The sequence below is a fragment of the Pseudomonas sp. 5Ae-yellow genome (assembly GCF_014077575.1).
In the GTDB taxonomy this organism is placed as follows: Bacteria; Pseudomonadota; Gammaproteobacteria; order Pseudomonadales; family Pseudomonadaceae; genus Halopseudomonas; species Halopseudomonas neustonica.
This window is the reverse complement of sequence record NZ_JACGWE010000007.1, coordinates 55,536-144,394: the sequence shown is the minus strand read 5'-3', so window position 1 is coordinate 144,394 and position 88,859 is coordinate 55,536. Positions and strand designations below refer to the sequence as shown.

The 88,859-nt window shown below is 56.8% G+C and carries 81 protein-coding genes and 1 pseudogene (1 of these 82 only partly in view); 43 read left to right on the top strand and 39 right to left on the bottom strand.

Features of this window, described 5'->3' with window-relative positions; all coding sequences use genetic code 11:
- Positions 1 to 140: 140 nt before the first annotated feature.
- From H4J77_RS06970 to dnaA, 6 genes and pseudogenes are all read right to left on the bottom strand, one after another.
- Positions 141 to 494 (bottom strand): annotated as a pseudogene (locus H4J77_RS06970) (restriction endonuclease subunit S); the annotation flags it as partial.
- Positions 487 to 2,211, bottom strand: coding sequence for a type I restriction-modification system subunit M (locus H4J77_RS06965; RefSeq protein WP_182247688.1), 1,725 nt, complete (start codon positions 2,209 to 2,211; stop codon positions 487 to 489). The pseudogene H4J77_RS06970 and the gene H4J77_RS06965, both read right to left, overlap by 8 nt.
- A 287-nt stretch (positions 2,212 to 2,498) precedes the next feature.
- Positions 2,499 to 4,913: a DNA topoisomerase (ATP-hydrolyzing) subunit B gene (gene gyrB / locus H4J77_RS06960; protein WP_182247686.1), complete on the bottom strand. Its 2,415-nt coding sequence runs from the start codon at positions 4,911 to 4,913 to the stop codon at positions 2,499 to 2,501.
- Between the two features lie 18 nt (positions 4,914 to 4,931).
- Positions 4,932 to 6,026 carry a DNA replication/repair protein RecF gene (gene recF / locus H4J77_RS06955; RefSeq protein WP_182247684.1) on the bottom strand — a complete coding sequence of 365 codons (1,095 nt, stop codon included), beginning with the start codon at positions 6,024 to 6,026 and terminating at the stop codon, positions 4,932 to 4,934.
- 6 nt (positions 6,027 to 6,032) lie between these two features.
- Entirely contained in the window at positions 6,033 to 7,136 is a 1,104-nt protein-coding gene (gene dnaN / locus H4J77_RS06950; RefSeq protein WP_123888031.1) for a DNA polymerase III subunit beta, read from the bottom strand.
- Between the two features lie 46 nt (positions 7,137 to 7,182).
- Positions 7,183 to 8,691: a chromosomal replication initiator protein DnaA gene (gene dnaA / locus H4J77_RS06945; protein WP_123888032.1), complete on the bottom strand. Its 1,509-nt coding sequence runs from the start codon at positions 8,689 to 8,691 to the stop codon at positions 7,183 to 7,185.
- Between the two features lie 600 nt (positions 8,692 to 9,291).
- Here dnaA and rpmH point away from each other — a divergent pair.
- The 5 genes from rpmH to mnmE all read left to right on the top strand — a co-directional run bounded on the left by rpmH (position 9,292) and on the right by mnmE (position 13,224).
- The gene (rpmH, locus tag H4J77_RS06940) at positions 9,292 to 9,426 is read left to right on the top strand and encodes a 50S ribosomal protein L34 (RefSeq protein ID WP_092286972.1); all 135 of its coding nucleotides are present in this window, start codon (positions 9,292 to 9,294) and stop codon (positions 9,424 to 9,426) included.
- A gap of 14 nt (positions 9,427 to 9,440) precedes the next feature.
- Complete coding sequence (rnpA, locus tag H4J77_RS06935) at positions 9,441 to 9,836, top strand: ribonuclease P protein component (RefSeq protein WP_123888033.1); 396 nt, start codon at positions 9,441 to 9,443, stop codon at positions 9,834 to 9,836.
- Complete coding sequence (gene yidD / locus H4J77_RS06930; RefSeq protein WP_123888034.1) at positions 9,829 to 10,080, top strand: membrane protein insertion efficiency factor YidD; 252 nt, start codon at positions 9,829 to 9,831, stop codon at positions 10,078 to 10,080. Before rnpA ends, yidD begins: the two co-directional genes overlap by 8 nt.
- Entirely contained in the window at positions 10,077 to 11,771 is a 1,695-nt protein-coding gene (gene yidC, locus H4J77_RS06925; protein ID WP_123888035.1) for a membrane protein insertase YidC, read from the top strand. Before yidD ends, yidC begins: the two co-directional genes overlap by 4 nt.
- Before the next feature lie 82 nt (positions 11,772 to 11,853).
- Positions 11,854 to 13,224, top strand: coding sequence for a tRNA uridine-5-carboxymethylaminomethyl(34) synthesis GTPase MnmE (gene mnmE, locus H4J77_RS06920; RefSeq protein WP_123888036.1), 1,371 nt, complete (start codon positions 11,854 to 11,856; stop codon positions 13,222 to 13,224).
- Positions 13,225 to 13,230: 6 nt separating this feature from the next.
- On the opposite strand, the gene arsB is transcribed toward mnmE, so the two are convergent.
- The 5 genes from arsB to codB all read right to left on the bottom strand — a co-directional run bounded on the left by arsB (position 13,231) and on the right by codB (position 19,150).
- The gene (gene arsB / locus H4J77_RS06915) at positions 13,231 to 14,247 is read right to left on the bottom strand and encodes an ACR3 family arsenite efflux transporter (protein WP_123888037.1); all 1,017 of its coding nucleotides are present in this window, start codon (positions 14,245 to 14,247) and stop codon (positions 13,231 to 13,233) included.
- 145 nt (positions 14,248 to 14,392) lie between these two features.
- Positions 14,393 to 15,754: an MFS transporter gene (locus H4J77_RS06910; RefSeq protein WP_182247682.1), complete on the bottom strand. Its 1,362-nt coding sequence runs from the start codon at positions 15,752 to 15,754 to the stop codon at positions 14,393 to 14,395.
- A gap of 104 nt (positions 15,755 to 15,858) precedes the next feature.
- Complete coding sequence (codA, locus tag H4J77_RS06905) at positions 15,859 to 17,115, bottom strand: cytosine deaminase (protein WP_123888039.1); 1,257 nt, start codon at positions 17,113 to 17,115, stop codon at positions 15,859 to 15,861.
- Complete coding sequence (locus tag H4J77_RS06900; RefSeq protein ID WP_182247680.1) at positions 17,099 to 17,863, bottom strand: PucR family transcriptional regulator; 765 nt, start codon at positions 17,861 to 17,863, stop codon at positions 17,099 to 17,101. Before H4J77_RS06900 ends, codA begins: the two co-directional genes overlap by 17 nt.
- Before the next feature lie 3 nt (positions 17,864 to 17,866).
- Positions 17,867 to 19,150: a cytosine permease gene (gene codB, locus H4J77_RS06895; protein WP_123888041.1), complete on the bottom strand. Its 1,284-nt coding sequence runs from the start codon at positions 19,148 to 19,150 to the stop codon at positions 17,867 to 17,869.
- A gap of 685 nt (positions 19,151 to 19,835) precedes the next feature.
- On the opposite strand from codB, the gene mnmG reads away from it, so the two are divergent.
- The 15 genes from mnmG (at position 19,836) to H4J77_RS06820 (ending at position 33,949) form a co-directional block, all read left to right on the top strand.
- Positions 19,836 to 21,734: a tRNA uridine-5-carboxymethylaminomethyl(34) synthesis enzyme MnmG gene (gene mnmG, locus H4J77_RS06890; protein ID WP_182247678.1), complete on the top strand. Its 1,899-nt coding sequence runs from the start codon at positions 19,836 to 19,838 to the stop codon at positions 21,732 to 21,734.
- A gap of 5 nt (positions 21,735 to 21,739) precedes the next feature.
- Entirely contained in the window at positions 21,740 to 22,375 is a 636-nt protein-coding gene (gene rsmG, locus H4J77_RS06885; RefSeq protein WP_123888043.1) for a 16S rRNA (guanine(527)-N(7))-methyltransferase RsmG, read from the top strand.
- A gap of 153 nt (positions 22,376 to 22,528) precedes the next feature.
- Complete coding sequence (locus H4J77_RS06880; protein ID WP_123888044.1) at positions 22,529 to 23,332, top strand: ParA family protein; 804 nt, start codon at positions 22,529 to 22,531, stop codon at positions 23,330 to 23,332.
- A 19-nt stretch (positions 23,333 to 23,351) separates the two neighbouring features.
- Positions 23,352 to 24,212 carry a ParB/RepB/Spo0J family partition protein gene (locus tag H4J77_RS06875; protein WP_123888045.1) on the top strand — a complete coding sequence of 287 codons (861 nt, stop codon included), beginning with the start codon at positions 23,352 to 23,354 and terminating at the stop codon, positions 24,210 to 24,212.
- Between the two features lie 301 nt (positions 24,213 to 24,513).
- Complete coding sequence (locus H4J77_RS06870) at positions 24,514 to 24,912, top strand: F0F1 ATP synthase subunit I (protein ID WP_123888046.1); 399 nt, start codon at positions 24,514 to 24,516, stop codon at positions 24,910 to 24,912.
- An 18-nt stretch (positions 24,913 to 24,930) separates the two neighbouring features.
- A complete protein-coding gene (gene atpB / locus H4J77_RS06865) occupies positions 24,931 to 25,803 on the top strand; it encodes a F0F1 ATP synthase subunit A (protein ID WP_182247676.1) in 873 nt (290 codons plus the stop codon).
- 68 nt (positions 25,804 to 25,871) lie between these two features.
- On the top strand, positions 25,872 to 26,126 hold the full coding sequence (gene atpE, locus H4J77_RS06860) for a F0F1 ATP synthase subunit C (RefSeq protein ID WP_123888048.1): 255 nt from the start codon (positions 25,872 to 25,874) through the stop codon (positions 26,124 to 26,126).
- A 65-nt stretch (positions 26,127 to 26,191) separates the two neighbouring features.
- On the top strand, positions 26,192 to 26,662 hold the full coding sequence (locus H4J77_RS06855; RefSeq protein WP_123888049.1) for a F0F1 ATP synthase subunit B: 471 nt from the start codon (positions 26,192 to 26,194) through the stop codon (positions 26,660 to 26,662).
- Between the two features lie 11 nt (positions 26,663 to 26,673).
- Positions 26,674 to 27,210: a F0F1 ATP synthase subunit delta gene (locus H4J77_RS06850; RefSeq protein WP_182247674.1), complete on the top strand. Its 537-nt coding sequence runs from the start codon at positions 26,674 to 26,676 to the stop codon at positions 27,208 to 27,210.
- A gap of 29 nt (positions 27,211 to 27,239) precedes the next feature.
- The gene (atpA, locus tag H4J77_RS06845; RefSeq protein ID WP_123888051.1) at positions 27,240 to 28,784 is read left to right on the top strand and encodes a F0F1 ATP synthase subunit alpha; all 1,545 of its coding nucleotides are present in this window, start codon (positions 27,240 to 27,242) and stop codon (positions 28,782 to 28,784) included.
- Between the two features lie 75 nt (positions 28,785 to 28,859).
- Positions 28,860 to 29,723 (top strand): F0F1 ATP synthase subunit gamma, encoded by an 864-nt coding sequence (atpG, locus tag H4J77_RS06840; protein ID WP_123888052.1) that lies wholly within the window; start codon positions 28,860 to 28,862, stop codon positions 29,721 to 29,723.
- Between the two features lie 50 nt (positions 29,724 to 29,773).
- Entirely contained in the window at positions 29,774 to 31,150 is a 1,377-nt protein-coding gene (gene atpD, locus H4J77_RS06835) for a F0F1 ATP synthase subunit beta (protein ID WP_123888053.1), read from the top strand.
- Positions 31,151 to 31,192: 42 nt separating this feature from the next.
- On the top strand, positions 31,193 to 31,636 hold the full coding sequence (locus H4J77_RS06830) for a F0F1 ATP synthase subunit epsilon (RefSeq protein ID WP_123888054.1): 444 nt from the start codon (positions 31,193 to 31,195) through the stop codon (positions 31,634 to 31,636).
- Positions 31,637 to 32,010: 374 nt separating this feature from the next.
- Positions 32,011 to 33,372, top strand: a complete 1,362-nt coding sequence (glmU, locus tag H4J77_RS06825; RefSeq protein ID WP_182247672.1) for a bifunctional UDP-N-acetylglucosamine diphosphorylase/glucosamine-1-phosphate N-acetyltransferase GlmU — start codon at positions 32,011 to 32,013, stop codon at positions 33,370 to 33,372.
- Positions 33,373 to 33,523: 151 nt separating this feature from the next.
- A complete protein-coding gene (locus tag H4J77_RS06820) occupies positions 33,524 to 33,949 on the top strand; it encodes a DUF192 domain-containing protein (protein WP_182247670.1) in 426 nt (141 codons plus the stop codon).
- A 9-nt stretch (positions 33,950 to 33,958) separates the two neighbouring features.
- Here the strand turns inward: H4J77_RS06820 and H4J77_RS06815 are convergent, their stop codons facing one another.
- The 10 genes from H4J77_RS06815 to H4J77_RS06770 form a co-directional block, all read right to left on the bottom strand.
- Positions 33,959 to 34,333 carry an NADH:ubiquinone oxidoreductase gene (locus H4J77_RS06815; protein ID WP_182247669.1) on the bottom strand — a complete coding sequence of 125 codons (375 nt, stop codon included), beginning with the start codon at positions 34,331 to 34,333 and terminating at the stop codon, positions 33,959 to 33,961.
- 32 nt (positions 34,334 to 34,365) lie between these two features.
- The gene (locus H4J77_RS06810; RefSeq protein WP_182247668.1) at positions 34,366 to 35,331 is read right to left on the bottom strand and encodes a GTP-binding protein; all 966 of its coding nucleotides are present in this window, start codon (positions 35,329 to 35,331) and stop codon (positions 34,366 to 34,368) included.
- A gap of 86 nt (positions 35,332 to 35,417) precedes the next feature.
- The gene (locus H4J77_RS06805; RefSeq protein WP_182247667.1) at positions 35,418 to 35,795 is read right to left on the bottom strand and encodes a DUF3301 domain-containing protein; all 378 of its coding nucleotides are present in this window, start codon (positions 35,793 to 35,795) and stop codon (positions 35,418 to 35,420) included.
- A 54-nt stretch (positions 35,796 to 35,849) separates the two neighbouring features.
- Positions 35,850 to 37,043, bottom strand: a complete 1,194-nt coding sequence (locus H4J77_RS06800) for a GGDEF domain-containing protein (protein WP_182247666.1) — start codon at positions 37,041 to 37,043, stop codon at positions 35,850 to 35,852.
- Between the two features lie 69 nt (positions 37,044 to 37,112).
- A complete protein-coding gene (gene tsaA, locus H4J77_RS06795) occupies positions 37,113 to 37,817 on the bottom strand; it encodes a tRNA (N6-threonylcarbamoyladenosine(37)-N6)-methyltransferase TrmO (protein ID WP_182247665.1) in 705 nt (234 codons plus the stop codon).
- Position 37,818: 1 nt separating this feature from the next.
- Positions 37,819 to 38,751 carry an alpha/beta fold hydrolase gene (locus H4J77_RS06790; protein WP_182247664.1) on the bottom strand — a complete coding sequence of 311 codons (933 nt, stop codon included), beginning with the start codon at positions 38,749 to 38,751 and terminating at the stop codon, positions 37,819 to 37,821.
- A gap of 118 nt (positions 38,752 to 38,869) precedes the next feature.
- Positions 38,870 to 39,403: a DUF3299 domain-containing protein gene (locus tag H4J77_RS06785; protein WP_182247704.1), complete on the bottom strand. Its 534-nt coding sequence runs from the start codon at positions 39,401 to 39,403 to the stop codon at positions 38,870 to 38,872.
- Positions 39,404 to 39,482: 79 nt separating this feature from the next.
- Positions 39,483 to 40,472, bottom strand: coding sequence for a two-component system response regulator (locus H4J77_RS06780; protein ID WP_182247662.1), 990 nt, complete (start codon positions 40,470 to 40,472; stop codon positions 39,483 to 39,485).
- A gap of 4 nt (positions 40,473 to 40,476) precedes the next feature.
- On the bottom strand, positions 40,477 to 44,139 hold the full coding sequence (locus H4J77_RS06775; RefSeq protein WP_182247660.1) for a PAS domain S-box protein: 3,663 nt from the start codon (positions 44,137 to 44,139) through the stop codon (positions 40,477 to 40,479).
- 160 nt (positions 44,140 to 44,299) lie between these two features.
- The gene (locus tag H4J77_RS06770; protein ID WP_182247658.1) at positions 44,300 to 44,923 is read right to left on the bottom strand and encodes a TetR/AcrR family transcriptional regulator; all 624 of its coding nucleotides are present in this window, start codon (positions 44,921 to 44,923) and stop codon (positions 44,300 to 44,302) included.
- Between the two features lie 158 nt (positions 44,924 to 45,081).
- Here H4J77_RS06770 and H4J77_RS06765 point away from each other — a divergent pair, with 158 nt between their 5' ends.
- On the top strand, positions 45,082 to 46,302 hold the full coding sequence (locus H4J77_RS06765; RefSeq protein ID WP_123888066.1) for an acyl-CoA dehydrogenase family protein: 1,221 nt from the start codon (positions 45,082 to 45,084) through the stop codon (positions 46,300 to 46,302).
- A gap of 649 nt (positions 46,303 to 46,951) precedes the next feature.
- On the opposite strand, the gene H4J77_RS06760 is transcribed toward H4J77_RS06765, so the two are convergent.
- Both H4J77_RS06760 and purE read right to left on the bottom strand, forming a co-directional pair.
- The gene (locus H4J77_RS06760; RefSeq protein WP_182247656.1) at positions 46,952 to 48,034 is read right to left on the bottom strand and encodes a 5-(carboxyamino)imidazole ribonucleotide synthase; all 1,083 of its coding nucleotides are present in this window, start codon (positions 48,032 to 48,034) and stop codon (positions 46,952 to 46,954) included.
- Between the two features lie 10 nt (positions 48,035 to 48,044).
- Positions 48,045 to 48,536, bottom strand: a complete 492-nt coding sequence (gene purE, locus H4J77_RS06755; protein WP_182247654.1) for a 5-(carboxyamino)imidazole ribonucleotide mutase — start codon at positions 48,534 to 48,536, stop codon at positions 48,045 to 48,047.
- A gap of 310 nt (positions 48,537 to 48,846) precedes the next feature.
- On the opposite strand from purE, the gene H4J77_RS06750 reads away from it, so the two are divergent.
- Positions 48,847 to 49,641 carry a hypothetical protein gene (locus H4J77_RS06750; protein ID WP_182247652.1) on the top strand — a complete coding sequence of 265 codons (795 nt, stop codon included), beginning with the start codon at positions 48,847 to 48,849 and terminating at the stop codon, positions 49,639 to 49,641.
- Between the two features lie 39 nt (positions 49,642 to 49,680).
- Here H4J77_RS06750 and H4J77_RS06745 read toward each other — a convergent pair whose 3' ends face one another.
- The 3 genes from H4J77_RS06745 to H4J77_RS06735 all read right to left on the bottom strand — a co-directional run bounded on the left by H4J77_RS06745 (position 49,681) and on the right by H4J77_RS06735 (position 53,842).
- Positions 49,681 to 50,388: a carbonic anhydrase gene (locus tag H4J77_RS06745; RefSeq protein WP_123888070.1), complete on the bottom strand. Its 708-nt coding sequence runs from the start codon at positions 50,386 to 50,388 to the stop codon at positions 49,681 to 49,683.
- A 131-nt stretch (positions 50,389 to 50,519) separates the two neighbouring features.
- On the bottom strand, positions 50,520 to 52,325 hold the full coding sequence (gene oadA, locus H4J77_RS06740) for a sodium-extruding oxaloacetate decarboxylase subunit alpha (RefSeq protein WP_182247650.1): 1,806 nt from the start codon (positions 52,323 to 52,325) through the stop codon (positions 50,520 to 50,522).
- A gap of 101 nt (positions 52,326 to 52,426) precedes the next feature.
- Positions 52,427 to 53,842: an acetyl-CoA carboxylase biotin carboxylase subunit gene (locus H4J77_RS06735; RefSeq protein ID WP_123888072.1), complete on the bottom strand. Its 1,416-nt coding sequence runs from the start codon at positions 53,840 to 53,842 to the stop codon at positions 52,427 to 52,429.
- A 254-nt stretch (positions 53,843 to 54,096) separates the two neighbouring features.
- Here H4J77_RS06735 and H4J77_RS06730 point away from each other — a divergent pair, with 254 nt between their 5' ends.
- Positions 54,097 to 55,032 (top strand): LysR family transcriptional regulator, encoded by a 936-nt coding sequence (locus tag H4J77_RS06730; RefSeq protein WP_123888073.1) that lies wholly within the window; start codon positions 54,097 to 54,099, stop codon positions 55,030 to 55,032.
- 55 nt (positions 55,033 to 55,087) lie between these two features.
- On the opposite strand, the gene H4J77_RS06725 is transcribed toward H4J77_RS06730, so the two are convergent.
- The gene (locus H4J77_RS06725) at positions 55,088 to 55,294 is read right to left on the bottom strand and encodes a PA3496 family putative envelope integrity protein (RefSeq protein WP_182247648.1); all 207 of its coding nucleotides are present in this window, start codon (positions 55,292 to 55,294) and stop codon (positions 55,088 to 55,090) included.
- A 112-nt stretch (positions 55,295 to 55,406) separates the two neighbouring features.
- Between H4J77_RS06725 and H4J77_RS06720 the strand changes: the two genes are divergently transcribed.
- The 4 genes from H4J77_RS06720 to H4J77_RS06705 all read left to right on the top strand — a co-directional run bounded on the left by H4J77_RS06720 (position 55,407) and on the right by H4J77_RS06705 (position 59,980).
- A complete protein-coding gene (locus H4J77_RS06720) occupies positions 55,407 to 56,516 on the top strand; it encodes a sugar diacid recognition domain-containing protein (RefSeq protein WP_182247646.1) in 1,110 nt (369 codons plus the stop codon).
- A gap of 174 nt (positions 56,517 to 56,690) precedes the next feature.
- A complete protein-coding gene (locus H4J77_RS06715; protein ID WP_182247644.1) occupies positions 56,691 to 58,049 on the top strand; it encodes a GntP family permease in 1,359 nt (452 codons plus the stop codon).
- On the top strand, positions 58,049 to 59,197 hold the full coding sequence (locus H4J77_RS06710; protein WP_182247642.1) for a glycerate kinase: 1,149 nt from the start codon (positions 58,049 to 58,051) through the stop codon (positions 59,195 to 59,197). The genes H4J77_RS06715 and H4J77_RS06710 overlap by 1 nt, the downstream gene beginning before the upstream one ends.
- 54 nt (positions 59,198 to 59,251) lie before the next feature.
- The gene (locus H4J77_RS06705; RefSeq protein WP_182247640.1) at positions 59,252 to 59,980 is read left to right on the top strand and encodes a DUF1294 domain-containing protein; all 729 of its coding nucleotides are present in this window, start codon (positions 59,252 to 59,254) and stop codon (positions 59,978 to 59,980) included.
- 60 nt (positions 59,981 to 60,040) lie between these two features.
- On the opposite strand, the gene H4J77_RS06700 is transcribed toward H4J77_RS06705, so the two are convergent.
- Entirely contained in the window at positions 60,041 to 61,630 is a 1,590-nt protein-coding gene (locus tag H4J77_RS06700) for an ABC-F family ATPase (protein WP_123888079.1), read from the bottom strand.
- A 174-nt stretch (positions 61,631 to 61,804) separates the two neighbouring features.
- On the opposite strand from H4J77_RS06700, the gene H4J77_RS06695 reads away from it, so the two are divergent.
- A complete protein-coding gene (locus H4J77_RS06695; RefSeq protein WP_123888080.1) occupies positions 61,805 to 62,254 on the top strand; it encodes an N-acetyltransferase in 450 nt (149 codons plus the stop codon).
- Between the two features lie 2 nt (positions 62,255 to 62,256).
- Here H4J77_RS06695 and H4J77_RS06690 read toward each other — a convergent pair whose 3' ends face one another.
- Both H4J77_RS06690 and H4J77_RS06685 read right to left on the bottom strand, forming a co-directional pair.
- Positions 62,257 to 62,874, bottom strand: a complete 618-nt coding sequence (locus tag H4J77_RS06690; protein ID WP_182247638.1) for a flavin reductase family protein — start codon at positions 62,872 to 62,874, stop codon at positions 62,257 to 62,259.
- A gap of 166 nt (positions 62,875 to 63,040) precedes the next feature.
- Positions 63,041 to 64,129, bottom strand: a complete 1,089-nt coding sequence (locus H4J77_RS06685) for an NADH:flavin oxidoreductase/NADH oxidase (RefSeq protein WP_182247636.1) — start codon at positions 64,127 to 64,129, stop codon at positions 63,041 to 63,043.
- 101 nt (positions 64,130 to 64,230) lie between these two features.
- On the opposite strand from H4J77_RS06685, the gene H4J77_RS06680 reads away from it, so the two are divergent.
- Both H4J77_RS06680 and H4J77_RS06675 read left to right on the top strand, forming a co-directional pair.
- The gene (locus H4J77_RS06680) at positions 64,231 to 64,542 is read left to right on the top strand and encodes a helix-turn-helix transcriptional regulator (protein ID WP_182247634.1); all 312 of its coding nucleotides are present in this window, start codon (positions 64,231 to 64,233) and stop codon (positions 64,540 to 64,542) included.
- 93 nt (positions 64,543 to 64,635) lie between these two features.
- The gene (locus tag H4J77_RS06675; RefSeq protein ID WP_182247632.1) at positions 64,636 to 65,304 is read left to right on the top strand and encodes a restriction endonuclease; all 669 of its coding nucleotides are present in this window, start codon (positions 64,636 to 64,638) and stop codon (positions 65,302 to 65,304) included.
- Positions 65,305 to 65,366: 62 nt separating this feature from the next.
- Here the strand turns inward: H4J77_RS06675 and modC are convergent, their stop codons facing one another.
- Genes modC through modA form a run of 3 tightly spaced genes read right to left on the bottom strand, consistent with a single transcriptional unit; the run spans position 65,367 to position 67,901 of the window.
- Entirely contained in the window at positions 65,367 to 66,446 is a 1,080-nt protein-coding gene (gene modC, locus H4J77_RS06670) for a molybdenum ABC transporter ATP-binding protein (RefSeq protein WP_182247630.1), read from the bottom strand.
- 9 nt (positions 66,447 to 66,455) lie between these two features.
- Positions 66,456 to 67,139, bottom strand: coding sequence for a molybdate ABC transporter permease subunit (gene modB / locus H4J77_RS06665; protein WP_123888086.1), 684 nt, complete (start codon positions 67,137 to 67,139; stop codon positions 66,456 to 66,458).
- Positions 67,140 to 67,151: 12 nt separating this feature from the next.
- Positions 67,152 to 67,901: a molybdate ABC transporter substrate-binding protein gene (modA, locus tag H4J77_RS06660; protein ID WP_182247628.1), complete on the bottom strand. Its 750-nt coding sequence runs from the start codon at positions 67,899 to 67,901 to the stop codon at positions 67,152 to 67,154.
- Positions 67,902 to 68,056: 155 nt separating this feature from the next.
- Here modA and H4J77_RS06655 point away from each other — a divergent pair, with 155 nt between their 5' ends.
- On the top strand, positions 68,057 to 68,818 hold the full coding sequence (locus H4J77_RS06655) for a TOBE domain-containing protein (RefSeq protein ID WP_182247627.1): 762 nt from the start codon (positions 68,057 to 68,059) through the stop codon (positions 68,816 to 68,818).
- A gap of 32 nt (positions 68,819 to 68,850) precedes the next feature.
- Positions 68,851 to 69,396 carry a DUF1003 domain-containing protein gene (locus H4J77_RS06650; protein WP_123888089.1) on the top strand — a complete coding sequence of 182 codons (546 nt, stop codon included), beginning with the start codon at positions 68,851 to 68,853 and terminating at the stop codon, positions 69,394 to 69,396.
- A 1-nt stretch (position 69,397) separates the two neighbouring features.
- Here the strand turns inward: H4J77_RS06650 and H4J77_RS06645 are convergent, their stop codons facing one another.
- The gene (locus tag H4J77_RS06645) at positions 69,398 to 70,558 is read right to left on the bottom strand and encodes a benzoate/H(+) symporter BenE family transporter (protein WP_123888090.1); all 1,161 of its coding nucleotides are present in this window, start codon (positions 70,556 to 70,558) and stop codon (positions 69,398 to 69,400) included.
- A 122-nt stretch (positions 70,559 to 70,680) separates the two neighbouring features.
- Here H4J77_RS06645 and H4J77_RS06640 point away from each other — a divergent pair, with 122 nt between their 5' ends.
- Entirely contained in the window at positions 70,681 to 71,262 is a 582-nt protein-coding gene (locus H4J77_RS06640; protein WP_182247626.1) for a helix-turn-helix domain-containing protein, read from the top strand.
- Here the strand turns inward: H4J77_RS06640 and H4J77_RS06635 are convergent.
- Positions 71,250 to 71,528 carry a peptidylprolyl isomerase gene (locus H4J77_RS06635; protein WP_123888092.1) on the bottom strand — a complete coding sequence of 93 codons (279 nt, stop codon included), beginning with the start codon at positions 71,526 to 71,528 and terminating at the stop codon, positions 71,250 to 71,252. The two genes, H4J77_RS06640 and H4J77_RS06635, sit on opposite strands and share 13 nt — an antisense overlap.
- A gap of 160 nt (positions 71,529 to 71,688) precedes the next feature.
- Here H4J77_RS06635 and H4J77_RS06630 point away from each other — a divergent pair, with 160 nt between their 5' ends.
- The 3 genes from H4J77_RS06630 (at position 71,689) to arsJ (ending at position 74,316) form a co-directional block, all read left to right on the top strand.
- Entirely contained in the window at positions 71,689 to 72,021 is a 333-nt protein-coding gene (locus H4J77_RS06630; RefSeq protein WP_182247625.1) for a metalloregulator ArsR/SmtB family transcription factor, read from the top strand.
- 69 nt (positions 72,022 to 72,090) lie between these two features.
- Complete coding sequence (locus H4J77_RS06625; protein WP_123888094.1) at positions 72,091 to 73,095, top strand: ArsJ-associated glyceraldehyde-3-phosphate dehydrogenase; 1,005 nt, start codon at positions 72,091 to 72,093, stop codon at positions 73,093 to 73,095.
- Positions 73,096 to 73,098: 3 nt separating this feature from the next.
- Complete coding sequence (arsJ, locus tag H4J77_RS06620) at positions 73,099 to 74,316, top strand: organoarsenical effux MFS transporter ArsJ (RefSeq protein ID WP_182247624.1); 1,218 nt, start codon at positions 73,099 to 73,101, stop codon at positions 74,314 to 74,316.
- Here arsJ and hexR read toward each other — a convergent pair.
- Positions 74,306 to 75,172: a transcriptional regulator HexR gene (gene hexR, locus H4J77_RS06615; protein ID WP_123888096.1), complete on the bottom strand. Its 867-nt coding sequence runs from the start codon at positions 75,170 to 75,172 to the stop codon at positions 74,306 to 74,308. The genes arsJ and hexR overlap by 11 nt on opposite strands.
- Before the next feature lie 163 nt (positions 75,173 to 75,335).
- On the opposite strand from hexR, the gene zwf reads away from it, so the two are divergent.
- Positions 75,336 to 76,778, top strand: a complete 1,443-nt coding sequence (zwf, locus tag H4J77_RS06610; RefSeq protein ID WP_182247702.1) for a glucose-6-phosphate dehydrogenase — start codon at positions 75,336 to 75,338, stop codon at positions 76,776 to 76,778.
- A gap of 22 nt (positions 76,779 to 76,800) precedes the next feature.
- Here the strand turns inward: zwf and H4J77_RS06605 are convergent, their stop codons facing one another.
- A complete protein-coding gene (locus tag H4J77_RS06605; protein ID WP_235869617.1) occupies positions 76,801 to 79,599 on the bottom strand; it encodes a bifunctional diguanylate cyclase/phosphodiesterase in 2,799 nt (932 codons plus the stop codon).
- Between the two features lie 266 nt (positions 79,600 to 79,865).
- Between H4J77_RS06605 and uvrD the strand changes: the two genes are divergently transcribed.
- The 3 genes from uvrD (at position 79,866) to H4J77_RS06590 (ending at position 84,332) form a co-directional block, all read left to right on the top strand.
- Positions 79,866 to 82,040: a DNA helicase II gene (gene uvrD / locus H4J77_RS06600; protein WP_182247623.1), complete on the top strand. Its 2,175-nt coding sequence runs from the start codon at positions 79,866 to 79,868 to the stop codon at positions 82,038 to 82,040.
- Positions 82,041 to 82,252: 212 nt separating this feature from the next.
- Positions 82,253 to 83,362 carry a TRAP transporter substrate-binding protein gene (locus tag H4J77_RS06595; RefSeq protein WP_182247622.1) on the top strand — a complete coding sequence of 370 codons (1,110 nt, stop codon included), beginning with the start codon at positions 82,253 to 82,255 and terminating at the stop codon, positions 83,360 to 83,362.
- Between the two features lie 241 nt (positions 83,363 to 83,603).
- Complete coding sequence (locus tag H4J77_RS06590; RefSeq protein ID WP_182247700.1) at positions 83,604 to 84,332, top strand: lipopolysaccharide kinase InaA family protein; 729 nt, start codon at positions 83,604 to 83,606, stop codon at positions 84,330 to 84,332.
- A gap of 26 nt (positions 84,333 to 84,358) precedes the next feature.
- Here the strand turns inward: H4J77_RS06590 and H4J77_RS06585 are convergent, their stop codons facing one another.
- Entirely contained in the window at positions 84,359 to 85,936 is a 1,578-nt protein-coding gene (locus tag H4J77_RS06585; protein ID WP_182247621.1) for a cryptochrome/photolyase family protein, read from the bottom strand.
- Between the two features lie 158 nt (positions 85,937 to 86,094).
- Between H4J77_RS06585 and H4J77_RS06580 the strand changes: the two genes are divergently transcribed.
- The 3 genes from H4J77_RS06580 (at position 86,095) to lepB (ending at position 87,840) form a co-directional block, all read left to right on the top strand.
- Entirely contained in the window at positions 86,095 to 86,538 is a 444-nt protein-coding gene (locus H4J77_RS06580; protein WP_182247620.1) for a thiol-disulfide oxidoreductase DCC family protein, read from the top strand.
- Positions 86,528 to 86,932, top strand: a complete 405-nt coding sequence (locus tag H4J77_RS06575; RefSeq protein WP_220469281.1) for a DoxX-like family protein — start codon at positions 86,528 to 86,530, stop codon at positions 86,930 to 86,932. Before H4J77_RS06580 ends, H4J77_RS06575 begins: the two co-directional genes overlap by 11 nt.
- A 71-nt stretch (positions 86,933 to 87,003) precedes the next feature.
- Positions 87,004 to 87,840, top strand: a complete 837-nt coding sequence (gene lepB / locus H4J77_RS06570; protein WP_182247619.1) for a signal peptidase I — start codon at positions 87,004 to 87,006, stop codon at positions 87,838 to 87,840.
- 17 nt (positions 87,841 to 87,857) lie between these two features.
- Here the strand turns inward: lepB and H4J77_RS06565 are convergent, their stop codons facing one another.
- A protein-coding gene (locus H4J77_RS06565; protein ID WP_182247618.1) for a TRAP transporter large permease subunit crosses the window boundary here: on the bottom strand, positions 87,858 to 88,859 show its 3' portion. 375 nt of this gene lie beyond the right edge of the window; only the last 1,002 of its 1,377 coding nucleotides appear in the window; the start codon falls outside the window, past its right edge; it ends in the stop codon at positions 87,858 to 87,860.

Sequence of the window (88,859 nt, the reverse complement as noted above, 5' to 3'; positions counted from 1 at the left end):
GCAAGCTGAGGCCTTGGGCATGACTAACTTGAATGGTGGCACGCTCTGCAACGCTGAGTTCGGAATAAGACATAGGGCAGCACCGTACCGGAAAGGTCAGGTGTTGCACTCAGTTTTTGCCGCCGCCGGGTTTCACGTCCTAGGCTGGGAACACCACTCGCCTCATTGTATTTTGCAAGATCAAAAGAATTCAGGCTGTAATAAAACCACTTCGGGTCCGCGTCTTTGTAATTCGTACCAAAGTAGGTTGTGTCAATTGCCCAGAATTTGCCTTCAATGTAAGACGGTTTGTTTATTGTGCCTTTTCGGCCTACGACCGTCGTGCTTCCATCATAAAGATACGATGACGCATATCCGGTAATACCCCCAGTACCAATGACCGGGTATTGTCCATCATCAGACATTACTTCCTTTGGTGATTTACCATATTGAAGTGTTACTAAGTCACCAATCGTTGTTGGCTTCCACCCTTCAGGGGCTCTACTATTACTCATACCCCAGCTCCGCCAGATAAACCTTCATTGCACTTTCCGCTTCAGCCACCTGTGCATTCAACTCGTTCAGCGACACCCGATATTTATCCCACCAGCGTTCCAGCTGGCCGATGACTGCTGTAGGCGCATCAACGGCTGCTTGCCGGACGGCTTCCTTACTTTTGAGCTCTGGCTTAAAGCTGTAATAGCCCGCATCCCGTCGCACAAACACCTTGGACACATCAAAATCTTCCAGAATTTCTTCCCTGATGTACTCGCTCTCCACTTCTCGCACTGGGATACCACCATGCAGAATGGCTCGTACATCAAAAATTTCCCGCGGGGGTGAGGTGTCAGCGTAGCGGCGGATATTCAGGTTGTAATCGTTTTCGGCAATCTCCGCCAAAGTGACTACCTTGGCGTAGCGTTTGATGTCCACGTGCTCATCAAAGGTGGTAATGATCTTGTCGATGTCCTGCGGCCGCAGCTTGTTCTGGTTTTTGCCTTCTTCATATTCAAGTTCGCTGTTGATAAACAGAACCTTTCCTTTGCGTGCTGTCGGTTTGTGCTTGTTGATGATCAACAGGCATGCGGGGATGCCGGTGCCGTAGAACAGTCCAGCCGGTAAGCCTATCACCGCTTCCAGCAAGTCATCATTCAGGATGCCTTTACGGATCTCCTTCTCACTGGCCCCCCGGAACAACACACCATGGGGCATGACCACGCCCATGATGCCTTCATTGTTCAGGCTAGCTATCATGTGCTGAACAAAGGCCAGATCGCCTGAGTCTTGGGGCGGCGTTCCGTAGGGATAACGCCCATAGGCATCATTATCAGCCTCAGTCTTGCCCCATTTTTTCAGACTGAAAGGCGGATTGGCGATGACCCTGTCGAAGGTCATCAACTCGCCGCCTTCGGTGTGTTGCGGATCACCCAGGGTGTCACCTTTGCGGATATCCGCACTGTAGACCCCATGCAAAAACATGTTCATCTTGCAGATTGCCCAGGTGTTCAGATTCATTTCCTGACCGAACAGCGACAGGTTCGAGGCGTTCTCACCATGGGACAGCAGGTAGTTCCGGGTTTGCACTAGCATGCCACCAGAACCCGCAGTGGGGTCATAGATACGCATGCCGGCATGTGGCTTGAGCAATGCCACTAGCAACTGCACCACCTCGGAAGGGGTGTAAAATTCACCGCCCTTTTTGCCGGCGCTGTCTGCGAACATCTTGATCAAGTATTCATAGGCAGTGCCCAGCAGGTCCGGGCGCTCGAAGTCGGCATTGCGGAGGCGATAACGGCTGAAATGACTAAGCAGGTCCCGCAGCTTTTTGTCGGATAGCTTATTCTTGATATTGAAGTCGATGGAGACCAGAACGCCTTCCAGCGAGGCATTGAATTCTTCGATGGCTTCCGTAGCCTTGTTTAGCTCTGCTCCGATATCGTGTTTCAAATCCTTGATGGCGTCCCATCGGGCAATCGGCGGAATGTAGAAGGTCTTATCATACTCGTCTTCGTCATCGGCAAGATCCCTAGCCTGAGCTTCGGTCTTGCCTTTGCTTATGTAGTACTTGATGACTATGTCCCGTGCTTCGTCGAAGGCATCTGAAAGGCGCTTTAGGAACATCATTCCGAAGATGTAATCCTTGAATTCAGATGCATCCATGTTGCCACGCAGTATGTCGGCGGCTTCCCAGAGATAGGACTCGAGCTGTTGCAGGGTGATGGTGTGAGACATGTTTAGACGTCGTTCCTTGATAATCAGGCAATTATTTGAGTTTGCTGTTTCCTCCCGGTGCATTCAAGCGCTATCAAACGCAACCACACCTGATCATCTTCACCGGAGCCGAAAGCGACGAGCGATGGGGCGGTCATCTAGCCAGCAAAGACCCAGCAAGCTTATACGAACGCTAAAATGAAAAATCCCCGATAGCTAGGCTACCGGGGACTACACTGGCCATTAACTTTGACCGAACACTTAACTTTGTCCAACCGGGCGTTTAACTTTGCCCGCCTACACCGGGATCAGACATCCAGGTTGGATACTGCCAAAGCGTTACTCTCGATGAACTCACGACGCGGTTCAACGTGGTCGCCCATCAGAGTGTTGAAGATTTGGTCCGCCGCAATGGCGTCCTCAACATTCACCTGCAGCATACGGCGGCTTTCCGGGTCCATCGTGGTTTCCCACAACTGATCCGGGTTCATCTCGCCCAGACCTTTGTAGCGCTGAATAGTGTGGCGACGCGCTGTTTCCGTCATCATCCATTCCAGTGCTTCCTTGAAGGTACTGATCGGCTTCTTCTTCTCGCCGCGCTGCATGTAGGCGCCAGACTCCAGCAGGCTCTGTAGCTTCTCGCCCAACTCCGCCATAGTGCGGTAGTCGTTACTCGCGAACAGGTCACGGTTAAAGGTGACATAGCTTGAGAGGCCGTGAGTGATGGACTCCACCTCGGGCAACCACAGGTGACGCTCGCGATCTTCACGCAGGTTGACGTTGTATTGCTGGCCAGATTTCTCACCGGTCAATACACGGGCTTCAAAGCCTTTCAACCAGGTATCCATGTAGGCTTTGTCTGCCAGGTTTTCCACGGTGAGACGCGGCAGATAGATGAAGTGCTCCATCAGTTCCTGTGGATACAGCCGAGCCAGACGCTTGAGCGTGCGCATTACCGAGCGGAACTCCTGCACGATGCGCTCCAGCGCTTCACCGGTAATCCCAGGTGCATCCTCGTTGACGAACAGGTAGGAATCTTCCAACGCAGACTGCGTCAGATATTCTTCCAGTGCTTCATCGTCCTTCAGATACTGTTCCTGCTTACCTTTCTTGATCTTGTAGAGTGGTGGCTGGGCGATATAGATGTAGCCGTTCTCGATCAGCTCAGGCATTTGACGGAAGAAGAAGGTCAACAGCAGGGTACGAATGTGTGAGCCGTCGACGTCAGCATCGGTCATGATGATGATGTTGTGGTAGCGTAACTTCTCGATATTGAACTCTTCACGGCCAATGCCACAACCCAAGGCAGTGATCAGCGTGCCGACTTCCGCAGAGGAGAGCATCTTGTCAAAGCGCGCTTTTTCAACGTTAAGAATCTTACCCTTAAGCGGGAGGATCGCCTGCGTCTTACGATTTCGGCCCTGTTTGGCGGATCCGCCGGCCGAGTCACCCTCCACTATGTAGAGTTCGGAAAGGGCAGGGTCTTTCTCCTGACAGTCAGCCAGCTTGCCGGGCAAACCTGCTATATCCAGAGCACCTTTGCGACGTGTCATTTCACGCGCTTTGCGTGCTGCTTCACGGGCGCGGGCAGCATCAATCATCTTGCCGACAACGGCCTTGGCTTCGCCTGGTTTTTCCAACAGGTAATCAGCAAAGGACTTGTTCATTTCCTGCTCTACTGCCGTCTTCACTTCTGACGAAACCAGTTTATCTTTGGTTTGCGACGAGAACTTGGGATCGGGCACTTTAACCGAAATGATCGCGGTCAGACCTTCACGGGCATCATCACCGGAAGTTGCCACCTTCAGCTTTTTCAGCAGACCTTCCTGCTCGATGTAGGTATTCAGTGTGCGGGTAAGGGCACTACGAAAACCGGCAAGGTGAGCACCACCATCGCGCTGCGGAATGTTGTTGGTAAAACAGAGGATGCTCTCGTTGAAACTGTCATTCCACTGCATCGCCACTTCTACTGCAATACCATCGTCGCGCTGCAGGTTGAAGTGAAACACGGAGTTGATGGTGGTCTTGTTGACGTTGAGGTAATCAACGAATGCCCGCAGGCCGCCTTCGTATTTGAACAGTTCCTTCTTACCCGAACGCTCGTCAGTCAGGTTGATACCGACACCCGAGTTCAAAAAGGACAATTCACGCAATCGCTTGGCGAGGATATCCCAGCTGAAACTGATGCTGCTGAAGGTTTCGGAAGATGGCTTGAAGTGAATCTGGGTGCCTGTGCTGTCAGTATCACCAACCGGCGCGAGAGGAGCCTGTGGGACGCCATGGACGTAGGTCTGCTCCCACACTTTGTTGTGGCGTCGCACAGTCAGGATCAGCTCCTCAGAGAGCGCGTTGACCACGGATACCCCTACACCGTGCAGGCCGCCAGACACTTTGTAGCTGTTGTCATCGAACTTACCACCGGCGTGCAGCACGGTCATGATGACCTCGGCTGCAGAGACGCCTTCTTCGTGAGCGTCTACCGGAATGCCGCGACCGTTGTCGCGTACGGTGATGGACTCATCGGTGTGGATGATAATGTCGATATCGGTACAGTGTCCCGCGAGGGCTTCATCGATAGAGTTATCGACGACTTCAAAGACCATATGGTGGAGGCCCGTGCCATCGTCCGTATCACCGATATACATACCAGGACGCTTACGGACTGCATCAAGGCCTTTCAGTACCTTAATGCTCGATGAATCATAGGCTTTATTGTCGGTCATCTTAAGTCACTCCAGACTTCATTCGGTCTGCACAATGTGTCCATGTTCCACGTGGAACATGGATAAAGGTGTCTCTTTTTTCCAGCAGTTCAATAGCGGCTCAGGCTCAACGCAGGTGATAAACACCTGACAGTCGAGCGACTCAAGCAAACTACAAAGCGCCTGCCGGTGGTTCTGATCAAGCTCGGAAGGAAGGTCATCAACCAGGAATACGCAGTCCTGTTGCCGCCCAAACTCCTTTAGCATTCGCCCCTGCGCCAACTTCAACGCGCAGACCACAAGCTTCTGCTGCCCCCTAGACAAAACCTCAGCCGCATTGAGCCCCTGGATTCTTAGCCGCAAGTCAGCGCGTTGAGGCCCGGATTGGGTATGCCCTATCGATAGGTCACGATCAAACTGACTATCCAACACCTCAGCCAGAGAGCGCTCCTTGTCCCAGCCGCGATAGTAACTGAGGGACAAACCATCGAGCTGCAAGAGCTCACCGAGCACCGCTTCAAATACCGGCTTTAGCTGGCTGATGTACTCCCTGCGGAACAGGTCTATCTGCTCGCCAGCGGCGACCAGCTCTGTCTCCCACGGGGACAACATCGAACGCTCGATTCTACCACGTCGGAGCAATGAATTCCGTTGTTTCAGGCTCTTTTGCAGACGCTGCCAGGCAGGCAGAAAACGATGTTCCACGTGGAACACACCCCAATCGAGATACTGCCTGCGCTGTTTAGGCGCTCCTTCGAGCAAGCGAAAGCTATCGGGGTTGATCAGTTGTAGCGGCAAGGTTTCGGCGAGCTGAGCGGTGCTTTTAACATTCTGGCCGTTCACCCGTATCTCGTAATCGGCCTGTTTGTTACGGGTAATGCCCATGGAACACAGCGGCACACCAGGTCGCTCAATTTCAGCAAAGACTGTGCAGGCATTCTGCTCGTACTGAATAACCGGCTGAAGGCGTGTACTGCGAAAAGAACGAGCCAGACCCAAAATATGCACGGCTTCCAGCAGGCTGGTTTTACCACTACCGTTGGCGCCGGAAAGGATATTGATACGAGGGGAGGGGAAGATGGTCACCGGGTGCAAATTGCGCACCGCGGTGACGGAAAGGCGTTTTAGCGGCATTACGCGTTAGAGGCGCATAGGCATGACGACGTAAAGACTGTCTTCGGACTCGGCTTCCTGAACCAAGGCACTGCTGTTGGCATCGGACAAAATCAGCTTCGCCTGTTCATGACCCAGCACGTTCATCACATCGAGCAGATAACTGACATTAAAGCCAATCTCCAGCGCACTACCGTTGTAATCGACCATCACTTCTTCTTCCGCTTCTTCCTGCTCAGGGTTGTTGGCCTGAATCTTCAACTGGCCAGCCTGCAGCATCAAACGAATACCGCGGTACTTTTCGTTAGACAGAATCGACGTACGACTGAAGGCATCACGCAGCATTTGACGGTCGGCCAATACAATCTTGTCACCGCCGCGTGGCAGCACACGCTCATAGTCCGGAAACTTGCCGTCTACCAACTTGGAGGTGAAGGTAAAGTCACCGGTGGTCGCGCGAATGTGATGGGTGCCCAACACAATGTTAACGCTGTTATCTGCTTCACCCAGCAATCGAGACAATTCGAGAATACCTTTGCGCGGCACGATCAGCTGATAGCGCTCCTGGTAATCTATCTCCGCATCCACGGTGCACATCGCCATACGGTGACCATCGGTAGCCACTGCACGCAACTGCCCCTTATTGATCTCAAGCAGCAGGCCGTTGAGGTAATAACGCACATCCTGCTGCGCCATCGCAAAACTGGTGCGCTCAATCAGACGGCGTAGTTTCGCCTGGCTGATTGAAAAACTCATAGCGCCAGGACCGTCTTCCACATTAGGGAAGTCATTGGCCGGCAGAGTAGCCAAGGTAAAGCGGCTGCGCCCTGCCTTGATGATCGCTTTGTTTTCTTCGACCTTGAAGGTCAACGTGGCGTCATCCGGCAATGATTTGCAGATGTCCATCAGCTTGCGCGCGGGGACGGTAACCTCACCGGCCTCGGCTGACTCTTCCAGGTTAATCCGACCCACGAGCTCAACTTCAAGATCGGTACCGGTCATCGACAGGGTATTGCCGTCTACGACCAACAACACGTTGGACAGCACCGGGAGTGTCTGACGACGTTCAACAACCCCCGCTACCAATTGCAGGGGCTTCAACAGGGCTTCGCGCTGAATGGTGAATTGCATTTGTCTTCCTCGACCTCGTGCAGTTTGGCAGATGGTTGCTTGACTATCAGGTAGTCAGAGTCCTTAACAGATTCTTGTAATCTTCGCGGATATCAGCGTCAATTTCACGCAGTTCTGCAATTTTACGCGTAGCGTGCAACACCGTTGTGTGATCACGACCACCAAAGGCATCGCCGATCTCGGGCAAGCTATGGTTGGTTAGCTCTTTTGATAGCGCCATAGCCACCTGGCGCGGCCTGGCCACCGAACGCGAACGGCGCTTGGACAGTACGTCGGACACCTTGATCTTGTAGTACTCGGCGACGGTACGTTGAATATTATCAATACTGACCAACTTGTCCTGCAAGGCCAGCAGGTCCTTGAGCGAGTCACGGATCAACTCAATGGTGATATCCCGACCCATAAAGTGAGAGCTGGCGATAACCCGCTTGAGTGCACCCTCTAGCTCACGCACGTTGGAACGAATACGCTGCGCAATAAAGAAGGCCGCGTCATGCGGCAAATCTACGCGCGACTGCTCGGCCTTCTTCATCAGGATGGCAACGCGGGTTTCCAACTCCGGCGGCTCAACCGCCACCGTCAGCCCCCAACCAAAACGGGATTTGAGACGTTCTTCCAAGCCATCAATTTCACGCGGGTAACGATCACTGGTCAGAATGACCTGCTGACCGCCTTCAAGCAGTGCGTTAAAGGTATGAAAGAACTCTTCCTGTGAACGCTCCTTCTTGGCGAAAAACTGAATATCGTCAATCAGCAACGCATCAACCGAACGGTAGTAGCGCTTAAAGTCGTTGATCGCATTCATCTGCAGCGCCTTGACCATATCGGCAACAAAACGCTCGGAATGCAGATAAACAATTTTTGCTGCGGGATTTTTCTTTAGCAGGTGATTGCCCACCGCGTGCATCAAATGCGTCTTACCCAGACCAACGCCGCCATAAAGGAAGAGCGGGTTATAGCCGTGCTTCAAATTGTCGGCGACCTGCCAGGCAGCTGCACGAGCAAGCTGGTTGGATTTACCCTCAACAAAATTCTCAAAGGTAAAACTGCGATTCAGGTAACTGGTGTGCTTGACCAGATTATTACCGGCTTGCTCGTTACGATCAGGCGCTGTGCGATTCTCTTCATCGGATTCTGCGAAGGCTTTGCCCGCGTCCGGCTGAAAACCCTGTGCGCTGACCTGCGCACGGGGCGCGGCGGCTGGCGCGGTTTGACGCGGAGCGGGTGGCGGCGGCTGACTAGCTGGAGCGGAAGGGGCCGACGTTGCGTTACCGCTTGGACGCGGCGCAACAGCACCTGCGGAAGTAGTGCGACGACTACCGATCAGTAGCGACACCAAAGGCGCCTGACCATGCGACAAGTCATCAAGCAGCTCCTGAATACGGTTCAGGTACTTGTCGTTGACCCAATCAAGAACAAAACGGTTGGGTGCATAAAGGCGGATCTCACTCTGATCACCATCGGCCTGTAAGGGACGAATCCACGTATTGAACTGTTGGGATGGAAGCTCATCTCGCAAAAAATCGATGCATTGCTGCCATAGTTCAACAGACACTAAATCCCCCGGTCCGCCACGGGTGGCGGTTTTTATTGAAGTCGGATGGTTACCACAAAAGCCAGCGCTCAGGCGGTACAACATAGCCGACTATTCTATCCCTTCACCAACGACTTATCCACACTGGATGGCACTGATTCCACTCTTCGGCATGCGTCAGTAAGTAGCACTAAAAACCGGCGTACTTTTAAATTCAGGCTACCGAGCCTTGCAAAACGTGCCCTGTAGACCTTGTGGAAAACCGCACTTGAGCTTTGTTGGCAACTATCGCTAAAAGCAGTGGGTAAGTCTGCCTGTGGATATCTAGCCACTTTATCCACAACAAGAGCACATCTTTGACCCCCTCCTGCCAACCGCTTTCCCACAAGGTTATACTTGCGCCAAGAGCATGATTTAAAAGCGGTTAAATGACTTATCCACGGAAAAGTGCTGCACCATATACAACAACATCATTTATCTATTTAAAGATCTGATTTTATTTTGTTTTTTAGTTATCCAATCAGGTGTAATTCAAATTGACCTAAGCGATCTTATTCTCTAGAATTGCCGATCCCTTGAAAGGGCACTTTGCTCTGATGTGAATTACTCAGGTATCTGAAGATGAAAAGAACGTTCCAACCCAGCGTATTGAAGCGCAAGCGCAACCATGGTTTCCGTGCACGTATGGCCACCAAAAACGGTCGTGCGGTTTTGGCCCGTCGTCGTGCCAAAGGCCGTCAGCGCCTGTCAGCTTAAGAACCGGCTGCCAGGTGGGTCTCGGCTTCGCTCCTGAATACAGGCTATTAACGCCTGCTCATTTCAAGAACGTATTCGATGGAGCCACCTGTAAAGCCTCAGGACCCAGTCTGTTGTTGCTTGCCAGAGAGAACGAACTGGCACACGCCAGGCTGGGTCTGGTTATTGCCAAGAAAAATGTCCGGCGGGCAGTTGATCGTAACAAGGTCAAGCGTGTCGCCCGTGAGTCGTTCCGCCAGCATCGCGCTGAGTTGGGCAACCTGGATATTGTCGTGCTCGCTCGTAAGGGCGTAGGCGACCTGGACAATACTGCTCTACATGCTCTCTACGAGGGCATGTGGCGCAGGCTTATTAAGACCGCTGCAAAAAATCGCTCACGCACCTCTGGACCCCCGTCATCCAATGCGTAATGTCGCACTCGGACTGATCAAGGTTTACCGCTACGCTATCAGTCCTCTGATGGCCAGCCATTGCCGTTTCTATCCCTCCTGTTCCTGCTACGCCCAAGAAGCCATAGAACAACATGGTTTGCTCAAAGGCGTTGCGCTGAGTGCCCGGCGCCTGGGGCGCTGTCACCCGTGGAATCCTGGCGGGTACGATCCAGTACCAACTCACTCTGACAACCGACCTTCCCAGATGGCCAAAAAACCATGAACATGCAACGAAATATCCTCATAGCTGCCTTGCTCGTGATTACCTATCTCATGGTTTTGCAGTGGAACACTGATTTCATGCAACAGGATCTTCCCCCTGTTGCTGAAACCAACGTGGCACCGATCAATAATTCCGATCTGCCTACCGACACTGCTCCTTTGGCTGATGGTGCGAACAGCGATGTTCCCCAGCCAATCGATGCCAACGGTGAACCTACCGTGAGCGCCGGTGACCTGCCAGCCAAACAGAACGACAACCTTATCCAGGTTTCGACCGGTACGCTGAATGTCACCATCAACCCGATTGGCGGCGACATTGTCTCGCTGTCACTGCCCCAATACCCAGCGCGCAAGGATCGTCCGGATCTGCCTTTCCAGCTGATGGAACAGTCCAGCAACCGTCTGTACGTCGCGCAAAGTGGTCTGACTGGCCGCCAGGGTCCGGATAGTGCCAAAGGTCGGGCACGCTACACCAGCGAGCAGAGCAGCTATACCCTGAGCGAGGGTCAGGACAGCCTGGTGGTTGACCTGAAAACCAGCGATGCAGGCGTTAACTTCACCAAGCGCTACACTTTCAGCCGCGACACCTATCTGGTTGAAGTGGACTACCTGATCGACAATCAGAGCACCGAGAGCTGGTCCGGCAGTGCCTTTGGGCAGCTCAAGCGCGATAGCAGCGGCGATCCTTCCAGCTCTACTGCCACCGGCATGGCCACCTTCCTGGGTGCTGCCTACTGGAGCGCAGACAGCTCTTATACCAAGATGAAGATGGGCGAGCTGGATGACGAAAAGCTGAACGAAAAGGTCAACGGCGGCTGGATTGCCTGGCTCCAGCATTACTTTGTCAGTGCCTGGATACCCGATGCGAACACCCAGCACACCTTCAGCACACTGAAGGATAGTCAGGGCAACTACATCGTTCGTTTCACCAGCCCCTCGGTCAGCGTTGGGCCAGGTGAGCAGGCCACGATCAAGAGCCAGTTCTATGCGGGTCCGAAGATTCAGGACGACCTGAAAGCGATTTCGCCCGGTCTGGATTTAACCATCGACTATGGTTTCCTCTGGTGGATTGCCCAGCCGTTGTTTGTCGTGCTGAGCTTCATCCACAGCTTCGTCGGTAACTGGGGCTGGAGCATCATCCTGCTGACCTGTCTGATCAAGCTGATCTTCTTCCCGCTGTCTGCCACCAGCTATCGCTCAATGGCCAACATGCGCCGGGTAGCACCCAAACTGCAGGCACTGCGTGAACAGCACGGCGACGACCGTCAGAAGATGTCGCAGGGCATGATGGAGCTGTACAAGAAAGAGAAGATCAATCCGCTGGGCGGCTGCTTGCCGATTCTGGTGCAGATGCCGGTCTTCATCTCGCTGTATTGGGTACTCATGGAGAGCGTCGAGATTCGTCAGGCCGAGTGGCTGGGCTGGATCACTGACCTGTCGCTGAAGGATCCCTACTTCATACTGCCGATCATCATGGGCGCGACCATGTTCCTGCAGCAGCAGCTGAACCCGACTCCGCCAGATCCGATGCAGGCCAAGGTCATGAAGATGCTGCCTATCGTCTTCACCTTCTTCTTCCTCTGGTTCCCGGCTGGTCTGGTGCTGTACTGGGTGGTCAACAACTGCCTGTCTATCGCACAACAGTGGTACATTACTCGTCAGATCGAGAAGGGCGCAGCCGCCAAGAGCTGATCGCGAATCTGCCAGTCAAACGCCCCGTTTTCGGGGCGTTTTGCTTTGTGTATGCCATGCCAGTGAATGACCAGGAGCGACCATGAACCAGCCTTACCACGCCGATACCATAGCCGCACTGGCCACCGCGCCCGGTCAGGGTGGCGTTGGCATTATCCGCGTGTCTGGCCCGAGTGCCTTGCCGATAGCCAGGCTGATTGCGCGCCGTGAGCCCAAGCCGAGATACGCTCACTACGGGCCTTTCTGGTCCGGTGAACAGGCGCTGGATCAGGGGCTGACGCTGTTCTTCCCTGGGCCGCATTCCTTTACCGGTGAAGACGTGCTGGAGTTACAAGGGCATGGTGGTCCTGTGGTAATGGACTTGCTGCTCAAAGCCTGCCTTGCTGCCGGTGCGCGTCAGGCCCGGCCAGGTGAGTTCAGTGAACGCGCCTTCCTGAATGACAAACTGGACCTGGCGCAGGCTGAGGCCATTGCCGACCTGATTGAAGCCAGCTCTGAACAAGCTGCGCGCAATGCACTCAATTCCTTGCAGGGCGTGTTCTCGGATCGCGTTAATGCGCTGACCGAATCATTGATTGCCCTGCGTATCTACGTTGAAGCCGCCATCGACTTTCCCGAGGAAGAAATAGACTTTCTCGCCGACGGTCATGTGCTCTCGCAGCTAGAGGCAGTGCAGGCCGAGTTGACCCAGGTACAACGCCAGGCAGGGCAAGGTGCGCTGCTGCGGGACGGCATGACAGTGGTGATTGCCGGCCGCCCGAATGCGGGCAAATCCAGTCTGCTCAATGCCTTGGCTGGCCGCGACAGCGCTATCGTCACCGATATCGCCGGTACCACCCGCGACATACTGCGTGAGCATATTCACATCGACGGAATGCCACTGCATATCATCGACACTGCGGGCCTGCGCGATACCGACGATCAGGTTGAGCGTATTGGCGTGGAACGCGCCATGGCCGCCATCAACGAAGCAGACCGCATTCTGCTGATGGTCGACGCCAGCCAGCCCGAAGCCATGGACCCGGATCAGTTGTGGCCGGAATTTCTGGCGCTAAAGCCGGACCCAGGCAAGGTCACGCTGATCTACAACAAAGTGGATATCACCGGAGAGTCTGTGGGCACCGCCACCGCAGCGGATGGCTCGGTAAGCTTGCGCGTTTCCGCCAGGCAAGGCGAGGGCATTGAGCTGCTACGCGAGCACCTGAAAGCCTGCATGGGATTCGAGCAGACCGGCGAAAGCCTGTTCAGCGCTCGCAGGCGCCATCTGGACGCGCTGGAAGAGGCTGCCCTTCATCTTGGCCACGGCTATCAACAGCTGACGCTGATGGGCGCTGGCGAGCTACTGGCGGAAGATCTGCGTATGGCACAGCAATCGCTCGGTAGCATCACTGGTGTTTTCAGCGCCGATGACCTGCTGGGACGCATCTTTTCCAGCTTCTGCATTGGCAAGTAGCCTAGATCAACTAAAGCTTCCTCTATTGCGGTTGAGCAGCCAGACCAGTGACAACATTACGGGTACCTCAACCAGCACACCTACGACGGTTGCCAGGGCGGCGCCCGAGTGTAAGCCAAATAAGGAAATCGCCACTGCTACCGCTAACTCGAAAAAATTTGATGTGGCGATCATGCAGGCAGGGGCCGCAACAGAGTGCGCCAGCCTTAAACGTTTAGCGACGACATAGGTAAGGGCAAAAATACCGTAGGTCTGGATCAATAACGGCACGGCGATCAAAATAATCACCGTTGGCTGTCGCAGGATAGTTTCGGCTTGGAAACCAAAAAGTAGCACGACCGTTGCCAGCAAGCCGACGATCGACCAGGGCTTCAAGCGGCTGACAAACGCGTCCAGACGGCGGTGATCATCATTCGCGCGCAACAGTTTGCGCGTAAGCATCCCAGCCACCAGCGGCAGCACTACGTACATAGCGACCGAGAGCAGCAGAGTTTCCCAAGGCACCTGAATATCGCTAACGCCCAACAAGAAGGCGGTTATGGGAGCGAAAGCAAACACCATGATGATGTCGTTGATCGAGACCTGCATCAAGGTGTAGCTGGGATCGCCTTTGGTCAACTGACTCCAAACGAAAACCATCGCCGTACAAGGCGCCGCCCCCAATAAAATCATGCCCGCTATATATTCACTGGCTGACTGCGGATCTACCCAGTCAGCGAACAGGTAATGGAAAAATAACCAACCGAGCAACGCCATACTGAACGGCTTGATCAACCAGTTCACTGTCAGCGTCAGTATCAGACCTTTGGGTTTACTGCCGACCTCCTTCAGTGAGCGAAAGTCGATTTGAATCATCATCGGGTAGATCATCAGCCAGATAAGCAGCGCTACCACCAGATTGACCTGTGCATATTCGAGCGCTGCCAGACTGGCAAACGAAGCGGGCGCCAGGCTGCCGAAAACCACCCCGGTAGCAATCCCCAAGGCTACCCAGAGTGAAAGGTAACGTTCAAATATTCCCATCTTAGTCTTCCCTTGAAGAGCGGCGGCGATCGAACAACAGTAGCCTTGTCCATCAGCAATGAGTCGGTTCACTGCGCGAAGTATGCGCTATAACAGACAGGCTGAGCGACCCATACGAAGTCTGCTGATCTCAGCATCATTGGGATTAGCGTATTGGCGTCTGACTCATGCGAAGACTGCTTACGATCGCGGCAACACAGGCAAAACTACCAGCTGCGATGAGCGAAGCGTGCGTGCCGTTGTCGGCAAACAGGTTGAACGATAACGCCACCAACGCAGCCCCGGTAGTTTGTCCGACCAGGCGGGCGGTGCTCAGCATGCCACTGGCACCGCCGCTGCGCTCAAGCGGTGCGGCGGTCAGAATAGTGTGATTATTAGGCGACTGAAACAGTCCGAAGCCTGCGCCGCAGAGCAGCATGCGCAGCATGATTTCAAGGTGCGTGGCCTCTTGCGGCAGAGCCGCCAGCATAAACAGACCGGTCGCAAAGATAGCAAGACCAATCCCGCCCAACAGCCCCGCATGCACTCTGTCCAGCAGACGCCCAGCGATCGGCGCCATGACCATGGTTGCCAGCGGCCACGGCGTCATCAACAGGCCGGTTTCGATCTCACTCAGACCCAGCGTTTTTTGAAAGTAAAACGGAATGGAGACCATGGCGAGCATCTGCGCAGCAAAGGAGCAGACCGAGGTGCCAATGGATAGCGAGAACACCGGAATCCGCAACAGATCGATTGGCAGCAGTGGAAAGGGCTGATCCAGCTGCCGGCGCACAAAGAACCAGCCAACGATCAGCGTTAGTGCCAGCGGCAGCCAGATCATCCAGCCCGCATGCCCCTGCGCAAAGCCGGTTAACGCAGCGAAAAACAAACCAAAGGTAATGGCGTTCAGCAGGCCACTAAGCTTATCGAAACGTTGCTCACGAACCCCGGCATTAGCCGGTAAGAAACGGTACCCCATGATTAGCGCGAGCAGGCCAATAGGCACATTGATGGCGAACAGCCAGGGCCAGCTGGCAATCGACAGCACGCCGGCCGCCACGGTTGGACCGGCGGCGGCGGACACCGCCACTATCAACGTGTTGATAGCGATACCGCGAGCCAGAATGCGGCGGGGATAGATCAGGCGGGTCAAGGCGCCGTTCACGCTCATCACCGCAGCAGCGCCCAAGCCCTGTAGCATGCGCGCGATCGTCAGGGTGAGTAACGAATCGCTAAGCGCACAGAGTACCGACATAGAGGCGAAAACACCGAGCCCTATGAGATATACCTTGCGATAGCTCCAAAGATCACCAAAGGATGCCAGCGACAGCAGGCTCATGGTGATCACCAGTTGGTAGGCGTTGACGATCCAGATTGAGTTAGCGGCACTGGTACCCAGATCATCGGCAATGGTCGGCAAGGCCACATTGGCGATCATGCCGTCCAACACCGCCATGGTGACCCCTAGCGCTATGGCAATGATGGCGCCAAGGCGCTGGGGCATCGGCAGGCCATCGAGGTCTTTCATCAGAGATCAGCAGTCCTTGCGGCAGGGCTTGAAGATATGAAAACTACCCGCAAACGATAACATATCCATTGGCACGCCCCACCTCAATAGTCTGCCGATCAGCTTCAATCCCAACCAGCGACGGAATTGACAACAGCCTCACGCTGCAGCAAACAGCGGCCATCGCGGATCGATGCCAATACCGGCGATTGATTCAGCAACACCTCATAGGGGGTTGCACCGTTCAGCACCATGCAACGCGCGGGCAGACCTGGCGCGATACCATAATCGCTGAGGTTGAGTGCTGCCGCGCCATTGCTGGTGACAATCTCCAGCGCTGTTTCGATCCGCTCAATACCGAGCATATGGCAGGCGTGCAAGCCCACATCCAGAGTGCGCAGCAGATTGCCGTTGCCCATCGGATACCAGGGATCACGAATCGAATCCTGGCCCATACAAACCTTTAAGCCAGCATCCAGCAGCTCCGGCACACGGGTAATGCCGCGACTCTTGGGGTAGCCGTCAAAACGACCTTGCAAGTGCAGGTTTTCGGTTGGCAGGGCGACAAACCGCAGGTCTGCCTTCTGCAACAGGCGAAACAGTTTGCTGCAGTAGGCGTTGTTGTATGAGTGCATGGCACAGGTATGGCTGGCGGTAACCCGCGTGCCGTAATCACGGCTCAGAGCCTCAGCCGCCAGAACTTCAAGAAAACGCGAGTTCGGGTCGTCAATTTCATCGCAGTGCACGTCGACCAGACAATCGTTGTCTTCAGCCAATTGCATCAACATCTTGACCGACTCGACGCCATAGTCACGCGTGAACTCAAAGTGCGGGATACCACCAATCACGTCCGCACCTATCTCTACCGCACGGCGCATCAGATCCTGCCCGCCGGGGAAAGACAGGATACCTTCCTGCGGAAAGGCCACAATCTGCAGGTCAATATGTTCACGTACACGCTCGCGCACCTCGACCATGGCTTCAAGCGCCACCAGCGACGGGTCAGTGACATCAATATGGGTACGCACATACTGAATACCGTGCGCGGCAAATAGTTTGAGTGTCTGCTCAGCACGGCTGATCACATCTGCATGGCTTAACGTCGCCTTGCGTTCAGCCCAGCACTCGATACCTTCAAACAAAGTGCCGCTGCGATTCCAGCGCGGCTCACCGGCGGTCATCGCTGCATCCAGGTGAATGTGGGGCTCAACGAAAGGCGGCGACACCAGATTGCCACCGGCATCGAGCTGCTGCTCTCCGGCAGACAGCTTTTCCGACTGGGCAACCAGGCTGACAAAGCGTCCATCGCTGATGGTCAGTGTGTGCAGTCCATCCTTGCCGGCCAAACGTGCGTTGATGATGGCTTCAGGGTGTTGAATCATGGGGTGTCTCCAAAATGTCTGCTTTCTCGGCTGTTTTTGACAACAGCACGTGCAGCAGTATCAGTGTTTGCATGTCGGCAGGACGTTTAGGGTCCAAACCGCTCATGTTAAAAATCTTGTTCAAGCGATAACGCAGTGAGTTGCGATGACAGCCCAATTGCTGTGCCGCCGCCGACAGGTTGCCCTGCTGTGCTAGCCAGGCGCCCAGCGTCGATTGCAGCGGGCTCAGTTGCTCTGGTGCACAAGCAATAAAGGGACGAACGAAATCGGCTATATCTGTCGTACTCCCCAGTCGCTGCTGCAACCGGTCTGCCAGTGAGTCTGCCTGTTGCTCAGCCCGGCGGGCATACGCCTGTTCGCGCTGCACAATGGCCCGGCTGATGGTCTCCGTCACCTGCACCATCGGCAGCGAATAAGGCTGCTCCAACAAGGGTAGCGCCAGTTGGTCGGCCAACCGCAGCAGACCATTGGGCAACTGACCTATATAAGCTTCGCCGGTAAGAATAACCAGGCCGGCAACCCCCGATTGCACCGCTTCGTACAGCCGTTCAGTCAAGCTGGCTTGACTGTGATGACGGCCTATCCCGGTGATAAAAACCAGCTCTCCGCCCTGTATCCATGGACTGAAAGAGCGGTTCTCTGCCACATACGGCCAACGTACTGGCCGCTCCCCACCTGCCAGGCCTGCGCGCAGCACAATAGCCCCGAGACCGGGCAGAGTAGGGATGTCGGCGCAGCGCAGCAACACCGGTTAAACACTACCCATGGCACTGGCGCGACGGGCCTTAACACCGGCAACCACCGTTTCCAGCAAGGCATAGCTCAATGCCGCCACCAGCACACCGACCAAGGGAGCGACCCAGGCAGAGGTGTAAGCCACCAGGGAACCGATGGCATACGCACTAAGCCCCACGATATTAAAGGCAGGCAACTTAGCGCTGGCGATATCGGGGTACTCGCCGCGGTAACGCACAAAGAAGTTACCCATAATCACGCCGCCCACCGGCGGAATAAAAGTGCCCAGTAATACCAGGAAGGGAATCAGCCATTCATACATGCCGAGCACCGCCAGCAGCGTGCCTATGGCAGCGCCCACTAGGGTGATCGTCTTGCGGCGACGCGTACGCAGCATGTTGCAGCCAGCCACCGCAAAGTTGTAAACCGTATTGTCCTGCGTGGTCCACAGATTCAGAAACAGCATCAGAATACCCAGCGTGGCCAACCCCTGCGCCACCATGATATCGACGATATCTGCTTGCTGATAAACCAGTGCGCCCAATGCGCCGACCAGGGTCATCAAGCCGTTGCCCAGAAAGAACGCCGCCAGGGTAGCCAACACAGCCGTCTTGCCGGAGCGAGCAAAACGCGTCCAGTTGGTCGCTTGGGTACCGCCGCTGACAAAGGTGCCGAACACCAGGGTAATCGCCGCCGCCACGCTCAAATCACTGGTCGGAGTAATGCTGGTCAAACCGGCCAGACCGCCTGCGTCGGAGGTGGCAATAAACATGCTTACCGCGATCAACACAATCATCGCCGGAACCGCAATTCGCGACAGCAACTCAAGTCCGCGATAGCCAATAAAAGCGGTGACACAAAAACCGAAACCAAAAATCACCATCAAGGGCAGGGTAGCCCCCTCGGGTAAGCCAGTCATTTTCACCAGCAGCAGCGCCATGGTAGCGGTACCCCAGGCGTACCAGCCAATTTGGGTAAAACCAAGAATGAAATCAGATAATTTGCTACCAATATCGCCAAAAGCGTAGCGACTCATTAACGCGGTGTTCATGCCAGAGCGCGCCGCTATATAGCCAAGAATCGCGGCGTAGATGCCAAGCAGCAGGTTACCTGCCAGCAGGACCAGCATCAGGGTAGAAAAATCGAACGCGGTGCCAACGGTGCCGCCGGCCCACATGGTCGCGGTAAAAAAAGTGAAGCCCAAAAGCACCAGCCCCATGGACCACAGGCTTTTTCTGGCCGAAGCCGGTACCGCGCTGAGCGGATAGTCCTGCTCTTGCGCCGTGGTGTTGTTCGTCATCGTTACTCTCCTGTCGTTCAATCTATCTGCAGCCGAGCGAGCATAGCAGCAGCCTGCGGTTCAGTGGATCAGCAGGTTTTTTGCAATGGCTATGCCAGCACCTCTCTTTCGGCTAATAAGACCCGATCGGCCCTGAATATTTTTGTGCATTTTGCACAAAACCTCCAGTGCAACAGATTCTATGTGCTCCGAAAAAGCGCTCTCGCCAAGCGGTTCTTGGCTAACTGCACCAGCATGTGCAGTTAAATAGGCAGTAAAAAGCCGCGTTAAACAAAAAAAATCAGCGGCTAAGCCCTGTGGAAAACCGCACCTAAGCCCGGTCCATAACCCTGTGGGTAAATAGGGGTATAACTCGCCTGTGGATAAGTAAGCACTTTATGCACAGGACCAGCACCCGCTTACCCACCAGTGCAGTACCGCTTTCACACATACTTATGCTTTTCCCAAGTCACTGAATAATATTGACTTTATTCGCTTACCCACAGAAAAAGCGCTACTCATTAGTAGTAACTACATTAAGCTCTATATAAATCTTTATCTTTAATTCTATATAAGTACCTTGTCCTGATCGCGTTCGAATCCCTGTACAAAAAATACTCAACAGCAGCTGCAATTTTTCCCGTCAGACCCTATAATCAGCCCCCTTTTTCCGAAGCCAGGCAAAACCTGAGCAACGAGGTGTTACGTGGATTTCCCCAATCGCTTTGACGTTATCGTCGTAGGTGGTGGTCATGCTGGTACTGAAGCCGCTCTGGCGGCTGCTCGTATGGGCTCGAAAACCCTACTGCTGAGTCACAACGTTGAAACGCTGGGCCAGATGAGCTGCAATCCCGCCATCGGCGGTATTGGCAAAAGCCATCTGGTCAAGGAAATCGATGCCCTCGGCGGTGCCATGGCTATCGCTACCGACAAGGCAGGCATCCAGTTTCGTGTGCTCAACAGCCGCAAGGGCCCTGCGGTGAGGGCGACCAGAGCGCAAGCTGACCGTGTTTTGTACAAGGCCGCGATCCGCGAGATTCTGGAAAACCAGCCGAATCTCTGGATATTCCAGCAAGCCTGCGATGACCTGATTGTTGAACAAGGCGAAACCAAAGGCGTTGTCACACAGATGGGCCTGCGTTTTCTGGCTGACAACGTGGTACTGACCACTGGCACGTTCCTCGGTGGCCTGATTCACATTGGTCTGGATAATTACTCGGGCGGCCGAGCCGGTGACCCGCCAGCAATTTCTCTGGCCCAACGATTACGCGAATTACCCTTACGCGTTGATCGTTTGAAAACCGGTACACCACCACGCATCGATGGACGCAGTGTGGATTTCAGCAAAATGACTGCGCAACCTGGTGATACACCGATTCCCGTGATGTCGTTCATGGGTAACGCGGAGCAGCACCCAGGCCAGGTGAATTGCTGGATTACCTATACCAATGAGCGCACCCACGAGATCATTCGTAACAACCTCGACCGTTCTCCCATGTATACCGGGGTAATCGAAGGTGTAGGGCCGCGCTACTGCCCGTCGATTGAAGACAAAATTCATCGTTTCGCCGACAAGGATCAGCATCAGGTATTTATCGAGCCAGAAGGCTTGACCACGCACGAGTTGTATCCCAATGGCATTTCCACTTCATTGCCATTCGACGTGCAGCTGCAGATTGTGCAATCCATTGTTGGCATGGAAAACGCGCACATCCTGCGTCCCGGTTACGCGATTGAATATGATTACTTCAATCCGCAGGATCTGAAGTATTCGCTGGAAACCAAGGTGATTGGCGGCTTGTTCTTTGCCGGTCAGATCAACGGCACCACCGGTTACGAAGAAGCTGCAGCCCAGGGATTGCTGGCCGGGTTGAACGCCTCGCGGCGTGCCCAGGGCCTCGAGTCTTGGTGCCCGCGTCGGGACGAAGCCTACATCGGTGTGTTGGTTGACGATCTGATCACCATGGGCACCCGTGAACCCTATCGCATGTTTACCTCGCGAGCTGAGTACCGGCTGGTACTGCGCGAAGACAATGCCGACTTGCGACTCACCGCCAAGGGCCGCGAATTGGGACTGGTTGATGATGCCCGTTGGGCCGCGTTCAATACCAAGCGCGAAGCCATTGAGCAGGAAACTCAGCGTCTGCGCAGTACCTGGGTACAGCCCAGAAGTGAAATTGGTAAAGCCTATAGCGCGCGGTACAACACGCCTTTGACCCACGAATACAATCTGCTGGATTTGTTGCGCCGGCCGGAAGTCGATTACCAGGCGCTGAGCGAGTTGACCGGGAAAGTTGAGATTCCCGCCGATGCCGCTGAGCAGGTTGAGATTCAGACTAAATACGCCGGTTACATTGAGCGTCAGCAGGAAGAAATTGATCGTTTGCGTCAGCACGAACAGACCATACTGCCATTGGATCTCGACTACAGCAGCTTGAGTGGGCTGTCGAATGAGATACGCCACAAGTTGTCTGATGTGCGTCCCCAAACCCTCGGCCAAGCCTCGCGGATTCCAGGCGTCACGCCGGCAGCGGTGAGCCTGTTGCTGATCCATCTGAAAAAACGCAACGCCTTGGGCGGTAGCAAATTGGCCCAGGAGGCATAACCCCCATGGTGGACCACGCAACACAACTGGCCAACGGCGCCAGTCAGTTAGGCATAGACCTGCAGCCAGAGCAGAGCGACAAATTGCTTGCCTACCTCGGGTTGCTGAACAAGTGGAACAAGGCCTATAACCTGACCGCAGTGCGTGATCCGGATGAAATGGTTAGTCGGCATTTGCTCGATAGCTTGAGCATACTGCCGTATGTCCAGGGTGATACCTGGTTGGATGTGGGCAGTGGCGGCGGCATGCCAGGCGTGATTCTGGCGATTATGTGCCCTGACCAGACGTTCAGCCTGCTCGATAGCAACGGCAAGAAGACCCGGTTTCTTACCCAGGTTAAGCTTGAGCTGGGCCTGGATAACCTGCAGGTACTCAACTGCCGGGTAGAAGCCCTGGAGCAGGACCAGCCGTTTGCCGGTATTACCTCCCGTGCTTTCAGCGCATTGGGCGACTTTGTGCAGAAAACCCGTCAGCTAGGCAACACAGAAACTCGCTGGTTGGCGATGAAAGGCGTGTATCCTGACGATGAGCTGGCGGCGATGCCGGTCGACTTCATGCTTGAGCGTAGTGCAGAATTATCGGTTCCCGGTTGCGTGGGGAGTCGACATCTGTTGATACTGCGACGCTCGGATCAGAGTTAATTCGCACAGCAGACTGTTGAAAAAATAGGCAAGGCAGCTCGTATCCGAAGAAATGGCAAAACACACAGCATGTCTGGGTGGGCGCTTTTTTTGCCGTTTTTACGGCAATATTGGCAATACAGGAAGTTTTCAACGGCTTGATAGGGGGTCTACGTGGGCAAGGTATTGGCAGTAGCCAACCAGAAAGGCGGAGTGGGTAAAACCACCACCACCATCAATCTTGCCGCTTCATTGGCCGCAACCAAACGCAAGGTGCTGCTGATTGACCTGGACCCTCAGGGCAACGCCACCATGGGCAGCGGTGTCGACAAGGCGGAATTGGATAACTCCGTTTATGAGTTGTTGACGGGGCGTTGTGAGTTTGCCGACGCCCTGCGGACGTCAGAGCATGGTGGTTACGATCTGCTCCCCGCCAACGGTGACCTGACTGCGGCTGAAGTTGAGCTGATGAACATCAAAATGAAGGAAAGCCGGCTGCGTTATGCCCTGGTCAAGGCACGTACGCAGTATGATTACGTGCTCATAGACTGCCCGCCGTCGCTGAACATGCTGACCGTCAATGGCTTGGTGGCAGCAGACGGGGTGATTATCCCGATGCAATGCGAATACTATGCACTGGAAGGGTTGTCGGCATTGGTCAATACCATTAGCCGAATCAGCTCGCTGCTCAATCCCTCGCTGCAGATTGAAGGTCTGCTGCGCACCATGTATGACCCGCGCAACAGCCTGACTCTCGACGTGTCCGCGCAATTGACCGCGCATTTTGGCGATAAGCTCTACCAGACCGTAATACCGCGTAACGTGCGTTTAGCCGAAGCCCCCAGCTTTGGCATGCCGGCGCTGACTTATGACAAACAATCGCGTGGCGCCGTGGCCTATCTGGCGCTCGCTGGCGAATTGGTGCGTCGCAACCGACAGGCAGCCAAAGCGGCTGCCGTGACAGATTCAACCGAATAACCAAAAGGACATCAGCGGCATGGCGGCTAAGAAACGCGGCTTGGGACGGGGACTGGATGCGCTGCTCGGACAGAGTAATGCAACCGAGGGCAACGGCTACAGCCAGGATCAGCAACTCAAAGAACTACCAGTTGACCTGATTCAGCGTGGTAAGTATCAGCCTCGCCGCGATATGGATCCGCAAGCGCTGGAAGAGCTGGCCGAATCCATCCGTGCTCAGGGTGTCATGCAGCCGATTGTAGTGCGTTCGATCGGTGGTGAGCGCTATGAAATCATCGCTGGCGAGCGTCGCTGGCGCGCGACTCAACTGGCTGGCCTGGATACCATTCCGACGGTTATCCGTGATGTGCCCGATGAAGCTGCCATTGCCATGGCTCTGATCGAAAACATCCAACGTGAAGATCTCAATCCCATCGAAGAAGCCATTGCACTGCAGCGACTGCAGCAGGAATTTGAGCTGACCCAGCAGCAGGTAGCCGATGCTGTAGGCAAGAGCCGCGTCAGTATTACCAACCTGTTGCGTCTGACCAGCTTGCCGGAAGACGTCAAGCTTATGCTAGAGCGTGGTGATCTGGAAATGGGTCATGCGCGTGCCTTGCTCGGGTTGCCGGCAGAGCAGCAAACCACCGCAGCACGTCAGGTAGTGGCCAAAGGGTTAACCGTTCGTCAGACTGAAGCGCTGGTTCGGCAATGGCTGAATCCCCGCCGCGATCCGGGTCAGCAACGGCTGAATCCCGATGTAGAGCGTCTGCAACAGGATTTGGGCGAACGCCTTGGTGCTGAGGTGAAGCTGCAGCATGGAGCAAAAGGCAAGGGTAAGTTGGTGATCAGCTACAGCTCACTGGATGAGCTTGATGGCATTCTTGGACACATCCGCTAAGCTCCTTTGACTTGGCGGCAGCCTGTCGTGGCTTTGTCTTGGATCAATAATTATTACAAAACATGACCGTAATATAGGTAATTGCCAGTGTTGACCACAAGATGTAGTGCTCCAGCAGCAAGTACAACCAAGTGAAGCAAAACTCCCGCTAACTTCAGTGATCATGCGACTTCACGGGGGGAGACGGGTCTAGCGTTTTGTTGATTCAGGGCAGGCGAACACATATAATCACCGGCGCTTTACGGCTAGCCCGGTAATTCGATTCAGACACGCAGCGTCCGGCGAGAAAAGCAGAGTAGTTATGACGACAATGAAGACCAATGCCATTCGTCGTCCTCCGCTGGGCAAATGGTTTGCGTTCCAGGCTGGCGTAATTCTTTTAATGGGGCTGGTTTTTTGGATTAAAAGCCCCGTGGCGGCTTATTCCGCCTTGCTGGGAGGCATCATTTTTTTCCTCCCCAATGTGTACTTCGCGCTCAAGGCTTTTCGTTACAGCGGTGCGCGTGCTGCCAAGCAGATAATGGGATCATTTTATAAGGGTGAGACAGGCAAACTCATCCTTTGCGCCATCCTCTTCACGGTGGTGTTTAAAAGTATTAAGCCGCTAGACGTCGCGGCACTGTTTCTAACATTTGCGATCATGCTGGTTACCAACTGGCTAACACCGGTAGTTTTCGGTGGTAAAACGCAGCAAAGCTAAAGGACCTGAGAGAACGATATGGCAGGCACCGCATCAGAGTACATCAAGCACCACCTTCAGAATCTGACCTACGGGAAGCTCCCGGCTGGCTATGAGCGTGCCGATGGCACCGTTCTATCGGACGCCACCTGGACCATCGCTCACGGCGGACAGGAAGCATCCGATATGGGCTTCATGGCGATCCATTTGGATACCATGGGCTGGTCCATTTTCCTTGGTGGTTTGTTCATTTTTCTCTTCCGCATGGCGGCCCGCAAAGCAACGTCCGACACCCCCGGTGGTTTGCAGAACTTCGTTGAAATGATGGTCGAGTTTGTCGATCAGAGCGTCAAAGAGACGTTCCACGGCCGCAATAAGGTCATTGCACCCCTGGCACTGACGATTTTTTGCTGGGTGTTCCTGATGAACCTGATGGATCTAATCCCGGTCGACTTCATCCCTCAGTTGTTCCATTTGGCGGGTGTTGAGTACATGAAAGCGGTACCGACAACCGACGTGAATGCCACGCTGGGTATGTCGCTATCCGTCTTCGCACTGATTATCTTTTACAGCATCAAGGTCAAAGGTGTTGGCGGTTTCCTCGGCGAACTGACCTTGCATCCGTTCTCTTCCAGCAACATCTTCCTCAAGTTGCTGCTGATTCCGGTCAACCTGCTGCTGGAAGGCGTTAGCTTGCTGGCCAAGCCGGTCTCTCTCGCCCTGCGTCTGTTCGGTAACCTGTACGCTGGTGAGCTGATCTTCATCCTGATCGCCCTGTTGCCCTTCTGGGCGCAGTGGGCACTGTCTGTGCCATGGGCTATCTTCCACATTCTGATTATCACGTTGCAGGCGTTCATCTTCATGATGCTGACCATCGTGTATCTGAGTATGGCGCACGAAGACAGCCACTGAGTTGGCAAAACGATTTAGCTTTAACCGAAAACCCACAACTTGAAATTAACTGAAACTGGGAGCTTTAAATGGAAACTGTAGTTGGAATGACCGCGATCGCTGTAGCACTGCTGATTGGCCTGGGCGCACTGGGTACTGCAATTGGCTTTGGTATCCTCGGTGGTAAGTTCCTGGAAGGCGCCGCGCGTCAGCCAGAAATGATCCCCATGCTGCAGGTCAAAATGTTTATCGTCGCTGGTCTGCTTGATGCCGTAACCATGATCGGTGTTGGTATCGCTCTGTTCTTCACCTTTGCCAACCCCTTCCTTGCCCAAGTTGCTTAAGGTGGTCGCCGGCAACGGCGACTCCGACTTGATGGTATTGAATACGATAGGCAAGAGGTGAAGACGTGAACATTAATTTGACGATACTGGGTCAAGCTATCGCGTTCTTCATCTTCGTGGTGTTCTGTATGAAGTATGTGTGGCCTCCGGTCATCACTGCTTTGCAGGAACGCCAGAAGAAGATCGCGGATGGTCTTGCAGCCTCTGATCGGGCGGCCAAGGATCTGGAGCTGACGCAAGAAAAGTCGGCCCAGGAATTGCGTCAGGCCAAAGAGCAGGCAGCAGCACTGATTGAGCAGGCCAACAAGCGTGCCAACCAGATTGTTGAAGCCTCCAAAGAGGATGCTCGCAAGGAAGGTCAGAAGATTCTGGATCAGGCTCAGGCGGAAATCGAGCAACAGCGGGTCAAGGCCAGAGATGCTCTGCGTACTGAAATCGCTGCTATCGCGATCGCTGGTGCCGAGAAGATTCTGGAAACTTCTGTCGATGCTGAGAAGCACGGCGACATGCTGAACAAGCTGGTAGCCGAACTCTAAGCGAGGTCATCATGGCAGAACTGATTACGCTGGCCCGTCCCTACGCCAAAGCGGCATTTGAGCGGGCTAAAGCCCAACAAGCGCTGGCAGAGTGGGCTGAGTTGCTGACCGCCGCCGGTCAAGTGGTGGCTGATGCGGCAACTCGACAGCTGCTGACCAATCCGGGTATGGCCGAACAGAAGAAAGCAGAGTTTATCCTTGAGTGCACCGGTAAAACGGCAAGCGAGGAGCAACACAACTTTCTGATGATCCTGGCAGAAAACCACAGGCTTGACCTGTTTCCCGAGATTGCAACGCTTTTCAACAGCTTCCGAGCTGATCTTGAGCGCACCATCGACATCAATGTGAGCTCGCCGTTCGAGCTGACTGACGCACAGCAGCAGAAGCTCGCCCAGGCCCTGTCAAAGAAACTCGATCGCAATGTACAGATCGAGACGACACTGGACACATCATTGATTGGTGGATTGGTTGTTCGCACCGGCGACTTGGTTATCGACGCCTCTGTACGCGGAAAGCTGACCAAACTGGCCGAGTCATTGGGCTCCTGATTTCAGCATAAGGTTTTGAGGATAAAGGCATGCAACAACTGAATCCATCAGAGATCAGTGACATCATCAAGAAGCGTATCGAGCAGCTCGATATCTCTTCTCAGGCACGTAACGAAGGTACGATTCTTTCCGTATCTGACGGTATTGTGCGGATTCACGGTCTCGCCGATGTTATGTACGGGGAAATGCTTGAATTCCCTGAAGGCGTTTACGGTATGGCACTTAACCTGGAGCAAGACTCCGTAGGTGCCGTGATTTTGGGTGATTACCTGAATCTGGCCGAAGGTATGACCGTCAAGTGTACCGGTCGCATTCTGGAAGTTCCGGTAGGTCCGGAGCTGCTGGGCCGTGTGGTTAACACACTGGGCGCACCAATTGACGGTAAGGGCGAAATCAACGCCCAGGAAACTGACGCAGTTGAAAAGGTTGCACCTGGTGTGATCTGGCGTAAGTCAGTTGATCAGCCGATCCAGACTGGTTACAAGGCGGTTGACGCCATGGTGCCGGTTGGTCGTGGTCAGCGTGAGCTGATCATCGGTGACCGTCAGACGGGTAAAACCGCGATGGCCGTTGACGCTATCATCAACCAGAAAGGCTCTGGCGTTAAGTGTGTTTATGTTGCCGTTGGTCAGAAGCAGTCGACTATCGCCAACGTAGTACGCAAGCTGGAAGAGCACGATGCCATGGCTCACACCATCATCGTTGCCGCTTCTGCCTCCGATCCGGCTTCCCTGCAGTTCCTGGCGCCTTACGCCGGCTGCACCATGGGTGAGTATTTCCGTGATCGCGGTGAAGACGCTCTGATCATTTATGACGATCTGTCCAAGCAGGCTGTTGCCTACCGCCAGATCTCCCTGCTGCTGCGTCGTCCACCAGGCCGTGAAGCCTATCCTGGTGACGTGTTCTATCTCCACAGCCGTCTGCTGGAGCGCGCATCACGCGTTTCCGAAGAGTGGGTCGAGAAGTTCACTAACGGTGCAGTAACTGGCAAGACCGGTTCCCTGACGGCGCTGCCGATAATCGAAACGCAGGCCGGTGACGTGTCTGCATTCGTACCGACCAACGTGATCTCGATCACCGACGGTCAGATCTTCCTGGAATCCAACCTGTTCAACTCCGGCGTTCGTCCGGCGGTTAACGCGGGTGTATCGGTATCCCGGGTAGGTGGTGCAGCACAGACCAAGATCATCAAGAAGCTGTCTGGCGGTATTCGTACTGCGCTGGCTCAGTTCCGCGAGCTGGCTGCTTTCGCCCAGTTTGCCTCCGATCTGGATGAAGCGACCCGCAAACAGCTCGAGCACGGTCAACGTGTTACCGAACTGATGAAGCAGGACCAGTACGCGCCTATGTCTGTCGCAGAAATGGGCATCAGCCTGTTCGCTGCCGAGAAAGGCTTCCTGGCCGATGTAGAGCAGGCCAAGATCGGTGCTTTCGAGAAAGCCATGATCGCCTACTTCAAGTCTGAGCACGCCGAGCTGTTGGCGAAAATCAACGAGAAGGGCGATTACAACGACGATATCGAAGCCAGCATCAAGTCTGGCATCGAGAAGTTCAAGGCAACCCAAAGCTGGTAAGCCGAAGGCGGGATGTAGCGATGCTGCATCCCGCATCGTGCGATCCGGCCAAGGGCAAACCTGGAAAGGTGTGACATGGCAGGCGCAAAAGAGATTCGCGGTAAAATCGCGAGCATTAAAAGTACGCAGAAGATTACCAGCGCCATGGAAAAGGTGGCTGTCAGCAAAATGCGCAGAGCACAACAGCGCATGGCTGAAAGCCGTCCCTACGCTGAGCGTATCCAGCAGGTGATTGGTCATCTGGCCAACGCCAACCCGGAGTATCGCCATCCGTTCATGCAAGAGCGTGAAGTCAAGCGGGTGGGTTACATCGTGGTGAGCACGGATCGTGGTCTCTGCGGTGGTCTGAACACTAACCTGTTCAAGGCCCTGGTCAACAGCATGAAAGAGTGGCGTGACCGCAACGTTGAAACCGAGCTCTGTGTGATCGGTAGCAAGGGCGCTTCCTTCTTTCGCAGCTACGGCGGAAACGTTGTCGCGGCCATCAGCAACCTGGGCGAGAAGCCTGCGTTGAATGATCTGATTGGTAGCGTCAAGGTGATGCTGGATGGCTATAACGAAGGTCGCATCGACCGTCTTTACCTGGTCTCAAACGGCTTCGTCAACACGATGGTTCAGCAACCCAAGGTGGAACAAATGATTCCGCTGGTGGCCTCCGATGACGAGGGTGCACAAAAGGGGACCTGGGACTATCTGTACGAGCCCGATGCCCGGGAACTGCTGGATGGCCTGCTGGTTCGTTATATCGAATCCCAGACCTACCAGGCAGTGGTCGAAAACAACGCCTGTGAGCAAGCCGCGCGTATGATCGCAATGAAGAACGCGACCGACAACGCCGGTGAGATCATCGACAGTCTGCAGCTTATTTATAACAAAGCTCGTCAGTCAGCGATCACTCAGGAAATTTCGGAAATCGTCGGCGGCGCCGCCGCGGTTTGACGCGACCCGGTAAAACGGGAACGGTTTCAACCATTTAGAGGAACCAACAAATGAGTAGCGGACGTATCGTTCAAATCATCGGCGCCGTCATCGACGTGGAATTCCCACGCGAAGACGTGCCGAAGGTGTATGACGCGCTGCACGTGACTGACAAGGGCCTGACCCTGGAAGTCCAGCAGCAACTGGGTGATGGCATCGTACGTACCATCGCCATGGGTACTACCGAAGGTGTTAAGCGCGGTCTGACCGTCTCTAACACCGGTGCCAACATTTCCGTGCCGGTTGGGGTCAAGACCCTGGGCCGTATCATGGACGTGCTGGGTAACCCGATCGACGAAGCTGGCCCGATTGGCGAAGAAGAGCGCTGGGGTATCCACCGCCCGGCTCCTAGCTACGACGAGCAAGCTGGCTCTAACGAACTGCTGGAAACCGGTATTAAGGTTATCGACCTGATCTGCCCGTTTGCCAAAGGCGGTAAAGTAGGTCTGTTCGGCGGTGCGGGTGTTGGTAAGACCGTTAACATGATGGAGCTGATCCGTAACATCGCCATCGAGCACAGCGGTTATTCCGTATTTGCCGGTGTGGGTGAGCGTACTCGTGAAGGTAACGACTTCTATCACGAGATGAAGGACTCCAACGTACTGGACAAGGTAGCTCTGGTTTACGGTCAGATGAACGAGCCGCCGGGTAACCGTCTGCGCGTTGCATTGACTGGTCTGACCATGGCCGAGAAGTTCCGTGACGAAGGTCGTGACGTACTGTTGTTCATCGACAACATCTACCGTTACACCCTGGCCGGTACCGAAGTATCCGCACTGCTGGGCCGTATGCCTTCTGCAGTAGGTTACCAGCCTACCCTGGCTGAAGAGATGGGCGTTCTGCAGGAGCGTATTACCTCTACCAAGACTGGCTCGATCACCTCGATCCAGGCGGTATACGTACCTGCCGATGACTTGACTGACCCGTCTCCGGCTACCACCTTCGCTCACCTTGACGCGACCGTGGTACTGTCCCGTGATATCGCTTCCCTGGGTATCTACCCTGCGGTTGACCCGCTGGATTCCACTTCTCGTCAGCTGGATCCGCTGGTTATCGGTCAGGAGCACTACGATTGTGCCCGTGGCGTACAGTATGTTCTGCAGCGCTACAAAGAGCTGAAGGACATCATCGCGATTCTGGGTATGGACGAACTGTCCGAAGAAGACAAGCAACTCGTAGCTCGGGCTCGTAAGATCCAGCGCTTCCTGTCGCAGCCGTTCTTCGTTGCCGAAGTCTTCACTGGTGCACCTGGCAAGTACGTGTCTCTGAAAGACACTATCCGTGCCTTCCAGGGCATCCTCAATGGTGAGTTTGACCACATGCCGGAACAGGCGTTCTACATGGTCGGCACCATCGACGAAGCAATCGAGAAAGCGAAGAAAATGTAATGGGTGCGTCCCCGCAAGGGGACGCAAAACCGAGGCAAAACAATGGCTATGACAGTGCACTGCGATATCGTAAGCGCGGAAGAAGAGCTGTTTTCAGGCCTGGTTGAGCGCGTGATAGCACACGGTAACCTGGGTGATCTGGGCATTATGCCCGGCCACGCACCGCTGCTAACCGACCTCAAGCCAGGCCCCGTTCGGGTGATCAAACAGGATGGTAGCGAAGAGGTGTTTTACATCTCTGGCGGCTTCCTGGAAGTACAGCCCAGCGTGGTCAAAGTGCTCGCCGACACAGCGGTACGTGCCGGTGACATTGACGAAGCAGCTGCTCTGGAAGCAAAGAAAGCCGCAGAAGCGGCTCTCAACGAGAAGGGTGCCGAGTTCGATTACGGTTCGGCTTCTGCTCGTCTTGCCGAAGCGGCAGCGCAACTGCGCACCGTGCAGGAACTTCGCAAGAAATACGGTGGACCAGCGAGCAACAATCGCTGAGTTTTCCAACAATAAAAAAGGCAGCTTCGGCTGCCTTTTTTATTGCCCTCAAGCCTCAAGCCTCAAGCCTCAAGCCTCAAGCCTCAAGCCTCAAGCCTCAAGCCTCAAGCCTCAAGCCTCAAGCCTCAAGCCTCAAGCCTCAAGCCTCAAGCCTCAAGCCTCAAGCCTCAAGCTAGAAGCTAGAAGCCCACCCAAAGTTCAAATAGAGCTTGACTGGTCAAACCCGGCCGCCATCCTGTTAACGCTTGCAGCTTGCAGCTTGCAGCTTGCAGCTTGCAGCTTGCAGCTTGCAGCTTGCAGCTTGCAGCTTGCAGCTTGCAGCTTGCACTTTTGCTATCATCCACGGAAGTTTCCCGTCACTACAGGACGTTTTAATGAATCTGCACGTTGTCATCCTCGCTGCCGGTCAAGGCACACGCATGCGCTCTTCCTTACCCAAGGTCCTCCATCCGGTTGCCGGTAAGCCGATGCTGGGGCACGTGATTGATTGCGCCCGTGCGCTCTCTCCAGAGCGTATTCATGTCGTTATTGGGCATGGCGCGGAACAGGTACAGCAGCAGCTTGATGCAGCGGATCTGAACTGGGTAATGCAGCATGAACAGCTGGGTACTGGGCATGCGGTAGCCCAGGCGCTGCCGGATACTGCCGGAGCAGAGCAGATACTTGTCCTTTACGGCGATGTACCCTTGTTACAGGTTGCGACGCTGGAGCACCTCAGCCGTCAGGCTGGTGCACAGGCGCTGGGCTTGCTTACAGTCAATATGCAGGACCCGACCGGGTATGGCCGCATCGTGCGTGACGCTGCCGAGCGTGTGATGGCGATTGTCGAACAGAAGGATGCCAGCCCGGAACAGTTGCTGATCAACGAAGGCAATACCGGCATCATGGCGCTGCCGGGTGGTCGCGCTGCAGCATGGCTCGGCAGCCTGTCGAATCAGAATGCGCAGGGTGAGTATTATCTTACCGATGTAGTGGCGCTAGCGGTGGCCGAGGCGGTTCCGGTTGAGGTCGCGCAGCCGACGAGCGAGCAGGAGGTGATGGGTGCCAACAATCGGGTTCAGCTCGCGGTGCTGGAGCGCGAATATCAGGCGCGTCAGGCGCTACGCCTGATGACAGCGGGTGTCACCTTGGCTGATCCGGCGCGGGTGGATGTGCGCGGTGAATTGGTCGTTGGGCGTGACATCAGTGTGGACATCAATGTGGTATTCGAAGGCAAGGTAAGTATTGCTGATAACGTGATCATCGAGGCGAACTGCGTTATCCGCGACTCTGTGATCGCTGCTGGAAGCCATATCAAGGCTTTCAGCCACCTTGAGCAGGCACAGGTAGGGGAAGATTGTGAAGTCGGCCCATACGCGCGCCTGCGCCCAGGTACTTGCCTTGCCCGTGGGGCCAAAATCGGTAATTTTGTGGAAACCAAGAAAGCGAATATCGGCGAAGGCTCAAAGGTTAACCACTTGTCTTACATTGGCGACGCCGAGGTCGGTAGCAACGTTAACATCGGCGCTGGGACCATTACCTGCAACTATGATGGCGTAAATAAGCACAAAACCCGTATCGAAGACGCTGCATTTATTGGCACCAACAGCGCCTTGGTTGCGCCGGTAACCGTGGGTGCGAGGGCAACGACTGCGGCTGGCTCAACTATCACGATGGATGTTCCAGCTGACAGTCTGGCCGTCAGCCGTGCGCGCCAGCGCAACATCAGTGGCTGGAAGCGCCCCCAGAAAAAATGAGAGCTCCTGCTCGGCTCAACCTCGGCGTGGGTAGGGCGCGCCCGCTTTGCGGTTCAGCGTGTTCAAGCGGGCATCATGCGTAAGTGAGCACCGGCAAAGGACCGTTCGTAACCTAGGAAAGTCTATGAAAATCAGATGCTTGATTGCAGTTATGGCATGTTCTTGGGCGGTGAGCGTAACCGCTGAACCGCTTGAGCAAACCCTGATGTTAGGTTCGGAGTCTTTCACCTTTGATGTTGCTGCTGACCCGGAGACTCGTCGACAAGGCCTGATGGGCCGTGAGCTAGCGGATAACACCGGCATGCTGTTCGACTTTCCGGTGGGTACACGTCCTGCTATCTGGATGCACAATATGCAGATCAGCCTGGATTTGCTGTTTGTCAGTGCCAGTGGCCGCATTGAGCATATCTTCGCTGAGGTTCCTCCTTGTGCACAGATGCCCTGCAGCGTTTACCAGGCTGCTGAGCCGCTACGTTATGTTCTGGAGGTTCCAGCAGGAACGGTCGGGGCTATGGGCCTAAAGCAGGGCCAGACGCTGGATATGAGCGGTCTGCCAGCCTCGCCGCCGGCTAACTAACCCGGCGGCCTACTCCGTATTTTGCGCTGGTGATTGCCAGGCTCCCTTGCTTACTTTTTCGCAGTAGGCCTTTAACACGGGAGCGTCATTTGGGTCGCTGTAATAAAAAATCGACTGCTGATAACCCACGCCGTCAGTGTGCGACCCTGCACAAATACCATAAGCTTCCGCCGGGCACTCATCGACCATGGTGATCTCGAAGCTTCTGTCCGGGATTTGCGGGTGACAAAAGTTGTCAGCGAACAAATGCTGAGGAATGGTCATATTCTGCTGACACATGCGAATGGGTACTTTTTGATCAGTGGACACGATCAGGCAGGCTTGTGCCCAAGCGTGCGTAGTGCTGAGTAAACACATCAGTGGGATAAACAAAAAACGGGTCATGTTGGCCTGCGCATTAAGGCAAAGGGGCTAGATTACTGGCTCAGAGCAACCTGTCGCAACCTATGTTCCAAGACGTTGGCGTTATCCGCATCGGCGACAATCAGTTCTATGCGGTTGTCCTGCCGCCAGGGACTGTCCTGCCAGGCAGGCTTGGTATCGGGCAACAGATTAAACGCTTTCCAGCCCTGATCTGTATTTACGATGCCCTTGGCACGTTGCCACTGGCTACTGGTAAGCCAGTGCTCTAGCTGGGTTAGGCTGAAACGCTGTGTTGGTGACATACGCCAGCCCAGGGAGTAGGGCGCTCGTTGCAACTGGTGTGACCTGATCCAGTTCGTGTGCTCTAGCCAAAGTGTTGGTAACTCGGTTGCTGCTGTTGCCTCTGGTACGCGAGCGGTGGCCAGCTCTGCTTCTGCCTGTGGCAGGTGCTGCCAGTCAAGGTGGCCCTGACGGGTAAAGCGCAGCTGCTGTGTACTAAATCGTTGTTGCAAGGCTTCTGCGGCGTGGCTACTCAGCTTATCCGCTTTATTGCATACGACCAGACTCGCCAGGGGTAAGGCTTGTTGTTGGCTGTCAGCTAAGGGGGCGCCAGATGCTAGCGCTGCCCCGTCCACTACCATCACCAGCGGCTGCAATGCCAGAACGCCGACCCAGGGCGACTGCCCTAGCTGCTCAAGCAGTTTTGCCGGATGGCCCAGACCTGAGGCCTCTATGAACAGCCGATCAGGTTTTGCCTTGCGCAATAGCCTTCCCAGGCCGACCTGAAAGGGTAGGCCATTCACACAGCACAGGCAGCCGCCTGGTATCTCACTGAGACTGATGCCATCTGTCTGCTCGCTGGTGAGTAGGGCAAGATCCAAGCCTATTTGCCCAAACTCATTGATCAGGATCGCCCAGTGCTCGCGCTCTGGCTTTTGTCGCATCAGGCTCATCAGCAGGGAGGTTTTGCCTGCACCTAGAGGACCCGCTAGCAAGTGGGTAGGGATTTGGCTCAGCATGACAGGCGCGAATGCGCTGGAGGCAAGGGTTCCACGTGGAACAAAGGGTGCCCGGTAAAATTTATAAGCATTTGATTAATATAGATTTAATGTATTCTATGCAGCGTGGCTGTAGGTTGTTCTTTGGCTTGCTGCTCTGAATCCCCACCCGGGAAAGGATGCGGCGCCATTTCGAGATGCAGCAGTTGCTGACCATGCAAATCTATATAGCCATCGTAGCGATGCTCACCTGTGACGGTGAACTCGAATGCATAGCGACGAACCAGGCCGGGTCGGCCGCGTCGATTGCGCGCGATCCTCATGCCGGTAAGGGCAATACTATCGTCCAGCAGCTGTACGTCGCTGCGTTGGCAATGATTGCGCACCAAACGCATGGCCTGATCGCGTAGACCCAAATTGCGTAAAAGCCACCAGCCGATCAGCAGAAGCAGCATCAGCAAGGCAACATGACCTAGATTGAACACCGCTAGGGACCTCGTAGTAAAAAATGGCTGTTCGAGTATGCCACGTAACCAATGTTACGGGTTTGGTGACCAGAGCTTTATCTGGTTTCTTCCGCCCGCTTTTGCTGCATAGAGCGCCTGGTCGGCCCGTTTAAGCAGGCTGTCGGGGGTATCATTGGGCTCTAGTTCTGCCAAGCCGCCACTGAAGCGCAGTTGATAGACTTGCTCCTGGTAGTGCTGAGGCTGGACACATATCCCATCATGCAGGCGCTGCAGCACAGCCTGGGCTTCAGTTGCGGTGGTTTGCGGCATCAACAAGACAAATTCTTCCCCACCAAAGCGGGCAAACACATCAGTGGCGCGGGCGTGTTCATGACAGTGCCAGGCAAATTGCTGTAACGCATGGTCGCCACCCAGATGGCCCAAGCTATCGTTGAGCCTCTTGAAGTGGACCAGATCAAGCATAGCCAGGCATAGCGGGGTTTTATAACGTTGGGCGCGAGCCATTTCTTGCAGTAAATGTTCATGAAAGGCACGCCGGTTAAGTACGCAGGTGAGCGAGTCTCGGGTGGCGAGTTCTTGCAGCTGATCGGCCAGTTGTTGGCTGCGCGCTAGTACGCGCTGTGTGGTCATCAAGGTGCAACCGATAAAGCCCATGACCAAGGCAGGGATCGCAAAGTTATACGGCAGCAGGTAGCTGAACGATTCATAGGGTTGAATGTAGGGTTGATCGTGCCACCAGTCGTGGTAGCCGAGGTAGCCTCGCAACAGGGTTACGACAGAATAGATAACCAGACTGACACCGACCAGTAGCTGGGCTGGCCTGGTTTGCGCGTCGTGCTGGTAGCGTAGCAGCAGCCAGATAGCCTGCGCGGGTAGAAGTCCGGCAATGGTCGAGTATACCCCCATAAGGAAATCCGAGTTGCCGTCGAATAGCCAGTAATGAGTATTAACCAGTGACATCAGACCCGCACTGACCGGGACTGTCCACCAGGGCAGCGGGCGCCCCAGAAAGCGAAAAATGCCGAGTAAAAACAAGGCCTCGCCAGCCAGTTGAGCGGCATTACCAAGAACGTTGAGCACGGGGTTGTGGCTGATGATAAAGCCGATGAACAAGGCAATGCCGCCAATTAACGACCAGCTTCCTGCCATCCAGAAACCGGGGCCCCGTTCGGTTGGCACCATAACGCGCAATGCTGTTGCGCTGATGGCGATAGCCAGCAACAGACATATACCCAGCAACATTGGAGAAAAGTACAACACACCCATAATCGAGCTGCGTCCCGTTTGGCCTGTCGCCCGGAGTATATATGCTAAAGCCGGATTTGTGACGCAAGCTTAATCGGGTAGGTTTACCTGCTGGATGTCGATAACCCGAATACAGTCGGCCGCCGGGTAATGCCAGCGCACATTCAGATCCCAGAAGCGGCCGCCATATTCTCGTGAAGGCTCGGGCTGTTGGTAAGCCGGTTTTGGATCCTGCGCCAGGCATTGCTCGATCAGGCCTCTCAGGTCCGCGCGCAAACGCTCGCCGTGCTCATCGGCTTGCGTTAAGGCCAGCGCTGACCATTCCACCAAAATAGGTGCGGGCGGTGCCGGGGCGAGGTCGTTACGGGCTTCAGGTAGCGCGTCGGCATAGGGCACGTAGGGCTTGATATCCAGTACCGGCGTGCCATCCAGCAGGTCGATGCCGGACAGCAGCAGCATGCCGTCAACGATGCCTTCGAGTTTGACCACGGACTGCCCCAGTGGGTTGGGTCTGTGCGTTGCTCGGCTGGCGAACACCCCGATACGCTGGTTGCCGCCCAAGCGTGGTGGCCTGACGCGCAGGTGTTTTGGACCGCTGTCGGCAGCATGAAAGACAAATAACAGCCAAAGGTGACTGACGTGCTCCAGACCGACCAGCGCCTCGGGCTGATTATAGGGTGGGAACAACTCCAGGATACCGGTGGCAGCGGGCGCCAGTTGGGGCTGGCGCGGAATGGCGAATTTCTCACTGAAGCATGAATGCACCACCCCGATGGGCTCCAGGGTGTAACTCATATCAAACGGCCGGCAGCGGTGGAATGCTGTCTGGCCGGTCCGCTGTGATCAGGTGGCTACAGCCTTCTACCTCAATGATCTGTAAGTTTTCTGCCTGCTGCGCGCTCTGACGCATCGCGGCGGCGTCGAGCACCAGATCCTTGGACGGTACCAGAATGGCGCCGAATTTGACGTGCTGATAAATGTCAGTGCCGGTGTTTTCCATCCAGTCCGCCAGATCTTTCATATTGGTCACGAAGGTCTTTCCGTAGCGGGGATTGAACGGTAACGCCATGATCAGCTCACGTTTGCGCGGGTTATCCAGCGGGCCAAAAATCTTGGCATTGGCAGGGCTGATAGGTTGTTGTTGCCAGGCGAACAGATAGAAGGGGGCAAACCAGCGCGCAATAGACGGTACCGGCTTGTAGGGCTTACCTTGCGGCAGCACCGGCGCTTCGAGTATTACTTCAACGCGCTCGAATAAATCTGGACGCTGACGCGCGGCTTCCAGGGTGACCGCACCGCCACGTGAATGGCCATGTACCCGCACCTGGGTACCGGTCGCAAGGTGCTCCAGCGCCTGGTTCAGCACTGCTGCGTCGTAGGCAATGGTGCCGGGGCGCTGGCTTGGAACCTTTATCCAGTCAGCTGTGCTGAAGCGTGGCTGGTTTATCGGCAAATGATAGTCCGCGCTGGTCAGCATGATTAGCTGAATATTGGGGTCGGCATAGTGCTCGGTGAAATAGAGAAAGTTTTCTACAAACCCATGCATCACGATCACACTGCCGCCGGGGGCATCGTCACGGCTGCGGGCTATTACCGCTGAACCGACCTGAAAAAGCTCGACGGGCAAGTCGACAGCCTGCTTCTGGGGCGATTCACGGCGCAGAAGCCAGCGACGCAGGCTGGTTACAATGAGTAGCACCAGCCCTATCAGGCCAATTAGAAATTGCATTGATCCAACTCCAGTGAAAATGATGACATTTCGACAGCATAGCGGATTGGCTCCACGTGCAGGGCCACCCGGCTGGGCGATTGTATACGACTGCTTTTTAAGGCGGGTTGTTCATGCCTCAAGGGCCGTCGTAGGGACCTACCTGGTCGGCATCCAGTTCATAGCTGGCATCGGCTAACTGGTTGCTGGTTTGCGATACTCGTAATACCCCCTCTATCCACAGCGGTTGGTAGATATCGCTGAGATCCATGCCGGCGGGGTAGTTCACCAGAATGATCTGGTTCGGTGGCGGCGGTGGAACGTGAATACAGGCACCGGCGTAGGGGACCAGAAAAAACTGGGTATAGCGGCCATTGGCATCGCTTTCAATTGGCACAGGGTAACCACCGATTTTGATCTCCTGCTGGTCCATCTCAGCAACCACCGTTGTGGAATACATGACGGCCGGCAGGCTATTGTCCTCTTGCCGTAAGCTGTTGCTGAAACTTCCGTTCGCGTCGGGTCCGTTGCCATGATCGATTTCGGGCATGTCCAGCATGGCCTGATAGTCTTCGGCGGGCAGCAGATCGAGCCAGTCGACCTCTTTGGGTTCAGCGCAGACCAGCGAGGGAGCAGTGAGCATAGTCAGCAGCAGTAAAGTACGGCACAGCATCATCGGAGCAGATCCAGAGAAGGAGAAAAGGGTCAGACAAGGTCGTGGGCAGAAGTGTTCCACAGGCAGGGCGGCAAGGCTACTCCGCCCAGCGATTACGAATCTCGATGATAGCCGCAATGCTATTGATAAAGCAGGTTACCAGCGCTGGATCAAAGTGCTTGCCACTTTGCTCCTGGATCAGTTGCACTGCAGCTTCTACTGTCCAGGCCTTTTTATAGGGTCGCACACTGGTTAGCGCATCGAATACATCGGCGATGGCGACAATGCGGCCCTCAATAGGAATTGCCTCACCGACCAGGCCCTTGGGATAGCCTGAGCCATCCCATTTTTCATGGTGCGAGAGGGCAATGCGTTTGGCCATTTGCAGCAGCGTGGCATCGTGATCGCCAATAATCTGCGCGCCGATCTCGGGATGCTGCCGCATCACTTGCCATTCCTGCTCGTCGAGCTTGCCGGGTTTCTGCAGTATGGCGTCAGGCACGCCAATCTTGCCAACGTCGTGCATGGGTGCCGCGTGCAGGATTTCATCGGCTTCCTCTTCGCTGAAGCCTGCCGCAAGCGCGATGATGCGTGAAAAATGGCTCATGCGGATGACGTGCAGGCCGGTCTCGTTATCCTTGTACTCAGCTGCCATACCGAGACACTGGACGATGTTGAGGCGCGTCTCGCGCAGCACGTCGGCACGCACCAGCGATAGGTGAGTGCGCACCCGAGCACGCACTATCGGGCTGCTAACCGGTTTGGAAATATAGTCCACTGCGCCAAGCTCAAAGCCGCGGATTTCGTCTTCCACAGTGCTGAGAGCGGTCACAAAAATAACCGGGATACTATCGGTGAGAGGGTTTGCCTTGAGCCGGCTGCAGACTTGATATCCCGTCATACCGGGCATCATTACATCGAGCAGTATCAAGTCCGGGCTTTCTGTCCCGGCTAGTGCCAGCGCTCGTTCGCCGTCACGGGCGAACAGCAACCGGTATTCGTCTTGCAGAATATGGCGCAGCAAATGCAGGTTGGACGGCTCATCATCGACCAGCAACAGGGTACGGCGGGCATCTCTCAATGGCATGGCATCAGTCTTCGATAACGGGCGCGGCAAGCTCGAGTTCGAGCTGCTGCACGGCTAGGTGAAAATCAAAATCGTCGAGTGCTTGCTGGATCAGCGTCAGCCGCGGCTCTGATACCAGACCGACGAGCTTTGATAGGCGACTCTCCAGCATTTCCCCCCGCTTCAGGCTGGCGATCAGATTGCTGAGTAGCTTATGACGTTGCTGTTGCTGTTGCTGCGTTATCGGCAGCTTCGCGACTGTCTGCTGATCTTCGGTTGGCGCCGGGATTGCAGCCTCGGCAGCCTGCAAGGCCTCATGTAGCTCATGCACTGCGTCGGTCAGGTCACCAAGGTTTTCCTCGGTTATACGTGACTCCATGGCCGTAGCAAGCACCTGCACCTGTTGCAGTCCCAGGTTGGCGGCGCTCCCACGTAGTCGGTGTAGTAAGGCCGCTGCGCCTTCGCTCTGTCCGGTCTTCAGCAGCTGTGCCAGCTGACCTGGTGTATCCTGGTTGCTCTGCAAAAAGAGACGAAGAGCCTGCTCCAAGGCATAGGAGCTACCCCAGCGCTGAGCACCCTCGGACCAATTGATCGAGCCTTCGGCGGGCGCTGGTGCGGCCATAGCAGGCTCGTCGGTGAGCTGCTCGGTGAGTTGCAAAGCTCGGCACACCTCGCGCTGCAGCGCGAGGCGGTCTACCGGTTTTGAGGCAAAACCATCCATGCCGGCTGCCTTGGCTGCCTCCCTATCCTTATCCAATACGCTTGCGGTTAGCGCGATGATTGGCGTTGGCGGCCTGCCCAGGTTTGTTTCGTAGCGGCGTATGATGCGCGTGGCTTCCAGGCCGCTCACCTCAGGCATCTGCATATCCATGAGGATCAGGTCAAAGTGCTGTTCGGTCATCCGCTCAAAGGCAGCAAGGCCGTTGGTAACGCAGGTAACACTGTGTCCGTCAGCGCTAAGGATCACCTCCATCAAGCGCAGGTTATCGGCAACATCATCGGCCACCAGAATCTTCAGCGGCGGTAGCGTGATACGCTTGCTAGAGCTGGAGGGTTGCAACGATTGCGCTTCAATCAGCGGTAGTTGGATGATGAAGCACGAGCCTACACCTTCCTCGCTTTCAACCTTTATGCTGCCACCCATCAACTCTACCAGCTGCCGGGAAATCGTCGTCCCTAGTCCGGTACCGCCGAAGCGCCGGCTCATCGAGGCGTCTGCTTGGGCAAAGGGTTCAAAGATGAGCTTGATTCGTTGCGGATCAATGCCGATGCCAGTGTCGCGCAAGCGTATGCAGATGCCGTCCTGCGCGGAACTGACTTGCAGCTCAACCTGGCCGTCGAGGGTGAACTTGATGGCATTACCCATCAAGTTGGTGAGTACCTGGCGTAAACGCATGGCGTCGCCGTAGAAGTAGTGCTGATCCAGTTGATAGTCAAACGTTAGCTGCAGACCTTTCTGCGTCGCCTCGAGGCGGAAAACGGCAAGCAGCTGCTGACAAAGCTCGAATAGCGAAAAAGACTGGTATTCCAGCTGTACTGCGCCTTTTTCCAGTTTTGCTGTATCCAGAATATCGTTTAGCAGACCCAATAGTGATCGTGCTGCGTTGTGCACGGTTTTGACGTGTTGTTGCTGAGCGGCTGGTAGCTGGTTGTCACTGAGCAACACGTCACTAAAACCAATGATAGCGTTCATCGGGGTACGAATTTCGTGGCTCATGTTGGCCAGAAAGGCACCTTTGGATTCCGCCGCCAGTTCGGCCCGCTCTTTGGCCTCAACCAGGTCGACTTCCATGCGGTGACGTTCGCTGAGATCGGTTGCCAGCATGATTACTTTGCGCGGCTTGCCGTCCGTATCAAGGATAGGGTTGTAATAAGCCTGTACATAAACCACATGCCCATCAATGTGGCGCAGACTGAACTCGCCGGCCACGTAGTCGCCTTTACTCAGCCTTGGCCAGAGTTGGTTACTTTCATCGCAGGGCTCGAACACCAGCGCGTGTGGGGCTCCCAGCAGACTTGAGCGCGCATAGCCGCTGAGGGCGAGAAAGCGCTCGTTTACCGAGAGAATAGTTGCGTCCATACCTAGCTCAAGCATGCCCTGTGCCTGGCTGATGGCATAGACAATGCCCTCGAATTCGGCGTTACGCTGCTTGCTGTGGGTAATGTCGATCATCACCCCGTCGATCCATTGTGCCGTTCCCTGCTCGTCGAAGATGGCACTGGCGCTTTCCGAAACCCAGCGCTCACTGCCATCGCGGTGGATAATACGATACTCAATATTGTACTTCTCACGCTTGCTGATAGCGTGCATTACGCGGTCATAGCAGCGTTGCTCGTCGTTGGGATGGATCAACGCGGCAAAGCTTTTACCGCCTGCCAGAAAGTCGTCGGCTGGCCAGCCAGTGAGTTGTTCGGCAGCTTCGCTGATAAACAGCATGGGCCAATCATCGCGCGGCAAACAGCGGAATGAGGTGCCCGGGATATTGGCAATCAGCGTCCGATATTGTTCTTCCCGCTGTTGCAGTGATTGCTCAAGACGACGCTGCTCACTGATATCACTGATAAACCCGACAAAGCGCACTACGTCGCCCGTCCCGGTTTGGCCAATGGCAACACGTACCGGGAACTCACTACCGTCACGCCGACGACAGGTGCTATCCAGGCTCTTACCGAGCAACTGGGGGCGCAGGCCTGCGTTGAACTCACGCAAAAACGCGAGATGACCTTGGTAGCTCTGATCAGTGAGCAGCAGGCGCATATTCTGGCCGACCAGCTCTGCCATTGACCAGCCGAACAGGCGCTCTGCGGCGCGGTTCATTTCGTGAATGGTGCCGTGCTCGTCTGAACTGACGATCGCGTCTACTGCGGTATCGAATACGGCGCGGGTTTGCGCTTCGCTGTCATGCACCTGGCGATATAGCTGGCTGAAACGAACGATACCGTTAACCACACCCACCAGCCCGCCGAGTATCAGTGTGGTCAAGGCAATGATCAGACCTAGCGTCAGGTGTTGGCTGTACTCTGGGCTGTAGTTTGCCGGCGCGATACCGATAAAACGCGCTGCTGCCATGCCGGCGTAATGCATTGAGGCAATCGCCAAGCCCATGATCAAAGCGGCAATGAATAGAGCTCTTGGTGATTTCTGTGACAAGCCGAAGCGAATTCGAAGCGCCAGGGTAGACAGGCCGGTGGCGACAACGATGGACGCGACAAACCAGGCAGGATCAAACAGCAATTGCGCGTCGGCGCGCATGGCTAACATGCCGGTGTAGTGCATGCAGCCGATACCCAAACCGATCAGAATGCCGCCGCGTGCGAGCTCGCTCCAGCCCAGCTCGCGGCGCGACAGTAGCGGTAGGGCGATTAGCGAAGCGGCCAGGGCAGGGAGGAACGACAGCAGGGTGATTGCCGGATCAAAGCGAACAGGCATGCCGATATCGTAGGCGAGCATGCCGATGAAGTGCATGGCCCAAATGCCACCAGCAAGTGCAGCGGCGCCGCTGACGATGGCGCCTTTACGCGCCGATTCGTTAACGGCAACGCGAGCCAGACCGGCAACCTGCAGCGCCAGCCAAGACGCGGCGATGGCGATCACGATCGACAGAAACATCAGGCTGTGATGATGCATTCCCTGCAACAGCGGGCCGGTATTTAACTCGGCGTTATAAAACCAGGAACCAATCAGCACTGCTTATCCCCGTTCTACGCGACGGCCAGCGGCCAAGCCGTCTACTGATGGAAGCATCAGCTACTTGCCGATGATTGCACAATGTAATCATAGTTCGCACACGGCTTATCTGACAGGAACGTAACCAGCTGTGTACAGCGCGTCAAAAGGTATCGGCTCCTTAAGCGTCTGCTTGAGGACCGTTTAGCAGCTGCTGCCAGTGATTGCGGATCGTGGCCAGTGATTCGTCGCCGCCGAGCTGACCGCGGAACAGTAGTACGCTACCCAGCACCGTTGAATATTGGATCAGCGCCATTGCCCGCGCAGTGCCGGGGGCAACCAGGGGTTCAAGCAGCTGCGCGCTCTGTTCGACGCGCGCGTTATCCACAGTAGCAACGATGTTGCGTGCATAGTCGTCGCGCTGCGCGTAGTCGCGGATTGCGAATTCAACCTTCATGCGCTTGAACTCGACGGCCGGTCCCTCAAACATCAGCGTGAGCACCCGATCTACTTCCTGCTCAGGTGAGAGGCTGGGATCTTTACCAGGCTGCCAGTAACGCAGGCCCCGCATGCGCAGGGCCTGCCACTGATCGAGAAACAAGTGGATAAAGCTGCCAAGGTCGTCGAAATGCCAATAGAAACTGCCGCGAGTGACTTTCAAACGTTTGGCCAAGGGCAGCACGCGCAGCTGATCGAAGCCGCCTTCCAGGATGGCCTCGGTCGCGGCATTAAACCAATCCTGCTGACTGAGCACTGCCCGACCTTTGGGTCGGCCACGCGGATTGGCTTTGGCGGGGGCAGGCATGGCAGCACTCTCATGGATAAGACAGAGCAGGCATTATAAGTCAGACGAAGGCGCCGTCATATTGCTTTCCATACACAATTGACAATACACATGTGTATTGAGATCTTGGTTGGCAGGACGCCCATGCGGCGATAGCGAACCGAGTCAGGAGTTAAGCCATGTACCAGCAAACCGAACGGGGCCTGGATCTGCAAAAACGGGTATCGGCCTTTATGGACGAACATATCTTCCCTAATGAGCAGGCCTACGAAGAAGAGATCCGCGCCAACGAGAAGGCTGGCAACGCCTACACCACAGTGAAACTGATGGAAGAGCTGAAGGCCAAAGCGCGCGCTGAAGGGTTATGGAACCTGTTTCTGCCCGAGGCCGAGCACGGCCCGGGGCTGAGTAACATGGAATACGCGCCTTTGGCTGAATTGATGGGCCGGGTACCCGGTATGTGGGCCTCCGAAGTGTTCAATTGCGGTGCCCCTGATACCGGCAATATGGAAGTCCTCGCACGCTACGGCACCAAAGCGCAGCAGGAGCGCTGGCTGACGCCGCTGCTTAACGGCGAGATCCGCTCTGCCTTTGCCATGACCGAGCCGCTGGTTGCCTCATCGGATGCAACCAATATTGAGACTCGTATCGAGCGTGATGGCGACGAGTACGTGATCAACGGGCGCAAATGGTACATCTCGGGCGCTGCCAATGATCGCTGCGAAATTATGGTGGTGATGGGCAAGAGCGATCCAGAACACCCCAATCGTCACCAGCAGCAGTCGATGATTCTGGTACCGATGGACGCCCCTGGCGTTACCGTGCTGCGCGATATGGGGTGTTACGGCTACATGGATCCGCCCTATGGCCACCCGGAAATTCTGTTTGAAAACGTGCGGGTTCCAGCCAGCAATATGCTACTGGGCGAGGGCCGTGGCTTTGAAATCGCCCAGGGCCGCCTCGGGCCAGGGCGTATTCACCACTGCATGCGCGTGATCGGTCAAGCCGAGCGGGCGTTGGCGCTGATGTGTGAGCGTTTGAGTCATCGCGTTGCCTTCCACAAGCCCTTGTCGGAACAGGGCGTGTGGCGTGAGCGCATTGCCGAGTCGCGGATCATGATTGATCAGGCGCGCTTTCTGGTGATGAACGCAGCGTATTTGATGGATACGGCCGGTAACAAGGTTGCAGCCAAGCAAATCGCGATGATCAAGGTGGCGGCGCCGAACATGGCGTGCCAGGTGATCGACTGGGCTATTCAGGCGCATGGCGCCGGTGGTTTCTCATCGGACTTCCCGTTGGCGCAGCTATACGTTTATGCCCGTCACCTGCGCACGGCCGATGGCCCGGATGAGGTGCACCGCAACGCGATTGCCAAGGCGGAGCTTAAGGCTTATCAGTAAGCGTGCTGGCGCAGTAAGGCTCGGTTTGTATTCTCAGTTCTGACGTTCTGATGTTTTTGTCGAGTCAGCTTTTCGCCTTGATGGCGAGCCAAGGGGGGCCGCTTGCCCGGCCCCCCTTAGCAATCCCCCGGGGCACCCGACTGCATGGCCCTTCGGGTCCGCTGCGTTGCTCGATCTACCGGGGACACGCGCAAACTCGCTTCGCTCAGACACCGCGCGCGCCTTTTTCCCGGTAGCTCTGCGCTACTCGCCCATGCAGACGGGGATTTTAGTCCGTGCAATGGTATTGGCCGTAAGGGTGGCTTGCTCTACAAAAAATCTTGAAGCGGGCACATGTATTCGTCCCGTTTACGCGGGCGAGTAGCACAGGACTGATGGGAAAAAGATGGGCGAGGTGTCTGAGGAGCACAGCGACGAGTTTTCGCCCATCCCCGTCAGGCCGAGCAACGCAGCGAACCCGCAGGGCCGCGTAGTCGGGTGCCCCGGGGGATTGCTAAGGGGGGCCGGGCAAGCGGCCCCCCTTGGCTCGCCATCAGGGCGAAAGGCTGACCATGTAAAAACTGCAAAGCTTCGTCTGAACATCTGCGTACAAGTGTGAACAAAAAAGGCGCAACACTCACATGCTGCGCCTTTCTCAATGCCGGCTTGATCAGCCTTCGATCAGCGCTTCTACCTCAGCAATCCGCGCTTTCAGCGTCGCCATATCAGCACAACGCAACGTCGCGTGGCCCACCTTGCGGCCGGCCTTGAAGGCTTTACCGTAGTGATGCAAATGGCATTGCTCGATGGCGGTGACCTCGGCCGGTTCGGGTACTTCACCGATGAAGTTGAGCATCGCGGCTTCGCCCAGAGTAGCGGTGGAGCCCAGTGGCAGGCCAGCGATGGCGCGTAGGTGGTTTTCGAACTGGCTACATTCGCTGCCTTCGATGGTCCAGTGGCCGGAGTTGTGCACGCGCGGGGCAATCTCGTTGGCTTTCAGGCCGCCATCGACCTCGAAGAACTCGAAGGCCATGACGCCAACGTAGTCCAGTTTATCGAGCACCTTGCTCACGTAGCTTTCGGCCTGCGCTTGCAGCGGGTGCGCAGTGCTGGCGATCGACAGCTTGAGGATGCCGTTCTCGTGGTTGTTGTGCACCAGCGGGTAAAAGCGGGTCTCTCCGTCGCGGGCACGCACGGCGATCAGCGACACTTCACCGGTGAATGGCACAAAGCCTTCGAGAATGCAGGGCACGCTGCCCAGCTCGGCAAAGGCGCCGGCAACATCGTCAGGCTGGCGCAAAACTTTCTGGCCCTTGCCATCGTAACCCAGGGTGCGGGTTTTCATAACGGCTGGCAGCCCTATCCGCTTTACTGCTGTGTCCAGATCCGCTTGGGACTGGATGTCGGAAAAGTCGGGGGTAGGGATGCCCAGGTCCTGGAACATCGACTTCTCGAACCAGCGGTCACGGGCGATGCGCAGTGACTCGGCATTTGGATAAACCGGCACGAACTGCGAGAGAAAAGCGACGGTTTCTGCAGGCACGCTTTCAAACTCGAAGGTAACCAGATCGACTTCTTCAGCCAGCTGGCGCAGGTGATCCTGGTCGCTGTAATCAGCGCGGATATGTTCGCCCAGCGCCTGCGCACAGGCATCTGGCGCCGGATCAAGAAAAGCAAATTGCTGGCCCAGCGGGGTGCCGGCCAAGGCCAGCATACGACCGAGTTGACCACCACCGATTACGCCGATTTTCATAGTCGATTCCTCAGGCCTGACGCGGGTCTGCGTTGCTCAGCACGTTTTCAGTTTGTTGGGCGCGAAAGTCCTGTAGCGCCTGGCTGAACTCGGGGTGCTTGCCGCCAAGAATGCTTGCCGCCAACAAAGCCGCATTGACCGCACCTGCTTTACCGATAGCCAGGGTCGCGACCGGCACGCCAGCGGGCATCTGCACGATGGAGAGCAGAGAATCAACGCCGGACAGCATGGAGGATTGGACTGGCACGCCGAGCACGGGCAAGTGGGTCTTGGCCGCGCACATGCCAGGCAGGTGCGCAGCGCCACCGGCTCCGGCGATGATCACTTCAATACCCTTGCCAGCCGCTTCTTCAGCATATTGAAACAGCAGGTCAGGGGTACGGTGCGCCGATACCACCTTTACCTCGTAGGGGATGCCCAGTTGATCCAGCATATCGGCCGTATGGCTCAGGGTGGACCAGTCGGACTTGGAGCCCATGATCACGCCAACCAGTGCGCTCATCTGTTTTGTGCCTCGCTCAGTGTTGCCGCCTGCTGGCGGTAAAAACCAACAAGCCACGGCAGAGAACTGACGTGGCTTGGAGAACACAGACCATGCAGCGCTGAAGCCGCTCGGCCTGAAAAATAGAATCTAGTGCTGGAGTATAACCCGATTGGGGGCAATACAGAATCCAAGCCTGCGCGGGATAGTGACTGCACCACGAACCGGACGGCTTTTATCGGCGCAGTCTGGCAAGGCCGAGTGCATACAGGCACAATTCCCGGAGTGGACCAGTTGGTCAAAATACACATGAACTTAAAGGAATAGCCCCATGCGTCGTACCTGGATGTTGGTATCGGCAGGCCTACTCAGTGTGCCGGTCAGTGCGCTTGAACTCGCCAAGTATCCGTTGGCATTCAGTGGTGAGCGTGGATTACAGGTCCAGCTGGCGCCCAGTGCCGATGGTGACCAGGCGCTGTTGCAGGTAACCGGCGTCAACAGCCCGATTGATGAGGTGGTGTTTCTGACGCAAGTGCAGGATCGAGGACAGAAAACGCTGGCCTACCGCACAACCTATGACGGTGAGCAGCGAGCCCTGGTGGTCAAGCGCGAAGACTGGGGTCGTGAGCAGTACTTCCTCTACCTGCCAGGTGAAGGCGAGCGGTCGCTGGTGCCGGATAGCGATTTGGCCAAGAGCGTCAGGCCACAGGCGTTGGAGGCGCTATATGAGCAGCAATACAGTGATGGCGTGCACGCCGAACTGGCCAGGTTCAAGCGCGCAGTGCATCAGCAGGATGCAACAGCCGCGCTGGCCGCCAAGGACGCTGAGGCCCAGCAGGACTGCGGTAGCACGGTCAGCACCGAGGTGTATTGGTCGCAGATTAGTGATGAGCAGCTACAGCAGCTGAGTATTGCCGGTTACTGCGGCGAGGTGGTCAGCCAGATGGCAAGCATTTGCCGTGCGGACGCCGACTTCAAGACCAAGGCAGCGACTATTCAGACCGTCAACTGCACCTTTGGTGACGAGTTGAAGTTGCGTCATGAGGGTGGCGCAATGTTGTTCAGTACCGAGCGCAACGCGCCCAATCAGGGCGACTTCATTAACGCTTATCTACGTAACCTCTGAACCGGCTAAGCCGCAGACATCTAGCCTGCGGCTGCTATGTCAGCGCTTGGGTGATACCGGGTAGCGTGCACGTGGCGTAGCCATAGGTATGGGGCCGTCGCCGATCTCGCGAAACTCGCCGGTATCTGCATCATAGGCGCGGATCTGGGCTGTTTCGATATCGTAGACCCAGCCGTGGATAAACAGCTCGCCACGGGCGAGGCGGGAGGCGACCGAGGGATGCGTAGCCAAATGCTGTAGCTGGGCCACCACGTTTTCTTCGGTCAACATGCTGAGTTTGTCATCGCCGCAGCCGCAGTTGTCTTCTACCACGATCTTGGCGACTTCCGCGTGACGCAGCCAGGATTTCACCGTGGGCAGGGCTTCAAGCTGGGCGGGGTCGAGTACGGCTTTCATCGCGCCGCAGTCGGAGTGGCCGCAGACGATGATGTGATGCACGCCGAGGGCCGCGACCGCAAACTCGATGGCGGTAGAAACGCCGCCCATCATCTGTCCATAGGGCGGTACGACGTTGCCTACGTTACGCGAGACAAAGAGGTCACCTGGGGCGCTTTGGGTGATCAGCTCGGGAGCAACACGTGAGTCGGCACAGGTAATAAACATGGCGCGTGGAGTCTGTTCAAACGCGAGTTTCTTGAACAGTTCCTGTTGCTCGGGGTAAACCTCGTGGCGAAACCGGTTGAAGCCGTCAACAATCTGCTGCAACGCTTCTTCGGCAGTTTCGGTTTTTTTCGGGTCGTTATTCATGTCGCAGTCTCAATCATCAGGTTGGGCTGTACAGGTAGACGATCAGTGTCTGTCAAACGGCACCAGCGTTACAGCGCTGCCGGTGCCGCTCTCGGGTTGCCGGTATCATCGCCGGCCACATTGCTGACGAATCAGGCTTCGATTTCGATCAGGATCTCGCCGGGATTGACGCGATCACCTTTGGCTACATTGACCGCTTTTACGGTGCCGCCAATGGCTGCCTGGATCTCACTTTCCATTTTCATGGCTTCGCTAACCAGTACCGCCTGACCGGCTTTTACGGTATCGCCAACCGCGACCAACACATCCACCACATTACCCGGCATGCTGGTGGTCACATGGCCCGGCTCACTGGCCTGCTTGCGCTTGCTTCCGCCGTCGCCGACGAAGGCGTTGAGCGGCTCAAACACGGCTTCTTCCGGCATGCCATCCATGCTCAGGTAGAAGTGACGTTTGCCATCACCTTTGACGCTGACACCGGTGATATCCACGCGGTAGGACTCGCCGTGTACATCGATGATGAACTCGGTCGGTACGCCTTCGCTGCTGGCGGCGGGTGCACTTTCGCCCGGCGGTGGCAGCAGTACTTCCGGCTTGAGTGTGCCGGCTTCGCGTTCTTCAAGGAATTTGCGCCCGATATCCGGGAACATCGCGTAGGTAAGCACGTCTTCTTCAGTTTTTGCCAGCTCGCCGACTTCGCCGCGCAGACGGTCCATTTCTGGCTTGATCAGATCTGCCGGGCGCACGTCGATAACATCTTCGCCGCCGATGGCCTGACGCTGCAGTTTCTGGTTGATCTTGCCAGGTGCCTGACCGTAACGACCCTGCAGGTAGAGTTTAACTTCGTTGGTGATGGTCTTGTAACGCTCGCCCGCCAGCACGTTGAACACCGCTTGGGTGCCAACAATCTGCGACGTTGGCGTCACCAACGGGGGAAAGCCAAGGTCTTCACGCACCCGAGGGATTTCCGCGAATACGTCCTGAATGCGGTCCAGTGCGCCTTGTTCTTTTAGCTGGTTAGCCAGGTTGGACATCATGCCGCCTGGTACCTGGTTGACCTGTACGCGGGTATCGACGCCGGTGAACTCACTCTCGTACTGGTGGTACTTCTTGCGTACGGCGTGGAAGTACATGCCGATTTCCTGCAGCAGCTCCAGATCCAGACCGGTGTCGAATTCGGTGCCCTTGAGTGCGGCAACCATGGATTCGGTGCCCGGGTGGCTGGTGCCCCAGGCCATGGAGGAGATAGCGGTGTCGATATGGTCGGCGCCGCTCTCGATTGCCTTGAGCTGGCACATGGCAGCCAGACCAGCGGTATCGTGCGAGTGGATGAACACCGGCAGGTCGAGTTCGGCTTTTAGTGCTTTCACCAGCTCACCGGTTGCGAAGGGAGTCAGCAGGCCGGCCATGTCCTTGATGGCGATGGAGTCGACACCCATCTCGGCCATGGCCTGGGCTTGTTTAACAAAGGCTTTGACCGTATGCACCGGGCTGGTGGTGTAGGCGATGGTACCCTGGGCATGCTTGCCGGCGGCTTTTACCGCTTCGATGGCAACGCGCAGGTTGCGCACGTCATTCATGGCATCAAAGATGCGGAAAACGTCGATACCATTGGCGGCCGCTTTGGCGACGAAGGCGCGAACGACGTCATCGCTGTAATGGCGATAGCCGAGCAGGTTCTGGCCACGCAGCAGCATCTGCAAACGGGTATTCGGTAAAGCCGCGCGCAGTTGGCGCAGGCGCTCCCAAGGATCTTCCTTGAGGAAGCGCACACAGGCGTCAAAGGTCGCGCCGCCCCAGACTTCCAGCGACCAGTAGCCAACCTGATCAAGCTTGTCGCAAATGGGCAGCATGTCTTCGGTACGCAGACGGGTGGCCAACAGCGATTGGTGGGCGTCGCGCAGTACGGTATCGGTTACGGTGATACGTTTACTCATTTCTCTCATCTCCTGATGAGCTGGAAGCCTGAAGCTTAAAGCTGGAAGTGCGCTTTACGCGGACTGCTTCCAGCTTGTTGGCTTCCGGCTTCAAGCTAAATTCATAGTCCGGCGTGCGCAGCAATCGCGGTAGCGATGGCCAGGGCCAATTCTTCGGGTTTGCGTTTTACTGAATAGTTCAGCAGTTCCGGGTGCGCTTCAACGAAGCTGGTGTTGAACACGCCGCTACGAAATTCGTCATTGCGCAGAATTTCCTGGTAGTAGGGCGTGGTGGTCTTCACGCCCTGCAGACGCATGTCATCCAGCGCACGCAGGCCACGATCCATCGCCTCTTCCCAGGTCAGCGCCCAGACAATCAGCTTCAAACACATGGAGTCGAAGTTCGGCGGAATGGTGTAGCCGGTGTAAATTGCCGTATCCACCCGCACACCTGGGCCACCAGGGGCGTAGTAGCGGGTAATCTTGCCGAAGGAGGGGAAGAAGTTGTTCTTCGGGTCCTCGGCGTTGATACGGAACTGAATGGCAAAGCCTTGATGGTGAATATCTTCCTGCTTGATCGACAGCGGCAGGCCCGAAGCAATGCGGATCTGTTCGCGCACTACGTCGATGCCGGTGATCTGCTCGGTAATGGTGTGCTCGACCTGAACGCGGGTATTCATTTCCATGAAATACACTTCGCCTTCGGCGAGCAGAAACTCCACCGTGCCGGCGTTCTCGTAACCCACCGCCTGCGCCGCTTTCACTGCCAGATCGCCGATATAGGCGCGCTGTTCCGGCGTTAGCTGCGGGCTGGGTGCGATCTCGATCAGCTTCTGGTTGCGCCGCTGGATTGAGCAGTCACGCTCGAACAGGTGCACGGTGTTGCCGTGACTGTCGGCGAGGATCTGCGCCTCGATGTGCTTGGGATTGACGATGCACTTCTCAAGGAAGATGTCAGCCGAGCCGAAGGCCTTGGTAGCCTCGGAAATAACCCGTGGCCATGCCTGTTCGAGTTCGGCCTTGTCGTTGCAGCGACGAATACCGCGACCGCCCCCACCGGAGGTTGCCTTGAGCATCACCGGGTAACCCACACGCTCGGCTTCGCGCAGCGCTTCGGCCATATCGGCCAGGTTATCTTCGGTGCCCGGAGTAACGGGTACACCTGCAGCAATCATGCTGCGGCGGGCCTGGGTCTTGTCGCCCATGCGGGTAATGACATCACCTGAGGGGCCAATAAACTTGATGCCGCGCTCTTTGCAGATGTGCGCCAGCTCAGCATTCTCAGAGAGGAAGCCGTAACCGGGATGCAGTGCATCACAACCGGTTTCGACGGCCAGGTTGACCAGTTGGCGTGGGTTCAGATAGCCCGCCAGGGGATCACTGCCCACATTGTAGGATTCGTCGGCACGTTTGACGTGCAGGGCGTAGCGGTCTGCGTCGGTGTAAACCGCGACCGAAGTAATGCCCATCTCTGCACAGGCGCGAATGATGCGAACCGCAATCTCGCCGCGGTTGGCAATCAGAATTTTCTTGATCACGTACGCTTTCCTCGTGGTGGTGATCGAGTGGTTGCTCGAAAACGTTTGCGTATCACCGCGCCGGTGCGTGGCCGGCGGGTAATACATTGCAAAATATTTCTCCAGTTACCCTAGGCGCGTTGCCGGCGCATGTGAAATGAATAATATTTGGCTTATCTATAAGTAATTGCTTATAGATAAGCTTTGAGCCATTATTTTCGTGGGCTGCGGGCCCGTTGCGGTCTCTTTTAATCCATCAATCAGGTTAGACCATCATGCGTAAGTCCTTACTGCGAATGACGTTGCGCCAGTTGCAGGTGTTTCGTGCGGTCTGCGAAAGTCGTTCGTATAGCCGCGCGGCTGAGGCCATGTCGTTGACCCAGCCGGCAGTCAGTCTGCAGATTCGTCAGTTGGAAGAGCAGGTCGGCCTGCCGCTATTTGAGTATGTTGGACGTAAGCTCTATTTGACTGAGGCGGCCGAATCCTTGATCAGTGCCAGTGACGATATCTTTGATCGTCTCGATAGTCTGGAGATGAACCTGTCCAGCCTGCAGGGCAGCCTGCGTGGCGAGTTGCGGCTGGCCGCGGCGAGCAGCATTCAGTATGTATTACCACATGTGCTGGCCGCCTTTCGGCAACGCTTTCCGGATATCAGTTTTCGTGTCGAGGTAGCCAGTCGCGCCCAGATTATTCAGCGCTTGGCTGATAACCGTGATGATGTGGTCTTGATGGGGCTGGTGCCGGAGGATCGAGCGCTGGAATTCTTCCCGGTTCTGAATAATCCGATTGTCGCGGTCGCCGCGCCGGATCATCCGCTGGCGGGTCAGCAGCAGCTGCCGCTGTCCACGCTGGAAGCCGAGATGGTACTGCAGCGCGAGGCGGGCTCCGGTATTCGTAAAGCCTGCGATGAGTTTTTGCAGCTCAAGCGAGTGCATCTGCAGCAGGTGATGCAGCTGGGCTCGACCGAAGCGCTGGTGCAAGGGGCAATTGCCGGGCTGGGTGTGGCCATGGTGCCGGGGCACGCAGCGGCACCCTTTATCCGACACGGCGAACTGGTTTGCCTGAACATAGCCGAGCTGCCGCTGATGCGCAGCTGGTGTGCGGTGCACGCCAGGGGCAAGCGTCTGAGTCCGGTTGCCGAGGCCTTTCTTGGCTTTTTGCGCGAGGAAAGGGCGCTGATTCGGCAGCTCGCGGAGCCTTTTGAGCCTTAGCACTCAACCTGAATAGTCAGAGCGCTTGCTTAGCGTGTGGCGTATATGCCGCGAGCTATTGCAGTCGTTGCGACCGGTGGTCATCGGTATGACCCATTAGCTCGGGAAAGTCGCAGACGCTCGCCTGCAGGCTCTGGCTTTCGCGGTAGTCTTCGATGGCTCGGCGGTAGGACATGCGTCGCTTGTCTTCCTGGCGTCGCCGCTCGCGTCGCACGTTATTACTGGAGCTGCTGTCACTAAGGTAATCTGGATTCAGGGCCATGGGGCTATTTCCCGTATCAGTGAATATCTGGCAACGGGAGCTATGATGAAGCAGAGGCCATGACGTGTTTATGACAGCAAAACACCGTCTGTCGACTAATGAGGAGTAGCGGATGTTCGAACTGGACCGGCACCTGGCGCAGGATATTGTTGATCGTGCCATGGCGATCCTTCCCTATAACATTAACGTGATGGACCGCCAGGGTCTGATTATTGGCAGTGGCGACAGCAGCCGTATCGATACTCGGCATGAAGGCGCACAGCTGGTACTCGCTAACCAGAGGGTAGTAGCGCTGGATGAGCAGGCGGCAGCGTGTTTGCAAGGGGTCAAGCCGGGAATCAATCTGCCGTTGCTGCACGCCGGCAGGCTGGTCGGTGTGCTCGGTATCACGGGTGATCCGGCCCAGGTTAAACCCTTTGCCGAGCTACTGCGTATGACTGCCGAGATGCTGGTCGAGCAGCGGGTGTTGCAGGCTGAGCAACATTGGCGCGGTCAGCAGCAGGAGGCCTGGCTGGTTAATTTGCTGGATTGCAGTTATCCGGTCAGCAGTCTGCTAGATGATGCCGAGCGCCTGCGTATGCGCTGGAGCTGGCCGCTGCAACCCTGCGTTATATCGCTGTCACCGGAGACGGATCACCAGCACGCGCAGGGGCAACTGGTTACCCAGATGCGCGCGCGGCATCCCGCTGACATCTTGCTCCCGTTGGGCCTGCACGATGTGCTCTGGCTGCGCAGCGGCAAGTCTCACGCGCCCAAATTGAGCTGGTTGGAACAGGTCGACAAACGTGATTGGCCGGTGGGTCGCTTATTGCTGGCTGAGGCGGTCGGCAATCTTGCGGACTTGCGCGAAGCGACCGAAGCCTTGCTCAATTTACGCGATTACGCCCAGGACCTGCGCCTATCAGAGCGCTTGATTCGGTTGAATGACTACCGCTTGGCGGTGCTGCTGCATCACTTGCAGCCTTCCTGGACCGTGTCTCAGTTGCTGGCACCCCTTGAGCTGTTGCGGCAGGCGGACAGCAATGGCCAGCTGCTGCTGACCTTGCGGGTCTGGTTGGCGCATAACGGTCACGCGCAGAGTTGCGCCGCGGCGCTGGCAATTCACCGCAACAGCTTGCGCTACCGTCTGGAACGCATCGCCGAGATTACCGGATTAAATCTCGACTTGATGGCGCACCGCTTGCTTTTGAGCATCGGACTCTCGCTTTTGCCAGAGCAGTAGGATGATCGAGGCTGTGCAAATGCCCATATAGGGCGCGTTAATTAGCCAGGTATGTTGTGCGAATGCATAGGGTAATTGTCTTGCGAGTGGGCAACAATGCTCTCTTGGCTCCGCCCAATAGCGGTTATAGCCCTCTCACCCATACCGCCACACACAATAAAAAGGAGTTCAGCCATGGGCCTCGTCCTGATTCTGGTCGCCCTGATCGCGTTTATCGTATTGGCTACCGCCCGACTTAAACTACATCCCTTTCTTGCCTTGCTCGGTGCTGCCCTACTTGCAGGCTTCGCCTATCAGGTGCCGACCATGGAGATCGTCAAAACGATCACCTCGGGCTTTGGCGGCATTCTCGGTTATATCGGTATCGTCATCGTGCTCGGTACCATCATCGGCGTGATTCTAGAGCGCAGCGGGGCTGCCATCACCATGGCAGAAACTGTGATCAAGCTGCTGGGCGAGCGTTTCCCGACGCTAACTATGTCGATCATCGGTTATCTGGTCTCGATCCCGGTGTTTTGTGACTCCGGTTATGTGATCCTCAACTCGCTGAAAAACGCGCTCGCAGCACGCATGAAAATCTCGGTCATTGCCATGAGCGTGGCCTTGGCGACGGGTCTCTATGCTTCCCACACTTTTGTACCGCCAACCCCTGGCCCGATTGCTGCAGCGGGTAACCTGGGGCTGGAGAACAACCTGGGACTGGTGATTCTGGTGGGTCTGGTGGTGTCCATGGTGACCGCACTGGCGGGGATGCTTTGGGCTAACCGCTTTATCGGTAAGGATATTGAGCTGGTCGATAATGGCACCCACGTGATGGACAGCGAAGACTACGAGCAGATTCGCGCCAAGTACGGTGTGCTGCCCAGTGCCACCAAGGCGTTTGCCCCCATCTTCCTGCCGATTGGCCTGATTTGCCTAGGTACCCTGGCCAACCTGCCAGCCAAGCCGGTGGGTGAAGGTATTCTCTACACCGTGTTGGCCTTCCTTGGTCAACCGGTGGTGGCGCTGGCTGTCGGCTTGGGTCTGGCGTGCACCCTGTTGCGTTCGGATAACAAGCGTGAAGAGTTTCACGAGCGCGTGGTTGAAGGCATTCAGGCCGCTGCGCCTATCCTGCTGATCACCGGTGCTGGCGGTGCTTTCGGCGCCATGCTGAAGATTACCCCGTTGGGTGATTACCTGGGCGCTACGCTGTCGGCGCTGGGGATTGGTCTGTTCATGCCGTTCATCGTATCTGCTGCGCTCAAGTCGGCGCAGGGCTCAACTACCGTCGCGCTGGTCACCACCTCGGCATTGGTTGCGCCGCTGCTTGGCCAGCTCGGGCTCGACAGTGAAATGGGTCGGGTGCTCTGTGTCATGGCTATCGGCGCGGGTGCGATGACGGTTTCGCACGCCAACGACAGCTTCTTCTGGGTGGTTACGCAGTTCAGTCGCATGAGCGTGAGTACCGCTTATAAAGCGCAGACCATGGGTACGTTGATGCAGGGCATTGCCGGCATCATCACCGTTTGGCTGCTCAGCTTGGTGTTGCTCTGATGAAATTGGTTATTGCTCCGGATTCGTTCAAGGAAAGCCTTTCTGCCAGCGCGGTCGCGCAAGCCATTGCTAGTGGCTGGTTGCGGGTTTATCCCGATGCAGAGGTGCTGTGCTGTCCGATGGCCGACGGCGGTGAAGGTACCGTCGATGCGGTGCTGGCGGTGACCGCCGGTGAGCGGCGCGAGTGCACGGTTGCGGGCCCGCTTGGGGCTCCGGTGCAGGCGCACTGGGGCTGGTTGCCGGATCAGCAGGCAATGATTGAAATGGCGGCAGCCAGCGGTCTGCACCTGGTCCCGGCAGCCGAACGTGACGTGCGTCTGGCCAGCAGTTATGGCACCGGCGAGTTGATTCGCGCGGCGCTTGATGCCGGTGCGCGGCGCATCGTGCTGGGGCTGGGCGGGAGTGCGACCAATGATGCTGGCGCGGGTTTGCTGCAGGCGCTGGGTGTGCGCTTTCTGGGTGCTGATGGTAACGAGCTGGCGCCCGGTGGCGCGGCGCTGGCGCGGCTGCAACACATTGACCTGACCGGGTTGGACACACGTCTGGCGCAGGTTGAGGTGATGGTGGCTGCGGATGTGGATAATCCCCTCTGCGGACCCAAGGGCGCCTCGGCCATCTTTGGCCCGCAAAAGGGCGCAACTTCGCTGCAGGTAGCACAACTGGACCGCGCGCTGGCGCACTTTGCTGATGTGATGGCTGCAACGCTGGGTGATGATGTGCGTTATCACCCCGGTGTCGGCGCGGCCGGAGGACTGGGCTTTGCTGCCAAAGCGGTACTCAAGGCGCAGTTTCGTCCCGGCGTTGAGCTGGTGGCCGAGCTGTGCGGACTGGCGCAGATGCTGCGCGACGCCGATCTGGTGATTACCGGTGAGGGGCGGCTGGACGGTCAGAGCCTGCATGGCAAGACGCCGGTTGGCGTTGCACGCCTGGCGCGCAGTGTCGGCGTGCCGGTGATCGCACTGGCGGGTAGTCTGGGCGAGGGCTACCAACGCTTGTACGCTGAGGGCATCGGCGCTGCCTTCAGCCTGGCTCCCGGCCCGCTGACTCTGGAGCAGGCAATGCAGGATGCCGGCGCCCAGCTTACCGCCAGGGCAGCGGACCTGGCGCGACTTTGGCAGATAGCGGGCGCGGCGACCGCGCGCGACTAGTCGACCACAACGTCTCGGGTATACTGCCAACCTTGATCTCAGGGAAGGACAGGTATGGAGCAGCGAGGCGAGCTGATCAGCTGGAACGACGACAAGGGCTTTGGTTTTATTCAACCCGAACGCGCAGGTGAGCGCGTCTTTGTGCATATCTCGGCGATGCGCGGTGATGCGCGCCCGGTGGTGGGTATGCCGGTCTTTTTTGTTGCCGGGCAGGATGAGCGGGGCCGCCCGCGAGCCGAACACATGCGCGGCGAAGGGCTAAGCCTGGATCGCCCGGCGATTCGGCGTAGACCAACAGCCGCAGCGACGTCTCGTACCGGGCGCAAGCCTGCATCGGTAGCCACTCCACGCAAGGCAAAAACACCAAAGCGGCGCCCAGCAAGCCATGCTGGCACGGTTCGCCAACTGCCACTCAAGTTGCTGATACTGGCGTTGCTTTGCGCGCTACCGCTGCTGGGTGCCATCAGTATGTTGAGCAAGCAGGCGATTGTCTGGCCGCTGGCGGTCTATCTGCTGATCAGTATTGCCAGTTTCGTGCAATACGCGATCGACAAGCGCAGCGCCGAAATCGGCCGCTGGCGCACTCCGGAAAATACCTTGCATATAACCGAGCTGCTCGGCGGTTGGCCCGGCGCCTTGATAGCGCAGCAGGTCTTTCGCCACAAGACGCGCAAGGCCTCTTTTCAAACGGTTTTCTGGCTGATTGTGCTGGTGCACCAAGTGTTCTGGTTCGACCACCTAGTGCTTGATGGTGAGCTGCTGAGAGCGGTGCTGGCGGGCTAGCTTCGGCGCTTGGCGGGCGACCCAAGGCCGCCGCCGTGCTGAGGGAGAAAGATGGGCGGGTTAAAAAACCACGCCCTGGCTGCGCAGGTAGTCGTCGTAGGTGCCGGAGAAGTCGGTTATGCCGTCCTCCGACAGCTCGATGATGCGCGTCGCCAGTGAGCTGACGAACTCACGGTCATGGCTGACGAAAACCAGGGTGCCGGGGAAGTTTTCCAGCGCCAGGTTTAGTGCCTCAATCGATTCCATATCCAAGTGGTTGGTCGGCTCGTCCATCAGCATGACGTTGGCTTTTTGCAGGATCATTTTGCCGAACAGCATGCGGCCCTGCTCACCACCTGAGATTACTTTCACTGATTTCAGGATGTCATCGTTGGAGAACAGCATGCGACCGAGTGTGCCGCGCACCAGTTGTTCGCCGCCCTGGGTCCACTGCGACATCCAGTCGAACAGGGTGTAGTCGTATTTGAAGTCGTCGGCGTGATCCTGAGCAAAGTAGCCAACATCGGCACTTTCTGCCCACTTGACCTCACCTTTCATCGGCTCCATTTCACCGACCAGGGTGCGCAGCAGGGTGGTTTTACCGATGCCGTTGGGGCCGATGATGGCGACCCGTTCACCCGCCTCAATCTGCAGGCCCAGATTCTTGAACAGGACTTCGCCATCGTAGCCCTGGCTGACATTTTCCAGCGTGACGGCCTGACGATGCAGCTTCTTGTTCTGATCAAAGCGAATGAAAGGGCTGATACGGCTGGACGGCTTGACCTCGTCGAGCTGAATCTTGTCGATCTGCTTGGCGCGGCTGGTCGCCTGTTTGGCCTTGGAGGCGTTCGCTGAGAAGCGGCTGACGAAGGTTTGCAGCTCGGCAATCTGCGCTTTTTTCTTGGCGTTGTCTGACAACAGGCGTTCGCGCGACTGGGTCGCTGCGGTCATGTATTCGTCGTAGTTGCCGGGGAACAGGCGCAGCTCGCCGTAGTCCAGATCCGCCATGTGGGTGCACACGCTGTTGAGGAAGTGGCGGTCGTGGGAAATGATGATCATGGTGCTGCTACGCGCCGTGAGAATGGTTTCCAGCCAGCGGATGGTGTTGATGTCCAGGTGGTTGGTTGGCTCATCCAGCAATAGCACGTCCGGATCGGAAAACAGCGCCTGGGCCAGCAGCACGCGGAGTTTCCAGCCAGGTGCGACTTCGCTCATCGGGCCGAAGTGTTGTTCCAGCGGAATACCCAGGCCCAGCAATAGTTCGCCAGCGCGGGACTCGGCGGTATAGCCGTCCATTTCGGCGAATTCACCTTCCAGTTCGCCGACCTTCATCCCGTCTTCTTCGCTCATTTCCGCTAGCGAGTAGATGCGGTCGCGTTCGGCTTTAACTTTCCACAACTCTTCGTGGCCCATGATCACGGTGTCGATCACGCTGAAGTCTTCGTAGGCAAACTGGTTCTGGCGCAGTTTACCCAGACGTACGTTCTGATCGAGCATGACCTGGCCACCGGAAGGCTCCAGTTCGCCGCCGAGAATTTTCATGAACGTCGACTTTCCGCAGCCATTGGCGCCGATAAGGCCGTAACGGTTGCCATTGTTGAATTTGACGGAAACGTTCTCGAACAGCGGCTTGGCGCCGAATTGCATGGTGATATTGGCGGTGGAGATCAAGGGACAGTCCTGCCGGAGGTAAAAGATGAATGAGCGCGCCTGATCAGGCGGGCGGCGCATTGTACTGGTTGTGCCGCGCGAGCGACAGGGCCGCACGTCTGGCTGGGTGCTGATTGCTTTGCCGGTGCCCCCCACGCTGATACTCTCAGAGCCAATTATCGCGGAGACAACGCCATGCCTGTAACCCTCGTTTCAGCCGATTTGACGGCACTGCCGGATGTGGCCGATTTGTTCAACCAGTACCGTCAGTTCTACCAGCAGGAGGACGATCTGCCACGCGCCACGGCGTTTATCCAGGCGCGGCTGGTGCAAGGCGACTCGCTGATTCTTTTAGCGCGATCCAGCGCGGGAGAGGCACTTGGCTTTGCCCAGCTTTACCCGAGCTTCTCGTCCATTGACTGTGCCGCGAGCTATCTGCTCAGTGATCTGTTCACAGCGCCCTCGGCACGCGGCCAGGGCGTGGGTCGGGCGTTGCTGTTAGCTGCTCGTGAGCAGGCGCTGGACAGTGGTCGTACCAGCCTGACGCTGGAGACCGCGGTGGATAACCTGACTGCGCAACGATTGTATGAGTCAGTCGGTTTTGTCCGCGAGCAGGGCTTCTTAACCTACATTTGGGCGCTATGAGTTTATTGTGGGCGGTGCATTTTAAATAACGCTTCCGGTCCAATACTGAAGTAGTCCGCCGGACCCCCGCCACGCAGAATAGGCTGCGCTGCGGCGGTATCGTATACGCCCTCTACCAGCAGATGCCGGGCGATATGTACGGCAACTACTTCGCCGAGGACCAGCCAACTCTCAACCTGCTCGCCTTCGCTGGTCTGGAGCTGAATGATCTGCGTCATGCGGCATTCAAAACTGACGGGGCTTTCGGCCACACGTGGCGGTTTTATCAGGCGCGAGGGCGCTGCGGTCAGACCACTCAGAGCGAATTCATCTACGTCCGGCGCGACCGCTGCGCAGCTTTGATTCATCGCCTCGGCCAGCGGCAGTGTCGCCAGATTCCAGACAAACTCGCGCGTCTGTTCGATGTTGTTCAGGCTGTCTTTTCGGCCAATGCTGGAGAATCCGATAATCGGCGGTATGTAATTGAATGCATTGAAGAAACTGTATGGGGCAAGATTCAGGTTGCCGGCGCTGTCCTGACTGGAAATCCAGCCGATCGGCCGGGGCCCGACGATAGCATTGAAGGGGTCGTGGGGCAGGCCGTGGCCCTTGCTCGTCTCGTAATAATAGGGATCAGACATGGGCGGCTCCTGGTGAATAACTGAAGTGCCCAGACTAGACTAATTGGCATGTGGGCAGTTGCTTCTTTTCGGTTGGGCTCATGTCGGCATTAAGTGCTGATATGAGCGTAGGAAAAAAGTAGATGGAGCCGGGCCGGATGTCTATAGGCCGGCTCCAGATCAGTTATCAGTAGCGCTCAAGCCAATGCGCGTAGGGCGCTGGCAAGGTCCAGGATGGCTTGTCGATTTTCAGTTCACGGGCCGCCTGATAGGTCCAGTGCGGGTTGGCCAGATGCGCCTTGCCAACCATGACCAGGTCCAGCTGGCCGTCCTGCACTGCCTTCTCGGCGATGTGCGGCTCACCAAAGCCCCAGGCGGAGGATACCGGTACGCCGGCTTCGTCACGGACTCGCTTGGCGATGGGGCCCATAAAGGCGGGTGCCCAAGGGATGTTGGCCTTGGGTGTGTCGAAGCCCATGCTGACGCTCATCATGTCCATGCCGGCGGCCTTGAACTGACGTGTCAGGTCGATCGACTCGTCCAGCGTTTGCTCATCGCGCCCGTCAAACTCGATGACACCAAAGCGGATAGTCAGCGGCAGATTCTCTGGCCAGACCTCACGCACGGCTGCCAGGGTTTCCAACAAAAAGCGACAGCGGTTCTCGAAACTGCCGCCGTAGGCGTCTGTACGCTGGTTAGCGTGCTCGGAGAAAAAACTCTGTGCCAGGTAGCCGTGCGCAAAGTGCAGCTCCAGCCATTCAAAGCCGACAGCCAGCGCACGCTTGGCGGCGGCAACGAAGTCACTCTTTACCCGGGCGATATCGTCCAGCGTCATGGCTTCTGGCACTTTGGGCAGGTTGGCGCCAAAGGGCAGGGCAGACGGAGCGATAGTCTGCCAGCTGCGCGGGTCGTCACTGGCGATGTGATCGTCGCCTTCCCAGGGACGATTGGCGCTGGCTTTACGGCCGGCGTGGGCAATCTGAATGCCGGGTACTGCGCCGTTGGCTTTGATACCGCGAACGATGGGTGCGAAAGCATCGGCCAACTGGTCGTTCCAAATGCCGGTGCAGCCGGGTGTGATGCGGCCTTCGGGTGAGACCGCTGTGGCTTCTACGATAACCAGCCCCGCGCCGCCACGTGCCATGCCGGTGTAATTGGCAACATGCCACTCGTTGACCAGGCCATCAGTGGCCGAGTATTGGCACATGGGTGGCACCGCAATGCGGTTACGCAGGGTTACGTCTTTTAGCGTGAAGGGTTGGAATAGTGCAGCCATGGTGGCTCCCGAAAATAAGCAATGAATGAGTGTGTTGATTCAGTTGTTCGATAATATTGGAACTATGGATCATAAGTAAAGCCTTGTGTATGATTCCGACTATGCGACCTTTCAAACATCCCCCAGTAAGTGACTTCAGCCTCGAGCGCGTGCTCTACGCCTTGAGTGATCCAGTGCGGCTTGACGTTGTGCAGCGTCTGGCTGAGGTTGAGGAGGCCAGTTGTGGCGAGCTGGACGGCGGCCGACCCAAGTCGAGCATGTCCCATCACTTTCGGGTGCTGCGCGACGCCGGGCTGGTGTGCACCAAGGGCGTAGGTACCACCCATATGAATTCGTTGCGCCGTGGCGAGCTGGACGAACGCTTTCCGGGATTGCTCGAGGCCATTTTGGCTCAGCACGCTTCACCCAAATAAGTGATGGCGAATGAGCAGTGGTTCCTTTACCGCTGCGTAAACCGGATCTATTGTGATTAGTAGATAGCCGGATGCTGTTTTCAGGAGTCACGGATGGCCCAGAGTCAACGCACTTTCCCCTATGCCGACCTGCTGATTGTCGTCGGGCGGCTGCCTTTCTGGGCCAATCTCGTCTGTGCCCTGCTCAGTTGGGTGGTGCTGCGACACTACGCCAACAGCCCGCTTCCGCTGCTCTCTGGCAGCCAGTCCGCTGGCATTCTGGCGGGTCCCTTTTTCCGCCAGCTGGCTATGGTTGTGCAGTATGTGCTGTCTTTGGCTTTTGTCGCTGCGGCCCTATTGGCAGTATTCAATTGTCTCAGGCTATTGCGCCATCGCCGCGCTGTGCTGACGCAGAATCCGGCAGCATTGCTGAATAACATGGCTTGGCCCGCATTCTTTCAACTGTTGGAGCAAGCCTGGCGTCGTAAGGGCTACCGTCTACTGGGCTCCTCTCTTACCGCAACCGATGCCAGTTGTGACCTGCTGTTGCAGCATTCGGGCGAGCGCTATCTGGCACATTGTCAGCATTGGCGCGCCAGTAAGCTGGGTGTAACTCCGTTGCGGGAATTATTCGACCGCATTGTCACCGAAGGCGCTGTGGGAGGGTTTGTGGTCACCTGCGGTGAGTTCAGCGATGAAGCGCGTGCCTTCGCCGCTGAGCGTCAGCTTGAGCTGATAGATGGCGCACGCCTGCAGCGCTGGTTGTTGGCCAGCCGGCGTTAACGCCAGCACTGCAGGCTCACCCCCTATTCAAAATAATCACCTGGTTTTCAGCGCATTGCTGATCAGCCCAGTAAGGCGACTGATTTGATCTGTGCCCAGATTGGTTGCCCTGGGTACAGACCCAGTTGCTCGCTGGAGTAGCGAGTGATGCGCGCCAGCAAGGGTGTGCCCTGCAGGTCCAGCCTGACCAGCAAGTGTGCCGGGTTGTCTGCCGCAGCCAGCTCGACAACCTGAGCGGGAAGCAGATTGAGGATGCTGCTGTGCTCCGGCTGGCTCAGGCTAAGACTGACATCGCGGGCTTGCACACGCAGCCGCAGCTGTTGGCCAGGGGCAATGGGTTGATGAGCGACGAGGATGCTGAGTTGGCTGTTTGGCAGCTGCAGACTGAGCAACTGGTAGTCGGCATCATAGTGGGTGACCAGGCCGTTGATGACCACACCGGCGTTGTCGCCCTGGGCCAAAGGTAGGTCCAGGCGCGGTAGCAGTGTGTTGAGCTCCCCGCTGGCCAGCGCCTGGCCGTTTTCAAGCAGCACCATATGGTCAGCCAACTGTGCGACCTCGTCGATTGCGTGGCTGACATAGATGATGGGTATTTGTAGCTCGCCGGGCAGACGTTGCAGATAGGGCAAGACCTCCGCTTTGCGCTGGGCATCCAGCGCACTCAGGGGTTCGTCCATCAGCAGCAGGCTGGGGCTAGTCAGCAGAGCGCGAGCAATCCCGACGCGCTGCCGCTCACCCCCCGACAGCAGCGCGGGCATGCGCGCAAGCAGGTGTTCAATACCTAGTAGCTCAATCGCCTGATTCAGTCTGATGCGCCGCTCACCCGCGGCGATGCGCTTGAAGCCAAACAGCAGATTGTCTTCGACGCGCAGGTGATCAAACAGGCTGGACTCCTGAAACACATAGCCGATCGCGCGCTGGTGTGGCGCGACAAATACACCACGCTGGCTGTCTTGCCAGCATTCGCCATTGAGCGTTAGTTGTCCTTGTGGTGGGTGTTCCAGACCAGCCATACAACGCAGCAAGGTGGTCTTGCCGGAGCCGGAAGGGCCGAACAGCGCAGTCACTCCGTGCGCCGGTAGCTGGAGCTCTACATCCAGCGTGAAGCTATCCAATGACAGGCTGAAGCGAGCTTCGAGCATAGGTGTTCCTTAGCTGATCGCGCGGGCGCCAACCCGACCACGGCGTTGCAGGGTGAGCAGTATGGCGAAGGAAAACACCAGCATACCGGCGGCCAACCAATGTGCCTGAGCGTATTCCATGGCTTCCACGTGATTGAATATCTGCACTGACACCACCCGCGTCTGATCCGGAATATTACCGCCAATCATTAGCACCACCCCAAACTCGCCGATGGTATGGGCGAAGCCCAGCACGCTGGCGGTTACCAGACCGGGTCGCGCCAGCGGCAGTGCGACGTGAAAGAACCGGTCAAGTGGTCCGGCGCGCAGCGTCGCCGCGACTTCCAGTGGCCGTGTGCCTATGGCTTCAAAGGCATTCTGGATGGGTTGCACCACAAAGGGCAGCGAATAGAACAGCGAGCCGATGACCAGGCCGGTAAAGGTAAAGGGCAGAGTGCCGAGCCCCAGGCTTTGCGTTAACGCACCGACCGGCCCCTGTGGGCCCATCGCGACCAGCAGATAGAATCCGATGACGGTAGGGGGCAGCACCAGTGGCAGCGCGACCAGCGCGCCAATCGGCGCCTTCAACCAGCTGCGGGTACGTGCCAGCCACCAGGCTAGCGGGGTGCCGAGGAGCAACAGTAACGCTGTAGTGATGCTGGCAAGTTGTAGCGTTAGCCAGATGGCGGCGAAGTCGGCGCTGGTTAGCGGCATGGCTGCAGGACCCTAGAGCTGGTAGCCGAAAGAGCGGATGATCTTGGCAGCGCGTTCACCGCGAAGATAGTCGACCAGTGCTGTCGCTGCAGGATTGGCTGCTGCTTTGCTGAGAATCACCGCGTCCTGGTGAATGGGATCATGCAGCTCGGCCGGGACCAGCCAGGCTGAGCCGTTACTGAGTTGGCCATCGCGGTAGACCTGCGACAGCGCGACGAAGCCCAGTTCTGCATTGCCGCTGGCGACAAACTGATAAGCCTGTCCAATGCTCTGACCCTCCACCAGCCTTGGTGTCAGCTGCTCAAGCAGGCCCTGCGCTACCATGACCTGGGTGGCCGCCATACCGTAGGGGGCCGTTTTTGGGTTAGCGATAGCCAAGTGCTGGAAGCGGTCGCTGCGTAGCACGGCGCCGGAGTGATCCACTAGATCAGGCTGGGCAGACCATAACGCCAAGGCGCCGGTAGCATAAGTGAAGCGTGAGCCGCCCAGTGTTGCGCCCTCGCTCTCCAGTTTGGCTGGTGTGCTGTCATCGGCGGCCAGAAAGACATCGAAAGGCGCGCCATGCGTTATCTGGGCATACAACTGACCGGTCGATCCAAAGGAGGCTTTCACCTGATGGCCGGTGTCCTGCTCGAATGCTGCGGCAATGACCTGCATGGGCGCGGTAAAATTGGCTGCTACCGCCACTTGAACCTCTTCTGCCAACACCTGAGAACTGGGCAGCAACAGGCACAGCAGCAGGGTCTTAAGCGTGTGGCGCATGGTAGCTCCGATAGCATAGGAAGAATGGCTTGGCGAACCGCTATATTATTGGTTATATAACGAATAACAAGCCCTGATCCGTCGCAGCACGGCTGTGCTGGCGTGTCTGCGGGTATATCCTTGGCAAATCGAAACACAATACAGCGGCGATATCGATGAAACTCGAAGGACAGCTCTGGTTTGCCCATGAGGGCCAGAATCTGGCGGGGCAGGGGCGTATCGAGCTGCTGCAACAGATTGCCGACACCGGTTCCATCAGCAAGGCGGCCAAGGCTGCGGGTATGAGCTACAAGACCGCCTGGGACGCGGTGGACGCGATGAATAAGGCGACCGGCTCGCCGCTGGTCGAGCGCTCGGTGGGCGGCAAGGGCGGTGGCGGCACACGCTTGACCGCCAAGGGCGAAGAGCTGGTGGCGGCTTTTTTGCGCTATCAGCAGGAGCATGAGCAATTTCTCGCGCGACTGGCGGAGGGCACTAGCCTGGAGCCTTATCTGCAGGTAATGCAGCGCCTGCGTTTGCGCACCAGTGCACGTAACCAGCTGTATGCGCGGGTAGTGCGGGTTGAACCGCTGGCGCTGAACGACCGGATCAGCCTGCAGCTCGATGGCGGTCAGCCACTGGTTGCCCTGATTACGCGTACCAGTAGCGAGCGCTTGAACCTGAGTGCAGGCTCTGAGGTATTCGCACTGATCAAGGCGCCCTGGCTTTGCCTGGCAGCAACAGGGCCTGGCGATAACCGGCTGGACGGACAGGTAACGCAGCTAGCGCAGAGTGAGCATGGTGCAGAGCTGCAGGTACAGCTCCCAGACGGGCCGGTATTGGTCGCTTCGCTGCGGCAGGATCAAGCGTTGCCGAGCACGGGTGAGGAGGTCAGTCTCTGGGTTGAGCCGGAACAGATTATCCTGTGTGCCGTATGAGTCTTTCCTGAAAACGTCTTTGAGGTGCCAGCATGTCATCAGATACTTCCCCTGCAGCGCAAGCCAAAGCGGCTGCCAATCACACCCTGCGTTTTCACCGCGCCAGTCTGCACTTGAGCTCCGTATTCGGCGATGGCTGGTTCGCGCAGAAGGCAGAGGCCTTTGCCCGCTTCTTTGGTACGCCGGTTTTTCTGATCGCACAAACGCTGATCGTTGCGCTGTGGATTGGTATCAACGCCAGTGGGCTGGTGCACTTTGATCTTTACCCTTTCATTCTGCTCAACCTGGCGTTCAGCCTGCAGGCAGCCTATGCCGCGCCGCTGATTCTGCTGGCGCAGACACGGCAGGCGGATCGTGACAAGGCGCTGGCGCAAGCCGATGCGCAGCATCGGGAGGCACTGGCGGAGGCGGCGGAACAGCGCGGTCAGCATGCCGCCGCGCAGTCTGATGCCTTGCTCGCGCTGATGGAGCAGAACACCCGGCTGACCGAGCTAACGCACCATCTGAGTGAGCGTATTGAAGCCTTGACGCTGGAAATACATAACGGCGTGATCAGCCAATCCAGGCAGGATTCCTGAGCTAACCGCGCCTGCGCATCAGTTGCAGTACCAGCATGCCCAGCAACAACCCCCAGAAAGCGCTGCCGATATGGAACAGCGACAAGCCCGAGGCGGTTACCAGAAAAGTCAGAAAGGCGGCCTCGCGCTGTGACTCTTCGTGCAGGGCGCTGGCCAGGCTGTTGCCAATAGTGCCGAGCAGGGCCAGCCCGGCGATAGCCATGATCAGGGCCTGCGGAAAGGCGGCGAACAGACTGGCGACAGTGGCGCCGAATAGCCCGGTCAGCAGGTAGAAAAGCCCGCCCCAGATGGTTGCCCGGTAGCGCTGGCTAGGGTCGGGATCGGCATCCTTGCCGGCACAGATAGCCGCACTGATGGCGGCCAGATTGAAGGTGTAACCACCGAACGGTGCCAGCAATAGCCCGGTGATGCCGGTCGTGGTCATCAGCGGAGAGGCCGGCACCTGATAGCCGTTGGCGCGCAGTACTGCCATGCCGGGGACGTTCTGTGAGGCCATGGTGACGATGAACATGGGAATACCCACGCCGATCAGCGCGGTCAACGAGAAAGCCGGTGTGGTCCATACCGGCTGCGCCATGGACCAGTCCAGCGCATCCATATGCAGCTGACTCCCCAGCGCCGCGATGACGACGCCAACCAGCAGGGCCAGTGGCACGACGTAGCGCGGTAGCAACTGGCGGCCCAGCAGGTAGGTGATCAGCATGGCGCCGACCATCAGGGTTTGCTGCTCCAGCGCCACAAACAGATTCAGACCGAAGGGCAGCAACACGCCAGCCAGCATGGCACCTGCGAGTGAGGCAGGGATAAGCCGCATGATGCGATCGAACCAGCCGAGCAGGCCGCAGAGTGTGATTAGCGCGGCGTTGAACAGAAATACGCCAATGGCTTCATTCAGGCTGAAGCCCGGTAAGCCCGTGGCCAGCAGCGCGCCGCCCGGTGTGCTCCAGGCAATCAGGATGGGTGAGCGGTAGCGCAGCGACAGGCCGATACTGGTGAAGGCCATGCCCACACCCAGTGCCCACAGCCAGGAGCTGATTTCATCCGGTGACGCGCCTGCCGCTTCGGCGGCCTGGAAGATAATCACCGCAGAGCTGGTATAACCCACCAGCACGGCTATGAAGCCAGCGGCAATGTGAGACGGGTTGAACCAGGCCTTGAGCATGTGACTATCCTTGATAAGCGGCTGTGCGTTATAGCGCACGACAGGCCGATGCTAGCATTGTGCGCTATAACGCACAAAAGAAAATTGCTAAGCTGTTTTCCCCTTTTATAACCGGACTGTCCATGCAGGAAATCAATCAGTATCTGGCCGATACGTTGCGTCAGCTGCGCCATGATCGTAGCTGGAGTCTTGATCGCGCCGCCAGTGAGTGTGGGGTCAGCAAGGCCATGCTGGGGCAAATCGAGCGGGGTGAGTCCAGCCCGACAGTGGCGACACTGTGGAAGATTGCCAGTGGTTTCGACACCTCACTGTCGAGTTTTCTGGAGCCTGCTCCGGCCGAACTGCGCGGCGTCACTCTGCGCAGTGCCGATGCGCTGCGTCAGCGGCCAACTGCCGATGCCATGTTAATGGCACCGCTGTTTCCCTTTGATGCGCGCTACGGTTTCGAGCTGTTCGAGTTCACCCTGCTGCCGTGCTACGAGCGGCTGTCAGAACCGCACAGCCAGGGTGTGGTCGAGCACGTGGTGGTCGTGCGTGGGGTGATGGAGTTATTGGTGCGAGGCGTTTGGCAACGCCTCGGTGAGGGGGAGGCGGTACGTTTTGCCGCCGACCAGCCACATGGCTATCGTAACCCCAACAGTGCCCCTGCGGTGTTCCACGACCTGATTCACTATCCGCCTGGTAGCGACTCTCAGTCGCGGTAAAAAACCTGCACCAGGTGATAGCCAAACTGGGTTTTTACCGGCCCGTGTACCACTTTCAGTGGCTTCTTGAAGATGATCTGGTCAATCGCCTTGACCATCTGCCCCGGTCTTACTTCACCCAGATCGCCACCACGTTTCTTTGATGGGCAGGTGGAGTGCTTCTTTGCCAGCACATCAAAGGCTTCGCCGGCGGCAATACGCTGCTTGAGTGCGGCGGCTTCGGCTTCGGTTTTAACCAGAATATGGCGGGCCATGGCGACGGGCATGGGGGCATCCTCAAAGGTAACAGGCAGCGAATTATGCCTGATCAGAGCGCCGCTATGCAGGGGCCTGGCTATATGAACTTTATATGAAGTCTCTAAATATACGATTTACCGTATATATGGGAATCCGTATATTGTGTTTATTCCCTGCTGTGAGTGCGCCATGTCCACCCTTACCCCTGTTGTGCTGTTTAAAGCCCTGGCTGATGACACTCGGGCACGTATCTGCCTGTTGCTGGCGCAGCGCGGTGAGCTCTGTGTCTGTGACCTCACCGCAGCGCTTGCGGCCAGCCAGCCCAAGGTCTCGCGTCACCTGGCACTGCTGCGCAGCGCCGGTTTGCTGAGTGACCGGCGTGCAGGGCGCTGGGTTTATTATCGATTGGCGGTCACGCTGCCGAGCTGGGTTACTGAAGTGCTCGATCACAGCGCCGCTGGCAACGTAGCTTGGCTGGCCGAGAGTATTGCGCGTTTGCCGCCCTCCGGCTGCTGCGACTGATTGGGTCCATACTCAAGGTAGTGCGTCGTTGTACGCGTCGCTTTCTTTGCCCGTTTCAGGAGACAGATTATGAGCATCAAGGTAGGTATCAATGGCTTTGGGCGTATCGGCAAACTGGCGCTACGCGCCGCATGGGACTGGCCGGAGCTGGAGTTTGTGCAGATCAACGATCCCGGCGGCGACGCCGCGACCCACGCACATCTGCTGAATTTCGATTCGGTGCATGGCCGCTGGCATCACGAAGCCCGGGGTGCTGAGGGCGCCCTGGTGATCGGCAACCGTCATTTGCCGCTCTCCGCCAATCGTGCAATTGCCGATACCGACTGGTCCGGTTGTGATCTGGTGATTGAGGCCAGCGGCGCAAACAAGACCAGCGCTGTGCTGCAGGGCTATCTCGATCAGGGCGTGAAGCGCGTGGTGGTCAGCGCGCCAGTAAAAGAGAGCGCGGTGCTGAACGTGGTGCTGGGGGTAAACGACCATCTGTTTGATCCCCAGGTGCATCGCATTGTGACGGCGGCCTCCTGTACCACCAATTGCCTGGCGCCGGTAGTCAAGGTGATTCACCAAGCCATGGGTATCAAGCATGGATCGATTACCACTATCCATGATGTGACCAACACCCAGAGTATTCTCGACCAGCCGCACAAGGATCTGCGTCGTGCGCGGGCGTGCGGCATGAGCCTGATTCCGACCAGCACCGGCTCGGCGACGGCCATCGCCGAGATATTTCCCGAGTTGCGCGGCAAGCTGAATGGCCATGCCGTGCGCGTGCCACTGGCCAACGCGTCGCTGACCGATTGCGTCTTTGAGGTGGCCCGGGAAACCAGCGTCGAGGAGGTCAACCAGCTGTTCAAGGCTGCGGCGGTCGGCGCTATGCAGGGCATTCTCGGTTATGAGGAGCGGCCATTGGTTTCCATCGACTATCGTACCGATCCGCGCTCCTCGATTATTGATGCATTGAGCACCATGGTGGTCAACGGCACTCAGGTAAAAATCTATAGCTGGTATGACAATGAGTGGGGTTACAGCAATCGTTTGGTCGAGCTGGCACGCTTGGTCGGGCAGGCGGGCTAACCGATGCAGCGGCTGTCGCAGCTTTCCGCCGAGGTGCGGCAGTATCTGATCGTAACCGGCAATTATTGGGCTTTCACCCTGACCGACGGCGCTTTGCGCATGCTGGTTGTGCTGCACTTCCATCAGCTCGGCTATAGCCCGCTGCAGGTGGCCGGGTTGTTTCTGTTCTATGAAATTTTTGGGGTGGTTACCAATCTGCTGGGCGGCTGGCTGGGTGCGCGTGTTGGCTTGAATCGCACTATGAATCTGGGGCTGTTGTTGCAGGTAGTTGCTTTGCTGATGCTCACCGTACCGGCGTCTGCGCTTACTGTTGTTTGGGTAATGGCAGCGCAGGCACTATCGGGCATCGCCAAGGACCTGAACAAGATGAGCGCAAAAAGCAGCATCAAGCTGCTGCTGCCGGATGATCAGCAGGGCGCGCTCTATCGTTGGGTGGCGCTGCTGACCGGCTCGAAGAATGCGCTCAAGGGGCTGGGTTTCTTTCTCGGCGGGGTGCTGCTTACAACCCTGGGGTTTGCTGGCGCGGTGCTTTTGCTCGCCCTGCTGCTGGCGCTGGTTTGGCTACTCAGCCGACGGTTGCTCAAGCGTGACCTGGGGCGCGCCAGTGGCAAGCCCAAGTTCCGTGAACTGCTGTCAAAAAGCCGAACCATCAACCTGCTCTCGGCGGCTAGGCTGTTTCTATTTGCGGCGCGCGATGTCTGGTTTGTGATCGCACTGCCGGTCTATCTAAGCAGTGTATTTGGCTGGGACTTCTGGCAAGTAGGCGGTTTTATGGCTTGCTGGGTGATCGGTTACGGGCTGGTGCAGACGCAGGCGCCGCGCTTCACCGAGCGCAGAGACAGGCTGCCGGACGGCCGCGTCGCGGCCTACTGGGTAGCAGGGCTTAGCGTACTGCCCGGACTGATTGCCCTGGGTTTGCTGTGGCAGGGTGCAAATGTCTGGATATTGCTGGGTGGGCTGCTGCTATTTGGTGTGGTGTTCGCGGTCAATTCATCGCTGCACAGTTACTTGATCGTGGCCGGTGCCCGGCGCGATGGCGTGTCACTGGATGTTGGGTTTTACTACATGTCGAACGCCCTGGGACGGCTACTGGGTACGCTGCTTTCAGGGTGGGTCTATCAGAGCGCCGGACTGGTGGCTTGCCTGGGGTGGTCTTGCGGGCTACTGATAACGGCAACGCTGATCTCGCTGGCGTTACCACGTGCGGCGCCTATTCGCTGACTTCACCGCGCGACTTGTTCGAGAGGCGCAGGCCACGCAGGCTGCGCTTGACACTTTTCAGGTGATTGACCAGTTCTGGACCGCGACGCATCGCCATGCCCATTGCCAATACGTCGATGACCACCAGGTGGGCGATACGCGAGGACAGCGGCGTGTAGATGTCGGTATCTTCGGGCACATCAATCGGGATATGAATGCGGCCCAGCTCAGCCAGCGGTGTGCGGCTAGGGCAGAGGCTGATCAGGGTCGCACCGGTTTCTACCACCAGGTTGGCGGAGTGCAATAAATCCTTGGTGCGGCCGGTCTGCGAAATAGCCACGGCGACGTCTTCAGGGCCAAGGGTGACGGCGGACATGGCCTGCATGTGCGGGTCGGAATAAGCCGCAGTGGATACTTGCAGGCGGAAAAACTTGTGCTGCGCGTCACTGGCGACCGCGCCTGAGGCACCAAAGCCGTAGAATTCGACGCGGCGGGCTTGGGTCAAAGCATCAATTGCGTGCTCAATCGCCTGCGGATCAAGGCGTTCGCGCACATCCATCAGGGTAGCCAGCGTGGTATCGAAGATCTTGTGTGACAGGGTGTCGACGCTGTCATCTTCGTTAATCGAGAATTGGCCGAAGCTGGCCCCAGCAGCTAGGCTCTGCGCCAGCTTGAGTTTCAAATCCTGGAACCCGGTACAGCCGATAGCCCGACAGAAGCGTACTATGGTCGGCTCACTGACACCGACATGCTGTGACAGGTCGGCCATGGACGAGTGCATTACCTGTGCCGCCTGCGCCAACACGTAGTCAGCCACCTTGAGCTCGGACTTTCGGAGCAGGTCGCGGCTGGCGGCTATGTGTTGGAGTAGATTCACGATGGCTTCATGTTAGGCTGCGAGTGAGTGGCTGCAGTGGTGTAGTTAAACATCTGTTTCTGGTGCCCGTAGGCGATCAATCTTGTAGTTATACTACAAAAACGCTGTGGGCGCTGTTTTCCGGGAGAGTGATGTGGCGGCGCAAGACGGTATCAGCTGTGACATGGTGGTGTTTGGCGGCACCGGTGACCTGGCAATGCGCAAGTTGTTGCCGGCGCTTTACTACCTGCATCGCGATGGTCATCTGCACGAAGGTACGCGTATCTATGCACTGGCAAGAGCGCAGCACTCGGCAGAAAGCTATCGCAAGTTTGCCAAGCGCCATGTCAGCCAGTATGTGGCGCGTAGTGACTTCGAGCAAAGCAGCTGGGAAAGCTTTGCTGCGCGTATGGATTACCTGTCGCTGGATGTCAGTCAGCGTGTCGAATTCCCCAAACTGACAAAATTGCTGAAGAAAGACAGTGAGCGCGTGCGCGTGTTTTATCTCGCCACCCTGCCGAGCCTGTTTGCACCCACGGTAAAACATCTGGCCTCGGTTGGCCTTGCTGATGAGTATGCGCGCGTCGTATTGGAAAAGCCGCTGGGCGAAAGCTTGCTTACCGCTAACCAGATCAATGATCAGATTGGCGCAGTGTTCGATGAGTCGCGGGTCTTCCGGATTGACCATTACCTGGGCAAGGAAGCGGTCCAGAATCTGCTGGCGCTGCGCTTTGGCAACGCCTTGTTTGAGCCGCTCTGGCGCAACGCGCATATTGATCACGTGCAGATCAGTGTGCTGGAAAGCGTTGGCGTGGAGAATCGCGGCGACTACTACGACCGTGCTGGCGCCATGCGTGACATGGTGCAGAACCATCTATTGCAGTTGTTGTGCCTGGTGGCCATGGAAGCGCCGGTGCACTTTGAGCCCGAAGCGGTGCGTAACGAAAAGCTCAAGATTCTTGAGGCGCTACGGCCGATTACCGGCATGGATGTGCAGGACCGTACCGTGCGTGGTCAGTATGCGGCGGGTGAGCATGCTGGCGAGCGTTTGCCAGCCTATTACTTTGAAAAGCGCGTAGACCATGACAGCAATACAGAAACTTTCGTTGCGCTGAAAACCGAAATTGATAACTGGCGCTGGGCCGGGGTGCCCTTTTATCTGCGCACGGGCAAGTCTATGGCGCAGCGTAAATCGGAAATTGTTATCCAATTCAAGCCGGTGCCCTATCGTCTGTTCCCGCGTAGCGGTGATAACCCGGAAAACAATCGGTTGGTTATCAGTCTGCAGCCGGATGAAGGTATTCGTCTGTCGTTAATGGCCAAATCGCCAGGACGCGGCATGGGTTTGCAGAACGTAGATCTGGACCTGGATTTCGCCGATGCCTTCAAGCGTCGCCGCTGGGATGCCTACGAACGGCTGCTGCTGGACGTGATTCAGGGTGACGCCACGCTATTCATGCGTCGCGACGAGATAGAAGCCGCCTGGCGCTGGGTCGATCCGATCATTGCAGGCTGGCAGGACTGCTATCGCTCACCAAAACGTTACCCGGCCGGTAGCTGGGGGCCTGATGCGGCCGACAGTCTGCTGGAACGCCAGGGGCACGCCTGGCTGGACCAGCGTAACTAGGCGTTAAGGCGTTTTGGGCAACTCAGTAGCGGCTACTGAGCATTGGCATCTCATTGCTGCTGTTCAGCAGCATGCTGAATTCATCAGCTGGAATCGGCCGGCTGATCAGGTAGCCCTGTACCTCATCGCAACCATTGGCCTTGAGGAAGGCCATTTGGCTTTCGTGCTCTACACCTTCAGCCACTACCGTCAGTGACAAGCTATGCGCCATCGCGATGATAGCGAGGATGATGGCATCGTCACTGTGTTTTTCATCCAGCTCGGCGACAAAAGCGCGATCGATTTTCAGGGTGCTGATCGGGAAGCGCTTGAGGTAGGCCAGTGAAGAGTAGCCGGTGCCAAAATCGTCTACCGAGAGCGTGATGCCCAACGCTTTCAGGGCGGCAATATTGGCCGAGACCGTGGGGCTATGCTCCAGCAGCATGCTTTCCGTCAGCTCCAACTCCAAAAGGTGCGCGGGTAAGCTGGTAGCCTGCAGAATCTGGGCGACATCCTGAGCGAAACCCTCCTGCCGCAGTTGTTGTACCGACAGGTTGACCGAAACGGCTACCGCTGTTGGACCCTCCCGGTACCACTGGCTCGCCTGTTTGCAGGCTTGCCGCAGCACGGTATCGCCCAGCGCCACTATCATGCCGGACTCTTCTGCAATGTTGATGAATTCGCCCGGCATGACCAGGCCCCGTTCAGGGTGTTGCCAGCGCACCAGAGCTTCGGCACTGCGGATGCGATCCGTGGCCAGGTGCAGCTTGGGTTGGTAGTAGACGATCAACTGGTCGTCTTCGAGTGCCTTGCGTAACTGGTTTTCCAGCTGCAATTGGTCGAGGCTGTAGGCGCGTAGCTCGTGGGTGAAAAACTGCGCGTTATTGCCGCCGAGTTGTTTTGCATGCTGCATGGCCTGATTGGCTTGCGTAATCAGCAATAGGCTATCGCTTGCAGTAGCCGGAAACAGGCTGATGCCAATGGACGCGGTCATGACCAGTTCCTGTTCGCCCAGCAGCATGGGTTCGCGCAACCGGTGCAGCAGGGTATTGGCCAGCATTGAGAGGGCCTGCTCGTTCTCCGGATGTTCAACAATCACCACAAATTCGTCGGCGGAAAGGCGCGCCAACAGGTTTTGCGGTTGTACCGCTGCACTCAGTCTTTTAGCTACCTGCTGCAGCAGGCTGTCGGCCAGCGCGTGCCCCAGAGTAACGTTGATCTGCTTGAAACGATCCAGGTCAATGTGCAACAGCGCAACCTGCTGTTTTTGCTGACGGGCGCGGCTGGTGGCGTCCTGCAGACGCTCGTTGAACAGTTTACGGTTGGCCAGTTGGGTCAAGGCATCGTAGTTGGTCAGGTACTGGAGCTGCTCTTCGGTTTGGCGATGTGTTGTCAGGTCTGCGAAGAAACCGACGTAATGAGTAATCTGTCCGCCGCGGTCTCTTACCACCGTCAGCTGTAGCCAAATGGGGAAGTGTTCGCCGCTGCGCCGCTTGGCCGTGAGTTCGCCCTGCCAGCGGTCTTTGCCATTGAGGAATTGCTTCAGGTTCTTGAATTGGCTTTTCAGCTTGTGTCCGGCCAGCTCTAGAATATTCTGGCCTACGGCGTCTGCGCTGGAGCGGCCGGTGATGACGCTATAGGCCTGATTAACAGCAAGTATTTTCATATCCGGGGCAAGAATGAAGATGCCCTCAGATGTCGCCTCGAACACCGTAGATGCCAGCTGCGATTGCTCGTGTTGATACTTGCGTTCGGTGATGTCGCGGCGCGTACCTATCATGCGGATGGCGCGGCCGTCGGCATCGCGCTCGACCACTTGCCCGGCATCCTCAACCCAGACCCATTGGCCATTCTGGTGCAGTACCCGGTATTCCATACGATAGGCGTCGGTATCGCCTTTCATATGACGCACCAGTGTCTTGCGTACCATGGCGGCGTCAGCTGGGTGCAGGCGCGGCTTCAGGTCGAGCAGCATGCTCATGCCTTCATCCTGCTCAATGCCAAAGATGGTATCGATTTGTGAGTGAAACACCTGATCGGTCAATAAATCCCAATCCCAGAGCCCCAGCTGACTAGCCTCCATGGCCAGACTAAGCTGCGTTTTGCTGGCTTGCAGCGCTTGGGTGGCTTGCTCCAGTTCGGCTGTCCGCTCCTTGACTCGCGCCTCCAGGTCGTCGTGACTGTCGCGCAGTGACTGCTCGGCATTGCGACGCTGGTTTATTTCCCGGGTCAGTTGCTGGTTCAATTCTTCACTGCGTTGTTGTGTGCTGCTCAGGTTGGCAACCAGGGTTTCGTTGCGCAGGTTGCTGACCAGTGCTTCCAGTACTGAACGGTGGATAAAGGCGGCGCAGAGCAGAATACAGACAAACAGAATCATGCCCATCACGGCCCAGGCTTGACTGTATTCATTGTTTTGCGCGAACAGAAACAGCACCGGCGGCAGCCAGGCGGGGATAATGAAGGAGGCGAAGGCCGGAAAGCGGCTGGCGTAAATGACCCCAACGCATAACGCAACGCCGCCAGCCAAGCTGTAAACGGGCGCCTGGAGCGAAAAGTCGCCCAGCGGCGTCAAGCCGAGATAGACCCAAGCCAGGCAAAGGCCCGACGCGATATTGCCAAGGTGGAAGTACAGGCGCCAACGAGCGCGCAGACGATCTCTGGGCTGGCATGCATGGTAGCGGTTGACCAGCCGTTGCCGTAGTAGGCCCAATAAAATGATGATCGCCAGCCAACCAAGCAGGCTGGTCGCGCTGCGGTGTGGCCACAGCAGCGGCACAATCAGCAAGGCGGCACAGAGGATTAGCCACTGCGGCAGGCGCGAGTACGCGTACAGCTGGTTCATTTGCTGTAACCGTAGGTCGGCAGCAGAAAAAGAGGCTTGGTTGGCGCGGTAGCTCGTCATGACGAGGTGGAATTCCCGGAACGCTGCGCGTTTCTTTTTATCATTGAAAACTCTGGTAGCTAACAACGGGTTTAGCTACCCAACCTTACACCAGCGTTCTGCTCCGGCACAGCCCCACGTAATTAAAAAGCTGTTACGAGCGCGTCTGGCACGGCAGATACAGCTTACGCTTTCGAGCATTGAGTGGTCGCTGGTAGAATACCGCGATGGATATCTCCCACCTGCTTAATTCTTTAAATGACGCCCAGCGCCAGGCGGTCTCCGCCAGCCTCGGTCAACAGTTGGTGCTGGCTGGTGCCGGCTCCGGCAAAACCCGCGTGCTGGTGCACCGTATTGCTTGGCTGGTCGAGGTCGAAAAGGCCTCGCCCTGGAGCATTCTTTCGGTCACCTTCACCAACAAGGCTGCCTATGAAATGCGCGGGCGTATCGAGCAAATGCTCGGTATTTCGCCGCAGGGCATGTGGGTCGGCACTTTTCATGGGCTGGCGCATAGGTTATTGCGGGCCCACTGGCGCGAGGCCGGGCTGGCCGAGCAGTTTCAGATTCTCGATAGTGATGATCAGCTGCGGCTGGTTAAGCGAGTGATTCGCGAGCTGGGCCTGGATGAGAACCAATGGGCGCCCAAACAGGCACAGTGGTGGATCAACGGACAGAAAGACGAAGGCCTGCGTCCGCAGAATATTCAGCCCGCCGGCGATCTGTATCTAACTACCATGGTGCGTATTTATACCGCCTACGAGCAGGCTTGTGCCCGCGCTGGTGCGGTCGATTTTGCTGAGCTGCTGCTGCGTTCGCTGGAGCTGTGGCGCGACAATCAGACCCTGCGTGAGCAGTATCAGGCGCGCTTCAAGCACATGCTGGTGGACGAGTTTCAGGATACCAATGCGGTGCAGTATGCCTGGCTGCGGCATTTGGCCGGCAAGAGCCCCAGCCTGATGGTCGTGGGTGACGATGACCAGTCGATCTACGGCTGGCGCGGCGCACGCATTGAAAACATCCAGCAGTTTCAGACCGATTACCCGAACGCCGAGATGATTCGCTTGGAGCAGAACTACCGCTCTACTGCGACCATCCTCAAGGCAGCCAACGCACTCATCGACAATAACGCGGGTCGCCTTGGCAAACAGCTGTGGACCGACGGCAACGACGGTGAGCCTATCTCCCTTTACGCTGGCTTCAACGAGCAGGATGAGGCCCGGTTCATCGTTGAACGCATTGAGCAGGCGGTGCGCGATGGGATGAGTCGCAGCGAGATCGCTATTCTCTATCGCTCCAACGCCCAGTCGCGTGTATTGGAAGAGGCACTACTGCGCAGTGGCGTGCCATACCGCATATATGGCGGTCAGCGGTTCTTCGAGCGGGCTGAGATCAAAAATGCCATGGCGTATCTGCGGTTGATCGGTAACCGTGGTGACGATGGTGCACTGGAGCGCATTATCAATGTGCCTACTCGCGGCATAGGCGACAAGACAGTAGAGATGCTCCGTCAGCACGCTCGCGAGCAGGATGTTTCCATGTGGCAGGCTGCCTGTGATTTGCTCGATAACAAGGGCCTGCCTGGTCGCGCGGCCAATGCGGTGCAGGCATTTCAGGTGCTGATCGAGGAGCTTAGCGAGCGTGCCGAAGGCGTACCGCTCTATAGTAAAGCGCAAATCGCCATGGAAAACAGCGGCCTGCTGCGCTTTCACGAGCAGGAAAAAGGCGAAAAAGCACAGGCGCGCGTCGAAAACCTGGAAGAGCTGGTCTCAGCTGCACGAGCCTTCGAAAACGATATGGCGGATGAAGACGAGGAGGGCGATGTGCTGCTGGCGTTCCTTGCGCATGCCTCGCTTGAGGCTGGCGAAACCCAAGCCGACCGTTTTGAAGACAGTGTGCAATTGATGACGTTGCACAGCGCCAAGGGTCTGGAATTTCCACTGGTATTTATGGCCGGGGTAGAAGAGGGGCTCTTCCCGCACAAGATGAGCCTGGAAGATCCCGGCCGTTTGGAGGAGGAGCGTCGTCTGGCCTATGTGGGTATTACCCGGGCTATGCAGCTGTTAGTGATTACCTGGGCTGAGACACGTCGCTTGTACGGTAGTGAAACATTCAACAAACTCTCACGCTTTGTCCGCGAAATACCGGTTGAGCTGATTCAGGAAGTGCGCTTGGGTAATCAGGTTAGTCGGCCATTTGGGCCTGGCAAGACCGGGCTCTTTGCCGCTGACGCCAATGAGAGCACCGGCTTCTCCCTGGGCCAGCGGGTAATGCACTCTTTGTTTGGTGAGGGCGTGGTACTCAATTACGAGGGTCATGGCGCGCAGGCGCGGATTCAGGTCAATTTTGATGATGAAGGCAGCAAGTGGCTGATGGTGGCTTACGCCAAGCTCGAGCCGCTTTGAGCGGCTCGTGCAGCTGAAAACGGGAAGCTAAAAAGCTGGAAGTTGACCGTGCAGGTGGTGGTGTCGTTGTCTGTTTGAGGCTGGGTGCGAGCTGAGCGCGCTACGCTGGTGCTTCAAGCTTCAAGCTTCAAGCTCAGATACTGTCACATAATAAATTAATCGAATGCTGCGTGGCGCCTTGTCGCTGGCAGCCTGAAGCTTGGAGCCGTTTTATGGAACGTCGTAAGTTATTGACCGCCGCCGGGCTGGGTTTAGGTGCTGCAGCTCTGGCAGGTTGCAAGGATGAGGCTGCTTCCGCAGCGGGCACAGCTGGCGCTGCGCAAGCCGAGCAACGCTTTCGCTGGAAGATGGTCACCTCCTGGCCGGAGAACTTTCCTGGTCTGGGTACCACTGCGCAGCGTTTCGCCGACACGGTCGAGCGCATGTCGAATGGTCGGTTGAGTATTCAGGTTTTTGCCGCTGGTGCGCTGGTTCCTGCGCTGGAAGTTTTTGATGCGGTTTCCAGCGGCACTGCCGAGCTGGGTCATAGTGCTGCCTACTACTGGAAAGGTAAAAGTGCGACGGCGCCCTTTTTTACCGCAGTACCTTTCGGTCTGAATGCTCAGGAAATGAATGCCTGGCTATATGAAGGTGGCGGCCTCGAACTCTGGCAGCGTGCCTACGAGCCGCTGGGTGTATTGCCTTTGCCTTGCGGTAATACCGGCGTCCAGATGGCGGGTTGGTTCAATAAAGAGATCAACAGTCTGGATGATCTGCAGGGTCTGAAGATTCGCATGCCCGGATTTGGCGGCGAAGTCCTGTCCCGCGCCGGTGCTACCACCGTCAATCTGCCCGGCAGTGAAATCTTCACCTCGTTGCAGACGGGCGTGATTGATGCGACTGACTGGGTTAGCCCCTACAACGATCTGGCGTTTGGACTCTATCAGGCAGCCAAGTATTACTACTACCCCGGTTGGCAGGAGCCTTGCGCGGTGCTGGAGCTGACCATCAACCAGCAAAAACTGGCTGAGTTGCCCAGTGACCTGCAGGATATCGTCAAGCAAGCGGCGCGTTCCACCAATCAGGCCATGCTGGATGAGTACACCAAACGTAATGCGGATGCGCTGGATACCCTGGTCAATGAGCACGGCGTTGAGCTTCGTCGTTTACCTGACTCGGTCCTGGATCGCCTGCGCGATATCTCCATGGATGTGCTGGAAGAAACCGCTGCAGCCAACCCGCTGAACCGCGAAGTTTGGGACTCCATGCAGGCGTTCCGCGGGAAGGTGAACGCCTGGCACGCGATTAGCGAAAAGGCTATGTATGATCTGCGTAGCCAGTAATACAAGTAGCAATTGAATCGAAACCCGCCGAATAGGCGGGTTTTGTTTTTCTGCACGTTCACTGCTTTTGGCTTCATAGCGTAAGTAGTTTTTGACTACATCGCTACAGCTTGGGTATGGTTGTTGCTTGCAGGTAATCAACGAACAGCCAAAATGGCGTCAAACACTAATAATAAGTCACTCCTGCCGGTATGGTTCCGGGGCGCATCTCAATGGCGCAAAGGCGGTGGTCGAGAGGTGAATAAAAGTGAGCGAACTACCTGAGCAGTACGCCGATCAGTCCTTTGCGCAGTGGTGGCAGCAACAGGGTGAGTGGGTGGAAGAACCCAATGAACGGCGTGATGGTCTTAGCGGCGTGCAGTATCTGCACACGCCGGATGGCAAAACGCTGTATAGCAAACGCCAGTGCGGGCACCTCAGCCGGTCACTGCGTTACCCGTCAGGTCGCCCTACGGTGGTACGTGAGCATCGGGCGCTTGAGGCTTATCGTGCCGCCGGGGTGCGTGTGCCCAAGCTGGTATTTGCCGGGTCACGTAAAGAGGAGGGCGTTTGGCAGGGGTTGCTGATTACTGAAGAGTTGAAAGGCTTTATTAGTATGGATCAGTGGTACGCCGATGACGCGCCCGTTCAGCACGGTAATGCGACTCACCAGCATATGCTGCGTGAGCTGGCAAAAACCCTTAACTTGGCGCACATGGCTGGTTGGCAACATGGCTGCCTTTATTCCAAGCATGTGTTCATTCGCGTGCGCAGTCAGGGCGTGGAAATTGCGCTGCTAGACCTGGAAAAGGCGCGCCGTCGTCGACGTAAGCACGCTGCCGTACGCCATGACCTGAAGCAATTTTACCGTCATCGCGGCCCCATGCCCGAGGCTGACTGGTTCAAGCTGGTTGAGTATTACCAGCAAGTCGGCGTTGTCGAGCCCAGCCAGCAACTATTAGGCGCCAAGACGCCCGTCGCCCCCCGATAACGTTTCGCCTGCGCTGGCTTCAGCGTTTATAACTGTTCTATGTCGGCTAACAGCGCCTCTGCTCTTTTGAGTATGGCGCTGCGTTGTTCTTCGGTTTTTTTGTGCCAGTTGGCGTAGACCATGCGATTGCGCGGGTTGTCCGAAAAATCAGCCTCATGTCTGCTCATGAAGTGCCAGTAAAGTGAGTTTAGCGGGCAGCTGCTGGGCTCGCTGATCTGTTTTACCTGGTAGGTGCAGTCAGCGCAGTAGTCACTCATTTTGTTCACATAATTCCCGCTCGCGGCGTAAGCCTTCGAGCCGACAATGCCGCCATCGGCAAACTGGCTCATGCCCCGCGTATTGGGTAGCTCGACCCATTCGATGGCATCGATATAGATACCCATATACCACTGGTCTACCTGATCGGGATGAATGCCGGCCAGCAGGCAAAAGTTGCCTGTGATCATCAGGCGTTGGATGTGGTGGGCGTAGGCAAAATCCAGTGATTGCGAGATGGACTGCTGTAGACATCGCATGTTGGTTTTGGCGCTCCAGAACCAAGACGGTAGCTCGCGCTCGGCGGACAGGGCATTGAAGCCTGCATAGTCGGGCATGTTGGCCCAGTAGATGCCGCGCACAAACTCGCGCCAGCCGAGTATCTGGCGCACGAAGCCTTCGATTTGGGCGATGTTGATAGCCTCAGTCTGCGGATCTCGATAATGCGCAATGGCGCTGTTTATGACGCGTTGCGGATCCAGCATTTTGCTATTGAGGGCGAATGACAGGCGCGAGTGATACAGGCTCCACTGGCTTGCCTGGTCTGAGCTCTCGAGCTTGCCGGTCATCGCGTCCTGGAAGTAACCGAAGCGCGGCAGGCCATGGCGGCAGAAATGCTCGAGCAGATCAATGGCCTGTTGCCGATTGGTTGGCCAGGGAAGCTGCGCGCTGGTTTGGCCCATGGTTTTGATCTCGTGCCGCTGCAGGCGCTCAAGTATGTGGCTCACGTCATTGGCGAACATTAGAGGTTGGGGGATATGCTTGAGGTCCTCTTTCTTGAGCTTGTTGCGGTTGTCCTGATCATGATTCCACTGTCCGCCCTCCGGGGAAGAATCATCAGCCATCAGCACGTGAAAGCGAACGCGCATCCTGCGGTAGAAGGCTTCCATCTGATGACGTTTGCCCTGAGTGAAATGCTCACGTAGCTCGTTGTCGCGCAGAAAGAAATGTTCTGACTCGAATGCGCTGACGTCAATCGCGCTGTCTTCGGCAAAGCTGGCGAGTTGCTGGCGCAGGCGGTATTCGTCGGGTAGCTGATAGTCGAGGTGCTGAATCTCATATTTTGCTATCAGTTGCTCTAGCAGCGCGGGTAGGCTGGGGTAGTCCTGTGTGTCGTCCAGATCAAGATGCAACACCTCGTGGCCCGCCCCTTTCAAGGCCGTGGCAAACGCGCTCATGGCGGCAAAAAAAGCGCAGATTTTCTGCACGTGATGGGTCACGTAGGTGGCTTCCTGGTGCAGTTCAGCAAGCAGGTAAAGCGTGGTTTCATCTTTCTGCCGAAACCAGGAATGACGCGCATTGAGCTGGTCGCCCAGGATGAGTCGCAAGCGCTGATAACGTTTAGCCATGCACGGGTGCCTTATGGTTATGCCGTTGGTGGTCCGCTTACTGCTGCGTTTAGCAGCAAACGAGAGGAGTTCTTCTCAGCGGTTTATGGGTTTATCCTGCCACAGCTTTCAGGCTGACGCCGAGCCGGTCTTTGTGTGTTCTGGTGTATGCTAGCGGCATGATCAGTGAACGCGAACCCTCCGGGCTAAACTCAGCTGCGCCAGATCGCATTATCCTCTTCGATGGCGTCTGCAAGCTCTGTAATGCCTGGGCAAACTTTATTATCAGCCATGATCACCAGCGGGTTTATCGGCTGTGTAGTGTGCAGTCCGCGTCTGGTGAGCGTTTATTGCGGCAGTATGGCTATCCGACGGATCGTTTTGAGACCATGCTGGTGTTGCAGCAGGGGCGCTGCTCTGCCAAGAGTCAGGCTTTCTTGCAGGTGATGAGCGGGCTGGGTTGGCCTTGGCGCGCCCTGGCGGTGTTGCGGTTGATCCCCGAGCCGCTGCGTGATTGGCTGTATGACCGCATCGCGCTTAATCGTTACCGACTCTTCGGTAAGTATGACTATTGTCGCTTGCCCACCCCTGATCACGCGGAGCGTTTTGTCGATGGCCATTAATGCCCTGATGCACACCACCTTTATCTGTCGTCTGGGTTTGGGGTTTCTGTTTGTTTACCACGGTTTACTGCCGAAAATTCTGTTTCTCAGTCCGGTAGAAGTCAGCCTGGTGGAAGCCAGCGGGTCGGGGGTGTCAGCCAGTATCGCCTCGCCTCTGGCGGGTGTGCTGGAGATCGTACTGGGACTGCTCATTGCCTTACGTTTGGGGGGTAAGGCACCAATCTATCTTGCGGGCCTGTCGCTCATCGCTTTGCTGGTCTACGTGGCAGTACTCAGTCCGGCGCTGCTGGTAGAAGCCTTCAATCCGGTGACAACCAACCTGCTCGGGCTCTTGCTGTGCTATTTGATTCTGCGGTTGGAGTCGATGCCATTGCCGTCCCGTGCGGCGGTTTGATCATTCCACAAGGAATCTAGCCGGTCGGCCGTGGTCCTAAGCGTGTGTTATTACCCACCGAGGAGCTGTTTTTGATCGCCGTCAGACCCCCAAAGTTGTGGATCGCCTTGCTGCTGGGTATCTTCCTGCAGCCCTTTGTTTTTCTCTACGTCAATCGCCCTAGGCTATTCTGGTCCTACCTTTTTGCGGCACTGCTGATCGCGGCGGTCGATTGGTATTTTGTGCTCAGCCTGCACCTGCTGTTCAGTGTCATCTGCCCGTTGCATGCCTGCTGGCTTGTGCGTCGCTGCGATACAGAGCAGCCGCGGCCCTGGTATAGCCGTATATGGGTGGTGATCGGGTTTTATCTGGGACTGCTGCTGAGTATTTTGCTGGTCCGTGCTTTCCTCTATGAGCCGTATGCCGTGCCTTCAGCATCCATGCATCCAGCCCTGGTGGAGGGGGATGTGGTGGTGGTGCAGAAATGGGGTTATGCCCAGTCGGCACTCTTTGGTTACGCGCTACCGGGTTCTGCCGCAGTGGCCCCAGAGCGGCTGCAGCGTGGCAATGTGTACGTTTTTTACCCGCCGGATCGGGATAACCTGTTTGTGAAGCGTCTGATGGCGTTGCCTGGTGACGTGATTGCATTGACCGAACAGGGTGTGGTGATCAATGGCGAGACCTTACCAGAGGCGCTATTAAGCGATACCGAGGAGTTAACTCGATTTTCGGAAAGCCTGGATGGTCTCGAATATCAGGTTCAATACCTCAAGGGGTTGCCGAAACAGCCCATTCGTACCTTTAAGGTGCCAGCGGGCCACTACTTTTTCCTTGGCGATAATCGAGAAAACTCTGCCGACAGTCGCCACTGGGGTAGCGTGCCGGCACAGCGGATTGTTGGCGAGGTTGTTGCAATCGTACCCAAATGAGACTGGCGGCAAGTCGTTTAACGGGCCATCAGCCCCGGTAGCCAGGTGACCAGGCCCGGCCAACAGGCCGCGATTATGAGCATCAGTATTTGAATCGCGATGAAGGGCAAAACGCCGCGATAGATCGCGGATGTTGGCACGCTGGCTGGCGTCACGCCGCGCAAGTAGAACAGCGAGAAGCCAAACGGCGGGGTTAGAAACGAGGTCTGCAGGTTCAGCGCGATCATCACCCCAAGCCACACCGGATCCAGCCCCATGCTCAGCAGCACCGGTCCAACAATGGGCACCACCACAAAGGTAATTTCGATAAAATCGAGAATGAAGCCAAGGAAGAAGATCACCAGCATGACCACCAGGGTAGCGGTAAACACGCCGCCGGGTAATTGCGCGAACAGGTGATGGATCAGATCGTCGCCGCCGTAGCCGCGAAATACCAGCGAGAAAATTGAGGCGCCGAGCAGAATCATGAATACCATGGCACTGATCTCGGTAGTGGCCTGCGCCACCTCGCGCAGCTTGCCTATCCCCAGTTGACGCTTGCTTAGGGCCAGCAGGCTGGCGCCGAGTGCGCCAACGGCGGCAGCTTCGGTCGGTGTTGCCACGCCGGCGAGAATGGAGCCCAGCACGGACATGATCAGCAGCAAGGGTGGTAGCAAGCTTATCAGCACCCGACCCCAGGATACCTCCGCCCGCTCTGCCCGGGTTAATGCCGGCAGTTTGTTTGGTTGCCAGATGGCCACGCCAACCAAATACAGCAGATACAGACCCACCAGTAAGAGACCGGGCAGCAGTGAGCCAATAAACAGATCGCTGACGGTGACGGTTTTAGGTGAAAAGATCCCCATGCGCGTCTGCGCCTGTTGGTAGGCGTTAGACAGCACGTCGCCCAGCAGCACCAGAATGATCGAGGGTGGAATGATTTGGCCCAAGGTGCCGGTGGCAGCCAGGGTGCCAGTGGCGATTGAGGGATCGTAACCACGGCGTAGCATGGTAGGTAACGCCAGTAGACCCAGAGTTAC

Bases quoted from the DNA above. Each gene is read 5' to 3' on its own strand.
- H4J77_RS06965 (WP_182247688.1), bottom strand. From the start codon at position 2,211: ATGTCTCACACCATCACCCTGCAACAGCTCGAGTCCTATCTCTGGGAA.
- gyrB (WP_182247686.1), bottom strand. From the start codon at position 4,913: ATGACCGACAATAAAGCCTATGATTCATCGAGCATTAAGGTACTGAAA.
- recF (WP_182247684.1), bottom strand. From the start codon at position 6,026: ATGCCGCTAAAACGCCTTTCCGTCACCGCGGTGCGCAATTTGCACCCG.
- dnaN (WP_123888031.1), bottom strand. From the start codon at position 7,136: ATGCAATTCACCATTCAGCGCGAAGCCCTGTTGAAGCCCCTGCAATTG.
- rpmH (WP_092286972.1), top strand. From the start codon at position 9,292: ATGAAAAGAACGTTCCAACCCAGCGTATTGAAGCGCAAGCGCAACCAT.
- yidD (WP_123888034.1), top strand. From the start codon at position 9,829: ATGCGTAATGTCGCACTCGGACTGATCAAGGTTTACCGCTACGCTATC.
- yidC (WP_123888035.1), top strand. From the start codon at position 10,077: ATGAACATGCAACGAAATATCCTCATAGCTGCCTTGCTCGTGATTACC.
- mnmE (WP_123888036.1), top strand. From the start codon at position 11,854: ATGAACCAGCCTTACCACGCCGATACCATAGCCGCACTGGCCACCGCG.
- arsB (WP_123888037.1), bottom strand. From the start codon at position 14,247: ATGGGAATATTTGAACGTTACCTTTCACTCTGGGTAGCCTTGGGGATT.
- H4J77_RS06910 (WP_182247682.1), bottom strand. From the start codon at position 15,754: ATGAAAGACCTCGATGGCCTGCCGATGCCCCAGCGCCTTGGCGCCATC.
- codA (WP_123888039.1), bottom strand. From the start codon at position 17,115: ATGATTCAACACCCTGAAGCCATCATCAACGCACGTTTGGCCGGCAAG.
- codB (WP_123888041.1), bottom strand. From the start codon at position 19,150: ATGACGAACAACACCACGGCGCAAGAGCAGGACTATCCGCTCAGCGCG.
- rsmG (WP_123888043.1), top strand. From the start codon at position 21,740: ATGGTGGACCACGCAACACAACTGGCCAACGGCGCCAGTCAGTTAGGC.
- H4J77_RS06875 (WP_123888045.1), top strand. From the start codon at position 23,352: ATGGCGGCTAAGAAACGCGGCTTGGGACGGGGACTGGATGCGCTGCTC.
- H4J77_RS06870 (WP_123888046.1), top strand. From the start codon at position 24,514: ATGACGACAATGAAGACCAATGCCATTCGTCGTCCTCCGCTGGGCAAA.
- atpB (WP_182247676.1), top strand. From the start codon at position 24,931: ATGGCAGGCACCGCATCAGAGTACATCAAGCACCACCTTCAGAATCTG.
- atpE (WP_123888048.1), top strand. From the start codon at position 25,872: ATGGAAACTGTAGTTGGAATGACCGCGATCGCTGTAGCACTGCTGATT.
- H4J77_RS06850 (WP_182247674.1), top strand. From the start codon at position 26,674: ATGGCAGAACTGATTACGCTGGCCCGTCCCTACGCCAAAGCGGCATTT.
- atpA (WP_123888051.1), top strand. From the start codon at position 27,240: ATGCAACAACTGAATCCATCAGAGATCAGTGACATCATCAAGAAGCGT.
- atpG (WP_123888052.1), top strand. From the start codon at position 28,860: ATGGCAGGCGCAAAAGAGATTCGCGGTAAAATCGCGAGCATTAAAAGT.
- atpD (WP_123888053.1), top strand. From the start codon at position 29,774: ATGAGTAGCGGACGTATCGTTCAAATCATCGGCGCCGTCATCGACGTG.
- H4J77_RS06830 (WP_123888054.1), top strand. From the start codon at position 31,193: ATGGCTATGACAGTGCACTGCGATATCGTAAGCGCGGAAGAAGAGCTG.
- glmU (WP_182247672.1), top strand. From the start codon at position 32,011: ATGAATCTGCACGTTGTCATCCTCGCTGCCGGTCAAGGCACACGCATG.
- H4J77_RS06820 (WP_182247670.1), top strand. From the start codon at position 33,524: ATGGCATGTTCTTGGGCGGTGAGCGTAACCGCTGAACCGCTTGAGCAA.
- H4J77_RS06815 (WP_182247669.1), bottom strand. From the start codon at position 34,333: ATGACCCGTTTTTTGTTTATCCCACTGATGTGTTTACTCAGCACTACG.
- H4J77_RS06810 (WP_182247668.1), bottom strand. From the start codon at position 35,331: ATGCTGAGCCAAATCCCTACCCACTTGCTAGCGGGTCCTCTAGGTGCA.
- H4J77_RS06800 (WP_182247666.1), bottom strand. From the start codon at position 37,043: ATGGGTGTGTTGTACTTTTCTCCAATGTTGCTGGGTATATGTCTGTTG.
- tsaA (WP_182247665.1), bottom strand. From the start codon at position 37,817: ATGAGTTACACCCTGGAGCCCATCGGGGTGGTGCATTCATGCTTCAGT.
- H4J77_RS06790 (WP_182247664.1), bottom strand. From the start codon at position 38,751: ATGCAATTTCTAATTGGCCTGATAGGGCTGGTGCTACTCATTGTAACC.
- H4J77_RS06785 (WP_182247704.1), bottom strand. From the start codon at position 39,403: ATGCTGTGCCGTACTTTACTGCTGCTGACTATGCTCACTGCTCCCTCG.
- H4J77_RS06780 (WP_182247662.1), bottom strand. From the start codon at position 40,472: ATGCCATTGAGAGATGCCCGCCGTACCCTGTTGCTGGTCGATGATGAG.
- H4J77_RS06770 (WP_182247658.1), bottom strand. From the start codon at position 44,923: ATGCCTGCCCCCGCCAAAGCCAATCCGCGTGGCCGACCCAAAGGTCGG.
- H4J77_RS06765 (WP_123888066.1), top strand. From the start codon at position 45,082: ATGTACCAGCAAACCGAACGGGGCCTGGATCTGCAAAAACGGGTATCG.
- H4J77_RS06760 (WP_182247656.1), bottom strand. From the start codon at position 48,034: ATGAAAATCGGCGTAATCGGTGGTGGTCAACTCGGTCGTATGCTGGCC.
- purE (WP_182247654.1), bottom strand. From the start codon at position 48,536: ATGAGCGCACTGGTTGGCGTGATCATGGGCTCCAAGTCCGACTGGTCC.
- H4J77_RS06750 (WP_182247652.1), top strand. From the start codon at position 48,847: ATGCGTCGTACCTGGATGTTGGTATCGGCAGGCCTACTCAGTGTGCCG.
- H4J77_RS06745 (WP_123888070.1), bottom strand. From the start codon at position 50,388: ATGAATAACGACCCGAAAAAAACCGAAACTGCCGAAGAAGCGTTGCAG.
- oadA (WP_182247650.1), bottom strand. From the start codon at position 52,325: ATGAGTAAACGTATCACCGTAACCGATACCGTACTGCGCGACGCCCAC.
- H4J77_RS06730 (WP_123888073.1), top strand. From the start codon at position 54,097: ATGCGTAAGTCCTTACTGCGAATGACGTTGCGCCAGTTGCAGGTGTTT.
- H4J77_RS06725 (WP_182247648.1), bottom strand. From the start codon at position 55,294: ATGGCCCTGAATCCAGATTACCTTAGTGACAGCAGCTCCAGTAATAAC.
- H4J77_RS06720 (WP_182247646.1), top strand. From the start codon at position 55,407: ATGTTCGAACTGGACCGGCACCTGGCGCAGGATATTGTTGATCGTGCC.
- H4J77_RS06715 (WP_182247644.1), top strand. From the start codon at position 56,691: ATGGGCCTCGTCCTGATTCTGGTCGCCCTGATCGCGTTTATCGTATTG.
- H4J77_RS06710 (WP_182247642.1), top strand. From the start codon at position 58,049: ATGAAATTGGTTATTGCTCCGGATTCGTTCAAGGAAAGCCTTTCTGCC.
- H4J77_RS06705 (WP_182247640.1), top strand. From the start codon at position 59,252: ATGGAGCAGCGAGGCGAGCTGATCAGCTGGAACGACGACAAGGGCTTT.
- H4J77_RS06695 (WP_123888080.1), top strand. From the start codon at position 61,805: ATGCCTGTAACCCTCGTTTCAGCCGATTTGACGGCACTGCCGGATGTG.
- H4J77_RS06690 (WP_182247638.1), bottom strand. From the start codon at position 62,874: ATGTCTGATCCCTATTATTACGAGACGAGCAAGGGCCACGGCCTGCCC.
- H4J77_RS06685 (WP_182247636.1), bottom strand. From the start codon at position 64,129: ATGGCTGCACTATTCCAACCCTTCACGCTAAAAGACGTAACCCTGCGT.
- H4J77_RS06680 (WP_182247634.1), top strand. From the start codon at position 64,231: ATGCGACCTTTCAAACATCCCCCAGTAAGTGACTTCAGCCTCGAGCGC.
- H4J77_RS06675 (WP_182247632.1), top strand. From the start codon at position 64,636: ATGGCCCAGAGTCAACGCACTTTCCCCTATGCCGACCTGCTGATTGTC.
- modC (WP_182247630.1), bottom strand. From the start codon at position 66,446: ATGCTCGAAGCTCGCTTCAGCCTGTCATTGGATAGCTTCACGCTGGAT.
- modB (WP_123888086.1), bottom strand. From the start codon at position 67,139: ATGCCGCTAACCAGCGCCGACTTCGCCGCCATCTGGCTAACGCTACAA.
- modA (WP_182247628.1), bottom strand. From the start codon at position 67,901: ATGCGCCACACGCTTAAGACCCTGCTGCTGTGCCTGTTGCTGCCCAGT.
- H4J77_RS06655 (WP_182247627.1), top strand. From the start codon at position 68,057: ATGAAACTCGAAGGACAGCTCTGGTTTGCCCATGAGGGCCAGAATCTG.
- H4J77_RS06650 (WP_123888089.1), top strand. From the start codon at position 68,851: ATGTCATCAGATACTTCCCCTGCAGCGCAAGCCAAAGCGGCTGCCAAT.
- H4J77_RS06645 (WP_123888090.1), bottom strand. From the start codon at position 70,558: ATGCTCAAGGCCTGGTTCAACCCGTCTCACATTGCCGCTGGCTTCATA.
- H4J77_RS06640 (WP_182247626.1), top strand. From the start codon at position 70,681: ATGCAGGAAATCAATCAGTATCTGGCCGATACGTTGCGTCAGCTGCGC.
- H4J77_RS06635 (WP_123888092.1), bottom strand. From the start codon at position 71,528: ATGCCCGTCGCCATGGCCCGCCATATTCTGGTTAAAACCGAAGCCGAA.
- H4J77_RS06630 (WP_182247625.1), top strand. From the start codon at position 71,689: ATGTCCACCCTTACCCCTGTTGTGCTGTTTAAAGCCCTGGCTGATGAC.
- H4J77_RS06625 (WP_123888094.1), top strand. From the start codon at position 72,091: ATGAGCATCAAGGTAGGTATCAATGGCTTTGGGCGTATCGGCAAACTG.
- arsJ (WP_182247624.1), top strand. From the start codon at position 73,099: ATGCAGCGGCTGTCGCAGCTTTCCGCCGAGGTGCGGCAGTATCTGATC.
- zwf (WP_182247702.1), top strand. From the start codon at position 75,336: ATGGTGGTGTTTGGCGGCACCGGTGACCTGGCAATGCGCAAGTTGTTG.
- H4J77_RS06605 (WP_235869617.1), bottom strand. From the start codon at position 79,599: ATGAACCAGCTGTACGCGTACTCGCGCCTGCCGCAGTGGCTAATCCTC.
- uvrD (WP_182247623.1), top strand. From the start codon at position 79,866: ATGGATATCTCCCACCTGCTTAATTCTTTAAATGACGCCCAGCGCCAG.
- H4J77_RS06595 (WP_182247622.1), top strand. From the start codon at position 82,253: ATGGAACGTCGTAAGTTATTGACCGCCGCCGGGCTGGGTTTAGGTGCT.
- H4J77_RS06585 (WP_182247621.1), bottom strand. From the start codon at position 85,936: ATGGCTAAACGTTATCAGCGCTTGCGACTCATCCTGGGCGACCAGCTC.
- H4J77_RS06580 (WP_182247620.1), top strand. From the start codon at position 86,095: ATGATCAGTGAACGCGAACCCTCCGGGCTAAACTCAGCTGCGCCAGAT.
- H4J77_RS06575 (WP_220469281.1), top strand. From the start codon at position 86,528: ATGGCCATTAATGCCCTGATGCACACCACCTTTATCTGTCGTCTGGGT.